Annotated in this window: 102 protein-coding genes (2 of these 102 running past the window's edge); 61 read left to right on the forward strand and 41 right to left on the reverse strand. The window is 64.0% G+C overall.

Annotated features, from left to right (window positions below; genetic code table 11):
* Positions 1 to 545, reverse strand: the 5' portion of a protein-coding gene (locus tag BLV47_RS30200) for a COG3650 family protein (RefSeq protein WP_167365734.1). It extends 133 nt beyond the left edge of the window; the window shows 545 of its 678 coding nt (coding positions 1–545); its start codon is at positions 543 to 545; its stop codon lies off the left edge, out of view.
* A 98-nt stretch (positions 546 to 643) separates the two neighbouring features.
* Positions 644 to 1,243, reverse strand: coding sequence for a short chain dehydrogenase (locus BLV47_RS30205; RefSeq protein ID WP_092320215.1), 600 nt, complete (start codon positions 1,241 to 1,243; stop codon positions 644 to 646).
* Positions 1,244 to 1,347: 104 nt separating this feature from the next.
* Here BLV47_RS30205 and BLV47_RS30210 point away from each other — a divergent pair, with 104 nt between their 5' ends.
* The gene (locus BLV47_RS30210; RefSeq protein WP_092320216.1) at positions 1,348 to 2,256 is read left to right on the forward strand and encodes a LysR family transcriptional regulator; all 909 of its coding nucleotides are present in this window, start codon (positions 1,348 to 1,350) and stop codon (positions 2,254 to 2,256) included.
* A gap of 65 nt (positions 2,257 to 2,321) precedes the next feature.
* Here BLV47_RS30210 and BLV47_RS30215 read toward each other — a convergent pair whose 3' ends face one another.
* The 3 genes from BLV47_RS30215 to bufB are packed head-to-tail and all read right to left on the reverse strand — an operon-like array spanning position 2,322 to position 4,503.
* Entirely contained in the window at positions 2,322 to 2,831 is a 510-nt protein-coding gene (locus BLV47_RS30215) for a DoxX family protein (RefSeq protein ID WP_092320217.1), read from the reverse strand.
* A 2-nt stretch (positions 2,832 to 2,833) separates the two neighbouring features.
* The gene (locus tag BLV47_RS30220) at positions 2,834 to 3,604 is read right to left on the reverse strand and encodes an HvfC/BufC N-terminal domain-containing protein (protein ID WP_092320218.1); all 771 of its coding nucleotides are present in this window, start codon (positions 3,602 to 3,604) and stop codon (positions 2,834 to 2,836) included.
* A complete protein-coding gene (bufB, locus tag BLV47_RS30225; RefSeq protein ID WP_092320219.1) occupies positions 3,601 to 4,503 on the reverse strand; it encodes an MNIO family bufferin maturase in 903 nt (300 codons plus the stop codon). Before bufB ends, BLV47_RS30220 begins: the two co-directional genes overlap by 4 nt.
* Before the next feature lie 172 nt (positions 4,504 to 4,675).
* On the opposite strand from bufB, the gene istA (BLV47_RS30230) reads away from it, so the two are divergent.
* Entirely contained in the window at positions 4,676 to 6,361 is a 1,686-nt protein-coding gene (istA, locus tag BLV47_RS30230) for an IS21 family transposase (protein ID WP_062838241.1), read from the forward strand.
* The gene (istB, locus tag BLV47_RS30235; RefSeq protein ID WP_062838242.1) at positions 6,249 to 6,998 is read left to right on the forward strand and encodes an IS21-like element IS1474 family helper ATPase IstB; all 750 of its coding nucleotides are present in this window, start codon (positions 6,249 to 6,251) and stop codon (positions 6,996 to 6,998) included. The genes istA (BLV47_RS30230) and istB (BLV47_RS30235) overlap by 113 nt, the downstream gene beginning before the upstream one ends.
* A 166-nt stretch (positions 6,999 to 7,164) precedes the next feature.
* Here istB (BLV47_RS30235) and BLV47_RS30240 read toward each other — a convergent pair whose 3' ends face one another.
* The 6 genes from BLV47_RS30240 to BLV47_RS30265 form a co-directional block, all read right to left on the reverse strand.
* Positions 7,165 to 7,467 carry a BufA1 family periplasmic bufferin-type metallophore gene (locus tag BLV47_RS30240; RefSeq protein ID WP_016967590.1) on the reverse strand — a complete coding sequence of 101 codons (303 nt, stop codon included), beginning with the start codon at positions 7,465 to 7,467 and terminating at the stop codon, positions 7,165 to 7,167.
* A 155-nt stretch (positions 7,468 to 7,622) separates the two neighbouring features.
* Complete coding sequence (locus BLV47_RS30245; protein WP_092320220.1) at positions 7,623 to 8,324, reverse strand: ABC transporter ATP-binding protein; 702 nt, start codon at positions 8,322 to 8,324, stop codon at positions 7,623 to 7,625.
* Positions 8,325 to 9,092: a high-affinity branched-chain amino acid ABC transporter ATP-binding protein LivG gene (livG, locus tag BLV47_RS30250; protein WP_060837861.1), complete on the reverse strand. Its 768-nt coding sequence runs from the start codon at positions 9,090 to 9,092 to the stop codon at positions 8,325 to 8,327.
* The gene (locus BLV47_RS30255) at positions 9,089 to 10,345 is read right to left on the reverse strand and encodes a high-affinity branched-chain amino acid ABC transporter permease LivM (protein WP_092320221.1); all 1,257 of its coding nucleotides are present in this window, start codon (positions 10,343 to 10,345) and stop codon (positions 9,089 to 9,091) included. Before BLV47_RS30255 ends, livG begins: the two co-directional genes overlap by 4 nt.
* Positions 10,342 to 11,265 (reverse strand): high-affinity branched-chain amino acid ABC transporter permease LivH, encoded by a 924-nt coding sequence (livH, locus tag BLV47_RS30260; protein WP_011059641.1) that lies wholly within the window; start codon positions 11,263 to 11,265, stop codon positions 10,342 to 10,344. The genes BLV47_RS30255 and livH overlap by 4 nt, the downstream gene beginning before the upstream one ends.
* A 230-nt stretch (positions 11,266 to 11,495) precedes the next feature.
* Entirely contained in the window at positions 11,496 to 12,623 is a 1,128-nt protein-coding gene (locus tag BLV47_RS30265; RefSeq protein WP_092320222.1) for a branched-chain amino acid ABC transporter substrate-binding protein, read from the reverse strand.
* A 340-nt stretch (positions 12,624 to 12,963) separates the two neighbouring features.
* Between BLV47_RS30265 and BLV47_RS30270 the strand changes: the two genes are divergently transcribed.
* Entirely contained in the window at positions 12,964 to 13,269 is a 306-nt protein-coding gene (locus BLV47_RS30270; RefSeq protein WP_092320223.1) for a DUF2288 domain-containing protein, read from the forward strand.
* Positions 13,270 to 13,523: 254 nt separating this feature from the next.
* On the opposite strand, the gene BLV47_RS30275 is transcribed toward BLV47_RS30270, so the two are convergent.
* On the reverse strand, positions 13,524 to 15,704 hold the full coding sequence (locus BLV47_RS30275) for a hypothetical protein (RefSeq protein WP_092320224.1): 2,181 nt from the start codon (positions 15,702 to 15,704) through the stop codon (positions 13,524 to 13,526).
* A 198-nt stretch (positions 15,705 to 15,902) separates the two neighbouring features.
* Between BLV47_RS30275 and BLV47_RS30280 the strand changes: the two genes are divergently transcribed.
* Positions 15,903 to 16,799 (forward strand): NAD(P)-dependent oxidoreductase, encoded by an 897-nt coding sequence (locus BLV47_RS30280; protein ID WP_092320225.1) that lies wholly within the window; start codon positions 15,903 to 15,905, stop codon positions 16,797 to 16,799.
* Here the strand turns inward: BLV47_RS30280 and BLV47_RS30285 are convergent.
* Together BLV47_RS30285 and BLV47_RS30290 are read right to left on the reverse strand one after the other, a co-directional pair.
* On the reverse strand, positions 16,690 to 18,966 hold the full coding sequence (locus tag BLV47_RS30285; protein WP_092320226.1) for a putative bifunctional diguanylate cyclase/phosphodiesterase: 2,277 nt from the start codon (positions 18,964 to 18,966) through the stop codon (positions 16,690 to 16,692). The two genes, BLV47_RS30280 and BLV47_RS30285, sit on opposite strands and share 110 nt — an antisense overlap.
* A gap of 142 nt (positions 18,967 to 19,108) precedes the next feature.
* Positions 19,109 to 19,477 (reverse strand): YkgJ family cysteine cluster protein, encoded by a 369-nt coding sequence (locus BLV47_RS30290; RefSeq protein WP_092320227.1) that lies wholly within the window; start codon positions 19,475 to 19,477, stop codon positions 19,109 to 19,111.
* Between the two features lie 325 nt (positions 19,478 to 19,802).
* Here BLV47_RS30290 and BLV47_RS30295 point away from each other — a divergent pair, with 325 nt between their 5' ends.
* The gene (locus BLV47_RS30295) at positions 19,803 to 21,149 is read left to right on the forward strand and encodes a spinster family MFS transporter (protein WP_092320228.1); all 1,347 of its coding nucleotides are present in this window, start codon (positions 19,803 to 19,805) and stop codon (positions 21,147 to 21,149) included.
* Positions 21,150 to 21,323: 174 nt separating this feature from the next.
* Here BLV47_RS30295 and rapA read toward each other — a convergent pair whose 3' ends face one another.
* Entirely contained in the window at positions 21,324 to 24,173 is a 2,850-nt protein-coding gene (gene rapA, locus BLV47_RS30300) for an RNA polymerase-associated protein RapA (protein ID WP_092320229.1), read from the reverse strand.
* Positions 24,174 to 24,392: 219 nt separating this feature from the next.
* Between rapA and BLV47_RS30305 the strand changes: the two genes are divergently transcribed.
* Positions 24,393 to 24,734, forward strand: a complete 342-nt coding sequence (locus BLV47_RS30305) for an aspartate-semialdehyde dehydrogenase (RefSeq protein ID WP_092320230.1) — start codon at positions 24,393 to 24,395, stop codon at positions 24,732 to 24,734.
* On the opposite strand, the gene BLV47_RS30310 is transcribed toward BLV47_RS30305, so the two are convergent.
* The 3 genes from BLV47_RS30310 to BLV47_RS30320 all read right to left on the reverse strand — a co-directional run bounded on the left by BLV47_RS30310 (position 24,731) and on the right by BLV47_RS30320 (position 27,412).
* Positions 24,731 to 25,927, reverse strand: coding sequence for an aminotransferase class V-fold PLP-dependent enzyme (locus BLV47_RS30310; RefSeq protein ID WP_092320594.1), 1,197 nt, complete (start codon positions 25,925 to 25,927; stop codon positions 24,731 to 24,733). The two genes, BLV47_RS30305 and BLV47_RS30310, sit on opposite strands and share 4 nt — an antisense overlap.
* A 5-nt stretch (positions 25,928 to 25,932) precedes the next feature.
* Positions 25,933 to 26,403 carry a RidA family protein gene (locus BLV47_RS30315; RefSeq protein ID WP_092320231.1) on the reverse strand — a complete coding sequence of 157 codons (471 nt, stop codon included), beginning with the start codon at positions 26,401 to 26,403 and terminating at the stop codon, positions 25,933 to 25,935.
* Positions 26,404 to 26,491: 88 nt separating this feature from the next.
* Positions 26,492 to 27,412: a LysR substrate-binding domain-containing protein gene (locus BLV47_RS30320; RefSeq protein ID WP_244168971.1), complete on the reverse strand. Its 921-nt coding sequence runs from the start codon at positions 27,410 to 27,412 to the stop codon at positions 26,492 to 26,494.
* A 193-nt stretch (positions 27,413 to 27,605) separates the two neighbouring features.
* Between BLV47_RS30320 and BLV47_RS36295 the strand changes: the two genes are divergently transcribed.
* Both BLV47_RS36295 and ccoM read left to right on the forward strand, forming a co-directional pair.
* The gene (locus BLV47_RS36295) at positions 27,606 to 27,767 is read left to right on the forward strand and encodes a hypothetical protein (RefSeq protein ID WP_092320233.1); all 162 of its coding nucleotides are present in this window, start codon (positions 27,606 to 27,608) and stop codon (positions 27,765 to 27,767) included.
* A gap of 145 nt (positions 27,768 to 27,912) precedes the next feature.
* A complete protein-coding gene (ccoM, locus tag BLV47_RS36795) occupies positions 27,913 to 28,029 on the forward strand; it encodes a cytochrome c oxidase subunit CcoM (protein WP_015634423.1) in 117 nt (38 codons plus the stop codon).
* 210 nt (positions 28,030 to 28,239) lie between these two features.
* On the opposite strand, the gene istB (BLV47_RS30330) is transcribed toward ccoM, so the two are convergent.
* The 4 genes from istB (BLV47_RS30330) to BLV47_RS30345 all read right to left on the reverse strand — a co-directional run bounded on the left by istB (BLV47_RS30330) (position 28,240) and on the right by BLV47_RS30345 (position 32,865).
* Positions 28,240 to 28,989: an IS21-like element IS1474 family helper ATPase IstB gene (gene istB / locus BLV47_RS30330; RefSeq protein ID WP_062838242.1), complete on the reverse strand. Its 750-nt coding sequence runs from the start codon at positions 28,987 to 28,989 to the stop codon at positions 28,240 to 28,242.
* Positions 28,877 to 30,562, reverse strand: a complete 1,686-nt coding sequence (gene istA / locus BLV47_RS30335; RefSeq protein ID WP_062838241.1) for an IS21 family transposase — start codon at positions 30,560 to 30,562, stop codon at positions 28,877 to 28,879. Before istA (BLV47_RS30335) ends, istB (BLV47_RS30330) begins: the two co-directional genes overlap by 113 nt.
* Positions 30,563 to 30,812: 250 nt before the next feature.
* Complete coding sequence (locus BLV47_RS30340) at positions 30,813 to 32,288, reverse strand: inorganic phosphate transporter (RefSeq protein WP_092320234.1); 1,476 nt, start codon at positions 32,286 to 32,288, stop codon at positions 30,813 to 30,815.
* 376 nt (positions 32,289 to 32,664) lie between these two features.
* Positions 32,665 to 32,865, reverse strand: coding sequence for a hypothetical protein (locus BLV47_RS30345; RefSeq protein ID WP_092320235.1), 201 nt, complete (start codon positions 32,863 to 32,865; stop codon positions 32,665 to 32,667).
* A 583-nt stretch (positions 32,866 to 33,448) separates the two neighbouring features.
* Here BLV47_RS30345 and BLV47_RS30350 point away from each other — a divergent pair.
* The 12 genes from BLV47_RS30350 to pcaC all read left to right on the forward strand — a co-directional run bounded on the left by BLV47_RS30350 (position 33,449) and on the right by pcaC (position 46,065).
* Complete coding sequence (locus BLV47_RS30350) at positions 33,449 to 34,753, forward strand: IS1380-like element ISPa33 family transposase (protein WP_010793081.1); 1,305 nt, start codon at positions 33,449 to 33,451, stop codon at positions 34,751 to 34,753.
* A 360-nt stretch (positions 34,754 to 35,113) separates the two neighbouring features.
* Positions 35,114 to 35,956, forward strand: a complete 843-nt coding sequence (gene pcaR / locus BLV47_RS30355) for a pca regulon transcriptional regulator PcaR (protein WP_016962563.1) — start codon at positions 35,114 to 35,116, stop codon at positions 35,954 to 35,956.
* A 290-nt stretch (positions 35,957 to 36,246) separates the two neighbouring features.
* Positions 36,247 to 37,593: a 4-hydroxybenzoate transporter PcaK gene (pcaK, locus tag BLV47_RS30360; RefSeq protein ID WP_092320236.1), complete on the forward strand. Its 1,347-nt coding sequence runs from the start codon at positions 36,247 to 36,249 to the stop codon at positions 37,591 to 37,593.
* 297 nt (positions 37,594 to 37,890) lie between these two features.
* A complete protein-coding gene (locus BLV47_RS30365; RefSeq protein WP_092320237.1) occupies positions 37,891 to 38,748 on the forward strand; it encodes a CoA transferase subunit A in 858 nt (285 codons plus the stop codon).
* On the forward strand, positions 38,748 to 39,527 hold the full coding sequence (locus BLV47_RS30370; RefSeq protein ID WP_092320238.1) for a CoA-transferase subunit beta: 780 nt from the start codon (positions 38,748 to 38,750) through the stop codon (positions 39,525 to 39,527). The genes BLV47_RS30365 and BLV47_RS30370 overlap by 1 nt, the downstream gene beginning before the upstream one ends.
* A complete protein-coding gene (gene pcaF, locus BLV47_RS30375) occupies positions 39,524 to 40,729 on the forward strand; it encodes a 3-oxoadipyl-CoA thiolase (protein ID WP_208605332.1) in 1,206 nt (401 codons plus the stop codon). The genes BLV47_RS30370 and pcaF overlap by 4 nt, the downstream gene beginning before the upstream one ends.
* A gap of 36 nt (positions 40,730 to 40,765) precedes the next feature.
* Positions 40,766 to 41,470: a protocatechuate 3,4-dioxygenase subunit beta gene (gene pcaH / locus BLV47_RS30380; protein WP_092320240.1), complete on the forward strand. Its 705-nt coding sequence runs from the start codon at positions 40,766 to 40,768 to the stop codon at positions 41,468 to 41,470.
* 1 nt (position 41,471) lies between these two features.
* The gene (gene pcaG / locus BLV47_RS30385) at positions 41,472 to 42,038 is read left to right on the forward strand and encodes a protocatechuate 3,4-dioxygenase subunit alpha (RefSeq protein ID WP_092320241.1); all 567 of its coding nucleotides are present in this window, start codon (positions 41,472 to 41,474) and stop codon (positions 42,036 to 42,038) included.
* A 103-nt stretch (positions 42,039 to 42,141) separates the two neighbouring features.
* On the forward strand, positions 42,142 to 43,437 hold the full coding sequence (locus tag BLV47_RS30390) for an MFS family transporter (RefSeq protein WP_092320242.1): 1,296 nt from the start codon (positions 42,142 to 42,144) through the stop codon (positions 43,435 to 43,437).
* 48 nt (positions 43,438 to 43,485) lie between these two features.
* The gene (locus BLV47_RS30395) at positions 43,486 to 44,850 is read left to right on the forward strand and encodes a 3-carboxy-cis,cis-muconate cycloisomerase (RefSeq protein ID WP_092320243.1); all 1,365 of its coding nucleotides are present in this window, start codon (positions 43,486 to 43,488) and stop codon (positions 44,848 to 44,850) included.
* A gap of 11 nt (positions 44,851 to 44,861) precedes the next feature.
* Positions 44,862 to 45,650, forward strand: a complete 789-nt coding sequence (gene pcaD, locus BLV47_RS30400; protein WP_092320244.1) for a 3-oxoadipate enol-lactonase — start codon at positions 44,862 to 44,864, stop codon at positions 45,648 to 45,650.
* A gap of 22 nt (positions 45,651 to 45,672) precedes the next feature.
* Entirely contained in the window at positions 45,673 to 46,065 is a 393-nt protein-coding gene (gene pcaC / locus BLV47_RS30405; protein WP_060837883.1) for a 4-carboxymuconolactone decarboxylase, read from the forward strand.
* Between the two features lie 187 nt (positions 46,066 to 46,252).
* Here the strand turns inward: pcaC and BLV47_RS30410 are convergent, their stop codons facing one another.
* Positions 46,253 to 47,515 (reverse strand): OprD family porin, encoded by a 1,263-nt coding sequence (locus BLV47_RS30410; protein WP_092320245.1) that lies wholly within the window; start codon positions 47,513 to 47,515, stop codon positions 46,253 to 46,255.
* 609 nt (positions 47,516 to 48,124) lie between these two features.
* Between BLV47_RS30410 and BLV47_RS30415 the strand changes: the two genes are divergently transcribed.
* The 4 genes from BLV47_RS30415 to BLV47_RS30430 all read left to right on the forward strand — a co-directional run bounded on the left by BLV47_RS30415 (position 48,125) and on the right by BLV47_RS30430 (position 52,101).
* Complete coding sequence (locus BLV47_RS30415; RefSeq protein WP_016965124.1) at positions 48,125 to 48,382, forward strand: Os1348 family RiPP precursor; 258 nt, start codon at positions 48,125 to 48,127, stop codon at positions 48,380 to 48,382.
* 93 nt (positions 48,383 to 48,475) lie between these two features.
* Positions 48,476 to 48,946, forward strand: coding sequence for a GNAT family N-acetyltransferase (locus BLV47_RS30420; RefSeq protein WP_244168972.1), 471 nt, complete (start codon positions 48,476 to 48,478; stop codon positions 48,944 to 48,946).
* A 20-nt stretch (positions 48,947 to 48,966) separates the two neighbouring features.
* Positions 48,967 to 50,133 (forward strand): aKG-HExxH-type peptide beta-hydroxylase, encoded by a 1,167-nt coding sequence (locus tag BLV47_RS30425; protein ID WP_092320246.1) that lies wholly within the window; start codon positions 48,967 to 48,969, stop codon positions 50,131 to 50,133.
* Positions 50,134 to 50,148: 15 nt separating this feature from the next.
* Positions 50,149 to 52,101 (forward strand): multinuclear nonheme iron-dependent oxidase, encoded by a 1,953-nt coding sequence (locus BLV47_RS30430; RefSeq protein WP_092320247.1) that lies wholly within the window; start codon positions 50,149 to 50,151, stop codon positions 52,099 to 52,101.
* Positions 52,102 to 52,161: 60 nt separating this feature from the next.
* Here BLV47_RS30430 and adeC read toward each other — a convergent pair whose 3' ends face one another.
* Genes adeC through emhA form a run of 3 tightly spaced genes read right to left on the reverse strand, consistent with a single transcriptional unit; the run spans position 52,162 to position 57,923 of the window.
* The gene (gene adeC, locus BLV47_RS30435; RefSeq protein WP_092320248.1) at positions 52,162 to 53,622 is read right to left on the reverse strand and encodes an AdeC/AdeK/OprM family multidrug efflux complex outer membrane factor; all 1,461 of its coding nucleotides are present in this window, start codon (positions 53,620 to 53,622) and stop codon (positions 52,162 to 52,164) included.
* Positions 53,619 to 56,762, reverse strand: coding sequence for an efflux RND transporter permease subunit (locus BLV47_RS30440; protein WP_092320249.1), 3,144 nt, complete (start codon positions 56,760 to 56,762; stop codon positions 53,619 to 53,621). Before BLV47_RS30440 ends, adeC begins: the two co-directional genes overlap by 4 nt.
* Before the next feature lie 3 nt (positions 56,763 to 56,765).
* Positions 56,766 to 57,923: an efflux RND transporter periplasmic adaptor subunit EmhA gene (gene emhA / locus BLV47_RS30445; RefSeq protein WP_092320250.1), complete on the reverse strand. Its 1,158-nt coding sequence runs from the start codon at positions 57,921 to 57,923 to the stop codon at positions 56,766 to 56,768.
* A 265-nt stretch (positions 57,924 to 58,188) separates the two neighbouring features.
* On the opposite strand from emhA, the gene emhR reads away from it, so the two are divergent.
* Positions 58,189 to 58,821, forward strand: a complete 633-nt coding sequence (gene emhR / locus BLV47_RS30450) for an efflux system transcriptional repressor EmhR (RefSeq protein WP_092320251.1) — start codon at positions 58,189 to 58,191, stop codon at positions 58,819 to 58,821.
* 301 nt (positions 58,822 to 59,122) lie between these two features.
* Here emhR and BLV47_RS30455 read toward each other — a convergent pair whose 3' ends face one another.
* Genes BLV47_RS30455 through BLV47_RS30465 form a run of 3 tightly spaced genes read right to left on the reverse strand, consistent with a single transcriptional unit; the run spans position 59,123 to position 61,694 of the window.
* On the reverse strand, positions 59,123 to 60,172 hold the full coding sequence (locus tag BLV47_RS30455) for an alkene reductase (protein WP_092320252.1): 1,050 nt from the start codon (positions 60,170 to 60,172) through the stop codon (positions 59,123 to 59,125).
* Positions 60,173 to 60,205: 33 nt separating this feature from the next.
* Positions 60,206 to 61,372 carry an MFS transporter gene (locus BLV47_RS30460; RefSeq protein ID WP_092320253.1) on the reverse strand — a complete coding sequence of 389 codons (1,167 nt, stop codon included), beginning with the start codon at positions 61,370 to 61,372 and terminating at the stop codon, positions 60,206 to 60,208.
* 19 nt (positions 61,373 to 61,391) lie between these two features.
* Complete coding sequence (locus BLV47_RS30465) at positions 61,392 to 61,694, reverse strand: ArsR/SmtB family transcription factor (RefSeq protein ID WP_016965050.1); 303 nt, start codon at positions 61,692 to 61,694, stop codon at positions 61,392 to 61,394.
* 153 nt (positions 61,695 to 61,847) lie between these two features.
* On the opposite strand from BLV47_RS30465, the gene BLV47_RS30470 reads away from it, so the two are divergent.
* Positions 61,848 to 62,429 carry an acyl carrier protein phosphodiesterase gene (locus BLV47_RS30470; RefSeq protein ID WP_092320254.1) on the forward strand — a complete coding sequence of 194 codons (582 nt, stop codon included), beginning with the start codon at positions 61,848 to 61,850 and terminating at the stop codon, positions 62,427 to 62,429.
* A gap of 103 nt (positions 62,430 to 62,532) precedes the next feature.
* Here BLV47_RS30470 and BLV47_RS30475 read toward each other — a convergent pair whose 3' ends face one another.
* Both BLV47_RS30475 and olsB read right to left on the reverse strand, forming a co-directional pair.
* The gene (locus BLV47_RS30475; protein WP_092320255.1) at positions 62,533 to 63,327 is read right to left on the reverse strand and encodes a lysophospholipid acyltransferase family protein; all 795 of its coding nucleotides are present in this window, start codon (positions 63,325 to 63,327) and stop codon (positions 62,533 to 62,535) included.
* Positions 63,327 to 64,082 carry an L-ornithine N(alpha)-acyltransferase gene (olsB, locus tag BLV47_RS30480; protein WP_092320256.1) on the reverse strand — a complete coding sequence of 252 codons (756 nt, stop codon included), beginning with the start codon at positions 64,080 to 64,082 and terminating at the stop codon, positions 63,327 to 63,329. Before olsB ends, BLV47_RS30475 begins: the two co-directional genes overlap by 1 nt.
* A 140-nt stretch (positions 64,083 to 64,222) precedes the next feature.
* Between olsB and BLV47_RS30485 the strand changes: the two genes are divergently transcribed.
* From BLV47_RS30485 to BLV47_RS30525, 9 genes are all read left to right on the forward strand, one after another.
* Positions 64,223 to 65,101, forward strand: a complete 879-nt coding sequence (locus BLV47_RS30485) for an acyl-CoA dehydrogenase middle domain-containing protein (protein WP_092320257.1) — start codon at positions 64,223 to 64,225, stop codon at positions 65,099 to 65,101.
* 174 nt (positions 65,102 to 65,275) lie between these two features.
* On the forward strand, positions 65,276 to 66,373 hold the full coding sequence (locus BLV47_RS30490; protein ID WP_092320258.1) for a serine hydrolase domain-containing protein: 1,098 nt from the start codon (positions 65,276 to 65,278) through the stop codon (positions 66,371 to 66,373).
* Positions 66,370 to 66,699: an amidase gene (locus BLV47_RS30495; protein WP_092320259.1), complete on the forward strand. Its 330-nt coding sequence runs from the start codon at positions 66,370 to 66,372 to the stop codon at positions 66,697 to 66,699. Before BLV47_RS30490 ends, BLV47_RS30495 begins: the two co-directional genes overlap by 4 nt.
* Before the next feature lie 171 nt (positions 66,700 to 66,870).
* The gene (locus BLV47_RS30500) at positions 66,871 to 68,046 is read left to right on the forward strand and encodes a M20 aminoacylase family protein (RefSeq protein ID WP_092320260.1); all 1,176 of its coding nucleotides are present in this window, start codon (positions 66,871 to 66,873) and stop codon (positions 68,044 to 68,046) included.
* A gap of 99 nt (positions 68,047 to 68,145) precedes the next feature.
* Positions 68,146 to 69,456, forward strand: coding sequence for an MFS transporter (locus BLV47_RS30505; protein ID WP_092320261.1), 1,311 nt, complete (start codon positions 68,146 to 68,148; stop codon positions 69,454 to 69,456).
* On the forward strand, positions 69,453 to 70,916 hold the full coding sequence (locus BLV47_RS30510) for an amidase (protein ID WP_244168973.1): 1,464 nt from the start codon (positions 69,453 to 69,455) through the stop codon (positions 70,914 to 70,916). Before BLV47_RS30505 ends, BLV47_RS30510 begins: the two co-directional genes overlap by 4 nt.
* Before the next feature lie 86 nt (positions 70,917 to 71,002).
* Positions 71,003 to 71,773 (forward strand): IclR family transcriptional regulator, encoded by a 771-nt coding sequence (locus BLV47_RS30515; RefSeq protein ID WP_092320262.1) that lies wholly within the window; start codon positions 71,003 to 71,005, stop codon positions 71,771 to 71,773.
* Between the two features lie 237 nt (positions 71,774 to 72,010).
* A complete protein-coding gene (locus BLV47_RS30520) occupies positions 72,011 to 72,592 on the forward strand; it encodes a YceI family protein (RefSeq protein WP_092320263.1) in 582 nt (193 codons plus the stop codon).
* Between the two features lies 1 nt (position 72,593).
* A complete protein-coding gene (locus BLV47_RS30525) occupies positions 72,594 to 73,751 on the forward strand; it encodes a phospholipase D-like domain-containing protein (protein WP_092320264.1) in 1,158 nt (385 codons plus the stop codon).
* A 181-nt stretch (positions 73,752 to 73,932) separates the two neighbouring features.
* On the opposite strand, the gene bglX is transcribed toward BLV47_RS30525, so the two are convergent.
* Entirely contained in the window at positions 73,933 to 76,224 is a 2,292-nt protein-coding gene (gene bglX / locus BLV47_RS30530) for a beta-glucosidase BglX (protein ID WP_092320265.1), read from the reverse strand.
* A 240-nt stretch (positions 76,225 to 76,464) separates the two neighbouring features.
* Between bglX and BLV47_RS30535 the strand changes: the two genes are divergently transcribed.
* Genes BLV47_RS30535 through BLV47_RS30550 form a run of 4 tightly spaced genes read left to right on the forward strand, consistent with a single transcriptional unit; the run spans position 76,465 to position 79,435 of the window.
* Complete coding sequence (locus tag BLV47_RS30535) at positions 76,465 to 77,073, forward strand: LemA family protein (RefSeq protein WP_068582077.1); 609 nt, start codon at positions 76,465 to 76,467, stop codon at positions 77,071 to 77,073.
* Positions 77,073 to 77,999 carry a TPM domain-containing protein gene (locus BLV47_RS36800; RefSeq protein ID WP_092320266.1) on the forward strand — a complete coding sequence of 309 codons (927 nt, stop codon included), beginning with the start codon at positions 77,073 to 77,075 and terminating at the stop codon, positions 77,997 to 77,999. Before BLV47_RS30535 ends, BLV47_RS36800 begins: the two co-directional genes overlap by 1 nt.
* Before the next feature lie 33 nt (positions 78,000 to 78,032).
* Positions 78,033 to 78,788, forward strand: a complete 756-nt coding sequence (locus BLV47_RS30545; RefSeq protein ID WP_092320267.1) for a TPM domain-containing protein — start codon at positions 78,033 to 78,035, stop codon at positions 78,786 to 78,788.
* Between the two features lie 29 nt (positions 78,789 to 78,817).
* Positions 78,818 to 79,435, forward strand: a complete 618-nt coding sequence (locus BLV47_RS30550) for a TPM domain-containing protein (protein WP_092320268.1) — start codon at positions 78,818 to 78,820, stop codon at positions 79,433 to 79,435.
* Between the two features lie 386 nt (positions 79,436 to 79,821).
* Here the strand turns inward: BLV47_RS30550 and BLV47_RS30555 are convergent, their stop codons facing one another.
* Positions 79,822 to 80,655 carry an IS3 family transposase gene (locus BLV47_RS30555; protein ID WP_092320269.1) on the reverse strand — a complete coding sequence of 278 codons (834 nt, stop codon included), beginning with the start codon at positions 80,653 to 80,655 and terminating at the stop codon, positions 79,822 to 79,824.
* The gene (locus BLV47_RS30560) at positions 80,652 to 80,948 is read right to left on the reverse strand and encodes a transposase (RefSeq protein WP_092308884.1); all 297 of its coding nucleotides are present in this window, start codon (positions 80,946 to 80,948) and stop codon (positions 80,652 to 80,654) included. Before BLV47_RS30560 ends, BLV47_RS30555 begins: the two co-directional genes overlap by 4 nt.
* 321 nt (positions 80,949 to 81,269) lie before the next feature.
* Between BLV47_RS30560 and BLV47_RS30565 the strand changes: the two genes are divergently transcribed.
* The 3 genes from BLV47_RS30565 to BLV47_RS30575 all read left to right on the forward strand — a co-directional run bounded on the left by BLV47_RS30565 (position 81,270) and on the right by BLV47_RS30575 (position 83,548).
* A complete protein-coding gene (locus BLV47_RS30565; protein WP_092320270.1) occupies positions 81,270 to 82,484 on the forward strand; it encodes a class I SAM-dependent methyltransferase in 1,215 nt (404 codons plus the stop codon).
* Between the two features lie 162 nt (positions 82,485 to 82,646).
* Positions 82,647 to 83,228 carry a DJ-1/PfpI family protein gene (locus BLV47_RS30570; RefSeq protein ID WP_092320271.1) on the forward strand — a complete coding sequence of 194 codons (582 nt, stop codon included), beginning with the start codon at positions 82,647 to 82,649 and terminating at the stop codon, positions 83,226 to 83,228.
* Positions 83,229 to 83,242: 14 nt separating this feature from the next.
* Positions 83,243 to 83,548 (forward strand): ribbon-helix-helix domain-containing protein, encoded by a 306-nt coding sequence (locus BLV47_RS30575; protein ID WP_092320272.1) that lies wholly within the window; start codon positions 83,243 to 83,245, stop codon positions 83,546 to 83,548.
* 102 nt (positions 83,549 to 83,650) lie between these two features.
* Here the strand turns inward: BLV47_RS30575 and BLV47_RS30580 are convergent, their stop codons facing one another.
* The 7 genes from BLV47_RS30580 to BLV47_RS30610 all read right to left on the reverse strand — a co-directional run bounded on the left by BLV47_RS30580 (position 83,651) and on the right by BLV47_RS30610 (position 91,511).
* Positions 83,651 to 84,271: a hypothetical protein gene (locus tag BLV47_RS30580; RefSeq protein ID WP_092320273.1), complete on the reverse strand. Its 621-nt coding sequence runs from the start codon at positions 84,269 to 84,271 to the stop codon at positions 83,651 to 83,653.
* Between the two features lie 10 nt (positions 84,272 to 84,281).
* A complete protein-coding gene (locus BLV47_RS30585; RefSeq protein ID WP_244168974.1) occupies positions 84,282 to 84,572 on the reverse strand; it encodes a hypothetical protein in 291 nt (96 codons plus the stop codon).
* 210 nt (positions 84,573 to 84,782) lie between these two features.
* Positions 84,783 to 87,344: a TonB-dependent receptor gene (locus BLV47_RS30590; protein ID WP_092320275.1), complete on the reverse strand. Its 2,562-nt coding sequence runs from the start codon at positions 87,342 to 87,344 to the stop codon at positions 84,783 to 84,785.
* 119 nt (positions 87,345 to 87,463) lie between these two features.
* A complete protein-coding gene (locus BLV47_RS30595; protein WP_092320276.1) occupies positions 87,464 to 88,426 on the reverse strand; it encodes a FecR family protein in 963 nt (320 codons plus the stop codon).
* Positions 88,423 to 88,971: an RNA polymerase sigma factor gene (locus BLV47_RS30600; protein ID WP_092320277.1), complete on the reverse strand. Its 549-nt coding sequence runs from the start codon at positions 88,969 to 88,971 to the stop codon at positions 88,423 to 88,425. The genes BLV47_RS30595 and BLV47_RS30600 overlap by 4 nt, the downstream gene beginning before the upstream one ends.
* 330 nt (positions 88,972 to 89,301) lie before the next feature.
* Complete coding sequence (locus tag BLV47_RS30605) at positions 89,302 to 90,885, reverse strand: rhodanese-related sulfurtransferase (protein ID WP_092320278.1); 1,584 nt, start codon at positions 90,883 to 90,885, stop codon at positions 89,302 to 89,304.
* The gene (locus tag BLV47_RS30610) at positions 90,882 to 91,511 is read right to left on the reverse strand and encodes a cysteine dioxygenase family protein (RefSeq protein WP_092320279.1); all 630 of its coding nucleotides are present in this window, start codon (positions 91,509 to 91,511) and stop codon (positions 90,882 to 90,884) included. Before BLV47_RS30610 ends, BLV47_RS30605 begins: the two co-directional genes overlap by 4 nt.
* Positions 91,512 to 91,617: 106 nt before the next feature.
* Between BLV47_RS30610 and BLV47_RS30615 the strand changes: the two genes are divergently transcribed.
* From BLV47_RS30615 to BLV47_RS30700, 18 genes are all read left to right on the forward strand, one after another.
* Positions 91,618 to 92,505, forward strand: coding sequence for a LysR family transcriptional regulator (locus BLV47_RS30615; RefSeq protein ID WP_092320280.1), 888 nt, complete (start codon positions 91,618 to 91,620; stop codon positions 92,503 to 92,505).
* A 244-nt stretch (positions 92,506 to 92,749) separates the two neighbouring features.
* Entirely contained in the window at positions 92,750 to 93,571 is an 822-nt protein-coding gene (locus BLV47_RS30620; protein WP_092320281.1) for an ABC transporter permease, read from the forward strand.
* Between the two features lie 2 nt (positions 93,572 to 93,573).
* Positions 93,574 to 94,353: an ABC transporter ATP-binding protein gene (locus tag BLV47_RS30625; RefSeq protein ID WP_092320282.1), complete on the forward strand. Its 780-nt coding sequence runs from the start codon at positions 93,574 to 93,576 to the stop codon at positions 94,351 to 94,353.
* The gene (locus tag BLV47_RS30630; protein ID WP_092320283.1) at positions 94,350 to 95,555 is read left to right on the forward strand and encodes an acyl-CoA dehydrogenase family protein; all 1,206 of its coding nucleotides are present in this window, start codon (positions 94,350 to 94,352) and stop codon (positions 95,553 to 95,555) included. The genes BLV47_RS30625 and BLV47_RS30630 overlap by 4 nt, the downstream gene beginning before the upstream one ends.
* Positions 95,552 to 96,490: a D-isomer specific 2-hydroxyacid dehydrogenase family protein gene (locus tag BLV47_RS30635; protein ID WP_092320284.1), complete on the forward strand. Its 939-nt coding sequence runs from the start codon at positions 95,552 to 95,554 to the stop codon at positions 96,488 to 96,490. The genes BLV47_RS30630 and BLV47_RS30635 overlap by 4 nt, the downstream gene beginning before the upstream one ends.
* Before the next feature lie 105 nt (positions 96,491 to 96,595).
* A complete protein-coding gene (locus BLV47_RS30640; protein WP_092320285.1) occupies positions 96,596 to 97,405 on the forward strand; it encodes a class II aldolase/adducin family protein in 810 nt (269 codons plus the stop codon).
* 12 nt (positions 97,406 to 97,417) lie between these two features.
* The gene (locus BLV47_RS30645; protein WP_092320286.1) at positions 97,418 to 98,380 is read left to right on the forward strand and encodes an ABC transporter substrate-binding protein; all 963 of its coding nucleotides are present in this window, start codon (positions 97,418 to 97,420) and stop codon (positions 98,378 to 98,380) included.
* Between the two features lie 411 nt (positions 98,381 to 98,791).
* Positions 98,792 to 100,003 carry a dipeptidase gene (locus BLV47_RS30650; RefSeq protein ID WP_092320287.1) on the forward strand — a complete coding sequence of 404 codons (1,212 nt, stop codon included), beginning with the start codon at positions 98,792 to 98,794 and terminating at the stop codon, positions 100,001 to 100,003.
* 257 nt (positions 100,004 to 100,260) lie between these two features.
* Positions 100,261 to 101,838: a flavin monoamine oxidase family protein gene (locus BLV47_RS30655; RefSeq protein WP_092320288.1), complete on the forward strand. Its 1,578-nt coding sequence runs from the start codon at positions 100,261 to 100,263 to the stop codon at positions 101,836 to 101,838.
* Between the two features lie 88 nt (positions 101,839 to 101,926).
* Positions 101,927 to 102,424: a RidA family protein gene (locus tag BLV47_RS30660; protein WP_092320289.1), complete on the forward strand. Its 498-nt coding sequence runs from the start codon at positions 101,927 to 101,929 to the stop codon at positions 102,422 to 102,424.
* A gap of 31 nt (positions 102,425 to 102,455) precedes the next feature.
* Positions 102,456 to 104,918 (forward strand): TonB-dependent receptor plug domain-containing protein, encoded by a 2,463-nt coding sequence (locus tag BLV47_RS30665; RefSeq protein WP_244168975.1) that lies wholly within the window; start codon positions 102,456 to 102,458, stop codon positions 104,916 to 104,918.
* 309 nt (positions 104,919 to 105,227) lie between these two features.
* Positions 105,228 to 106,187, forward strand: a complete 960-nt coding sequence (locus BLV47_RS30670) for an aliphatic sulfonate ABC transporter substrate-binding protein (protein ID WP_244168976.1) — start codon at positions 105,228 to 105,230, stop codon at positions 106,185 to 106,187.
* Between the two features lie 292 nt (positions 106,188 to 106,479).
* The gene (locus BLV47_RS30675; protein WP_092320291.1) at positions 106,480 to 107,256 is read left to right on the forward strand and encodes a 2OG-Fe(II) oxygenase; all 777 of its coding nucleotides are present in this window, start codon (positions 106,480 to 106,482) and stop codon (positions 107,254 to 107,256) included.
* A 4-nt stretch (positions 107,257 to 107,260) separates the two neighbouring features.
* A complete protein-coding gene (locus BLV47_RS30680) occupies positions 107,261 to 108,010 on the forward strand; it encodes a tRNA-dependent cyclodipeptide synthase (protein ID WP_047302332.1) in 750 nt (249 codons plus the stop codon).
* Positions 108,011 to 108,156: 146 nt separating this feature from the next.
* On the forward strand, positions 108,157 to 109,584 hold the full coding sequence (locus BLV47_RS30685; protein WP_092320292.1) for an MFS transporter: 1,428 nt from the start codon (positions 108,157 to 108,159) through the stop codon (positions 109,582 to 109,584).
* The gene (locus BLV47_RS30690) at positions 109,577 to 110,929 is read left to right on the forward strand and encodes an LLM class flavin-dependent oxidoreductase (protein WP_167365724.1); all 1,353 of its coding nucleotides are present in this window, start codon (positions 109,577 to 109,579) and stop codon (positions 110,927 to 110,929) included. The genes BLV47_RS30685 and BLV47_RS30690 overlap by 8 nt, the downstream gene beginning before the upstream one ends.
* Positions 110,930 to 111,006: 77 nt before the next feature.
* Positions 111,007 to 111,345, forward strand: coding sequence for a YegP family protein (locus BLV47_RS30695; RefSeq protein WP_092320293.1), 339 nt, complete (start codon positions 111,007 to 111,009; stop codon positions 111,343 to 111,345).
* A 261-nt stretch (positions 111,346 to 111,606) separates the two neighbouring features.
* Positions 111,607 to 112,078, forward strand: the 5' portion of a protein-coding gene (locus BLV47_RS30700; RefSeq protein ID WP_092320294.1) for a hypothetical protein. The gene runs 155 nt beyond the window's last position; 472 of the gene's 627 nt are visible here — the first part of the coding sequence; the start codon lies at positions 111,607 to 111,609; its stop codon lies beyond the right edge, outside the window.

The following is a 112,078-nucleotide window of genomic DNA, read 5'->3' on the forward strand; positions in this document are numbered from 1 at the left end:
ACGCGCTGGTGATTGGCTTCGCTGGTGAGGTTGAAACGGCCGTCTCCCAGCTGTTCTTCCAGATAGGGCAGGGCCAGGGTCGGCTGGCCGGCGCGTTCGATCATCATGCCCTTGGCGCTGACGTCGACGTTCCAGGCCGGGTTCTTGCTGCCGGCCCGCAGGATCAGGCGCTGGAAGTTCGGGTCGCCGCAGGCACCGGCGGAGCGCTCGACGCGGTACAGCTGGCGCAGGTCCAGTTGGCCGTCGCTGCTGCCACTGGCAGAGAACTTGCCTCGCAGGTCGACGAACAGCTTGCCCTGTTTCTCCGCCAGGGTGGCGGCCTCTTGCAGCACGCTGGTGCCGCCGCCGTCACTGACCGTATAACGGCGATCCTCAGTGCAGGGCTTGAACAGCAACTTGCCGTCCGCTGCGCTGAGTTCACCCTGCATCCGGGTCAGCCCGGCCATGGACGGCACCTGGGGCTGAGGGTTGAACATCGGCAGCATCTGGCAGCCGGCAAACAGCGGTAGCAGGGCGAAACAAAGCAGTGAACGGGCAGTGCGCATCATCGGGCCTCCAAGCGGGAGCCGACACGTTACGCAGCCCGCCCGGTCACCACAACCCCGGATTGCCCGCAGCAGCGCCAGCTCCTACACAAGCCGGCTTAGCCGACGCGGTAGGTCTGGCCGGTCTGCAGGCCTTCCACGCTCTTGGCGTAAGCCAGGGCCACGTCAGCCGCCGGCACCGGCTTGAAGCCGCGGAAGTACGGGGCGTAGCTGTCCATGGCTTCCAGCAGCACGTTGGGGCTGATCGAGTTGATCCGCAGGCCACGGGGCAGTTCGATGGCGGCGGCGCGCACGAAGCTGTCGAGGGCGCCGTTGACCAGGGCCGCCGAAGCGCCGCTGCGGATCGGGTCGTGGCTCAAGATGCCAGTGGTGAAGGTGAAGGACGCGCCGTCGTTGGCGTACTCGCGGCCGATCAGCAGCAGGTTGACCTGGCCCATCAGCTTGTCCCTGAGGCCCAGCTCGAAGTGCTCAGCGGTCATCTCCGCCAGGGGCGCGAAGGTGACGTTGCCGGCGGCGCAGACCAGCGCATCGAAGCGCCCGGTTTTCTCGAACAGGGCGCGGATCGATTGGCTGTCGCTGATATCCACCTGGAACTCGCCGCTGGTGCGGCCGATGCGTACCACTTGGTGACGTTGCTCCAGCTCGCGTGCGACCGCCGAACCAATAGTGCCGTTGGCACCGATCAAGAGAATCTTCATGGTTTGTTCCTCGAAAGGGGGGAAGAGACTTGCAGTCTAGAGTGGTTTTTTTCGTGGATTAACGCGCTAATAGGCAACCTTTGGTTTTCAAATGGAAACAGTCCATGAGCGAGATGGATGATCTGGCGGCGTTTGCCGTGCTGGTAGAGGCGGGCAGCTTTACCCTGGCGGCCCAACGCCTGGGGTGCAGCAAGGGCCAGTTGTCCAAGCGCCTCAGCGCCCTGGAGGCGCGCTACGCGGTGGTGCTGTTGCAACGCACCACCCGGCGCCTGGACCTGACCGCCGCCGGCGCGGCGTTGCTGCCCCAGGCCCAGGCGCTGGTGGCCCAGGTCGAACGGGCGCATCAGGCCCTGGCGCGGCTCAAGGACGAGATGGCCGGGCCGGTGCGCCTGACCGTACCGGTGTCCCTGGGCGAAACCTTTTTCGACGGCCTGCTGCTGGAGTTCTCCCGGCACTATCCCCAGGTGCAGATCGAGCTGGACCTGAACAACAGCTACCGCGACCTGACCCGGGACGGTTTTGACCTGGCCGTGCGTTCCGAGGTGGCCAGCGACCAGCGCCTGGTAGCCCGGTCATTGCTGGCCTGGCATGAAATGACCTGCGCCAGTCCGGCCTATCTGGAGCAATACGGTGAGCCGCAGACCCCCGCGCAGCTGGCCGAGCATCGCTGCCTGCTCAACAGCCACTACAGCGGGCGGGAAGAGTGGCTCTATCACCAGCGTCACGAGCTGCTGCGGGTGCGGGTTTCCGGGCCCTTTGCCAGTAATCACTACAACCTGCTGAAGAAGGCCGCCCTGGTAGGGGCGGGAATCGCCCGGCTGCCGTCCTACGTGCTGCACAGCGAGTTGGCCGATGGCCGCTTGCGCTGGCTGTTGCGGGACTACCAGACCCGCAGCATGCCGATGTATCTGGTGCACCCCTATCAGGGCGGCCTGCCCAGGCGTACCCAGGTGCTGGCCGATTACCTGATGGACTGGTTCCGCCGCAGTGGCGAGGCCCTGGATCGCTTGTAGCCTCATGTTCCTGGGGCGGGATGCCACCGCCAGCCGCCGGTTTGAAGCGCTTGAAGCTCCTGCGGCTACAGCGTGCCGCGCTGGAAGTGCCGGGCCAGCAGGTGGTCGAGGGACAACACTCCAGGGCCCTTGGCCATCAGCAGCAGAAGGATCGCCGCCCAGGTGCCGTGGGTCGGGTAGGCATCGGGGTAGACGAAGAGCTGGATGGTCAGGGTCATCCCCAGCAGTGCCAGGGCGGAGAAACGCGTGGCCAGTCCCAGCAGGATCAGCACCGGGAAAAAGTGCTCGGCGAAGGCCGCCAGGTGCGCCGCCACTTCCGGGCTCAGCAAGGGCACGTGGTATTCGCTCTGGAACAGGGGAATGGTGGAGTCGGCCAGGCGCGGCCAGCCCAGTTCGAAGGTCCCGGAGAACAGGTCGATGGCCAGTCCTTCGATCTTGGTCTGGCCGGATTTCCAGAACACCGCGGCGATGGAAAACCGCGCGATAAAGGCGATCAGGCTGTAGGGAATGCGCTCGAACCCTTGAATGATCCGGTGCAGCAGTCCGCTAGCGGGGGCAGGTGTCTGGGTGTTCATGGTCACGCCTTCTGGTGAGGTTGCAGATCGATAAGGGCGCCGTGGGCCAGCAGCAGGCCCAGGCACTGGCCCAGGTCGAAGTCGGCCTGGGCATCCAGGGCATAGGCCGCCGCGACTTCCAGCGGCCAGTGATTGCGCAGAGCGTCGATGAAGGTCATGGCGCCGAGGTCCACGGCAATCACCTCGACCTCCAGAGCGTTGCGCAGCACCAGGGCGTGCTGGCCCTGGTGCAGGTCGAACGTCGGCCAGGCGGCATCGCTCTGGTGAGCGGCCCACAGGCTGACGACGGCGAAGGCCGAGTGCAGGGTGCGCAGTGATGGATGCAGCCGCAGGCACAGCTGGCCGAGGCGATCGGGCTGGTTCATTGCCGCCAGCAACCGGGCCGGTGGCAGGGGCTCGGCGTCGGCGGCGTGATAAGCCTCGACCCGCAGCCGTTCCAGGCGCGCCATATCGGCCAGATAAGGCAGGGCCGCCGCCGGAGCGAAGCCCTGGATGAAGTCCGCCAGGTCCTGGCCGTAGTCGTTGAGCAACGGGCTGTGTGGGGGGAAATCCTGCACGTACAGGCCGGCCATGGCATTGAAGAATGCCTGCCCCACCAGTTGCGCCACCACCGGGTAGGCCTCGGTGAGGGCATTGATCAGCGAGCCTTGCACGTTGTTGCGATAGACCGCGAAGCGGCTGGCCGGATCGGCGCCGTTGCTGCTGCAAAGCCCCGCCGGGCAGGTGGAGTCGGCGCTCAGCAGCGCCTGGGCAAAACAGGCGTGGTTGCTCATGGCTGCGCCCGCGCCTGGTGCAACAGCGCCTGTGCCTGTGCGGCCTCCTCCAGCAGGGTGGTCAGGCTCGGCACCTGATTGTCCCGTTCGATCAGGGTGGCCATGGGGCCGATCCGCTCCAGCACCTGCTGGTACAGGGCCCAGACTTCCCGGTCCACCGGGGCGCCGTGGTCATCGATCAACAGGCGGTCGCCGAGGCTGTCCCGGTCCTCGGCGAACCCGGCCAGATGAATCTCGCCCACCGCGTGCAGCGGCAGCGCCTGCATATAAGCCAGGGGATCGCGCTGGTGGTTGATGCAGGAGACGTAGAGGTTGTTGACGTCCAGCAGCAGGCCGCAGCCGCTGCGCTGGATCACTTCGCGGATGAAGTCCGTCTCGTCCAGGGTCGAGCGTTGGAACTGCAGGTAGGTGGCGGGGTTTTCCAGCAGCATGGTGCGCCCCAGGTGATTCTGCAGTTGATCGATGTGTTCGCAGACCCGTTGCAGGGTCGGCACGTCGTAGGCCAGGGGCAGCAGGTCGTTGAGAAACACCGGGCCGTGGCTGGACCAGGCCAGGTGTTCGGAAAAGGACTGGGGTTGATAGCGCTCGATCAACACCGCCAGGCGCCGCAGGTGCTCGCTGTCCAGGGGGCCTTCGCCACCGATGGACAGGCCGACGCCGTGCAGCGACAGCGGATAATCCTGGCGAATCAGCCCCAGGTAATGATGGAAGGGGCCGCCGGCCACCATGTAGTTTTCGGCGTGCACCTCGAAAAAGCCCAGCTCGGGCCGCTGTTCGAGAACCTCCTTGAAGTGTTCGCTCTTGAGCCCCAGGCCTGCGCGGGACGGCAGGCTCGGGACGCACGCCTGCGGATTTCGGAGCACCGTGACCGGCCGTTTCGGTTGATCGTGACCGGTCATTTCGCTAACGCGTGACCGCTCATTTCGGTAGCAACGTGACCGATTTTCCGCCTGTTCCGAAACAGGTGGTCACGGCTTACCGAAATCGCCGGTCACGACTTAGCGAAAGCCTTCCCCTTCGTTGCGCATGACCTGATGCGCCGCCATCCTCGACCGATTTCGGGAGAGGAAGATGGCGGCGCCGCGAGTAGCCATGCGAAACATCAAAGAATGTCTGCGCCTCAAGTTTGAGGCCGGCTTGTCCCACGAGAAGATTGCCCGTGCCTTGCAGCTGTCCAAGGGCGTGGTTAGCAAGTACATCGCGGCGGCGCGGGTGGCCGGGCTGGACTGGCCGGCGCTGGTGGCCATGGACGAGGCCGCGCTGGCGGCCGCCTTGTTTGCACCGACGTCGACGAACAAGCCGCGCGGTGAGCGAGTGCTGCCCGATGTGCTGAGCATCCACCGCGAGTTGCGACGCAAGGGCGTGACCTTGCAGCTGCTGTGGGAGGAATATCTCGCCGCGCATGCGGGCCAGCCGACCTACCGCTACACCCAGTTCGTCGAGCACTACCGGCGCTACGCCCAGACGCTCAAACGTTCGATGCGTCAGCTGCACCGTGCGGGCGAGAAGCTATTCATCGACTATGCCGGGCCGACGCTGCCGGTGGTCGACCCGGCCACCGGCGAAGTGCGCCGGGCGCACATCTTCGTCGCCGCCCTGGGCGCCTCGAATTACACCTATGCCTGCGCGACGCCAGGCGAAACCCAGGTGGACTGGCTGACCTCGCTGGGCCAGGCTCTGACCTACTTTGGCGGCGTGCCGGAAATGGTTGTGCCGGACAATCCGCGCGCCCTGGTCGCCCAGCCGGATCGCTACGAGCCGGGCCTGAACCGGGCCACGCTGGAGTGCGCGCGTCATTACCAGACGGTGATCCTGCCGGCACGGCCACGCAAGCCTCAGGACAAGGCCAAGGCCGAGGTGGCGGTGCAGGTGGTCGAGCGCTGGATCATGGCGCGGCTGCGCCATCGGCAGTTCTTCAGCCTGCATGCGCTTAACCAGGCCATCGCCGAGCTGCTGGAGGATCTGAATCGGCGCCCGTTCAAGCGGCTCGATGGCTGCCGGCGCGACTGGTTCGAGCGCCTGGATCGCCCGGCCTTGCGAGCGCTGCCGGTGCATCCCTACGAGGTCGCCACCTTCAAGCGCTGCAAGGTCAGCATCGACTACCACATCGAGGTCAATGGCAGCTTCTACAGCGTGCCCTCCGCCCTGGCCCGGCAGAACGTGGACGTGCGACTGACGGCACACACCCTGGAAGTGCTGCATGGCAACCGGCGGGTGGCCAGCCACCTGCTGCTGGGGCGACGCGGCGCTTACAGTACCCAGCGCGAGCACATGCCCGCGGCGCACCAGGCGCATCGCGAATGGACGCCACAACGCCTGCTCGACTGGGGCGCGCGGATCGGCCCCTACACGCGCCAACTGATCGATCACCAACTGACCCACAAGCCGCACCCGGAGATGGGCTACCGCGCCTGCCTCGGCCTGCTCTCGCTGGCCCGGCGCTATGGCAATGCACGCCTGGAAGCCGCTGCCGAACGTGCCGTACACCTGCGCGCCTTCACCGGGCGCAGCGTGCGCAACCTGCTCCAGCAAGGCCTGGATCAACAGCCGCTGCCCCAGCGTGCCGCCGAAACGACCTTACCCGGCGACCACGAGAACGTCCGTGGCGCCGACTACTACCAACCCCCGCAACAGGAGCTGTTCGATGATGCCGCAACACACCCTGAATCAACTGCACCAGCTACGCCTGGACGGCATGGCCCGCGCCCTGGAAGAGCAATGGACGCTGCCGGCCAGCCACAGCCTGAGCTTCGATGAACGCCTCGGCCTACTGCTCGACCGCGAACTGGCCTGGCGTGACAACCAGCGCCTGGTACGGCTGCGCAAGAAGGCCAAGCTCAAGTACGCCAACGCCTGCCTGGAAGATCTCGACCGCCGCACCGGACGCGCCCTGGACGAGCGTCTGATCGCCACCCTGGCCAGTGGCGACTGGATCCGCCAGCAGCACAACCTGCTGCTGACCGGCCCGACCGGTGCCGGCAAAACCTGGCTGGCCTGCGCCCTGGGCAACCAGGCCTGCCGCCAGGGCTATAGCACCCTGTACCTGCGCACCCCGCGCCTGCTGGAACAACTGCGCATCGCTCATGGCGACGGCAGCTTCGGCCGTACCCTGCAACAGCTGGCAAAGGTCGACGTCCTGGTGCTGGACGACTGGGCGCTAGCCCCGCTGGAGGAAGGAGCCCGGCATGACCTGCTGGAGGTGATCGACGACCGCGCTGGCAGCCGCTCCACCATCCTGACGAGCCAACTGCCCATCGAGCACTGGCACGGCTGGATCAACGACCCGACCCTGGCCGATGCCATCCTCGACCGCCTGGTGCACAACGCCTACCGACTGACGATGAAAGGCGAGTCGCTGCGCCGAAAAAAAGCCGAGGAACAAGCCGCATCGTGACCGATGCGATTACAATCCAGAACCCGCGCAACCGGGGTGGAAGCACCGGTCACGTATTAGCGAAACGCTCGGTCACGTTCACCGAAATCCGCAGCACGCCTGAATGTCGTGGCGGGGGTTGTGGTTCAGGGCGCTGTTCATCATCGACACTCAGGCTAATACCGGATCAGGACTTGGCTTTGAAGGCTTCGAGCTGGCCGAAACCGGTGGGCGAGGTGCTGCTGGCGGTTTTTTCGCAAGTGCCCTTGGGCACCAGTTTCCAGGCATTGGCCTGATCGTTGACCTTGGAAGTCCCGGCGCAGGTGGTGCCGGCGCCCGCGGCGCAATCGTTCTTGCCCTTCATGGCCACGCCGAAGCACTTCTCCATGTCGTCGGCGGCATGGGCAGTGGTGGACACCGCGGCGATGCTCAGGGCGGAGCCCAGGGCCAGGACCAGGGCGGTGGCGGACAGAGTGCGAGTGGTGCTCATGGTGTTTCTCCGGATCGGGGTGGGTTCAAGAAAGCGTGTTTGCTTGCTTATCCCTCTAGAGAAGGCACCTGGGGATTTGTTACAGCCCGGAGCGGAGTTTTTTATTCCGGAATGAAAAAACGGCCCCGAAGGGCCGTTTTCATTGCGGTGCGTGCTTAGCCGCCCAGATACGCTTCGCGTACCTTCGGATCGGTCAGCAGCGCCTCGCCGGTGCCTTGCATCACCACCCGGCCGTTTTCCAGCACGTAGGCGCGGTCGGCGATCTTCAACGCCTGGTTGGCGTTCTGCTCCACCAGGAACACCGTCACACCGTCGCGGCGCAACTGTTCGATGATGTCGAAGATCTGCTGGATGATGATCGGCGCCAGGCCCAGGGATGGCTCGTCCAGCAGCAACAGCTTGGGTTTGCTCATCAGCGCCCGGCCTATGGCGAGCATCTGCTGCTCGCCGCCGGACATGGTGCCGCCGCGCTGGGTGAAGCGCTCCTTGAGCCGTGGGAACAGCGCCAGGACCTTGTCCATCTGTTCCTGGTAGTCGCCCTTGTCGGTGAAGAAGCCGCCCATGGCGAGGTTTTCCTCCACGGTCAGGCGGGCGAATACCCGGCGGCCTTCGGGAACCACGGCAATGCTCTTGCGCATGATCTGCGCCGAGCTTTGCCCCACCAGCTCTTCACCCAGGTAACGGATGCTGCCGCTGTGGGCCTGCGGCGAGCCGCAGAGGGTCATCAGCAGGGTGGACTTGCCAGCACCGTTGGCGCCGATCAGGGTGACGATTTCGCCCTGGCGGATCTCGACGTTGACGCTGTGCAACGCCTGGATCTTGCCGTAGAAGGTGGAAACGTTTTCGAACTGCAGCATTTACGCTTCCCCCAGGTAGGCTTTGATCACTTCGGGATTGTCGCGGATCTGTTCCGGCGTACCGTCGGCCAGGGGCGTGCCCTGGTTGATCACGACGATATGGTCGGAAATGCTCATGACCAGCTTCATGTCGTGCTCGATCAGCAGCACGGTGACGTTGTGCTCCTCACGCAGCACGCTGATCAGCGCCTTGAGGTCCTCGGTTTCCTTGGGGTTGAGGCCGGCGGCCGGTTCGTCGAGCATGAGGATCCGCGGACGGGTCATCATGCAGCGGGCGATTTCCAGGCGCCGTTGCTGACCGTAGGCCAGGGTCCCGGCGGGGCGGTTGGCGAACTCCCGCAGGTTGACCTTGTCCAGCCAGTAGCCGGCGTATTCCATGGCCTCGCGCTCGCTCTTGCGGAACGCCGGGGTCTTGAACAGACCAGCCAGGAAGTTGGTGTTCAGGTGCCGGTGCTGGGCGATCAGCAGGTTCTCGACCGCGGTCATGTCCTTGAACAGGCGCACGTTCTGGAAGGTCCGCACCACGCCCTTGCGGGCGATCTTGTGGCCCGGCAGGCCCTCGATCGGCTCGCCGTCCAGAAGGATGCTGCCGGCGCTGGGCTGGTAGAAACCGGTCAGGCAGTTGAACACCGTGGTCTTGCCGGCGCCGTTCGGGCCGATCAATGCCACCACTTGTTTTTCCTTGACGGTCAGGGCCACGCCATTGACCGCCAGCAGGCCGCCGAAACGCATCGACAGGCCGGTTACTTTGAGGATCTCGCGGCTCATTTGCGCAGCTCCATGTGAGGACGTTGCATGGGCAGCAGACCTTGAGGACGCCAGATCATCATCAGCACCATCATGGCGCCGAACATCAACATCCGGTATTCGCTGAATTCACGCATCAGTTCAGGCAAGAGGATCATCACGATCGCCGCCAGGATTACCCCCAACTGCGAGCCCATGCCACCCAGCACGACGATGGCGAGAATGATCGCCGACTCGATGAAGGTGAAGGATTCCGGGGTCACCAGGCCTTGGCGCGCGGCGAAGAAGCTGCCGGCAAACCCGGCGAACGCGGCGCCCAGGGTAAAGGCCGAGAGCTTGATCACGGTGGGGTTCAGGCCCAGGGCGCGGCAGGCGATCTCGTCTTCACGCAAGGCTTCCCAGGCGCGGCCAATCGGCATGCGCAGCAGGCGGTTGATGACGAACAGCGCTCCCAGCGCCAGCAGCAGGGCCACCAGGTAGAGGAAGATCACCTTGTTGATCGAGTTGTATTCCAGGCCGAAGAACTCGTGGAAGGTCTGCAGGCCTTCCGCCGCCTTGCGCTCGAAGGTCAGGCCGAAGAACGTCGGCTTCTCGATGTTGCTGATGCCGTTCGGGCCGCCGGTGAGATCGGTCATGTTGCGCAGCAGCAGACGGATGATCTCGCCAAAGCCCAGGGTCACGATGGCCAGGTAATCGCCGCGCAGGCGCAGCACCGGGAACCCCAGCAGGAAGCCGAAGGTGGCCGACATCAGGCCGGCAATCGGCAGGCAGATCCAGAAGCTCAGGCCGAAATAGTGCGACAGCAGCGCGTAGCTGTAGGCACCCACGGCGTAGAACCCCACGTAGCCCAGGTCCAGCAGGCCGGCCAGACCGACGACGATGTTCAGGCCCAGGCCCAGCATCACGTAGATCAGGATCAGCGTTGCGATGTCCACCGCGCCCCGGGAGCCGAAGAACGGCCAGATCAGGGCGCCAAGGATCAACGCCAGGATGATCCAGCGTTGAGTGCTGGGCAGGGTCAGGAAGTTGCTGGCCTTGGCCGGGATCAGCGGCATGCTGGGAGAGGACTTCCAGGCGGCGCTGATCTGGCTGTGGAACAGCACCCGCAGGAACATCAGCACCGAGCACAGCGCGATGGTGGCGAGAATGGCCGGGCTGGTGTCGTGGACTTCCAGGTTGATGCCGACGATGGTCAGTTTCAGGCCCAGCACCGGGTAGGCGACGGCCCAGACCAACAGGGCGCTGAACAGCGCCGATTTAAGATTCCTAGTCATACTTTCTCAACCTCCGGACGGCCCAGAATGCCGGTCGGACGGAACAACAGCACCAGAACCAACAGGCCGAACGCCACGACGTCCTTGTACTGGTCGCCGAACACGTCGGCGCCAAAGGCTTCGGCCACCCCCAGCACCAGCCCGCCGAGCATCGCGCCCGGGATACTGCCGATGCCGCCCAAGACCGCTGCGGTGAAGGCCTTCAGGCCCACCAGGAAACCGGCGTTGGGGTTGATCACACCGTATTGCATGCTCAGCAGCACGGCGGCGATGGCCGCCAGTGCGGCGCCGATCACGAAGGTCAGGGCGATGATGTTGTTGGTATTGATCCCCAGGAGGTTGGCCATCTTGATGTCCTCGGCGCAGGCGCGGCAGGCGCGTCCCAGGCGAGAACGGGAGATGAACAGCGTCAGACCGAGCATGGCGATGAGGGTCACCACGAATACCACGATCTGCATGTAGGAAATCAGCACTTCATGTGCGCCGCCTGGCCCGATGGAGAAGTTGCCCGGGATCAGGTTGGGAATGGATTTGTCCTTGGAGTCCTGCGCCAGCAGAACGGTGTTCTGCAGGAAGATCGACATGCCGATGGCCGAGATCAGCGGGATCAGGCGGTTACTGCCACGCAATGGGCGGTAGGCGATCCGTTCGATGCTGTAGCCGTAGGCACTGGTTACCACGATGCTCGCGATGAAGGCTGCGGTCATCAACAGCGGGACACTGTCGAGTCCCATCATGGCCAGCCCGGCGATGGCGATGAACGCCACGTAGGAGCCGATCATGTATACCTCGCCGTGGGCGAAGTTGATCATTCCAATGATGCCGTAGACCATCGTGTAGCCGATGGCGATCAGGGCATACGTGCTGCCAACGGTCAGACCGTTAACCAGCTGTTGGAAAAAGTGATAGATGTCAGGCATTACAACGCTCCTAAAAACCTGATACGCATTTCACTGGTGGAGTCATTTTCCCGCCCAGGCCCCGTGGATCTGCACCCACTTCGGGCTGGGTTTTGCCAGCGAACCGCTGATGACGGTTTTGAGATTTTCAGGTGGGCGGGATTCCGGATCACGGAATACAGGCCCATACATTCGTAAAACAAAGCCCACGGCGAGCCGTGGGCTTTATTGGCAGTCAGTCAGGCCGCGCCTTACTGAGGAGAAACTTCGGTTTTAGGTTTGCCGAAGTGCCACTCGTAGACCACGAATTTGAAGTCTTTCAAGTCGCCCTTGGCATCGAAGCTCAGGTCACCGGTGGGGGTCTTGAAGGTGCCGGCGTGGATGGCTTCAGCCACCTTGCCCGCGTCTTCGCTCTTGGCGTTGGTAATGGCGCCAGCGATCACTTCAACGGCGGAGTAGGAAGGGAATACGAAAGGACCGCTCGGGTCTTCTTTCTTGGCCTTGAACGCGTCAGCCAGGGCGACGTTGGCCGGGTCCTGGTCGAAGGATTTCGGCAGGGTTACCAGCAGGCCTTCGGAAGCGTCCTTGGCGATCTGCGAAATGGAGTCGTTACCCACGCCTTCCGGACCCATGAACTTGGCCTTCAGGCCCTTTTCCTGGGCTTGACGCAGGATCAGGCCCAGCTCCGGGTGGTAGCCGCCGTAGTAGACGAAGTCGACGTTGGCTTGCTTGAGCTTGGCGATCAGCGAAGAGAAGTCCTTGTCGCCGGCGTTGATGCCTTCGAACACGGCCACTTTGGTGTTTTTCTTCTCCAGGGTCTGCTTCACGGCGGTGGCGATGCCTTCACCGTACTGCTGCTTGTCGTGGAGCACGGCGACGATCTTGGGCTTCACGTGATCGGCGATGTAGTTGCCGGCGGCCGGGCCCTGGGCGCTGTCCAGGCCGATGGTGCGGAACACCATCTTGTAACCACGAGCGGTGATGTCCGGGCTGGTGGCGGCGGGGGTGATCATCACCACGCCTTCATCTTCGTAGATGTCGGAAGCGGGTTGAGTGGAGCTGGAGCAGAGGTGGCCGACCACGAACTTGACGCCATCGTTGACCACTTTGTTGGCCACCGCCACGGCTTGTTTAGGGTCGCAGGCGTCATCGTATTCAACGGCTTCGAGCTTCTTGCCGTTGACGCCGCCCTTGGCGTTGATCTGTTCGATGGCCATTTTGGCGCCACTGAACTGCATGTCGCCGTACTGGGCTACCGGGCCGGTCTTGGGGCCGGCGATACCGATCTTGATGGTGTCAGCTGCGAACGAATGGCTGGCAACACCGGCCAGGACCATAGCGGCAAACAGTTTGGAAATCTGCTTAGTAGCCTTATTCATAGTGCTCCACTCTTACTGTTGTAATTTTTATAGTTCCGGCGGCCTTGGGTCGCAGAACCGAATCAGATACTTCGCGAATATCCGTCGGAAATGCCCCTGGCAACTGTACCGGTACAGTGTAGAGCGCCGGTTGTTCGCTTGAAAAGCTGGCGGCTGGGGGCAAAAACGCGGAGTGTCGCTTAATTGAAAGAAAAAGACAGATTTGCGGCGTGGCTTGCGCCCGGTTTGGCGTCAGTCCCTGGCGCTTCTGAGCTTCTCGATCGGTGACGCATTTGCTTCTGGGTTTTTCTGCCAGAGCACCGACGTTATGATTGCGCCGATTTCATTTCTGGACAGTCCCATGACTCAAGAACCTAGCACCCTCTATGCCAAGCTGCTTGGTGAGACCGCATCTATCAGCTGGAAGGAACTGGAGCCGTTCTTCGCCAAGGGTGCCCTATTGTGGGTCGAGGCCGACCTGGATCTGATCGAGGCAGCCCAGGCCGTGGCCGAGAATCAGGCAGAAAAAGTCGCGGCCTGGTTGGCCGAAGGGAAGGTTGAAAAGCTGTCTGCGACGCGGGCGTCCGATCTGTTGGAACGCGATCCGGAGCTGTGGGCGGTGGTGGTTTCGCCGTGGATTCTGACCCAGGAAAGGGCGTTGCGCTGAAGGCGTGCACCGATCAAGTGCGCTGTTTTGTAGGACAAAAGTGTGTAGCCGAGTAACTGTGAATCCGGTGATGGCATCTTGCCGTAGAGAAAGGCCCCACAAGGGTTTCAGCCAGGGTGACGTTCACGGAAGGGGCACAGTTTCAAGTCGGTCCGACGAGCTGCTTAATTGTTTCGTGCTGTAAGCAAAAAAGCCATTTGCCAGCAAGCCGGCTCCTACGCCCTGTAGGAGCCGGCTTGCTGGCGAAGCCCTTCTTAATACGCCGTCTTGCCCGTGTGGCTGTTGAGGGAGATGACCCGGGTCTTGCCGATGCGGTGACGGTAGATCTCGCGCAGGTACTTGATGGCCTTCTTCACGCAATCCCGGGACAGGCGGATGTCGTTGATCGAGACGAACTTGTCCTTGTCGTTGATCAGCTCGCGGTATTTCTTCTCGTACATCGGCTTGATCGCGTACCAGTTGGTGTCGAGGATCTTCGCCGGGTTCTCGAATTCGTTGAGCAGGTCGTCGATGCGGTCTTCGTCGAATTGTTCGCTGACGATGAAATCCAGCACCGAGTTGTCCAGGGTGTCGTCGAAGCGGTACGGATTGCGCGCAAAGCAACGCTTGATAAAGGCCACGATCAGGGTCAGGAAATCGTCCGACAGGCACGGGCTCTTGGCGATCAGGGTGGTCAGCGACAGGTTGGCCGAGGCGCCGATCACCAGTGCATAGCGCTTGAGGGTGGTGTTGGGGAACAGGCTGTTGAGGTGGGTCTTGAGCCGGTTCAGGTCCATGTACGACAGCTTGTAGTCCTTGGGCAGGGAGACGATCGACACCACCGACGAGCAGTTCTTGAAGAAGTGCAGGTCGTGCAGCGCCGCCGCGTCATAACCCGAAGCCTTGTACTGCTCCAGGGCCGCGCGATAGCGCTTGGACTCGATCGGCAGCAGGCTGATGCCCTCGATGGCCTGGGTCACCTTGTTGAAGTGCGGCAGGTCGATGGAGCGGAAGAACAGGTCGTCGATGTTCAGGCGCTGCGGCTCTTTCTCGAACACCTTGAACTTGTCGCCGGTGGGCACCGGCTGCTCCGGCACCACGGATTCGGCGTAGGCGATCGCCACCGGGCCGGCCAGGCTCATGAACAGGTCGTTGGCGTCCAGGCGGATGGTTTCGCCGATGTCGATACCAGCGCGCCGGAAGTAGTTCTGGTCGTAGTCGGTGGTCACCGCCTGAGCGGTGAGGATGTTGAAGATCTGCTGGGAGATGTACTGGTTGGCGTGCTTCTCCATGGCGTTGACGTCGATGTTCTGGATGTTGCCGTCATCGCTTTCTTCGGCGTAACGCATGATGTCGTTGGAGATCAGCATCATCGCGTTCCATGGGCGGATCCGCCCCATCACACTGGCTTCGCTGCTGTCTTCGTTGTCGAAGTTGTAGGAGAAGTCCCACTCTTCCGAAAGGTATTTGCACAGCAGGCGGCCGGCGTTGATGTGCAGCGCCTCGGACATTTCGCTGCGGTGGTCCGAAATGTTCGGTAGCACGCAGATGCCGCTGGTGAAGATTGGCTCGAAGACGAAGGAGTGCCCGCTCTTGCTGTCGTGCTCGTCCATCGGCTTGGTGTCGAACGTCTTGTTCATGTACGAGTACTGCTGGGCCAGGCCGAATTCCGAGGCCATGCCCGAACCGGTACCGCCGCCGGCACTGAAGATCGAGAAGTACAGGCGCGACTGGTTGGCCTTGATCCCGCAGGAGTCGATCAGGTACGAGTGGATCATTTTCCAGTCGGGGCTGGAGAAGCGCTGGGTGTCCTTGTTGAGGATGATCTTGGCCAGGTACTGGCCGAGGATCGGCGCGTTACCGGCGCCACCGGCGTGGACTTCCGAGAGGTCCATGATCTTCATCTTGCTGTAGTCGCGGATGAAACCGCTCTTTTCGCCCTTGCGCGAGAAGCGGATGCGCCCGGCGATGTCCTTGTCCAGGTCGCCGAGCATCACCAGCGGTTCCACCAGGAACACCGGCTTGCTGGCCTTGCTCTGGCCCAGGCGCAGGTTCTGGCGAATCCACTGCGCGGGGCTGTAGCCGCCTTCGTAGGTCTTGTCTTCGTTGTTGAATTCGTTGAGGTAGAACTTGCGGGCGTTGTACACCAGCTCCGCGACATCCAGGGCGATGTTGGAGCCGCAGCGGCCCAGGCCGATCAGGCACACCGACGGAAACTCCTGGTCGCGGCGGTTTTCCTGCTCGTCTTCCAGGTGCGCTGGGCGCGGGAACACGGAATCGCGCAGGCCGTCGAGGTTGTCGAGGATGCGGTCGGTGTTGGTTTCGGTGAAGTACAGGTACTGCTGGGTCGACAGGGGGCGTGAACTGGACAATGGCTTCGTATCTGAGGGGCTTGATGTGGGGGAGGTCAGCGTCATCTCGGAGACTGCGTTGGCAGGGTTGTTTTTAGAAGTCATTGTGCGCCATATGCCTGGTCTGGTTGGCTCGGGGACGAGGTGTCAGCGAACCATCACGGAATGGGACCTCGTCGCTGTGTGGAGCGCGAATTTTGCCCAAGGCGTCAGGGTATTTACTGAGCGGCGCTCGGGGGAATCCTTTCCTGAATCATGATGAATCGGCCAGTATTCGGTGATCTTTAATCAAATGGGGGCAATATGATGTCAGCGTTACCTTCGCTCGGGTTTGCCGGAATCGGCCTGATGGGCTTGCCGATGTGCCATCGGCTGCTGGCGGCGGGCTATCCGCTGGCGGTATGGAACCGCAACCCGGAAAAGTGCGCGCCCCTGGTGGCCGCCGGGGCGCGACAAGTAGCCACACCGGCGCAGCTCTGCGAACAGGCGGACCTGGTGCTGTTGTGCCTGGCCAACACCGAGGTGGTGCGCGACGTGGTGTTTGGCCCGGAAGGTATCGCCCAGGGCGCGCGGGCCGGGCAGCTGCTGCTGGACCTGTCCAGCCTGGAGCCCACGGCGACTCGGGAAATGGCCGCCGAACTGGCTCGCAGCAGAGGCATGGCCTGGGTCGATGCGCCGGTCTCCGGCGGCACGCAAGGCGCCGAGGCCGGTAGCCTGGCGATCATGGTTGGTGGCGCGCCGGCAGATGTCGAGCGGGTGCGCCCGGTGTTGCTGGCATTGGGGCAGCGGGTCACGCACATGGGCGCGGTGGGCGCCGGTCAGGTGACCAAGGCCTGCAACCAGATGATCGTCGCCTGCAACGCCCTGGTGATTGCCGAAGTGGTGGCCCTGGCCGAGCGTTCGGGGGTGGATGCCAAGCGCATCGCCGAGGCCCTGGCCGGTGGCTTTGCCGATTCGAAACCCTTGCAGATTCTCGCTCCGCAAATGGCCGAGAGCCGTTTCGAGCCGGTGAAGTGGCATGTGCGGACCCTGCTCAAGGACCTGGATGGCGCGGTGAAGTTGTCTCGGGAACAGGGTTCGGCGACTCCGATCAGCGGATTAGCTGCACAGTTGATGCGCCTGCATGGAGCACAGGGCCACCTGGAGCAGGATCCGGCGACCCTGGTCCGCCTGTACCGGGATTCGACAGCACTGGATTGAGCCGGTCCTGGCGCTGGTCCAGTTCATCCAGCACCCGGTGCAGGTCCTGCAGCGGCACCGGGCGGCTGAGCAGGTAGCCCTGCAGGTAGTCGCAGCCGTAGCGTTCCAGGAAGCGCTGTTGCTCCAGCGTCTCGACCCCCTCGGTGACCACCTGCAGGTGCAGGGTGTGGGCCATGACGATGATCGCCTGAACGATCTCCATGTCCTGGGTTGAATGGGGGATGTCCTGAATGAACGAGCGGTCGATCTTCAGGGTGTTCAGCGGCAGGCGCTTGAGGTAGGCCAGTGACGAATAGCCCGTGCCGAAGTCGTCGATCGACAGCGATACCCCCAGCTCGCGGATCTGCTGGAGCAGCGCCAGGGTGCTGGCGATATTGCCCATCAGGGCATTTTCCGTGACCTCCAGTTCCAGGCGCTGCGGCGCCACCCGGGCGCCGCGCAGGGCGCTTTGGATTTCCGTGGCCAGGGCCTCGCGCGTCAGGTTCAGGGCCGAGCAGTTGACCGCGATCTTCAGTTCGTCGCGCCCCTGTTGCGAGAGGAAGCTCAGGTCCTGGCAGGCCTTGCGCAGTACCCAGTTGTCCAGTTCGGCGATCATGCCGTTGGCTTCGGCGATGTTGATGAAGCGATCCGGGCTCAGCAGACCGTGTTGCGGGTGTTGCCAGCGGATCAGGGCTTCGAGCTTGGTAACCCTGGCGTGCTTGAGGTCGTAGATCGGCTGGTAGTGCAGCAGCAGCCCTTGATCGTCGCGCAGGGCATTGCGCAGCTCCTCCTCCAGTTGCAGCTCCAGGCTGGCCCGGGTCTTGAGGCTGGTGTTGAAGAAATGCAGGTTATTGCGCCCGGAGTCCTTGGACTCATACAGCGCCAGGTCGGCGTTTTTCAGCAGTTCCTCGCACGTCTTGCCGTCATCGGGGAAGACGCTGATACCGATACTGGTGGTCATCACCATGCGCCGGCCGCCAAGCTCGATCGGCTCCTTCATCCTGTGCATGATGCGTTGGGCCATGTGCCGCGCCTCATCGCGCTCGTGGAGAGTGAGGAGAATGCAGAACTCGTCGCCGCCGAGGCGGGCCACCACGTCTTCATGGCTGCGGGTGGAACTCTTGATATGCCCGGCGATGACCTTGAGCAGCTCGTCGCCGGCGTCGTGGCCCAGGCTGTCGTTGATGCGCTTGAAATGATCGATGTCGAGGAACATCACCGCCAGCATGCCGCCGTAGCGGGTCTTCTCCATGAGTTTTTCCGCAAACAGCTGGTTGAAGCCGCGGCGGTTGATCAGGTTGGTCAGGGCGTCGTAGTGGGCCACCTGCTGCAGGGACATCCGGGCCTGGTCCAGTTGCGAGAGCAAGGCATTGACCCGGCGCAGGTCGCGTTCCTTGTGCTGCAGTTTCTTGTCCGCCAGGGCCGCGCTGATGCCGCTGCCGATGATCAGCAGGATGATCACGCTGAGGGTCAGGCCCAGTTGCAGGTGCTCGTCGGGAATCGCCGGGACGGCCGGACTGCCGGCGGGCAGGACCAGGGTCATGGACCACATGCCGGTGAAGTGCATCAGCACGATGCCGCCGCCCAGCAACAGGCTGCTGGCGTACTTGAGCAGTTGATGGAACATCCCGCTGCCTTCGCGCAGGTGCCGGGACAGCAGCAGCGCCGCCAGGCTGCAAGCGATCGCCAGCAGCAGCGACAGGCCCATGAGCAGCGGCTGGTAATACAGGCTGGCGCTGGAGCGCATGGCCGAGACGCCGACGTAGTGCATGCCGCTGATGCCCAGGCCGATCCATATCGCGGCAACGGCGCAGCGCCACAATGGCAATTGCTGGTGGCTCAAGGTGTTCATCGCCAGCCAGGCGGCAATCAACGCGATGAGCAGGGAAAGCAGGGTCGGTGACAGGTCGTAGTGAATCGTTAGAGGCGCTTCGAACGCCAGCATGCCGATGAAGTGCATGGTCCAGATACCGCCGGCCAGGCAGCAGGCGCCGACCCAGCGCCACAGGCGTTGACTGGTCGGTTGCTCGACGTGGCTGACGCGTTCGGCCATGTCCAGGGTCGCGAAGCTGGCGGCGCAGGCCACCAGGTAGGCCAGCAGCACCAGAACCGGGTTATGAGTGCAGTGCAGAACCACCTGCCCACTGTCTGGAAGCTCGCTGATGAAATGCACACCCAGCCAGTCCATAGAATGCCCATCTCTGAGTCATAGGAGGTCGGCGGAGCCGCGCGCCAACGAGTGCTTGGAGTATAGAAGGCACCCGGTGGCTGCAATCGGGGGTGGCATTTTGCTGCCAATGATTTGCTTATGAGCGCTATCGCCAATGGCGCTAAGCGCTTTTCTCGAACCAGGGCTCGTGATCGATGGGGTCCAGGGGCGCGAGGCCGAAGGCCGCGCGGGCGGCGTCGCAATCGCTGTTGTGCTGGCCGTCGGCCCAGGAAGCCTCGAACTCCCGGCACGGGCTGGAACGCTGTTGATAAATTGTGCAGCTCACGCGCTCGCCGACTTCGCCTTCAAGGGCGATGCAGCGCGGCGACTTGCAGTCGGTGCCGAGCATGGCCACCCGAGTGGGATTGATGCTCTGCACCAGATCGTCGGGGACCGTACCACCGGATGAGGCGCATTCGCCCCAGAAAAAAGACACACGAAAGTATGAACAGCAGGCACCGCAATTCAGACACGGACTGGCTTCGGACATAGGCGTATTCAAAGGGAAAGGGGGAGGGTAAAGGGGGTAGGCAGGCGGCTATTCTAGGCTTCCCATCGGCCATGGGAAGGGGGGGGCGAGGTATTTTTTCAACCTCGGCCAAGTCCTTGAAAAGACTGGCAAGCGCCCGGGTGGCGGGGGCTGTGGCGGATTGGCCGATGCCCGGATCGGTGCCTTGAGGCCCGCCCCGGGCGCCTGGCTGCGATGAGTCGATATCAGGCTGGCGAATAATCACAGACAGCTGCAGCGGGCCTGACTAGATTGCAGCTTCCAGGCTCGCTTGCGTCTGGCCGAATAACAATAAAGAGATCGACCCATGGATAACTCGACTCAAGCGGCAAATGCCTGGCGCATTTTGTTCCTGTTGTTTTTGGCAAACCTGTTCAACTTCTTCGATCGCACCATCCCCGCCATCATCATCGAGCCGATCCGCATGGAATGGCACCTGAGCGACTTTCAGCTGGGGATCATCGGCACCGCCTTCACCCTCGTCTACGCCATCGCCGGCCTGCCCCTGGGGCGCCTGGCCGACACCGGCTCGCGCAGCAAGCTGATGGGCTGGGGGCTGGCGGTGTGGAGCGGACTCACCGCAGTGAACGGCATGGTCGGCAGTTTCTGGAGCTTCCTGCTGGTGCGCATGGGGGTCGGCATCGGCGAAGCCAGCTATGCGCCGGCGGCCAACTCGCTGATTGGCGATCTGTTTCCGGCCCATCGTCGGGCCCGGGCCATGGGGATCTTCATGCTCGGCCTGCCCCTGGGGCTGGTGCTGGCGTTCTTCACCATCGGGGCCATGGTCAAGGCCTTCGACAGCTGGCGGGCGCCATTCTTCATTGCCGCGGTGCCGGGGCTGGTGCTGGCGGTGTTCATGTTCTTCATCAAGGAGCCCAAGCGCGGCGCCGCGGAAACGGTGAAGGTAGCGCAAGTACCTATCGACCGACCGATCCGCCGGGTGCTGGCGATACCGACCTTTCTCTGGCTGACCCTGGCCGGGCTGACCTTCAACTTCGCCACCTATGCCTGCAACTCGTTCCTGGTGCCGATGCTCCAGCGTTACTTCCTCATGCCCCTGCAGGAGGCGGCGATGGCTACCGGGCTGATTGTTGGTGTCACCGGGCTGGTGGGGCTGACCCTGGGCGGCTGGTTCGCCGACAAGATCCATCAGCGGGTTGCCAACGGGCGACTGCTGTTCGCCGCCTGCAGCCTGATCATCTCGACCCTGGCCACCGCCTGGGCGCTGCATGCCGGGCGCGTCGAGATCGGGGTGTTCGTCGCGGTGTTCAGTATTGGCTGGCTGTTTGCCTACAACTTCTACACCTGCGTCTACACCGCCCTGCAGGATGTGGTCGAACCGCGCTTGCGGGCCACCGCCATGGCCCTGTTCTTCGCCGGCCTGTACTTGCTGGGTGGCGGCCTGGGGCCGGTGGTGGTCGGTGCGCTGTCGGACCATTTTGCCCACTCGGCGATGTATGCCGCGGGCGCGCAGCAGATGACCGAGGAGTTCAAGGCCATCGGCCTGCATGACGCCATGTACCTGATTCCGGTGGCGCTGTTCCTGACCCTGGTGTTTCTGTTTCAGGCCGCCCGTTGCTTTGTCGGCGACTCCCAGCGCATGAAGGACGATTTGGCGCTGGCCGCGCCTGCTGCGCGTGCGCTGGTGGTCTGAGCCTGCGCGCCGCGCCCTCCGTAGGAGCCGGCTTGCCGGCGAAGCGGACGAAAGAGTTCGAGGTTGGGGCGTTGCTGCGAGGGCGCTTTCGCGGGCAAGCCCGCTCCTACAGATGGCAGGCAACAAAAAGCCCGCATGATGCGGGCTTTTTGTTGAGCGGATGGAGCCAGGCAATCAGCCCGCCACCAGCACCCGGATCGCTTCCAGGCGCAGGGCGGCTTTATCCAGCATCGCCAGGCCCTGTTCCCGTTGCTTGCGCAGGGCGACCAGCTCGCTGTCACGTACCGTCGGGTTGACCGCTTGCAAGGCCGTCAGGCGCGCCAGCTCCTCGTCGGTATCGGCGGCCAGGCGACGTTTCGCTTCAGCCACGCGCTCGGCGTGGCGTGGCGCAACCTTGGCCTCACCGGCGTTGATCTTCGGCGCCAGCTGGTCGCGCTGGGCCTGGATGAACTTGTTGGCGCTGGCCTTGGGCACGCTTTCCAGCTGGTCGTTGAGGGTTTCGAAAGCCACCCGTGGCGACAGGTCGTTGCCGTTGGCATCCAGCAGGCAGCGCAGGGCGGCCGGCGGCAGGTAGCGGCCCAGTTGCAACGAGCGTGGAGCCACCACTTCACTGACGTACAGCAGTTCAAGCAGCACGGTGCCGGGTTTCAGCGCCTTGTTCTTGATCAGCGCCACGGCGGTGTTGCCCATGGAGCCGGACAGTACCAGGTCCATGCCGCCTTGCACCATCGGGTGTTCCCAGGTGATGAACTGCATGTCCTCGCGGGACAGCGCCTGGTTGCGGTCGTAGGTGATGGTCACGCCTTCGTCGTCGCCCAGGGGGAAGCTGGCGTCGAGCATCTTCTCGCTGGGCTTGAGGATCAGGGCGTTTTCCGAGTGGTCTTCGCTGTCGATGCCGAAGGCGTCGAACAGGGTTTCCATGTAGATCGGCAGGGCGAACTGGTCGTCCTGTTCGAGGATCGCCTCCACCAGCGCCTCGCCTTCACCGGCGCCGCCGGAGTTGAGTTCCAGCAGGCGGTCGCGGCCGGTGTGCAGTTCGGCTTCCAGGCGCTCGCGTTCGCCGCGGGCTTCGTCGATCAGGGCTTGCCACTCGCCATCATCGGCATTCTCCAGCAGCGGCAGCAGGCGCGGGCCGAACTGATGCTGCAGGGCGTTGCCGGTCGGGCAGGTATTGAGGAAGGCGTTCAGGGCTTCGTTGTACCACTGGAACAGACGCTCTTGCGGGCTGGTTTCCAGGTACGGCACGTGCAGTTCGATTACGTGTTTCTGACCGATCCGGTCCAGACGGCCGATGCGCTGCTCCAGCAGGTCCGGGTGCGACGGCAGATCGAACAGCACCAGGTGGTGGGCGAACTGGAAGTTGCGGCCTTCACTGCCGATTTCCGAGCAGATCAGCACCTGGGCGCCGAACTCTTCGTCAGCGAAGTAGGCGGCGGCGCGGTCGCGCTCAAGGATGTTCATGCCCTCATGGAACACCGTGGTCGGGATGCCGGAACGCACGCGCAGGGCGTCTTCCAGGTCCATGGCGGTTTCGGCGTGGGCGCAGATCACCAGGACCTTGGTGCGCTTGAGCATTTTCAGCTGGTCGATCAGCCACTCGACCCGCGGGTCGAATTTCCACCAGCGCTGTTCTTCGTCGCCGGCCTCGGGCTGCGCCTGGAAGCTGACTTCCGGGTACAGCTCGGCGTGTTCGCCCAGGGGCAGTTCCAGGTATTCGTCCGGGCATGGCAGCGGGTAGGCGTGCAGCTTGCGCTCCGGAAAGCCCTGCACCGCGGCGCGGGTGTTGCGGAACAGCACGCGGCCGGTGCCGTGGCGGTCCAGCAGTTCGCGCACCAGGCGCGCGCTGGCTTCGCTGTCGCCGTCGTTGACCGCGGCCAGCAGGGCTTCGCCTTCGTTGCCGAGGAAGCCATGGATGGTCTGGTGCGCCTCGGCGGACAGGCGGCCCTTGTCTAGCAGTTCCTGCACGGCTTCGGCCACTGGACGGTAGTTTTCGCTCTCGGCACGGAAGGCCGCGAGGTCGTGGAAGCGGTTCGGGTCCAGCAGGCGCAAACGGGCGAAGTGGCTGTCCTGGCCCAGTTGTTCCGGGGTTGCGGTCAGCAGCAGCACGCCGGGGATGGTTTCGGCCAACTGTTCCACCAGGGCGTATTCCGGGCTGACCTGGTCTTCGTGCCACACCAGGTGGTGGGCTTCGTCCACCACCATCAGGTCCCAGCCAGCGGCGAACAGCGCGTCCTGGGCCTTCTCGTCGTCCACCAGCCACTCCAGGGCCACCAGGGCCAGCTGGGTGTCTTCGAACGGGTTGCTGGCATCGCTTTCGATAAAGCGCTCTTCATCGAACAGCGCCACTTGCAGGTTGAAGCGTCGGCGCATTTCCACCAGCCACTGGTGCTGGAGGTTTTCCGGAACCAGGATCAGCACCCGGCTGGCACGGCCCGAGAGCAACTGGCGATGGATCACCAGACCGGCTTCGATGGTCTTGCCCAGGCCCACTTCGTCCGCCAGCAGGACCCGCGGCGCGATGCGGTCGGCCACTTCACGGGCAATGTGCAACTGGTGGGCGATGGGTTGGGCGCGCACGCCACCCAGGCCCCAGAGCGAGGATTGCAGCTGGCGGCTGGTGTGTTCCAGGGTGTGGTAGCGCAGGGAGAACCAGGCCAGCGGGTCGATCTGCCCGGCGAACAGACGGTCGCTGGCCAGACGGAACTGGATGAAGTTCGAGAGCTGGGTTTCCGGCAGGGTGACGGCTTCGTTCTGCCCGTTGAGGCCGTGGTAGACCAGCAGGCCATCGACATCGTCGACTTCCTGAACGGTCATTTTCCAGCCTTCGAAGTGGGTGATGCTGTCACCCGGAGAGAACCTCACACGGGTGAGGGGCGCATTCCGTAGCGCATACTGGCGGGTGTCGCCAGTGGCCGGATAGAGCACGGTCAGCAAGCGACCGTCCTGTGCCAGAACGGTGCCTAAACCCAGCTCGGCTTCGCTGTCACTAATCCAGCGTTGCCCCGGTTGATACTGCTGCGCCATGCTGCCTGACTCCCGCTTTGAAAAAGCCGACTATCTTAACGGAACGACGCTTCCAGTCCAAAGAACTCTGATAAAAACCCCTGGATTAAAAGGTAGCGTAAGGCGTGCATTCGTCGGGTGGCGGGGCACTATCGGCTGACGACTGGGTCACACTTTTGCGACCGATGGCTCAAGTCGCCCATGCCGCAGCCGACAGCCTGCCGACAGGAGAACCATAATATGTTGCCACCGATGCTCCCCTTGAGTGCCGTGCCCATCACCGCCCAGCAGGATCCGGTCCGCCAGCGACCGGACATTCCACCTGTGGTGCCGGTGCAGGAAAGCTCCAACGAAAGCACCATCGACCTGCAAAAGCGCGATGCCGAGCAGTCGGCCCTGCTATTGCGCGAAGAGCAGCAGCGCCAGCAGGAAAAACAGCGGCGCAAGCGTGAGGCCGATGATGATCCCGAGCAGCACCTGGCCGTACCCGGGGACGAGTTGAACGCCGACAACACCGTGCCGGTGGTGCCGCTGATTGAAGACGCCCCGCGCCAGGGCCTGTGGGTGGATGTCGAAGTCTAGGGCCGATGGGCTTGCGCCAGTTCCGCGAGGGCCTGCAACAGGCGCTCGATTTCCTCTTCTGTATTGAAATAACTCACTGCGATCCGGGCTATGTCACTTAGGCCCCGGGCCTGCATGTCCAGCGGTGTGTAGTGAATGCCATTGGCGCCAATGTTGATGTGGCGGCGCGCCAGTTCCTCCTTCAGCGTCAGCCCGTCCCAGCCTTCGAGGGTGAAGGCGATCAAGGCCGATTGCTGCCCCGGGCGGCCCAGATCCCGGAGTTGCACGCCGGGCAAACGCTCCAGCCCCCGGCGTACGCTGTCGCTCAGCATCTGGATCCTCTGGGCGATGGCGTCAATGCCGATGTGCTCCAGCTCCTGCAGGGCATTGGCCAGACCGGCCAGCAGCACCATCGACACTTCACTGGTTTCAAAGCGTCGGGCATCGTTGCGCAGGGCGAAGCCCTGGCCGTCCCAGGGGGCCGACAAGACGTCCCGTGGCAGCGGGTTGAGCTGTTCGAGGAAGCCCGGCCGTACATAGAGCAAGGCTGTGCCCCGAGGGCCGCGCAGGTATTTGCGCCCGGCGGCCTTGAGCACATCGCAGCCCAGCGCCTGCACGTCACACGGCAACTGGCCCACAGCCTGGGCGGCGTCGATGAAATAGGGGATGCGCCATTGGCGCGCCAACTGGCCAATGGCGGCTGCCGGGTTGATCAGCCCGCCGTTGGCCGGCAGCCAGGTCAGGGCGATCAACCGCACCCGGGTGTCGAGCATGGATTGCAGCGCCTGGACTGAAACCGCGCCTTGGCTGTCGCAGGGAATCACCTCCAGCTGCGCGCCAGCCGCTATGGCCGGGGTCATGCAGGCCAGGTTGCCGGCCCATTCCTGGCGCCCTACGAGGATCCGGTCTCCCGGTTGCCAGGCGGGCAGGGCGTGGAAAGCCATGCCCCAGGCCGCCGAGCCACTGCTGGCAAAGGCAATCGCTTGCGGGCTGGTATTGAGCAGACGGGCCGCGGCTTGTCGCGCTTGCTCCTGCCACTGCGCGCCATGGCGGGCGGCTTCCATCGGTCCGCTATGCGCTTCGCGTTGCAGTTGGTCCAGCATAGCGTCCAGGGTGCCCTGGCTGGGCAATGAAGCCCCGGCATGATTGAAATGGCAGACCCGGGCACACCCTGGCGTGGCGGCCCGCAGCCGGGAGATCTGCTCCAGGCCCAGGGGCTTCACGGCTTGAGCTCGAAAATCCCGTCGACCTCCACCGCGACACCGGCGGGCAGGCTGGCGACGCCCACCGAGGTGCGGGCATGCCGGCCCTTCTCGCCCAAGGCATTGACCAACAGGTTGGAGGCCCCGTTGGCGACCTGGCCATGCTGCTTGAAGTCGGCGCTGGCGGCGATGAACACCCCCAGCCGACTGATGCGTTGCAGCCGTGACAGGTCGTCACCCAGGGCGGCCGCCAGCTGCGCCAGCAGGGCCAGGGCTGCCAGCTCGGCGGCCTGGGCGCCTTGCTCGACGCTGAGGTGGTCACCGAGCCGGCCAAGCAACTGCGGATGCTCCTCGGCCGACGGCGTCTGCCCGGAGATGAACAGCAGGTTCTGGCTGCGGACATGGTTGACGTAGTTGGCGATCGGCTGGCCAGGAGGCGGCAGTTCAAGACCCAGTTGTTGCACTCGTTGCTGCAGAGAGTCGCTCATGGCAAGTCCTCGAATGAAAGGCTTGCAGCATCGGTGTTCGCTCCCGGGGCGACAAACGGATAGATCTAATCCGACGTATCTGAATTTCTCATGTGTCGCGGCCCTGCTCCATCAACTCCTGCTCTAACAACCCCTGCTCTAACAACCCCTGCTCTAACAACCAGTGCGCAAAACACTCGGCCGACGGATTGGCTGCGCCTTCGGCGGTCACCAGCCAGTAGCCGATGTGAGGGCTGTGCAGGGAGGGCAGGTCGAAGGCATCCACCAGGCTGCCTTGGGTGAGGTGGCGCCGAATCAACTGGCGGCGGCCCATGGCGATGCCTTGGCCGGCCACTGCCGCTTCCACCACGATGTTGTAGTCATGGAGCATGACGCTGGGGTGGGAGCCGAGGTCGATCCTGTTCTGCCTGTTCCAGTCGTCCCACTCAAACGGCCGGTGGGAACGGGCCATCAGCAAGGTGCCATTGGCCAGGGCACGGGCCTTGAACTCCGGGCTGCACACTGGCGACAGCTGTTCGGCGAGAAAGCGCCTGGCCTCGACCTTGGGCCAGTTGCCCTTGCCGTAGCGAATGGCCAGGTCGACCTCGGCCCCGGCCACATCCGCCAGGTCGATTGCCGGCTGCAGTTCCAGCTGGATCTGTGGGTAACGGCGGCTGAAGTCCACCAGGCGCGGGGCCAGCCACAAGGTGGCGAAGGACGCCAGCAGGCCAACGCGCAGCACCCGCGGCGGTTGCGCGGGCAGCAGTGCCCGGGTGGCGGCGGCGATCTGCTCCAGGGCTGGCTGGATCTGCCGGTAATAGCTGGCGCCTGCGGCGGTCAGGTCGATGGCGCGGGTACGCCGCACAAACAGTGGCTGGCCCAGGTGCTGTTCGAGCTTGTGCACTTGATGGCTGATCGCGCTCTGGCTGACACACAGCTCTCGGGCCGCCTTGCTGAAACTCAGGTGGCGGGCCACGGCCTCGAAGGCGCGCAGGGCCAGTAGGGGGGGCAGGTGCTGGGGCGTTTGCACATCCGCTTTCCTGTGGGTGGGGGCGGCCATTGTGCGGATAAAAAAACCTTCCGGCAGCGACTTTCTTGCATTCGCGTGGGTCTGATCACTGGTCAGGTGCGGCGCCGCGTCGCATTATTGGCACATTCGCCAGGGCCGCCGCGGGTTCCAGACCGCGCGGACGATATTGACTTCGAGTGATGCAAGCCAAGCCATGAATCAAGACGACAAACTGATCGACCTGACTGCCGAGCGCGCCAAGCGCGTGCATGACCTCAATGAAAAGCGCCTGAACGAAGTGCGCCAGGCATTCGAACAGGCCATGCCGTTGGGCAAAGCCAAGAAAAAACCGAAAAACAAACCGAAAAAGCGCTGAACAGGGCGCTTTTTTGTTGATACAAGTCAGTTATTCCCCCTTCCTCGCGCCCACTCATGGGCGACATTGACCCCGGTCAATTTTCCCCGCCGCCTCTTTGGTTAACTTAGCCCCATCGCAACAGGGCAAGAGCAGGAGGCCAGTCATGTTTTTCGACAATGTGGTGATCGCCGGAGTGCTGACTGTCGGCCTCATGGTTCTGTTTTTCGCAGGGTTTGGATTCTTCATCTGGAAAGACGCGAATAAGCGTAAAAAACCTTAAGTCTCTCCAGAGCAACGAGCACGCAAGGCATTTTGGGCAACTTCGGTTGCCCTTTTTTTTGCCTGCAGAAAAGCGTGAGGCATAAAAAAAGGTGCGTCCCCGGGGACGCACCTTTTTTGCGGATTTCGGTGAACGTGACCGAGCGTTTCGCTAATACGTGACCGGTGCTTCCACCCCGGTTGCGCGGGTTCTGGATTGTAATCGCATCGGTCACGATGCGGCTTGTTCCTCGGCTTTTTTTCGGCGCAGCGACTCGCCTTTCATCGTCAGTCGGTAGGCGTTGTGCACCAGGCGGTCGAGGATGGCATCGGCCAGGGTCGGGTCGTTGATCCAGCCGTGCCAGTGCTCGATGGGCAGTTGGCTCGTCAGGATGGTGGAGCGGCTGCCAGCGCGGTCGTCGATCACCTCCAGCAGGTCATGCCGGGCTCCTTCCTCCAGCGGGGCTAGCGCCCAGTCGTCCAGCACCAGGACGTCGACCTTTGCCAGCTGTTGCAGGGTACGGCCGAAGCTGCCGTCGCCATGAGCGATGCGCAGTTGTTCCAGCAGGCGCGGGGTGCGCAGGTACAGGGTGCTATAGCCCTGGCGGCAGGCCTGGTTGCCCAGGGCGCAGGCCAGCCAGGTTTTGCCGGCACCGGTCGGGCCGGTCAGCAGCAGGTTGTGCTGCTGGCGGATCCAGTCGCCACTGGCCAGGGTGGCGATCAGACGCTCGTCCAGGGCGCGTCCGGTGCGGCGGTCGAGATCTTCCAGGCAGGCGTTGGCGTACTTGAGCTTGGCCTTCTTGCGCAGCCGTACCAGGCGCTGGTTGTCACGCCAGGCCAGTTCGCGGTCGAGCAGTAGGCCGAGGCGTTCATCGAAGCTCAGGCTGTGGCTGGCCGGCAGCGTCCATTGCTCTTCCAGGGCGCGGGCCATGCCGTCCAGGCGTAGCTGGTGCAGTTGATTCAGGGTGTGTTGCGGCATCATCGAACAGCTCCTGTTGCGGGGGTTGGTAGTAGTCGGCGCCACGGACGTTCTCGTGGTCGCCGGGTAAGGTCGTTTCGGCGGCACGCTGGGGCAGCGGCTGTTGATCCAGGCCTTGCTGGAGCAGGTTGCGCACGCTGCGCCCGGTGAAGGCGCGCAGGTGTACGGCACGTTCGGCAGCGGCTTCCAGGCGTGCATTGCCATAGCGCCGGGCCAGCGAGAGCAGGCCGAGGCAGGCGCGGTAGCCCATCTCCGGGTGCGGCTTGTGGGTCAGTTGGTGATCGATCAGTTGGCGCGTGTAGGGGCCGATCCGCGCGCCCCAGTCGAGCAGGCGTTGTGGCGTCCATTCGCGATGCGCCTGGTGCGCCGCGGGCATGTGCTCGCGCTGGGTACTGTAAGCGCCGCGTCGCCCCAGCAGCAGGTGGCTGGCCACCCGCCGGTTGCCATGCAGCACTTCCAGGGTGTGTGCCGTCAGTCGCACGTCCACGTTCTGCCGGGCCAGGGCGGAGGGCACGCTGTAGAAGCTGCCATTGACCTCGATGTGGTAGTCGATGCTGACCTTGCAGCGCTTGAAGGTGGCGACCTCGTAGGGATGCACCGGCAGCGCTCGCAAGGCCGGGCGATCCAGGCGCTCGAACCAGTCGCGCCGGCAGCCATCGAGCCGCTTGAACGGGCGCCGATTCAGATCCTCCAGCAGCTCGGCGATGGCCTGGTTAAGCGCATGCAGGCTGAAGAACTGCCGATGGCGCAGCCGCGCCATGATCCAGCGCTCGACCACCTGCACCGCCACCTCGGCCTTGGCCTTGTCCTGAGGCTTGCGTGGCCGTGCCGGCAGGATCACCGTCTGGTAATGACGCGCGCACTCCAGCGTGGCCCGGTTCAGGCCCGGCTCGTAGCGATCCGGCTGGGCGACCAGGGCGCGCGGATTGTCCGGCACAACCATTTCCGGCACGCCGCCAAAGTAGGTCAGAGCCTGGCCCAGCGAGGTCAGCCAGTCCACCTGGGTTTCGCCTGGCGTCGCGCAGGCATAGGTGTAATTCGAGGCGCCCAGGGCGGCGACGAAGATGTGCGCCCGGCGCACTTCGCCGGTGGCCGGGTCGACCACCGGCAGCGTCGGCCCGGCATAGTCGATGAATAGCTTCTCGCCCGCACGGTGCAGCTGACGCATCGAACGTTTGAGCGTCTGGGCGTAGCGCCGGTAGTGCTCGACGAACTGGGTGTAGCGGTAGGTCGGCTGGCCCGCATGCGCGGCGAGATATTCCTCCCACAGCAGCTGCAAGGTCACGCCCTTGCGTCGCAACTCGCGGTGGATGCTCAGCACATCGGGCAGCACTCGCTCACCGCGCGGCTTGTTCGTCGACGTCGGTGCAAACAAGGCGGCCGCCAGCGCGGCCTCGTCCATGGCCACCAGCGCCGGCCAGTCCAGCCCGGCCACCCGCGCCGCCGCGATGTACTTGCTAACCACGCCCTTGGACAGCTGCAAGGCACGGGCAATCTTCTCGTGGGACAAGCCGGCCTCAAACTTGAGGCGCAGACATTCTTTGATGTTTCGCATGGCTACTCGCGGCGCCGCCATCTTCCTCTCCCGAAATCGGTCGAGGATGGCGGCGCATCAGGTCATGCGCAACGAAGGGGAAGGCTTTCGCTAAGTCGTGACCGGCGATTTCGGTAAGCCGTGACCACCTGTTTCGGAACAGGCGGAAAATCGGTCACGTTGCTACCGAAATGAGCGGTCACGCGTTAGCGAAATGACCGGTCACGATCAACCGAAACGGCCGGTCACGGTGCTCCGAAATCCGCACCTTTTTTATTCTCGGACCGGTGGATCAGGTGCCCAGGACCTTCGACGCCGCCCAGAACAGGCCGGCCGACAGGGCCACCGTGGCCGGCAGAGTCAGCACCCAGGCCAGCAGGATGGTCTTCACCGTGCCGCCTTGCAGGCCGCTCTTGTTGGCGACCATGGTCCCGGCCACGCCGGAGGAGAGCACGTGGGTGGTGGACACCGGCAGGCTGAAGATATTCGCCAGGCCGATCAGGCCCGCAGCGGTGATCTGTGCCGACATGCCCTGAGCGTAGGTCATGCCCTGTTTGCCGATCTTCTCGCCAATGGTCAGCACCACGCGCTTCCAGCCGATCATGGTGCCCAGGCCCAGTGCCAGGGCCACCGCCAGGATCACCCAGAACGGCGCGTACTCGGTGGTGGCGGTCAGGTCCTTGCGCAGCTTGTCCAGGTCGGCCTTTTCACGGGCTGCCAGGTCCGGCAGTTTGCCCACCTTCTTCGCCGTATCGTCCAGGCACAGCAGGTAGCGACGCACTTCGATGCGGCTCTCCGGCGACAGCGAGTGGTAATCGGCGACACCATTGAGGCTGCTCAGCAGGGCGCTGATGGTCGGCTCGGTTTGTTGCGGATTGCAGCGGAACTTGCCCGGCAGGTCGTCTTTCACGCTCTTGCCCAAGGCCAGGAATTCGCCCAGGGAGTCGTGGTTGCGCTCATAGAACTGGCTCAGGTGCAGGGTCGCGTCGCGGGTCCGCTCGATCTGGTAGGTGGTGCTGTTGAGGTCCAGCACGAATTGCGCGGGGACGATACCGATCAGCACCAGCATGATCAGGCCAATGCCCTTCTGACCGTCGTTGGAACCGTGGACGAAGCTCACGGCCATGGCCGAGATCACCAGGACCAGACGGTTCCAGAACGGTGGGTGCTTCTTGTCATCGATCTTGCGTCGCTGTTCCGGGGTCTTGTGCATCTTGGAGATCGGCCGCCACCATTTCAGGCCGATCAGCACCAGTGCGGCAATCAGGAAGCCGGCCATTGGCGAGAACACCAGGGAAGCGCCGATATCGATCGCTTTCTGCCAGTTCACGCCGTCCCCCAGAGGGATGTCGTTGAGCAGGGCATTGGCCAGGCCGACACCGAGGATCGAGCCGATCAGGGTGTGGGAACTGGAGGCCGGGATGCCGAAATACCAGGTGCCCAGGTTCCAGGCGATGGCCGCCGCCAGCAGCGAGAAGACCATGGCCAGACCGTGGCCGGTGTTGACATTGATCAGCAGTTCCACCGGCAGCAGGTGGACGATGGCATAGGCCACGCCGACCCCGCCCAGCAGCACACCGAGAAAATTGAATACACCGGAAAAGAATACGGCCAGGTGCGGCGGCATGGCTTTGGTGTAGATAACAGTGGCAACCGCATTAGCGGTGTCATGAAAGCCGTTGATGAACTCGTAGGCGAGGACAAAAGCCAGGGCGAGCAAGAGGCTCACAAGCACCCAAGCATCCAGTCCGCTGAATAAATCGATCATGAAGGTTTTCTGACCCGGTCATAAGGGGGCGCGATTATGCCAGAAAACCCTGGTAATCAATGCACAAGGTGCTCACCGGTAACATTCTTCAACGAAAAAACTGACCCAGAGCAGAGTTTTTGTCGATTCTCTTCGAGCCCGGCAACCCATTGAGTTTATTGGGTTTGGGCGCGATGAGCGCGGGTTCGACCGGCGTGAAGCAAAGGTTAAAACGATCGTATTAAATTTCAGCGAAAGGGCCTGCCGGGTGCCAATTCTCGTCCGGATGGGACAAGGTGGCGAAGGGCCCGGGGTGGCGAGCATCAATAGTCTGCCAGGCCGCCGAGATCATCGTGCGGACCAGCGAGCAAGCCCTATGAAAGTCAGGCCGCCAGCATTATGGCTGTTCGGCCTTGAGCTCTTTTTCCATCTTTTGCAGTTCTTGCATGAAAGCCTGGTCGCGAATAGTTGCGCGTTTGCGCCAGGGTTTGCGTTCCGGTTCAGGCTGGGCGGCATAGCGGGTGATCTCGCCGCCGTAAACTTCCTTGTAACGTTGTTCCTGGCGCTCAAGTTCCGCGCGCAGTTCGTCTTTCGTCACAGTGTTACCTAATTGAGTAAAGGTCCATTCCGGTGCAACGCATTGCCTGTGGGCGACTATAAGAATCCGAATCGAGCCTCTGGGGCTGCTGATTCCTGATCCGTTCTAGCGTGCCTTTTGTTGCATGCGGCCACGTCACCGGATGAAGACAACTGTCGTAGCAACAGTAGTGCTGGTTGCAAGCGGATTGGCCGAAACTGGTTTGAGGTCAAGCGCTTGCGACAGGTGATCGATTACAGCCTAGTGTCACCTGGACGAGGGGGAGCGGGACTCACTCCGTGTTCCTCGCTCGTGCAGTATAGCCGCGGCGAAGAATAACTCTATGGGCGACAAGTTTAAAATAGCCAACTTCATTGTGAGCATTTTGTGACACGAAAGTTCGAAACACTTCCTACTCGATGCTTCCTGTTTTCGTACTCGACCAATGGAATTCTAGATGGGGCGTCGCTGCTCTTTATACAAGTGGCGAATGGAAAAACATCGCCTAGCCCGGATTTCTCATGACCGCATAAACAAAAACGGCTGAAAGCCTTATGATTCTTGTCGCCAAACAAAGCCCCATAAGTCTTCAGCCGCGCACAAAATGCTACCAGAAAAACTCCACTTTTCACCCCTCTCTCGCCGCCTCGTCGAGGCCTCTTTCACCGGTGGTCACATCACCTCGGATGCGGGCTTGTTGCTGCTGCGCGAGGTCGACCGGCAACATGGCTTGACCCGCCGCCTGGCCAAAATCGTTCCCGATCGGCGTGATCCTGGGCGTGTCCAGCATGGACTGCAGACACTGCTCGCCCAGCGTATCTATGCACTGGCCGCCGGCTACGAGGATCTCAACGATCATGACGGCCTGCGCCATGACTACGCGCTGCAGACTGCGGTCAACCGCCTGCAACCGCTGGCCGGCAAATCCACTCTGGGGCGCCTGGAACAGCAAGCCGATCGCGAAACGGTGGTGCAAGCCCATCGCCTGCTGTGGGAGCACTTCATCGCCCAGCATGACCAGGCGCCGGCTGAGATCGTGCTCGACTTCGATGCGACCGATGTGCCGGTGCATGGTGATCAGGAAGGGCGCTTCTTCCATGGCTATTACGACCATTACTGCTTCCTGCCGCTCTATGTGTTCTGTGGTCGCCATCTGCTGGTGAGCTATTTGCGCCCGAGCAACATCGATGGCGCCCGACACAGTTGGGCCATCCTGGCACTGCTGGTCAAGTTCATTCGCCGCTTCTGGCCAGAGACCCGCATCGTGTTCCGCGGTGACGGCGGTTTTTGCCGACATCGCATGCTCGACTGGTGTGACCGCAAGCAGGTGGATTATGTGGTGGGTCTGGCCCGCAACACCCGCCTGCAGCGGATGGCGGCGCCGGCCATGCAAGCTGTCGCCGAGGCCTACCAAGAAACCGGGCAGAAGATGTCCGGCGTGTATCGCTTCCTCTATCAGGCCGGTAGTTGGCGTAGGCGCCGCCTGGTCGTGTCGCGCCTGGAACATGGCGAGCAGGGTGCCAATCCACGCTTCATCGTCGTGTCCCGCTTTGCCGAGGATGCTGCCCAGCAGTACTACGAAGACTACTGCGGCCGTGGCGACATGGAGAATCGGATCAAGGACCAACAGTTGGATCTGTTCGCCGACCGCACCTCCAGCCCACGCTGGTGGACCAACCAGTGGCGGCTGATGCTGTCGGCCTTTGCCTATGTGCTGTTCGAACGGCTACGCGATCATCTCCAGGGCACCGCATTGGCGCGCATGAGCATCCATAACCTGCGCTTGAAACTGCTCAAGATCGGTGCGGTGATCATTCGCAACAGCCGGCGCATCCGCGTGCTGATCAGCGAGGCCTATCCGCATCAGGAACTCTTTGCGGGGCTGGTTGCCCGCCTCAAGCCGACCTGAACAGGCGGGCGCCCCCGGCCCGGCTCAATGGGGGAAAGGGGGCAGTGCGCCCCATACGCGGGAATTGAATAAAAAACGATCAATTTTTAGCGGTGGAAGGCAGGTTGTTGATACACCGAGGCTTCACCGGCCACGCCTGCCGGCCTCATGAGAAATCCGGGCTAGAGCAAGCTTTGGCTGGCGATTATTACTATGAGTTTTTGCAATAAAAGAGTGCGAGGGAGGGAGGTGTCCTCAAGCGCCGCAGATTGCGATTATCGGTCGTCGGTTCGATAATCGCCCAATGTTGCCGCTGGTAGCTTGTGCTGTCTCTCCAATACGGCTTGTAATACGGCCGAATTTTGTCGCGGGGAACCTGAAATGAACGATCAGATGCGTAACTCCTTTACCTCGGTGGCGCCACCGATCGTGGCTTCGGCGGCGAAGAGGATTCAGGCGTTGACCGGTGACCCGGATTTCATGACTTCTCTGGCCCGCGGTCTGGCCGTGGTGCAGGCCTTCCAGGAGCGCAAGCGCCACCTGACCATCGCCCAGATCAGCCATCGCACGGAAATTCCCCGGGCCGCGGTGCGTCGTTGCCTGCACACCCTGATCAAGCTGGGCTACGCCACAACTGACGGGCGTACCTATTCGCTGCTGCCCAAGGTGCTGACCCTGGGCCATGCCTACCTGTCGTCGACGCCCCTGGCGGTTTCCGCGCAACCCTATCTGGACCGCATGAGCGAGCAGCTCCACGAAGCCTGCAACATGGCCACTCTGGAAGGCGACGACATTCTCTACATCGCCCGTTCCGCCACCACCCAGCGCCTGATTTCCGTGGACCTGTCGGTCGGCGGGCGCTTGCCGGCCTATTGCACGTCCATGGGGCGCATCCTGCTGGCGGCCCTGGACGACTCTTCGCTGCACGAATACCTGGAGCACGCCGACCTGCAGGCCAAGACCAGCCGCACCCTGCATACACCGGAAGCCTTGCTGGAATGCCTGCAACAAGTGCGTCAGCAAGGCTGGTGCATCGTCGACCAGGAGCTGGAGCAGGGGCTGCGTTCCATCGCGGTGCCGGTGTACGACGCCTCGGGCCAGGTGCTGGCGGCATTGAACGTCAGCACCCACGCCGGCCGGGTCAGCCGCGCCGAGTTGGAACAGCGTTTCTTGCCCGGCCTGCTGAGCGCCAGCCGCGATCTGAGCGCCCAGCTGTTTGCTTAAGCTGTTCGATAAACGCACAGATCCGCCTCTGGCGAATTGACGCTGTTTCCCCTGGCTCATTAATGTCGCGGCAGCGTCATCGGCGGCCAGCCGGCATTGCCGGTCTGCGGCCGATGACCCGTCCAATAATAATGAAGAGGCCAACTCATGTGCATGCTCTCCCTGCGTCGTTGCCGTGACCGTTCCTGCCGTCCCGCCCGAGTCGCCTGACTGACTCCACCCTTTCTACGTGACCTGATCAGCCCCTGGCGGCCTTTGCTCGCCTGCGTTTTAGTGTGGAAATAACAACAATGAACCAACCTCAATCCGCTGTAGGGAACTGCCTTGATGTGCAGTCCTTCATCAATGCCCAGCCCTTGTCCCGTTACCAGTGGCGAGTGGTGATCCTGTGTTTTCTGATTGTCTTCCTCGATGGCCTGGACACCGCCGCCATGGGCTTCATTGCCCCGGCACTGTCCCAGGACTGGGGCATCGACCGCGCCAGCCTCGGCCCGGTGATGAGCGCCGCGCTGATCGGCATGGTCTTCGGCGCCCTGGGCTCGGGGCCCCTGGCCGACCGTTTCGGGCGCAAGGTGGTGCTGGTGGGGGCGGTGCTGCTGTTCGGCGCCTTCAGCCTGGCGTCGGCCTATAGCAGTAATGTCGATCAGTTGCTGGTCCTGCGCTTTCTCACCGGCCTGGGGCTGGGGGCGGGCATGCCCAACGCCACCACGCTGCTGTCGGAATACACCCCCGAGCGCCACAAGTCGTTGCTGGTCACCAGCATGTTCTGCGGTTTCAACCTGGGCATGGCCGGTGGTGGCTTCATTTCCGCCAAGCTGATCCCGGCCTTTGGCTGGCACAGCCTGCTGCTGATCGGCGGCATCCTGCCGTTGCTCCTGGCCCTGGTGCTGGTGGTCTGGCTGCCGGAGTCGGCGCGTTACCTGGTGGTACGCAATCGCGGCACCGACAGGGTGCGCAAGACCCTGGCGCCGATCGCCCCGGCCATCGTTGGCGAGGCCGGCAGTTTCAGCGTGCCCGAGCAGAAGACGGTGAAGGCGCGCAACGTCTTCGCGGTGATCTTCTCCGGCACTTACAGCGTTGGCACCTTGCTGCTGTGGCTGACCTATTTCATGGGCCTGGTGATCGTCTACCTGCTGACCAGCTGGCTGCCGACCCTGATGCGCGACAGCGGGGCGAGCATGGAGCAGGCAGCCTTTATCGGCGCCCTGTTCCAGTTCGGCGGGGTGCTCAGCGCCGTAGCCGTGGGCTGGGCCATGGACCGCTTCAATCCGCACAAGGTGATCGGCTGTTTCTACCTGCTGGCCGGGGTCTTTGCCTACGCCGTGGGGCAAAGCCTGGGCAACATCACCTTGCTTGCCACCCTGGTACTGATTGCCGGCATGTGCGTCAACGGCGCGCAATCGGCGATGCCGTCCCTGGCAGCGCGTTTCTATCCGACCCAGGGGCGGGCCACCGGAGTGTCCTGGATGCTCGGCATCGGTCGTTTCGGTGCCATCCTCGGCGCCTGGATGGGGGCGACCCTGCTGGGCCTGGGCTGGAACTTCGAGCAGGTGCTGACCGCCCTGGTGATTCCGGCGGCCTTGGCCACCACCGCCGTGGTGATCAAGGGCATGGTCAGCCATGCGGACGCGACCTGACGCCATCTCGGCCCGTAGTCGCTGTCGCGGGCCTTGAGGGCCCGCTGCTCCAAGGCCCTGCGCAAGGTTCTTCAAGCCCCATCGCCGCCTGCGGCAACGGCCGCAACCGAGCCGCCAAGGCTGTTTTGGGGTTGCAGAGGGGTAATCGATAGCCCTGCAACAATCTGTTCGATAATCGAACGCTCAGTCGATTATCGGATTGTTTGGGGTCTGGCTCCCGCTTAATCTTCAGTCACTGCGGCGCGCCCAGAGCGCCTTTTTCTCCAGTCGCTGAATAACAATCGGGGGACCCCATCCATGGCTGAAATCCTTTCGCTGCACGACGCGGTGAAGCAATTCGTCAACGACGGCGACACCGTCGCGCTCGAAGGCTTCACCCACCTGATTCCTACGGCCGCAGGTCATGAAATCATCCGCCAGGGCAAGAAAGACCTGACCCTGGTGCGCATGACTCCTGACCTGATCTACGACCAGTTGATCGGTGCCGGTTGCGCTCGCAAGCTGATTTTCTCCTGGGGCGGTAACCCGGGCGTGGGCTCCCTGCATCGCCTGCGCGATGCCGTGGAAAAACAGTGGCCACAGCCGCTGGAAATCGAAGAGCACAGCCACGCCGACCTGGCCAACGCCTATGTCGCCGGCGCCTCGGGCCTGCCGTTCGCCGTGTTGCGAGCCTACGCCGGCTCCGACCTGCCCAAGGTCAACCCGCTGATCAAGACCGTGACCTGTCCCTTCACCGGCGAAGTGCTGGCCGCGGTGCCTTCGGTACGCCCCGATGTCACGGTGATCCACGCGCAGAAAGCCGACCGCAGGGGCAACGTCCTGCTGTGGGGGATCCTCGGGGTGCAGAAAGAGGCCGCCCTGGCCGCCAAGCGCTGCATCGTCACCGTCGAGGAAATCGTCGACGACCTGAACGCCCCGATGAACGCCTGCGTGCTGCCGACCTGGGCCCTGAGCGCGGTCTGCCATGTGCCGGGTGGTGCCCATCCGTCCTACGCCCACGGCTACTCCGAGCGTGACAATCGTTTCTACCAGGCCTGGGATCCGATCGCCCGCGACCGTGAAACCTTCACCGCCTGGATCAACGAATACATCCGCGGCAGTGCCGACTTCAGCGAATTCCAGGCCAAGCTGGCCGCAGCTTCGGAGGCCCAGTAATGAACTACTCCACCAATGAAATGATGACCGTGGCCGCGGCCCGTCGCCTGCAGAACGGCTCGGTGTGCTTCGTCGGCATCGGCCTGCCGTCCAAGGCTGCCAACCTGGCACGCCTGACCTCGTCGCCAGACGTGGTACTGATCTACGAATCCGGCCCGATCGGCGCCAAGCCCAGCGTGCTGCCGCTGTCCATTGGCGACGGCGAGCTGGCGGAAACCGCCGATACCGTGGTGCCTACCGGCGAGATCTTCCGCTACTGGCTGCAGGGCGGACGCATCGACGTGGGTTTCCTCGGTGCGGCCCAGGTCGACCGTTTCGGCAACATCAACACCACCGTGGTTGGTGATTACCACCGACCCAAGGTGCGCCTGCCGGGTGCCGGCGGTGCTCCGGAAATCGCCGGCTCGGCGAAAAGCGTGCTGATCATCCTCAAGCAGTCGTCCCGTTCCTTTGTCGACAAGCTGGACTTCATCACCTCCGTCGGGCACGGCGAGGGCGGCGACTCGCGCAAGCGCCTGGGCCTGCCCGGCGCCGGTCCGGTGGGGATCATCACCGACCTGTGCATCATGGAGCCGGAAGCCGGCACCCACGAATTCATCGTCACCTCGCTGCATCCGGGCGTGACCCGCGAGCAGGTGGTGGCTGCCACCGGCTGGGCGATCCGCTTTGCCGAGCAAGTGGCCGAAACGACCGCCCCCACCGAAGTCGAACTGACCGCCCTGCGTGACCTGGAAGCGCGCACTGCCGCGGCCCATGGCCAAGCGCCTGGAGAAGCCTGATGCGTGACGTATTCATCTGCGATGCCATTCGTACCCCCATCGGCCGTTTTGGCGGTGGCCTTTCTGCCGTCCGTGCCGACGACCTCGCGGCAGTGCCGATCAAGGCGCTGATGGAGCGCAATCCGGGCGTGGACTGGAACGCGCTGGACGAGGTGTTCCTCGGCTGCGCCAACCAGGCCGGCGAGGACAACCGCAACGTTGCGCGCATGGCGCTGCTGCTGGCGGGCCTGCCGGACAGCGTGCCCGGTGTCACCCTCAATCGTCTCTGCGCCTCGGGCCTGGACGCCATCGGCACCGCGTTCCGCGCCATCGCCAGCGGCGAGATGGAGCTGGCGATTGCCGGCGGTGTCGAGTCCATGTCCCGCGCGCCCTTTGTCATGGGCAAGGCCGACAGCGCCTTCTCGCGCAACATGAAGCTGGAAGACACCACCATCGGCTGGCGTTTCATCAACCCGCTGATGAAGGCCCAGTACGGTGTGGACGCCATGCCGCAGACCGCGGACAACGTGGCCGACGACTATCAGGTGTCCCGCGCCGACCAGGACGCCTTCGCCCTGCGCAGCCAGCAGCGCACCGCCGCGGCCCAGGCCGCCGGGTTCTTCGCCGAGGAAATCGTTCCGGTGCGCATCGCCCACAAGAAGGGCGAGACAGTGGTTGAGCAGGACGAACATCCGCGTGCCGACACCACCCTGGAAACCCTGGGCAAGCTCAAGCCGGTCAACGGCCCGGACAAGACCGTTACCGCCGGCAACGCCTCCGGGGTCAACGACGGCGCCGCGGCGCTGATCCTGGCATCGGCCGAGGCGGTCAAGCAACACGGCCTGACCCCGCGTGCGCGGGTGCTGGGCATGGCCAGCGCTGGTGTAGCGCCGCGGGTGATGGGCATTGGCCCGGTGCCGGCGGTGCGCAAGTTGATCGAACGCCTGGGCGTGGCGGTCAGCGATTTCGACGTGATCGAGCTCAACGAAGCCTTCGCCAGCCAGGGCCTGGCGGTGCTGCGCGAGCTGGGCCTGGCGGACGATGCGCCACAGGTCAACCCCAATGGCGGCGCCATTGCCCTGGGCCATCCACTGGGCATGAGTGGTGCGCGCCTGGTGCTGACGGCCCTGCATCAGCTGGAAAAGAGCGGCGGTAAAAAAGGCCTGGCCACCATGTGCGTGGGTGTCGGCCAAGGGCTGGCGTTGGCCATCGAGCGGGTCTGAGCGCCTGCTTATATAAGAAGAGAACGAGGAACCACCATGAGTGACAAGCCCGGTTACCGGCGCCCGCAAGCGGGCACTCAGCCTGATTATCTGCACCCGGCCTACCAGTCGACCAACACCCGCTCGCCGTCCAAGCCGCTGGTGTTCCTGCCCCATTCGCTGTCGGAAATCACCGGCCCGAGCATCGGTGCCGAATCGATCCGGGAACGGGACAACGACCTGACCGCGCAGCACGCAGGCCAGCCACAGGGCGAGCGGATCATCATCCACGGCCGCGTGCTGGACGAAAACGGCCTGCCGCTGCCGGGCATCCTGGTGGAGATCTGGCAGGCCAACGCCGCCGGTCGCTACAACCACGACCGCGACCTGCACGACGCGCCGCTGGATCCGAACTTCACCGGCACCGGGCGCACCGTGACCGATGCCGACGGCTGGTATCAGTTCCAGACCATCAAGCCCGGCGCCTACCCCTGGGGTAACCATCACAATGCCTGGCGTCCGGCGCATATCCATTTCTCGCTGTTCGGCCCGAGCATCCTCACCCGCCTGGTGACCCAGATATATTTCCCCGGCGACCCGCTGCTGGAATATGACCCGATCTACAACTGCGTGCCGGACACCCGCGCCAAGGAACGCCTGATCGCCAGTTTCGACCTGGAGAAAACCATCCCTTCCTACGCCCTCGGTTACCGTTGGGACATCGTTCTGCGCGGCCGCGATGCCACGCCGATGGAGAAATGACATGAGCCTGACCGCGACTACCTCCCACACCGTCGGCCCCTACTACCACATTGGCCTGACCTGGCTGAACCGCGAAGACCTGACCGAGGAAGGCACCCAGGGCGAGCGGGTGGCAATCACCGGCCAGGTGGTGGATGGCAACGGCCACTTCGTCAACGACGCCATGCTGGAAGTCTGGCAGGCCAATGCCGCCGGCAAGTACCGCCACCCGGAAGATCAGCAGGACAAGCCCCTGGATCCGCACTTCCAGGGTTTTGGCCGAGTGCCGGTGGACGCCGAAGGGCGCTTTCGCTTCACCACCATCAAGCCGGGTACGGTGCCGGGCCTCAAGGGCTCGACCCAGGCTCCGCACCTGGTGGTGCTGGTGTTTGCCCGTGGCCTGGTCAAGCACCTGCTGACCCGTATCTACTTCGACGGCGAGCCGGCCAACGCCGCCGATCCGTTGCTGGCCTGCGTGCCCGAGGGGCGCCGCGACACCTTGCTGGCCAAGGCCGATGCCGCCGGTCACTACCAGTGGAACGTGATTCTCCAGGGGACCGACGCCGAAACCGTGTTCTTTGATTACTGACCCGGCCTGCGGTGACCGCCGCCGCAGCAGGGCACTCTCCACGGGGAACGGGAGTGTTGCCAGGTGTGTCTAGACTCACACTGTCCCCCACGAGTGAAAAATCATGACAACAAGCACAAGTCACTACACCGCAGAGGAGCGCAGCAAAAGGATCTTTGCCATTGTCGGTGCCTCCTCCGGCAACCTGGTGGAATGGTTCGACTTCTACGTCTATGCCTTTTGCGCCATCTACTTCGCCCCGGCGTTTTTCCCCTCCGACGATCCCACGGTGCAGTTGCTCAACACCGCCGGGGTGTTCGCCGCCGGCTTTTTGATGCGGCCCATCGGCGGCTGGCTGTTCGGCCGGGTTGCCGACCGCCACGGACGCAAGAACTCGATGATGATCTCGGTGCTGATGATGTGCGCCGGTTCCCTGGTCATCGCCTTTTTGCCGACCTACGCCAGCATCGGTGCCTGGGCGCCGTTCCTGCTGCTGGTGGCGCGCCTGTTCCAGGGCCTGTCGGTGGGCGGTGAATATGGCACCACCGCTACCTACATGAGTGAAGTGGCGCTCAAGGGCCAGCGCGGGTTCTTCGCCTCATTCCAGTACGTGACCCTGATCGGCGGGCAACTGCTGGCGGTGTCGGTGCTGGTGGTGCTCCAGCAGTTTCTCGATGAGGCCGCGCTCAAGGCCTGGGGCTGGCGCATTCCGTTCGTGATTGGCGCCATCGCCGCGCTGATCTCGCTGTTGCTGCGCCGTTCGCTGAAGGAAACCACCAGCAAGGAGATACGCGAGAACAAGGACGCCGGCAGCGTTGCCGCGCTGTTCAAGCATCACTCGGCGGCCTTTATCACGGTGCTCGGCTACACCGCCGGTGGCTCGCTGATTTTCTACACCTTCACCACCTACATGCAGAAGTACCTGGTGAACACAGCGGGCATGCACGCCAAGACCGCCAGCTACATCATGACCGGCGCGCTGTTCCTCTATATGTGCATGCAGCCGCTGTTCGGCATGCTGGCGGACAAGATCGGCCGGCGTAATTCCATGCTCTGGTTCGGCGCCCTGGGTACGCTGTTCACCGTGCCGATCCTGCTGACCCTGAAGACCGTTACTAGTCCGTTCCTGGCCTTTGTGCTGATCACCCTGGCCCTGGCCATCGTCAGTTTCTACACCTCCATCAGCGGCCTGGTGAAGGCCGAGATGTTCCCGCCACAAGTGCGCGCGCTGGGGGTGGGCTTGGCGTATGCGGTGGCCAATGCGATCTTCGGTGGCTCGGCGGAATGGGTTGCCCTGAACTTCAAGAACATGGGCATGGAAAACACCTTCTACTGGTACGTCACGGCGATGATGGCGATCGCTTTCCTGTTCAGCCTGCGCCTGCCGAAACAGGCGGCCTACCTGCACCACGATCTTTGACCTGTGTGCCTGCGCCCGACTCGGGCGCAGGCCTGCTAAGGACTGTTTATGACCCTGACTGCGAGCAACCAGTTGTTCGATGCCTACTTCACTGCCCGGGAAATGCGCGGCGTGTTCTGCGACCAGGGGCGGGTCCAGGCCATGCTCGACTTCGAGGCGGCCCTGGCTCGGGCCGAGGCGCGGATCGGGCTGATCCCGCAGCGCGCCGTGGCCCCTATCGAGGCGGCCTGCCGGGCTCAACTCTATGATTTTCAGGCTCTGGGTGAGGCGATTGCCACGGCCGGCAATTCGGCGATTCCCCTGGTCAAGGCCTTGGGCAAGCAGATCGCCCGCAGCGATGGTGAGGCCGAACGTTATGTGCACCTGGGCGCCACCAGCCAGGACGTGATGGACAGCGGGCTGGTGCTGCAATTGCGCGCTGCGGTGCAGTTGCTGGAGCAGGATCTGTTGCGCCTGGGTGAGCTGCTGGCGGCCCAGGCCAAGCGCCATGCCGACACGCCCCTGGCCGGTCGCACCTGGCTGCAGCACGCGACGCCGGTGACCCTGGGGATGAAGATCGCCGGTTGGCTGGGGGCCGTGACCCGCAGCCGCGAGCGCCTGCAACAACTCAAGCCGCGCCTGCTGGTGCTGCAGTTCGGCGGTGCTTCCGGAACCCTCGCGGCCCTCGGCGAGCAGGCCCTGCCGATTGCCCGGGCCCTGGCCGAGGAGCTGCAGTTGGGCCTGCCGGAACAGCCCTGGCATACCCAGCGCGACCGTCTGGTGGAGTTCGCCTCGGTGCTGGGCCTGCTGGCCGGCAGCCTGGGCAAGCTGGGGCGTGATATCAGCCTGCTGATGCAGACCGAGGCGGCGGAGGTCTTCGAGCCGGCGGCGCCGGGCAAGGGCGGTTCGTCCACCATGCCGCACAAGCGCAACCCGGTGGGCGCAGCGGTATTGATCAGCGCCGCGACCCGGGTTCCTGGCCTCTTGGCGACGATGTTCGCCGCCATGCCCCAGGAGCACGAGCGCAGCCTCGGCCTGTGGCACGCCGAATGGGAAACCCTGCCGGAGATCTGCTGCCTGGTGTCCGGGGCGCTGCAGCAAGCCTTGCTGGTGGCCGAAGGGCTGCAGGTCGACAGCGCCCGCATGGCGCGCAACCTCGACCTGACCCGGGGCCTGGTCCTGGCCGAAGCGGTGAGCATTGAACTGGCCCAGCGCCTGGGCCGGGAAACCGCCCATCACCTGTTGGAACAATGCTGCAAGCGTGCGGTGGAGGAACAACGCCATCTGCGCGAGGTATTGGCAGACGATGCCCGGGTCAGCGCCGAGCTGTCGGCGCCAGAGCTGGATCGTCTGATGGATCCGGCGCATTACCTCGGTCAGGCCCAGGCCTGGGTCGAGCGCGCCGTGGCTGAACATTTTGCCTTGAAGGCCTGAAGGAGACTGCTGTGGGATTCGTGAAACTCGCCGAGGGCGATCTGCACTATCAACTCGAAGGACCAGAGGGGGCGCCGGTACTGGTGCTGTCCAACTCCCTGGGCACCGACCTGCACATGTGGGACAAGCAGATGGCGGCCTTTACCCGGCACTTCCGGGTGTTGCGCATGGACACCCGCGGCCATGGCCGTTCGCTGGTCAGCGAGGGGCCCTACAGCATCGAGCAACTGGGCCGGGATGTGCTGGCGTTGCTCGATGCCCTGGATATCCCGCGTGCGCATTTCTGCGGCCTGTCCATGGGCGGCCTGATCGGCCAGTGGCTGGGGATCAATGCCGGCGAGCGTTTGCACAAACTGGTGGTGTGCAACACCGCCGCCAAGATCGGTGATCCCTCGGTATGGAACCCGCGGATCGAGACGGTGCTGCGTGACGGCCCGGCGGCCATGGTGGCACTGCGTGATGCCTCCATCGCCCGCTGGTTTACCGCCGACTTTGCCGAGGCCCACCCTGACCAGGCCAAGCTGATCACCGACATGCTCGCCGCCACTTCGCCCCAGGGCTATGCCGCCAACTGCGCGGCGGTGCGCGATGCGGATTTTCGCGAGCAACTGGGCGCGATCAAGGTGCCGACCCTGGTGATTGTCGGCAGCGACGACGCGGTGACCCCGCCCTCCGGCGGCCGCTTCATTGAGCAGCACGTGGCCGGCGCCGAGTACGCCGAGTTCTATGCCGCGCACCTGTCCAACGTCCAGGCCGGCGACGCGTTCAGCGCCCGTGTCGTGGAATTCCTGCTGGCCTGAGCACTGATTCGAGGAGCCCCTTGTGGACGAGAAACAACGTTATGACGCCGGCATGCAGGTGCGCCGCGCGGTATTGGGCGATGCCCATGTCGACCGCAGCCTGAATGCCCTGAACGAGTTCAACTCGGAATTCCAGGAAATGATCACCCGCCACGCCTGGGGTGATATCTGGACCCGTCCGGGCCTGCCGCGGCACACCCGCAGCCTGATCACCATCGCCATGCTGATCGGCATGAACCGCAACGAAGAGCTCAAGCTGCACCTGCGGGCTGCCGCCAACAATGGCGTGAGCCGTGGCGAGATCAAGGAAGTGATCATGCAGAGCGCGATCTACTGCGGCATCCCGGCAGCCAATGCCACCTTCCACCTGGCCGAATCGGTGTGGGACGAACTGGGCACCGAGTCGCGCCTCTAGGCATTCGACTTGTCGGCGAAGAGGGGCCGTTCATCATTGCGCGGCGTCTTTGTTCGCGAGCAAGCTCGCTCCTACCAGAAGCGGATGTTGTTGTAGGAGCCGGCTTGCCGGCGAAGGAGCCCGTCGATGTGGGGTGGCGAGCAAGCACGCTCCTGCAGGAGCGTGCTTGCGCTCGCGGTGAGGCGTTTTACAGCAGGCTCAGCGGATAGCTGACGATCAGGCGGTTTTCGTCGAACTCGTTGTTGCTGAAATCCCGGCGCATGGTGGAGTTGCGCCATTTCAGGTTGAGGTTCTTCAGCGTGCCGCTCTGCACCGTGTAGCCCAGCTCGCTTTCCCGGCCCCACTCCTTGCCGTCGCTGACCGTGGCGGTGTGCACGTTGCTGCCGCTGATGTAGCGGTTCATCAGGGTCAGGCCTGGCACGCCGAGGGCGGCGAAGTTGTAGTCATGGCGCAGTTGCCAGGATTTTTCCTGGGCGTTGTCGTAGCTGGCGTTGAAGCTGTCGTTGGCCAGGGTGCCGCCGCTGGTGCCGTTGACCCGCATCCAGGCGCTGGGGCCGGTGAGTTTCTGCAGGCCGACGTAGAAGGTGTTGCCGCCGTACTTGGCCGAGAACAGGCCGGACCAGGTGCGGTTTTCCAGATCGCCGGCACGGGCGCTGCCGTCTTCCTTGCCGTAGAAGAAGCCCAGGTTGGCGCCCAGGGTCCAGTCGCCCAGCGGCTGGGTGTGGATCAGGTTGACGAACTGCTGGCGGTAGATGTCCTTGAGCTGGGCGTTCCACAGGGCGACCTGGGTGCGCTTGTCGTTGAAGGCGTATTCGGCGCCCTGGAAGTTGAAGCGGTCGGAAGTGAAGGCCGCTTTGCCGAACATCGTCATGTCATTCATGCTGCTGTCGTCGCGCGGGCTGTTGGCGCGGAACTGGCCGCCATAGAGCGTCAGGCCGGCGATTTCCCTGGAGGTGATCTGGCCGCCGCGGAAGGTCTGCGGCAGCGAGCGACCGTCATCGGAACGCAGGATCGGCAGCACCGGCATCCACTCGCCGACCTTGACTTCGGTCTGCGACAACCGGGCCTTGAACGCGACCCCCAGGCGTCCGAAGTTGTCCGCCGGGCGGCCGTCGTGGTCCAGGGGCAGCAACTGGGTGCCACCGGTGCCCTTGCCACCGTCGAGTTTCAGTGAGTACAGGCCCAGCACATCCATGCCGAACCCCACGGTGCCCTGGGTGAACCCCGACTTGGCGTCGAGGATGAAGCTCTGGGTCCACTCTTCGGCCTTGCCCTGGGCCTTGGTCGGGTTGGTGAAGTTGCGGTTGATGTAGAAGTTGCGCAGGTTCAGGTTGGCCTGGGCGTCTTCGAAAAAGCCTGATTCTTCGGCCCCTGCCGGCAGGGCGAGGCTGGTCAACGCCACCGCCAGAAGGCAGGGCACGAGGTGTTGTGGCGGGGTGATTGGCTTCATGTGTCGGTCTCTCTAATTGTTAGGGGCGCAGCAACGCACTGCCGGCAAGAATCTGCGGACAACGTGCAATACCTGGAAGGTGCAGCGGGTGGGATCAGCCGGAGCGGGCAGGGCGTGGGGGCATGACATCGAACCTGTTGTTATTGGTGTGTTCGGGTGCCGGGAATGGTGCGTCGCCCCCCAGGGGCGATCAATTGGCGAATGGCGGTTTTGGGCGATTAACGAACACTTATCGAGTCCGTTGCAGGGGCTCGGACAGCCCCGGGATTGCTGTTGAATCCAGGGGTTGCCCGCGTTGCTCAATCGGGCGTGGTCCTTGTGCTGTATATCTGGCGCGCCACAGATTCACTAAAAGTGTTTATTGCTTTGGTTGTAAGCCATTGTCCGCAAGTGGCGTACTTGTATAAAAGATATAGGAGTAATCGCCAGTTAAACTTTAAATTCGGTGTTATCTATTATCGTAAAAAGGTTTAAGCGAAAACTTTGCCTGTGCTGGAAATGCAGACTCTCCTTGCTATATTGAAATTCCTCAGGGCGAATAGGGATAAGTTGTAAGTTTCGTCAGGAGAAAGGTTGTTATCGTGCTTTCAATATATAAGGAGAAATACCATGAGTACGAAAGTCAATCAGGAGCGCCTTGCATCAGTAGTCGGCCGTGCACTTCTGGATAAGGACTTCGCGGCGCAGTTGCATCAGGATCCTGAAGCGGCCGCCAAAGGCATCGGCGTGCACCTGAGTGCTACCGAAGTGGGCGCCGTGAAAAGTATCGACACGGCAAAACTGACCAGTGCCGGGTCGGCCATTCGCGACAAGATCGGTGTCGCGGCGATCTTTGACACTCAACAGCAACAGGCGCGAATGGACTGAGTGGGACCTGTGCAATCCGCTGTGGCGCATTCAAGTCTGCATGAGTGCGACACAGCGGAATCGGGATTCAAGTTCACATTGGAGTGCCGGTCCGTGTCCATCAGCCTGGTGTCGATGCAGGAAGCCGACTTCGAGCGTTTCGCCCGGCGAGCCCTCGAGGAGTATGCCGCCGGCATGGTGGCCGCCGGTGAATGGCCGCCGGAGCAGGCCTCGTTCCAGGCGGCGGAGGTGTTCCGCCAGTTGCTTCCGCAGGGGCGCCTGAGCCCGCGCAACCACCTGTGGCGGGCGCTGTATGCCGGGCGGGCGGTGGGCGAGTTGTGGATCGCCGAACGTCAGGCCGGTTCCCGACGGATTGCCTTCATCCTCGATCTCTATATCGAGCCGATCGAACGTCGCCGGGGTTACGCCAGGCAGACGCTGCTGGCCGGTGAGTCGCTGGCGCGCCAGTGGGGCTGTGATGAAATGCGTTTGCATGTCTTCGGTCGCAACCTTGAAGCGCGTCGTCTTTATGAACTGCTGGGCTATGAAGTCGCCAGCCTGACGATGAGCAAGCCCTTGCCGTGAACTTTAGGGATGGTTGAACCATGGACAGTGTTAACAGCAAACAAGCGGAACTTTCCATCGACGAGTTGTTTAAGGGCACTACTTTTCTTGCGGACAGCGAAACGCAACGCTTTCTCCAGTTGCAGGAACAAGTCGCGAAGAATCGCTATACGATGTTTGTCGCGTTATATGCGGAACTGTCGAAGTTGTTTGTTGCGGATTCTGCGTTGCGGCTGTTTTTCAAAATGGCGCTGGATATTATTCTATCGCCGGAAAGTGTCCGTGATTCACTGATCGCGCATCCGGTATTTCAGATCTGGAGCGTGCTGACATTTCGCGATGTCAACTATCTATTGACTGGCAAGACTCTGGACGACGGTGAAGTCAAAGCCAGGCTGCTGGAATTTCCCCAAGTGCTGCAACGGATTGAAGCTACGCAGCAGGCACGGCCCGATGAACAATACCCGCCGGTGTATCGCTTCGATGTCGATCCGCTGATCACTCAGGTCACGCACCCCAGTTATGACTACCCGCCAGACGACGGGACCCGGCGTCAGTTGGAGCGCACGGGTTATTCCAAAGAGTTTTTCCGGGATGTCATGCAGCTGGCCTTGCAGCGGATCAAGCACACCTGGCCGGCCTGTCATGAACAGTGGCAGGTGCTGGTCAAGGCCGTGTGCTACTTGCCCGACGGCGGGTTTCGCAGCTGCTCCGCGTCCCGCTATACCGGGGTGATCCTGCTGTCGAGCCGGGATCACTCGATACTCGATCTGGAGGAATCGCTGGTGCATGAGGCGACTCACCAACTGCTGTACAACGTGGTCGAAGTCGCCGCGGTGGTTGAGCCCCAGGCTTCGCGGGAGGCCCAGTACACCCTGCCCTGGTCGGGGCAGCAGCGGGACTTATATGGCTATTTCCATGCTTTTTACGTCTATATCGCCCTGGTCAAGTACCTGGAACGGGTCCGCGACCGTCCAGCGCAGGAGATGCGCCGGGCCGAGCAACGCCTGCTGTTCATCCTGCGGGGCTTGAGCAAGGCGCAGGCGGATTTTGCCAGCGCCCCGGGTTTTACCGCGCAGGGGCGGGAACTGTTGGGCAATCTGCTGCAGGAGGTGCACCGCCTGGAGCGCCGCCATGCCGGTTTGCTGATTCGGGATGCGGACGCGGGTGCCAGCGCTGGTGCCGCGACCTTGCACATGACGGCCTGAGCCGGGGAGGCGGACATGCAAGACTTCGACTCTTCGCGTTTCCCCGACGCCGGGGTGGGCCTGGAATACCATTTGCCGCCGGGCGCCGGGAGCGGTGCGGTCGGGCTCGATCCCAGCCTCGAGCGGATTCAGGCTGAAGGGCTGCCGTACTTCGATTACCTGGAGTTTCAGCCCACCCACTGCATCCTGCAGCCGCGTTTGACCGAGCTGGGCGGACAGGTGCCGGTGCTGCTGCACTCGTCGAGCCTGTCCCTGGGCAGCGTCGGCATCGAGATGGACCGGGAGTTCCTGCACATGACCCGTCGCCTGTGCCAGCGGACCGCCTCGCCGTGGCTGGCGGAGCACATTTCCTGGTCACGCTTTCAAGGCGGTGATACCCAGCATTTCATCCTGCCAAGCCTGGCTCGGGAAGTGGCCGATACGGTGGTGGCCAACGCCATCGAACTGCAGGCCTTCACCGGCACCCCGCTGGTGCTGGAGAACGCGCCACGGCTGTTTGCCATGGACATTGGCCAGGAACTGTCCGAGGGCGGATTCATTTGCAGCGTGGTGGAGCGCAGCCACAGCGGCTTTCTTCTGGACCTGGACAGCGCCATCTGCACTGCCCGGGCCCTGGGCTACGACCTGCGCGAGTACTTGCGGTCACTGCCGCTCAAGCGCCTGATCGAGGTGCATGTCGGCGATCCGCGACGGGACTGGGACATCCTGCGGCAGTTGTTCGGCCATGGGCCGCTCAAGGCGGTCACCATCGAGTGGGACATCGCCGATCGCGCCGGCGATCCAGAGCTGGCGGCGCTGATCCGCGAGATCAAGGCGCTGCGGCCCGAGCCGCTGTTCTGGCAGGCCGGCACCCTGGCCGAAGCTCCGGCACCGGCGGCCAGCCCGCTGGATGGCCAGACCCTGCTGCAATTGCGCGCGGGCACCTGGCTGGGCATCGACCGGGACCGCTTTACCCTGTGGGATCGACGGCGGGCCCTGGACCTGGAGCTGGCGATACAGCTGCTGCCGCTGGTCCGGCATTTTCTCTGTCCGCGAACCCTGGACAGCGCGCTGCTGCTCCCCGGTGCGCTGGAAGACCCCAGCCTGGCGCTGCTTCAGGACTTGATCGCCCGGGGGCTGCTGCAGCCCGTGGACGAGCAGGCTCCGGGGCCCTCCGAGCCTGAGGCGGCCGGCGATATCTGGAGTCACTGGCAGGTCGCGCTGGATTTCTACCTGGGGACACGCACGCAAACCGCCACGCCCTACCTCAGCGTGGCGCAGATGGAGGAGCAACTGGCCGGCAAGGCGCTGCAGCAGCGCCAGCCGTCGGCGTTCAAGGACTACTTTTCCCATCCGTTCCAGGCCCTGGACAATCCCTTGCTGGCACCGCCCGTGCTGTTCGAGCAGCCGCAGTTGCTGGAGGTGCTGGCCCGTCGCCAGACCTGCCGGACCTTCGACGGGGCCCCCATTAGCGCCCAGCAGTTGTCGGCGCTGCTGTATTACACCTGGGGAGCGAGTCAGATGCGGCGCAACCCCATGGGGGATTTCTTCCTGAAGAAAACCTCGGCGTCCGGGGGCTCCCTGCATGCCATCGAGGTCTATCCGCTCCTGCTCAATGTGCAGGGCCTGGAGGCCGGCCTGTATCACTACTCGGTGCGGCGACACGGGCTTGAACTGCTGTCGCGCGAGGATCCCAGGTCCTGGGTCGGTGCGGCCTGCGGCGACCAGAGCTGGATCGAGCAGGCTTCGGTGCTGTTCCTCTCCACCGCCTGCCTGCAGCGCCTGGCCTGGAAGTACCCGGGCAGCCGGGCCTTGCGGGTGGCCTTGATGGACTGCGGTCATCTGAGCCAGAGCTTCGCCCTGGTGGCGACGGCCCTGGGGCTCAGGAGTTGCACCACGGCCGCCCTGCGCGACGAGACTTTCGAAACCCGCCTGGGCCTGGACTATATGCGTGAGCCGGTGTTCTTGCTCAACGGGGTGGGCGGCTGAGGGGCGCAGGCATAAAAAAACCCACCATGAGGTGGGTTTTTCCTGCAGCCGGATCCTGTGTCAGAACAGGTGCAGCGCCGGGGCTTTTTCAGCCAGTGGCTGGCTCTTCGCCGTCTGCTCGCTCCAGCCGCCGCCGAGGGCCTTGTACAGGTTGACCTCGCTGGTGAGCTGCGCCAGGCGATCGGTGATCAGGGCCTGCTGGGCACTGAACAGCGAACGCTGGGCGTCGAGGAAGGTCAGGTTGCTGTCGACCCCGATGCGATAGCGGCGCTCGGCCAGACGGTAGTAGTCCTGGTTGGCGTTGACGAAATCACGTTGGGCCTGCAACTGCTGGTTGTAGGTCTGGCGCGCCGCCAGGCCATCGGAGACTTCCTGGAAGGCGGTCTGGATGGATTTCTCGTACTGGGCCACGGTGATGTCTTTCTGGATCTTCGAGTAATCCAGGCTGGCGCGCAGGCTGCCGGCGTTGAAGATCGGCAGGTTGATCTGCGGCTGGAACAGCCAGGTGCCCGAGCCGCCCTTGAACAGGCCCGAGAGGTCCGGGCTCAGGGTGCCGGCGTTGGCTGTCAGGCTGATGCTCGGGAAGAACGCCGCCCGCGCCGCGCCGATATTGGCATTCGCCGCTTTCAGCTTGTATTCGGCTTCGAGGATGTCCGGACGCCGTTGCAGCAGCTCCGACGGCAGGCCGGCCGGCAGCTCGCTCAACAGATTGGCCGACAGCGGTTGGGCCGCGGGCAGGTTGCTCGGAATCGCCGTGCCCAGCAGCAGGGTCAGGCTGTTTTCATCCTGGGCCACCTGGCGGGTGTAGCGCGCCAGTTGCACCCGGGCGTTTTCCACCGAGGTCCGCGCCTGACTCAGGTCCAGGGCCGAGGCCACGCCCACTTCATTGCTGCGCGAGGTCAGGCGGTAGCTTTCCTCGTAGGCAGCCAGGGTTTCCTGGGTCAGCTTGAGCAACTCCTTGTCGGCCTGCCAGGTCATGTAGGCATTGGCCACGCTGGCCACCAGGCTGATCTGCGTGCTGCGCCGGGCCTCTTCGCTGGAGAAGTAGGTTTGCAGGGCTTGTTCGCTCAGGCTGCGAACCCGGCCGAACAGGTCCAGCTCGTAGGCGCTGACGCCCACGGTGGCTGAGTACTGGCTGGAGATGCCGGCTTCACCGGTCTGCGACATGCGTGCCGGCGTGCGCTGGCGGCTGCCGCTGGCGTTGGCTGAAACCGCGGGGAACAGGTCGGCGCGCTGGATCTGGTACTGCGCGGCATAGGCGTCGATGTTCAGCGCCGCGACCTTGAGGTCGCGGTTGTTTTCCAGGGCGGTCTGGATCAGCTGCTGCAGCGCCGGGTCGTGGAAGAACTGCCGCCAGCCCTGTTCGGCGGCCGCCACGTTGGCGGCCTCCTTGGGCGAGTAGGCGGGGCCTTGGGGGAATTGCGCCGCCACCGGCGCTTCCGGGCGCTGATAATCCGGTATCAGCGAGCAACCACTTAGCGCGATGGCGGTGATTGCCAGGGAGAGGAGCGACTTGCTCATTGGCCAGCCTCTTTAGGAGTTGCAGTAGTTTCTGACAGGTCCGCTTGTCGGCGGCCCATGGACGATACGGTGACGAAGAACAATGGCACCCAGAAGATCGCCAGGATCGTCGCGGTGAGCATACCGCCGATGACCCCGGTGCCGATGGCATGCTGGCTGCCGGAACCTGCGCCGGTGGAAACGGCCAGCGGCACCACCCCGAGGACGAAGGCCAGGGAGGTCATGATGATCGGCCGCAGACGCATGCGGCAGGCTTCCACCGCAGCATCCACCAGGGAGCGGCCCTGCTCGTGCAGTTCCTTGGCGAACTCGACGATCAGAATGGCGTTTTTCGCCGCCAGGCCGATGGTCACCAACAGCCCCACCTGGAAGTACACGTCGTTGGACAGACCGCGCAGGCTGGTGGCCATCAGTGCACCGATGATCCCCAACGGCACCACCAGCATGACCGCGATCGGAATCGACCAGCTTTCATACAGCGCCGCCAGACACAGGAACACCATCAGCAGGGACAAGGCGTACAGCGCAGGAGCCTGGGAGCCCGACAGGCGCTCCTCGTAGGACAGCCCGGTCCAGGAGATGCCCACGCCCGGCGGCAGCTTGGCGGCAATGGCTTCGACTTCGGCCATGGCTTCACCGGTACTGTAGCCAGGGGCCGGGGCACCCAGGACTTCCATGGCTTCCACGCCGTTGTAACGGGCCAGTTTCGGCGAACCGTAGATCCACTCGCCCTTGGCGAAGGAGGAGAACGGCACCATGGTCCCGGCACTGTTGCGCACGTACCACTTCTTCAGGTCTTCGGGGCTCATGCGTGCACCGGCCTGACCCTGGATGTAGACCTTCTTCACCCGACCGCGGTCGATGAAGTCGTTGACGTAGCTACTGCCCAGGGCAATCGACAAGGTGTTGTTGATGTCGGTGAGGGTCACGCCCAGGGCACTGGCGCGCTCGTCATCGATGCTCAACTGGTATTGCGGTTCATCGTTCAGGCCGTTCGGACGCACCTGGGACAGCACCTTGCTCTGGGCTGCCATGCCGAGGAACTGGTTGCGGGCCGCCATCAGCTTCTCGTGGCCGATACCGGCGCGGTCCTGGAGGAACACGTCGAAACCGGTGGCGTTACCCAACTCCAGTACCGCCGGAGGGGCGAAGGCGAACACCATCGCGTCACGGAAGCTGAAGAAGTGCTGCTGGGCGCGGGCCGCCAGGTTGAACACGCTGTTTTCCGCAGAACGCTCGCCCCACGGCTTGAGCATGATGAAGGCCATGCCCGAGCTCTGGCCGCGACCGGCGAAGTTGAAGCCGTTGACGGTGAACACCGAAGCCACGGTGTCCTTTTCCTTGTCCAGCAGGTAGGCGCGCATTTCATCGACCACCACCTGGGTCCGTTCGGCACTGGAACCGGCTGGGGTCTGTACCTGGGCGAACAGTACGCCCTGGTCTTCTTCCGGCAGGAACGCGGTCGGAATGCGGGTGAACAGCCAGATCATGCCCAGGACGATCAAGACATAGGCCAGCAGGTACGGGGCCTTGTGGCGCAGCATGTTGCCCACGCCGCGCTCGTAGCTTTTCACGCTGCGATCGAAGGTGCGGTTGAACCAGCCGAAGAAGCCGCGTTTCTCCGCGTGATGCCCCGGGATGACAGGCTTGAGCATGGTGGCGCACAGCGCCGGGGTGAAGATCAGGGCCACCAGGACCGACAGGGCCATGGCCGAAACCACGGTGATCGAGAACTGCTTGTAGATCACCCCGGTGGAGCCGCTGAAGAACGCCATGGGCAGCAGTACCGCGGACAGCACCAGGGCAATACCCACCAGGGCACCCTGGATCTGGCCCATGGATTTCTTCGTGGCCTCTTTGGGTGACAGGCCTTCCTCGTGCATCACCCGTTCGACGTTTTCCACCACGACGATGGCGTCGTCCACCAGCAAGCCGATGGCCAGCACCATGCCGAACATGGTCAGGGTGTTGATGCTGAAACCGGCCGCCGCGAGGATACCGAAGGTCCCCAGCAGTACCACCGGCACCGTCATGGTGGTGATCACCGTGGCGCGGAAGTTCTGCAGGAACAGGAACATCACCAGGAACACCAGGACGATCGCTTCCACCAGGGTCTCGACCACGCCCTTGATGGATTCGGTGACCACGGGCGTGGTGTCGTAGGGGAATACCACCTTCATGCCTTGCGGGAAGAAGGGTTCCAGGTCGCTGATGGTCTTGCGCAGCGCCTTGGCAGTGTCCAGGGCGTTGGCGCCGTTGGCCAGTTTCACCGCCAGGCCGGAGGCCGGCTTGCCGTTGAACTGGGCGCTGATGGCGTAGTTCTCGCCACCCAGGCCGACGTCCGCGACATCACCCAGGCGCACTTGCGAGCCGTCCTTGTTGACCTTCAGCAGGATCGCCTTGAACTGCTCGGCAGTCTGCAGGCGGGTCTTGCCGATGATCGTGGCATTGAGTTGCTGGCCGGGCAGGGCGGGCAGGCCGCCGAGCTGGCCGGACGATACCTGGACGTTCTGCGCGGCCACCGCGGTCTTCACGTCCACCGGGGTCAGGTTGAAGTTGTTCAGCTTGGCCGGGTCGAGCCAGATGCGCATGGCGTACTGGGCACCGAACACCTGGAAGTCACCGACGCCCGCGGTCCGCGAGATCGGGTCCTGCATGTTCGACACGATGTAGTTCGACAGGTCGTCCTTGGACATGCTGCCGTCCTCGGACACCACGCCGATCACCAGCAGGAAGTTCTTCACGGCCTTGGTCACGCGGATACCCTGTTGCTGCACTTCTTGCGGCAGCAGCGGGGTGGCCAGGTTGAGCTTGTTCTGCACCTGGACCTGCGCGGTGTCGGAGTTGGTGCCCTGCTCGAAGGTCGCGGTGATGGTCATGCTGCCGTCGGAGTTACTTTCCGAGGACACGTAACGCAGGTTGTCGATACCGTTGAGCTGCTGCTCGATCACCTGGACCACGGTGTCCTGCACGGTCTGTGCGGAAGCGCCCGGGTAGGTCACGGAGATGGCGATCGCCGGCGGGGCGATGCTCGGGTACTGGTTGATCGGCAATTTGAGGATCGATAGAGCCCCGACCAACATGATCACCAGGGCAATAACCCAGGCGAAGATCGGACGGTCGATAAAAAATTTCGACATGGTTTACTCCCCTTTGCCGCCTGCAGCTTTGTCGGTTGCCTGTGCAGGGGCCGGGTTTTTCGCGGCTACGTTGGTGGCTTCGCTGGCCTTGACTTCAATGCCCGGCTTGACGAATTGCAGGCCTTCGGTGATCAGCCGGTCGCCGGCTTTCAGGCCGTCTTCCACCAGCCACTGGCTGCCGACGGTGCGGCTGGCCTTGAGCTGGCGCAGCTCGACCTTGTTGTCCGGGCCAACCACCAGGGCGGTCGGGGTGCCTTTCAAGTCGCGGGTCACGCCTTGTTGTGGGGCCAGGATCGCCGCACTGTTGACCCCGGCTTGCAGCTGGGCGTGGACGAACATGCCCGGCAGCAGGGTGTGCTGAGGGTTGGGGAACACGGCGCGCAGGGTCACCGAGCCGGTGGTTTCGTCCACCGAGACTTCGGAGAACTCCAGTTTGCCGTCGAGCTTGTACTGGCTGCCGTCTTCCAGGGTCAGTTTGACCTTGGCGGCGTTGTCGCCGACTTTCTGCAGGCGCCCGCTTTCCAGCTCGCGGCGCAGTTCCAGGAGTTCCACCGAGGACTGGGTGACGTCGACGTAGATCGGGTCCAGTTGCTGGATCACCGCCATGGCATTGGCTTGGCCGTTGCTGACCAGGGCGCCTTCGGTCACCGAGGAACGGCCGATGCGACCGGTCAGCGGCGCCAGCACTTTGGTGAAGCGCAGGTTGATCTGAGCGCTTTGCAGGGCGGCTTCCGACTGCAGGCGGTTGGCCACGGCGGTGTCGTATTCCTGGCGGCTCACGGCCTGCTCGTTGACCAGTTGCTTGTAGCGATCGGAAATCGACTTGGTCGATTGCAGATTGGCCTCGGCACTCTTCAGCGTTGCCTCATAGACCGATGGATCGATCTGATAAAGCTGCTGACCTTCCTTGACGTCCCCGCCTTCTTTGAACAGGCGCTTAAGAATGATCCCATTTACCTGCGGACGAACTTCGGCGATACGGAACGCTGTGGTCCGCCCCGGTAGTTCGGAAGTCAGGGTAAAGGCTTGTGGTTGCAGGGTGACGACGCCGACCTGAGGAGCTTGAGGGGCTGGCGCCGCCTCTTCCTTTTTACATCCGCTGAGCAGCGATGCCAGGGCGACGGCAGTGACCAGAGCGGTAACAGCTGGCTTGAGTTGCATGAAGATCCTCGGGTCAGGCACGCAAGATGCGCACAAGAAAAGTGGAAAGTAAGAAAGAGTTGGCTGAGTGGATTAGTAGCTTGCTAAGGAATATACTTACGTTCGCGGCTGTTTGTAAATACCCTGGCGGCGTACCCATCCGGTTACACAAGCCCCTGTAGGTGTTGAATTGTAGGCTGGGCAAATGGCCCCCGAGAGGCCGTTCCATATTTATTCAGAAGGTCTTCACGCATCGCTGAAAGATCCTGATCGAGGTTTTACTGCCATGGTCCGTCGTACCAAAGAGGAAGCTCAAGAAACTCGTAGCCAGATACTCGAGGCCGCCGAAAAGGCCTTTTACGAGCGTGGCGTGGCGCGTACTACCCTGGCCGATATCGCCGCGTTGGCGGGGGTGACGCGGGGTGCCATCTATTGGCATTTCAACAATAAGGCCGATCTGGTCCAGGCCATGCTCGACAGCCTGCGTGAACCTTTGGATGAGATGGCTGCCGCCAGTGAGAATGTAGATGAATTGGATCCGTTGGGCTGGATGCGCAAGTTGCTGATTCATTTGTTCCATCAAGTGGCCCTGGACCCGAAAACCCGACGCATTAATGAAATTCTGTTTCATAAGTGCGAATTCACCGATGAAATGTGCGACCTGCGGCGCCAGCGTCGCACCGCCAGCCTGGAGTGCAACGTGCGTATCGAGCTGGCGCTGACCAATGCAGTGAATCGCGGGCAATTGCCCGAAGATCTTGATACGCAACGGGCGGCTATCAGCATGCGTGCCTTTATCGATGGCATCCTTTACCAATGGCTGCTGGCCCCTGAGAGCTTCGCCCTGCACACCGAGGCAGAGCGCTGGATCGACATCGGGCTGGATATGTTGCGCTTGAGCCCGAACTTGCGTCATTAAGACAACATGCGTAATTGAATCCAATTGTGTCAAGACTTACCGCGACGGATACTCACTCCCGCGCTCGCCATCGCGATGGGGTGCATTTATATATGGGCTGGCCGCATCTTGATAGATAGCGAGCTACGTATTTTGTAGGGATTTTGTTGCGTGTGTGTGAATGAGTGTGAACCCTTCACCGTTCAACGGCGCAGAACAGCCGATCAAGGGGATGGCCCTGATCGGCCTGGGCAACTGCGGCATGCTCGGCAAAAAGCCCCGGCTCGCGAGAGCCGGGGCTTTTTGGTTTACCGGGAACGGCTTACAGCGTCGGGTAGTCGATGTAGCCCACCGGACCTTTGCCATAGAAGGTTTCCGGATGCGCTTGGTTCAACGGCGCGTCGGCCTTCAAGCGCGCGGGCAGATCCGGGTTGGCGATAAAGGGCACGCCGAAGGCCACGGCGTCAGCCTTGCCGGCAGCCAGCCAGGCGTTGGCGCTGTCCTTGGTGAAGCGTTCGTTGGCGATGTACGGGCCGCCGAAGGCTTCTTTCAGTTGCGGGCCCAGGCTGTCGGCGCCTTCTTTCTCGCGCGAGCAGATAAAAGCGATGCCGCGCTTGCCCAGCTCGCGGGCGACGTAGGTGAAGGTTTCCGCCAGGTTGGCGTCGCCCATGTCATGGGAGTCGGCGCGAGGTGCCAGGTGCACACCCACCCGCCCGGCGCCCCAGATCTCGATGGCCGCGTCGGTGACTTCCAGCAGTAGGCGGGCACGGTTCTCCAGGGAGCCGCCGTACTGGTCGGTGCGCTGGTTGGTGCTGCTTTGCAGGAACTGATCCAGCAGGTAACCGTTGGCGCCGTGGATTTCCACGCCATCGAAACCGGCGGCCTTGGCGTTTTCCGCGCCGACCCGGTAAGCCTCGACGATGTCGGCGATCTCAGCGGTTTCCAGGGCCCGCGGGGTCGGGTAGTCGGCCAGAGGACGCACCAGGCTGACATGGCCCTTGGGCTGGATGGCGCTCGGGGCCACCGGGGTTTCGCCGTCCAGGTAGGACGGGTGGGAAATCCGCCCCACGTGCCACAGCTGCAGGAAGATCTTGCCGCCGGCGCCATGCACCGCCTTGGTCACGTTGGCCCAGCCACGCACCTGATCGTTGGACCAGATGCCGGGGGTATCCGGGTAGCCGACGCCCATCGGGGTGACCGAAGTGGCTTCGCTGAGGATCAGGCCAGCGGATGCCCGCTGCACGTAGTACTCGGCCATCAGCGCGTTGGGCACGCGGCCGGCGTCGGCGCGGCAGCGGGTCAGCGGGGCCATGATGATGCGGTTGGACAGTTCGAGGTCGCCGATCTTGATCGGATCAAACAGAGTGGTCATGGAATGCAGCCTTCTATAGAGGAAAGAGTCGGATCAGTGGGTTGCAGCAGCCAGTTCGGCGTTGCCGCCCTGGCGAAAGGTAATCAGCGTCACCAGCAGGGCCAGGATCGCCAGCACCGCAGCCGCCAGCGGTACGCTGGTGAGGCCGAAACCGTGGGCGATGACGCTGCCGCCGACCCAGGCGCCCAGGGCGTTGCCGATGTTGAAGGCGCCGATGTTCAGGGTCGAAACCAGGTTTGGCGCGGCCTTGCCGAAGGTCACCACATTGACCTGCAGCGCCGGCACCGCGGCAAACGAAGCGGTGGCCCAGAGGAACAGGGTGATCTCAGTGGGAATCAACGCCACGCTGGTCCAGGTCAGCACGGTGGAAACCACCGCCATGGCCGCGAACACGCCGATCAGGGTGGCGCCCAGGCGCTTGTCCGCCAGCTTGCCGCCGATGATGTTGCCCAGGGTCAGGCCCAGGCCGATCAGCAGCAGGGTCCAGGTCACGCCCTGGGGCGAGACGCCGGTGACATCGCCGAGCAGCGGCGCAACGTAGGTGAAGAGGGTGAACATCGACGCGGCGAACAGCGCGGTCATGCTCAGGGACAGCCAGATTCCAGCGCCCTTGAGGGCGGCCAGTTCCGCACCCATGTCGAGTTTTTCCTCATCGCGCTTGGCCGGCAAAAAGCGCAACAGGCCGATCAGTGCTACCACGCCGATCACCGTCACCGCCCAGAAGGTCGAGCGCCAGCCGGCCGCCTGGCCCAAGGCTGTGCCCAGCGGGACGCCAAGGACGTTGGCCAGGGTCAGGCCGGTGAACATCAGGGCCACGGCCGAGGCGCGCTTGTTGGCGGGCACCAGGCCGGCGGCCACCACTGAACCGATACCGAAGAAGGCACCGTGGCACAGCGCGGTGATCACCCGGGCGAACATCAGCACGTTGTAATCACTGGCCAGTGCGCACAGCAGGTTGCCGACAATGAAGATTCCCATCAGCGCCACCAGCGCCGCCTTGCGTGGCAAGCGGGCAGTGGCCAGGGCCATGAACGGCGCACCGATGGCCACACCCAGGGCGTAGCCGGTGACCAGCCAGCCAGCGCCGGGAATCGACACGCCGAGGTCCGCCGCGACATCGGGCAGAAGCCCCATGATGACGAACTCGGTAGTGCCGATGGCGAAGGCGCTCAAGGCCAGGATGATGAGTGAAAGGGGCATTGTCGGGTCCTTGTCAGGTCTAGAGCTGTTGGCTCATTTGCGTGAGGAACTGCTGGATGACTTCCTCATTGCGTTTGAAAAAATGCCATTGGCCGACTTTCCGGCTGCTGATCAGGCCTGCGCGTTGCAGGGTGGCGAGGTGGGCGGACACGGTCGACTGCGACAGGCCGCAGCGTTGATCGATCTGTCCGGCGCACACGCCGTGCTCATTGCTGTGAGCCTGATCGGGAAATTCGACTGTCGGGTCTTTCAGCCAGTGCAGGATTTCCCTGCGAACCGGATGTGCCAGGGCTTTTATTATTTCGTCGAGGTCGAGGGACATGGCGGTGCTCGTTTTCCGTAAAACGTTGTATCGCGATGAGGCGAAATTTAAATCGTTATTTCGCGATATACCAATATGATTTTGATCTTAAATCATTACTTATCGGTATATCGGGTTATAACGATATATTGAGCGCGGTGCTAAGCTGCGCGAATGAATTATCTCGCACATCTACACCTTGGCGGCCAGCGTCCGGGTCAATTACTGGGCAGCCTGTATGGCGATTTCGTCAAAGGCCGCCTGCAAGGGCAGTTTGCCCCTGAAGTCGAGGCGGCGATCCAGCTGCATCGGAGCATCGACACCTACACCGACAGCCACCCGCTGGTGAGTGCGGCGCTGTCGCGTTTTTCACTGACCCGGCGGCGCTATGCCGGCATCGTCATCGACGTGTTCTTCGACCATTGCCTGGCTCGGGACTGGGCCGAATATGCCGATCGTCCCTTGCAGCAGTTCACCGCCGACGTGTATCGGGTGCTGGCGGCCGAGCCGCAGTTGCCCGGGCGCCTGGCGCAGATAGCGCCCTATATGGCGGCGGATGACTGGTTGGGTTCCTATCGGGATTTCCAGGTGCTGGAGCAGGTGTTGCGCGGGATTGCCCGGCGCTTGTCGCAACCGGAGGAGCTGACTGCGGCGATGGGGGAGCTGGAGCGTCTGTATCGGCCGTTGAGCGAAGATTTCCGCGATTTTTACCCGCAATTGCAGTCGTTCGCCATGCAGCACATCCAGTTACCCTGACGAACGTCCCCTCGGTAGGAGTCGGCTTGCCGACGAAAGCACCTCTATCAATGGTGCAGGTTTCAACGGCATCTTCGCCGGCAAGCCGGCTCCTACGTGTGGTTCAGGCGGCGACCAGTTCGCCGCTGCGACGTGGTTCGGCGGGTTGGGCAACGTCGCCAAATAGTGCTTTTTGCACCGCTTGCTGTGCCTGAAAGGCCAGTGCCGCACGTTCCTGGCCCTGGCAGGCAATTGGCTTGAGCAGATGAATCTCCACCTGGCCCCGATCATTGGCGAACAGCCGCATCAAATGCGAGAGCAGGTCGTCGTCACCAATGAAGGGCGCCAGGGTATCGATCTGGCCATCGCGCAAATAACGGATCGCCACCGGTTGCAGCGACACTTCGGCGTCGATGGCACTGGCCAGCAGGCGGCCGTGGAAAGTCCGCAGGCCATGGCCGTCGGTGGTGGTGCCTTCGGGGAACAGCAGCAATGGATGCTGCTCCTGCAGGTGGCGGGTCATCTGCTTGCGGATCAGCTGGCTGTCACCGGCCCCGCGGCGGATGAACAGGCTGCCGGCCTTGGCCGCCAGCCAGCCGGCCACCGGCCAGGTACGCACCTCGGCCTTGGACAGGAAGGACAGCGGCGTGAGCATGCCCAGTAGCGGAATGTCGGTCCAGGACACATGGTTGCTGACCCAGAGCATTGGCTGCCCGGGCAACTCGCCGTGTACCGAGATCTGGAAGGGCAGGGCATTGCTCAGGCGCGCCATGAAGAAGCGCGACCAGCGCTGGCGCCGGACCATGGAGTTGGCCACCCCCAGGCGCTCCAGCAGACCGAAGACACTGGCCATGCTCAGCCCCAGCGCCACCACCAGCAGTACCCGGGCGATGCGCCCGTAGACCCGCAGCCGGCGCATCAGACCGCCGCCTTGAAGTGCCGGGCGTAGCGCGGGCACAACTCGTCACGCTTGAGCAGGATGAAGACGTCGGCGACCTGGAAGTCTTCGTCCCAGCACGGCTCGCCGCAGATTTTCGCTCCCAGGCGCATGTAGGCCTTGAGCAGCGGTGGCATCTCGGCGATCACGTTGGACGGAATGTCCAGGCTCGGCAACGGCTTCTTCGGTTCGGCCCGCAGGTGTTCGGTGCACAGGTAGCGTTCGCGCAGGCGCTGCATGATCGCCTGGGCCTGCACGCCGCCATCCTGCATGGGGATGCTGGCGCAGCCCATCAGGTAGCTGTAGCCGCCCTGGTTGAGGACCTCCGCCAGTTCGCCCCAGAGCACGGCAATGGTGCCGCCGTTGCGGTAGGCCGGGTCGACGCAGGTGCGGCCGATCTCCAGGATCGGGCCCTTGAGCTGCACCAGGCCGTGCAGGCTGAACTCTTCTTCGCTGTAGAAGCGCCCCAGGCTGCTGGCGGCCTGGTGGTCCAGCAGACGGGTGGTGGCCACCAGGCGCCCGGTGTTCAGGTCCCGTACACCGATATGGCTGCAATGGGCATCATAGTCATCCATGTCCAGACCCAGTTCCGCGCCCTTGAGCTTGGCGTTGAACTCGCCACTGAAGACGTTGAAACGCAGGGCCTGTGCTTCCTGCAAGGCCTGGGCGCCGATCAGGCGTTCGGCTTGCAGGCGGCGTTCAATGCCGGTGTCGCTGATGCGGGCGATCTGAGTCATCGTGAATCTCCGTGCGGGCCACTGACCCGCCTTGGGTTGCAGCCAATCGACTTTGTTGTGCAAAGTCAGGCTATGTAGCCCCGGTGTCATCGCCATGAAGCTTTGGTGATGCTTGTATGACAGCCCCTGAGGACCTCCGAATGCCCTGGCAAGCCCTGCTCGAGAGCCGTGAACGACTGCCCGCCAACCCTGACCTGGCCGAGGGGTATGGGGCTTTGCTGAGCCATCTGGGAACGTTCACGCCGTTTGAGCTGGCGGTGCGCGGCGGGCGCCTGATGAGCACCCCGGGGCTGGCTTTCCTGGTGGGTTACCAGGCGGCATTGCGCATGTTGTGGCCCAGCGCGCCGCTCAGCCTGGGGGCTTTATGCGCGACCGAACGCCGCAGCCTGCGTCCGGCGGACATGCAGACCCGCCTGGAGGACTTGCGTCTGAGCGGACGCAAGGATTTCGTCACTGCCGGCGATGCCGCCGACTGGCTGCTGGTGGCGGCCCGCAGCGAGGTCCCGGGTGAGCGGGCGGCATTGCGCCTGACCGTGGTCTACGCCGGGGAACCGGGGGTCAAGGTCCAGACCCTGCCGGCCATCGGCCTGATGCCGGAGATCAGCCATGGCTGCCTGCTGCTGGACAACGCCGCCTGCGAACTGCTCGCCGGCGATGGCTGGGACGCCTATGTCAAACCCTTCCGGACCCTGGAAGACACCTACGTCCTGAGCGCCATGCTCGCCTGGCTGTACGGCGTGGGCCAGGACAGCGGCTGGCCGCAGACACTGCAATTGCAACTGCTGGGGTTGCTGGCGGGCTGTGCCGAAGTCAGTCGGCAGAATCCTTCCTTGAGTGGCGGGCACATTCTGTTGGGCGGTCTGTTCACCCAGTTCCAGGTGTTGCGGCCTGAAATCGACGCCGCATTCGCCAATGGTCCTGAGCCTTGGCGCAGCCAATGGTCCCGGGACCAAGCCCTGCTGGACCTGGCCGCCAGCGCCCGGGAGCAACGCCTGGCCAAAGCCCTGGCCTCGTTTTAGCAACGGCGCGCCCTTGCGTAGGAGCCGGCTTGCCGGCGAATGGGCCCGAGAGCCTCGCGCAAGGCACGATGACGCCTTCGCTGGCCAGCCAGCGCCCACAAACGAAGGCACTTGCAGTGAAACTGTCATCCGCCTGGACTAGGCTCGGCCGCTGACGTCACTTGAGTGTCATCCATGGCCAAGGCCCCGATCCTGCTGGCATTGCTTGTGTGCCTCTACTTGCCGGCCTGGGCCGAGGAGTGGCCGGCGGAGCAATGGAGTTGGGGCCCGGCCGTCAGCGGCCCGGGGCTCAAGGCTCTGGAGGACTACGCCTTCGAGCCCAGAGATGAAGAGTCCCGGCAAGGCATTCGCACCGACGCCTTGCTGGTGATCCGCGATGGCCAGCTGCTTTACGAGCGCTATGCCGGCACCACCGGACCGCAGACTCCCCATCTCATCTGGTCGGCCAGCAAGAGTCTGCTGGCGGTGGTGCTGGGCGTTGCCTTCGGTGAAGGCCGCTTCCAGCTGCAGGACCCTGCCGCACAGTATTACCCGGCGCTGCAGCGGCATCCGCGCATCACCCTGGCCGACTTGCTGCACTGGGCCTCGGGCCTGGACTGGCAGGAAGACTACGAATACGCACCGCTCAACTCCTCGGTGGTGGCCATGCTCTACACCCGGGGCCACCGGGACATGGCCGCATTCGCCGCACAGCAGGCGACGGCCGCGCGGGCGGGGCAGGTGTTTCGCTACTCCAGTGGCGACAGCAACCTGCTGGCGGCCAGTCTGCGGGGGATAGTGGGGCCCGAGCGCTACGCGGACTACCCCTGGCACGCGCTGTTCGAACCCCTGGGAATCACCCATGCCGTGTGGGAGCGCGACGCGGCCGGCACCTTCGTTGCTTCGTCCTACCTGTACCTGACGGCTCGGGATCTGGCGCGGATCGGCCTGTTGATGCAGCGCGATGGCCGCTGGCGCGACCGGCAATTGCTGCCCAAGGCCTGGGTCGAATTCTGTCGCACCCCCTTTGCCGGCTACCGGGCCAACCAGGACGTGGCCGTGGCGGGCGGGCACTGGTGGCTCAACCGCGCGGTGGACGGTGCGCCCCGGCCCTGGCCGGATGCGCCGGCGGACACTTATGCGGCGCTGGGACACTGGGGCCAGGCGCTGTACATCCTGCCCGCCGAGCGCCTGGTGATCGTGCGCTATGGCGACGACCGTGATGGCAGCTATCGGCACAACGAGCTGCTCAAGCGGGTCCTGGCGGTCTTTCCCGAACCGAGTCCGCCATGAAGCGCCGGGCCTGGGTGCGCCGTCATCCGCTGCTCGGCCTGTTGCTGCTGGCGCTGCTCCTGCTGCTGGGCTGGGGCTGGCAGCAGCGGGTGGCGCTGCAGGCGTTTCCCGACATCCTCGGGGCCTACACCGCCAAGGAGTACTGCTCCTGCCGTTACGTCATGCAACAACCTGCCGAGGACTGCCGCGCCTACGTGCGCCAGTACCTGCCCATCAGCGGTTTCGATGATGAGCCGCAGGCCCGGCGAGTCACCGCCAGCGCCCTGGGGCGGACCCACAGCGCCTCCTGGCTGGGCCCCCGCGAAGGCTGCCGCCTCGATCCCTGATCCTCGATCAAGCCGCGCCATCGATGATGTGTTCCATACAGTGGAACCACATTTGATTGTCCTGTGCTGCGCCGCGCGGTTATCTGACGCAGCGCTTCGAGCAGGTCCGGCCCCTCGTGCAGCGCTCCGACAACAAGAACGGGAAGCCACCCGGCCCAGAGGAGATACGCCATGACCCGACACCAGCACATCCTTGCCTGGCTCAATGACATTGCCGGCGACCTGCGGGCCATCCGGCACGACATTCATGCCCACCCGGAACTGGGGTTCGAGGAACAGCGCACCTCGGCGCTGGTGGCGCGTTGCCTGGAGGAGTGGGGTTACCAGGTGCATACCGGCGTTGGCCGCACCGGGGTCGTTGGGGTTCTGCGCAACGGCACGGGCACCCGCGCCCTGGGGCTGCGGGCGGACATGGACGCCTTGCCGATCATCGAGAACACCGGGGTTCCCTACAGCAGTCGCCACGGCGGTTGCATGCATGCCTGCGGGCATGACGGCCACACCACCATCCTGCTGGGGGCGGCGCGCTACCTGGCCGCGACCCGAACGTTCGACGGCACCCTGAACCTGATCTTCCAGCCCGCCGAAGAGGGCCAGGGCGGCGCCGAGGCGATGCTTGCCGATGGCCTGCTGGAGCGCTTCCCCTGTGATGCGCTGTTTGGCCTGCACAACATGCCCGGGCTGCCGGCCGGGCACCTGGGGTTTCGCGAGGGGCCGATGATGGCCTCCCAGGATCTGCTCGAGGTGATAGTCGAAGGCGTCGGCGGCCATGGCTCCATGCCGCACCTGGCGGTGGACCCGCTAGTGGCGGCGGCGAGCATGGTGATGGCCTTGCAGACCGTGGTGGCACGCAATATCGACGCTCAGGAAGCCGCGGTGGTGACGGTCGGTGCCCTGCAGGCCGGCGAGGCGGCCAACGTGATTCCCCAGCAGGCGCTGTTGCGCCTGAGCCTGCGGGCCCTCAATGCACCGGTGCGCGAGCAGATGCTGGAGCGGGTCAAGGCGATCATCCGCACCCAGGCCGAAAGCTTTGGCTGCCGCGCCAGCATCGAGCATCGCCCGGCTTATCCGGTGCTGATCAACAGCCCGGAAGAAACCGAGTTCGCCCGGCGGGTCGGGGTCGAGCTGGTGGGGGCCGAGGCGGTCGACGGCAACACCCCCAAGCTGATGGGCAGCGAGGACTTCGGCTGGATGCTGCAACGCTGCCCCGGCAGCTACCTGTTCATCGGCAACGGTGTGGCGCAGCCGATGGTGCATAACCCGGGTTACGACTTCAACGACGACATCCTGCTGACCGGCGCGGCCTATTGGGCTGCCCTCGCGGAAAGCTGGCTCAAGCCCTCCTGACCCCTGTCGTTCCTGCGTTTCCGAGCACCCCGGGCGTTGTCGGCGCCCGGCACTTTTCCGAGCCCGGCCCAAGGCTTAAAAGTATCCAAGGAACTTCCCATGAGCACTTCGAGTCCCGCTGCTTCCAAGACCCGGCAGGTGGTTGCCGCCGTCGTCGGCAACGCCCTGGAATGGTACGACTTCATCGTCTATGGCTTTCTCGCCAGCTTCGTCGCCCGCCAGTTCTTTCCGGCGGAGGATGAATACACCTCGCTGCTGATGGCCCTGGCCACCTTCGGCGTGGGCTTTTTCATGCGTCCGGTGGGCGGTGTGCTGCTGGGGATCTACTCCGATCGCAAGGGCCGCAAGGCCGCGATGATGGTGATCATCCAACTGATGACCCTGGCCATCGCGATGATCGTGTTTGCCCCCAACTACGCGGCCATTGGCATTGGCGCGCCACTGCTGATCGTGGTGGCGCGCATGCTCCAGGGCTTTGCCACCGGAGGGGAGTACGCCAGCGCCACGGCTTACCTGGTGGAGAGTGCGCCGGCCCACAAGAAGGGCCTGTACGGTTCCTGGCAACTGGTTGGCCAGTGTCTGGCGGTGTTCAGCGGGGCGGCGATGGTGGCGGCGGTGACCCACTTCTTTTCGCCCCAGACCCTGGATCTCTGGGGCTGGCGCCTGCCGTTCGTGATCGGCCTGCTGATCGGTCCGGTGGGCCTGTGGATCCGCAAGTACATGGAAGAGCCGGAGGCCTTCATCGAGGCGCGCAAGCAGGTGCGGGGCAATGGGCCGGGGCTGTGGCAGGTGGTGTCGAGCCAGCGCCGGGCGATTCTGGTGTCCATGGGCTTGTGCAGCGGCAGCACCGTGTCCTTCTACGTGGTGCTGGTGAACATGCCGACCTTCGCCCACGCCAACCTCGGCCTGCCCCTGGATCAGGTACTGCTGGTGCAGATGTTCGCCGTGGCCCTGATGACCCTGGTGATCCCCTTTTCCGGGGCGCTGTCGGACCGGATCGGCCGGCGTCCGGTGCTGGCGGCCTTCACCCTGGCGTTTTTCATCATGGTCTATCCCTTGTATGTCTGGGTCGCCGCCGCGCCGTCCATCGAGCGCCTGCTGGTGATGCAGATCCTGCTGTGTGGCGCCATTGGCGGTTTCTTCGGTCCTGCTCCCACCGCCCTGGCCGAGCAGTTTCCCATCGAGGTGCGTTCCACCGGCGTCTCCGTGGCGTATAACCTGGCGGTGATGCTGTTCGGCGGTTTCGCGCCCTTGATCGTGACCTGGCTGAGCCGGGTCATGGCCACGCCGGTGGCGCCGTCCTTCTATGTCCTGGCGACTTCGATCTTCAGTCTGCTGGGCATCTATTGCATGTACGACGCGGTCCGGGACACCAAGCCCGATGCCCTGCCCCTGGGAGGCGAGTCTTGATTCAGCACAGCGATGCCGTGGCCTGCGAGTCCATCGTCGAGCTGGACGCCCTGGCGCTGTCCAGGGCGATCCATGCGCGCGAGCTGTCCTGCCGCGAGGTGATGCAGGCCTACCTGCAACAGATCGAGCGCTACAACCCGCATTTCAATGCGCTGGTGTCCCTGGGCGATCCGGGCGAGTTGCTGGCCCGGGCCGACGAGCGCGACCGGCAACTGGACCGGGGGCAGTCCATGGGCTGGATGCATGGCATGCCCCAGGCGATCAAGGATCTGGCAGCCACCGCGGGGCTGACCACCAGCCTGGGTTCGCCGCTGTTCGCCGAACAGGTGCCCCAGGTGGACGCCATCAGCGTGGCCCGGGTGCGGGCCTGTGGCGCGATCATCGTCGGCAAGAGCAACGTGCCGGAGTTCGGCCTGGGCTCCCATACCTACAACCAGCTGTTCGGCACCACCGGCAATGCCTACGACAGCAGCCTGAGCGCCGGCGGCAGCAGCGGCGGGGCGGCAGTGGCCCTGGCCCTGCGCATGCTGCCGGTGGCCGATGGCAGCGACATGATGGGCTCGTTGCGCAATCCGGCGGCCTTCAACAACCTGTTCGGCATGCGCCCTTCCCAGGGGCGGGTGCCGTTCGGCCCGACCCCGGAACTGTTCGTGCAGCAACTGGCTACCGAAGGGCCGATGGGACGCACGGTAGCCGATGTGGCGCGGCTGTTGAGCACCCAGGCCGGTTACGATCCGCGGGTGCCCTTGTCCCTCAAGGAGGACCCGGCGCTGTTGCAGGCGCCTCTGCAACGTGACGTGCGGGGCCTGCGCCTGGGCTGGTTGGGGGACTACAACGGCTACCTGGCCATGGAGCAGGGGATATTGAGCCTGTGTGAAAAGGCTTTGGCCGACTTCACCCGGCTGGGCTGTGAAGTGGAAAGCTGCCAGCCGGATTTCTCCATGGCGCAGTTGTGGGACTGCTGGCTGGTGCACCGGCACTGGCTGGTCCAGGGCTCCCTGGGGCTGTTGCACGGCGACCCGGACAAACGCCGCTGGCTCAAGCCCGAGGCCCGCTGGGAAGTGGAGGGGGCCGCCAACCTGAGTGCTGCGGATGTGTACCGCGCGTCCCAGAGTCGCAGCGACTGGTACCGCGCCTTGCAGCGATTGTTCGAGCGTTACGATTTTCTGCTGTTGCCCACGGCCCAGGTGTTCCCTTTCGATGCACGGCAGGCCTGGCCAAGGCAGATCAATGGGCAGGAAATGGATACCTATCATCGCTGGATGGAAGTGGTGATCGGTCCGACCCTGGCCGGCCTGCCCAGCATCAGCATTCCGGTGGGATTCAATCTGGCGGGCCGGCCCATGGGCATGCAGATCATCGGTCCGGCCCAGGCCGACCATGCTGTGCTGCAGCTGGCTCATGCCCATGAACAACTGACGCAATGGGTACGCCAGCGCCCGCCAGGTAATCTGCTGTAACCAGGCAAGCGTCGCTGCTAGGCTCCTGAGGCCCGCATCTTGCTGGGTAACGGCTTTACCCATTCTCAAGTCAGGGAGTTCGGACCATGGCCAGCAAGGTCGAAAGCGGCAGTGTGCGTTCCGTGGAACGGGCCTTGGCGATTGTCGAGTTACTCGGTCAGCACCAGGCCCTGGGGCTGGAGGAGTTGCACTACCTGACCGGGCTGCCCAAGGCGACGGTGTCGCGCATGTTGCTGACCTTGCAGGAGCAGGGCTGGATCTACCGGGGCTTGAGTGACCGGCGCTATCGCTTGAGCGCGCGCAGCCTGTTCGGTGACAGCCGACAACGCTTCAAGCGCCGCCTGGTGGAGCAGGCGGCGCCCTGGCTGCTGGAATTGAGTGCACGCACCGGGCTGGTCAGCGACTTGTCGAGTTTCGACGGCGAGCACCTGGAAGTCCTGGAAAGCGCGGTGCCCCAGGTGTTGCGCAAGCGCTACCCGAACAACAGCCGGATTGTCGGCCAGCATGCCAGCCTGTTTCATTCGGCCATGGGCAAGGCCTGCCTGGGGGCCCTGGCCAGCGCCGAAGTCCAGCGGCTGGCCGAGCGCGAGCGAGTACCGGTCGAAGAGCAGCAACAGGCCTGCGCCCAATCCCAGCACCTGGGGTTTGGCCAGCGCACTGAAGGCCACTGGGAATATCCGGTGCGCCTGCCTTTTCTGATTCGCGCCGTGGCCTTGCCGCTGCAGGCCGAGGGGCGGGTGATCGGTAGCATCGCCCTGCATTGGCCGATGGACCTGAGCTGCGTCGAGCAGGTGCGCAATCGTCATTTGGGGCTGCTGGCCGCCACCGTCGAACAACTGCAGAAAAGCCTCGCCTGAGCCGTTCTCCGGCCGCGCCGACGGGCAATGCCATTCGCGCCACGTTGCCTCCGGGGTTTGCCTGACTGGCAGCGGCGCACCGGCCAAGGCTTTGATCCGTCCGCTGCGAGCGCCGCAGGACTGTCCCTGAACCAAAGGCACGGCGTGCAACTCTATCGCAGGGCGCCGCCCGAGCACGGCGTTTGCCAGCCTTACGGCAGCCGGTTAAGGTGGCGCCTTCTGTTCAAGGGAGCTTGCATGCGTACGCCGATCCGCCTACTTCTCAGCCTGCTCGGGGTACTGGCACTGCCGGTCCAGGCCAACTGGTACCTGGACAACGAGTCATCCCGCGTGTCCTTCGTCTCCACCAAGAACGCCAATATTTCCGAAGTCCAGCGCTTCCTGGTGCTGCATGGCAAGGTCGATGGCAAGGGCCAGGCGCTGCTGCAGATCGAGCTGGACTCGGTCAGCAGCGGCATTCCTCTGCGCGATGAACGCATGCGCCAGGAACTGTTCCAGGTGCAGCAGTTTCCCGAGGCGCAGATCACCGCGCAGATCAACCTGCGCCCGATCAACGACCTGGCTCCCGGTGCGCAGATCGAGCTGCTGCTGCCGGTCACCGTGACCCTGCACGGCCAGGAACACACGTACAACGCCGAACTGCTGGCCACCCGCCTGGATGACCGGCGCTTTCAGGTGGTGACCCTGGAACCCCTGGTGCTCAACGCCGAAGACTTCAACCTGGCCCCGGGGCTGGACAGCCTGCGCAAGCTCGCGGGGCTTTCGGCCATCAGTTTCTCGGTGCCGGTGGGTGCGGTGCTGATCTTCACGGCGCGCTGAAATGCGCGCGGCGGTGTTCCCCTGGCGTGAAGGCAACCGCTTCGAGTTGCTGATCGATGGTCCCGAATTCTTTCCGCGCATGCTGCTGGCCATCGTCCGTGCCCAGGAGCAGGTGGAGCTGGAACTGTATCTGGTGGAGGCCGGTGCCTGCGCCGAGGCCATGGTCCAGGCCCTGGTCCAGGCCGCCGAGCGCGGGGTGCGGGTGCGCTGCCTGTTCGACGACTACGGCAGCCTGGCCTTTACCCAGCCCCTGCGCCTGCGCCTGACCCATGCCGGTGTCGAATTGCGCTTCTACAACCGCCTGAAATGGCGTCAGGGCCTGCTCAACCTGTACCGCGACCATCGCAAACTGCTGTTGGTGGACCAGTCCCTGGCGATGGTGGGCGGCACCGGGGTCACCGATGATTTCTGGCAGCCCAAGGACAACAGCTGCGACTGGCATGAAGTGATGGTGGAGATTGCCGGCCCTGCGGTGCGTGACTGGCAGCGGCTGTTTGACCGGCAATGGAGTGCCAACCTGCACCGGGGCGCCTGGAAGCCCAGTGTGGATTTCGGCCTGCCCTATCTGCCGCGCATACCTGACTCGGGGCAGGGCATGGGCCGGGTGGCGTATGCCGACTCTCGCCAGCATCGCGACATCCTGCACTCTCTGATCCGCGCCCTGCACAGCGGCCAGCAGCGCATCTGGCTGGCAACGCCGTACTTCTTGCCCACCTGGTCGGTGCGCCGCTCATTGCGCAAGGCCGCGGCCCGGGGGCTCGATGTGCGCCTGCTGCTGACCGGGCCGAACACCGATCACCCGGCGGTGCGCTATGCCGGGCACCGTTACTACCCACGCCTGCTCAAGGCCGGCGTGCGGATCTTCGAGTACCAGCCGCGTTTTCTGCATTTGAAGATGGCCCTGGTGGACGACTGGGTCAGCGTGGGCTCGTGCAACTTCGATCACTGGAACCTGCGCTTCAACCTGGAAGCCAACCTCGAAGCCCTGGACCCGTCGCTGACCCGCGCGGTAGCGGCCAGTTTCGAGGCGGATTTCGCCCAGAGCGAAGAGATCAGCCTGGCGCAGTGGCGCAACCGGCCGTTGTGGCGGCGGATCAAGCAGCGGATCTGGGGCTGGGTCGATCGTCTGGTGGTCAACCTGCTGGACCGGCGCGGCTGACTGCAGCCGCTGGCGCTGGCTGCGAACGAGCGCGCAGCGGTCGCGAGGCCGGTGGCGGTTTGGCGGAAGATCGTCGCAGCCTTGCAGTCTCGGCAGCGGCTACAGACATGGCAGCGATTTGCGCGATTGCGCAGGGAGGCAAGGCGGCCGGCGCAGGTCTTGCGCCGGCCGCTGACAGGCATCAGAGCAGTTCGAAGCTCTGTTGCTTGACGTCCTGGGAGTCCAGGCCGATCTGCACATTGAAGTCGCCCGGTTCCGCGGCGTACTTGAGCTGGGCGTTGTAGAACTTCAGGTCGTCCTCGGTGATGGTGAAGTGTATGGACTTCTCTTCACCGGCCTTGAGCATGACTTTCTGGAAGTTCTTCAATTCCTTGATCGGGCGGATCATCGATCCGGCCACGTCCTGGATGTACAACTGCACCACGGTTTCGCCGTCACGCTTGCCGGTGTTCTTCACGGTCACGCTGGCGTCGAGCTTGCCGCTCTTGTTCAGGGTGGTGGAGGACAGGGCCATGTCCGACAGGCTGAAGCTGGTGTAGCTCAGGCCATAGCCGAACGGGAACAGCGGGCCGGTGGTGTCGTCGAAGTACTGCGATGTGTAGTTGCCCGGCTTGCCCGGGGTGAACGGCCGGCCAATGGTCAGGTGGTTGTAGTAGGTCGGAATCTGCCCCACGGTGCGGGGGAAGGTGATCGGCAGCTTGCCCGACGGGTTGTAGTCGCCGAACAGCACGTCGGCGATGGCGTTGCCACCTTCGGTGCCGCTGAACCAGGTTTCCAGGATCGCATCGGCCTGCTGGTTTTCTTCCAGCAGCGACAATGGCCGACCGTTCATCAGCACCAGCACCAAAGGCTTGCCGGTGGCCTTGAGCGCCTTGATCAGGTCGCGCTGGCTGGCGGGAATCAGCAGGTCGGTACGGCTTGAGGATTCGTGGGACATGCCTCGCGACTCGCCCACGGCCGCGACGATCACGTCCGCCTGTTTGGCCGCCTGGACCGCTTCGTCGATCATCTGCTGCGCCGGGCGCGGGTCGTCCACCACTTCCGGGGCATCGAAGTTGAGGAAGTTCAGGTAGTCCACCACCTTCTTGTCGGCGGTGATGTTGGAACCCCGGGCGTACACCAGTTGGGCCTTGTCGCCCAGGACATTGCGCATGCCGTCGTAGAGCGTCACCGACTGCGCCGGCACGCCAGCGGCGGCCCAGCTGCCCATCATGTCGATCGGCGCCTTGGCCAGCGGGCCGACCAGGGCGATCTTCGCGGTTTTCTTCAGCGGCAGGGTGTCGTTGTGGTTCTTCAGCAGCACCAGGCTGCGCCGGGCGATGTCCCGGGCGTCGCTGCGGTGCAGGCGACTTTCGGCGTTGGTGTCGGCCGGGTCATCCTCGGCCTTGCCGATGCGCACGTAAGGGTCCTTGAACAGGCCCATGTCGTACTTGGCCGCCAGCACTTCACGCACGGCGTTGTCGATGTGCTTCTGCTCAATCTCGCCGGACTTGAGCAACCCCGGCAGTTCCTTGCCGTACAGCGAGTCGTTCATGCTCATGTCGATGCCGGCCTTGATCGCCAGCTTGGCCGCTTCACGACCGTCCTTGGCCACGCCATGGCGGATCAGCTCGATGATCGCGCCGTGGTCGCTCACCGCCAGGCCCTTGAAGCCCCACTCCTTGCGCAGCAGGTCGTTCATCAGCCAGGTGTTGGAGGTGGCGGGCACGCCGTTGATCGAGTTCAGGGCCACCATCACTCCGCCGGCACCGGCGTCGATCGCCGCGCGGTAGGGCGGCAGGTAGTCCTGATACATCTTCACCGGGCTCATGTCGACGATGTTGTAGTCGCGACCGCCTTCCACCGCACCATACAGGGCGAAGTGCTTGACGCTGGCCATGATGCTGTCCGGCAGGGCCGGGCTCTGGCCCTGGTAGGCATTGACCATGACCTTGGCGATGCGCGAAACCAGGTAGGTGTCTTCGCCAAAACCTTCGGAGGTGCGACCCCAGCGCGGATCGCGGGAGATATCCACCATCGGCGCAAAGGTGATGTCCAGGCTGTCGGCGCTGGCTTCCTTGGCGGCGATGCGCCCGGAGCGGCCGATGGCGTCCATGTCCCAGCTGGACGCCAGGGCCAGGCTGATGGGGAAGATGGTCCGGTGGCCGTGGATCACGTCATAGGCGAAGAACATCGGGATCTTCAGCCGGCTGCGCATGGCCGCGTCCTGCATCGGACGGTTTTCCGGACGGGTGATGGAGTTGAAGGTGCCGCCGATATTACCGGCGGCGATTTCCTTGCGGATCAGCTCGCGGGGCATTTCCGGGCCGATGCTGATCAGGCGCAGCTGGCCGATCTTCTCTTCCAGGGTCATGCGCTTGAGCAGATCGTTGATAAAGGCTTCTTTGTTTTCCAGAGGGACCGGGGCCACTTCGGCCAACACCGGGTGACTGGCCAGGCTGACCAGCAGGCCCAGCAAACACAGCTTCTTCATGAATATTGTTCTCAAGGGCTCAAGACAGATGCTTTTGAAAGCGCATCCGGCAGCCAAAATTTAAGGGGCAGCTATTGTTGTTCAGATAAATCCAGCACACTTCTGAACTGTTTTTCGCGCTGGGCATCTTTTAGCCCATCAGCCCGATGCATTCCAGTGGCGCAGGCAGATTTTGCCCACAGGAAGCGTGAAACCGGGCAAACGCTGCATTTCAATCAGGTTGTGCAAGGAGCCCCACCCATGAATATCACTCAAAGCCTGCGTTCGAGCTGGCCTGTCGCGGCCCTGTTGCTGCTCACCAGTCTGCTCAGCGGCTGCGGCATCAACAACATTCCGACCCTGGACGAGCAGGTCAAGGCCGACTGGGGCCAGGTGCAGAACCAGTACCAGCGCCGCGCCGACCTGATCCCCAACCTGGTGGAAACCGTCAAGGGCTACGCCAAGCACGAGGAAGAAACCCTGACCGCGGTGGTCGAGGCGCGGGCCAAGGCCACCTCGATCCAGGTGGACGCCAAGACCCTGGACAACCCGGAAAAGCTCAAGCAGTTCCAGCAGGCCCAGGACCAGTTGAGCGGCGCCCTGAGCCGCCTGATGGTGGTGTCCGAGCGCTACCCGGACCTCAAGGCCAACCAGAACTTCCTGGCCCTGCAATCCCAGCTTGAAGGCACCGAGAACCGTATCGCCGTGGCCCGTCGCGACTTCATCCTGGCGGTGCAGAAGTACAACACCGAGATCCGCACCTTCCCCGGTCGCCTGTGGCACAGCCTGATGTACAGCGACCTGCCGGTGCGTGAATCCTTCGAGGCCACCAGCCCCGACGCCGACAAAGCGCCGCAAGTGAAATTCTGATGGCCCACGTGCAGCGCGTGCTACGAGGCGCGCTGCTGTGGCTGGGGCTGGTGAGTGGCGCCGTACTGGCGCAACCCTCAGGTTCAACACCCATGGATGGGGTGCCGTTGCGTGCGACGCAGCCCTCTGTCCAGGTCGAGCCTGCACCGGCCACGGCAACAGCGGCGCCGATTGAAAGCCTGTTCCCTCCGTTGACCGGGCGTGTGGTGGACAGCGCCCAGTTGCTGACGCCTTCGGCGCAGGTCTACCTGACGCAGATGCTCGAACGGCTTGAGCAAAGCACCACCGATCAGGTGGTGGTGGTCACGGTGCCGAGCCTGGGCGGCTACAGCATCGAGGAGTTCGGCCTGCAACTGGGCCGGCACTGGGGCATCGGCCAGAAGGACAAGAACAACGGCGTCCTGCTGCTGGTGGCCAAGGACGACCGCCAGGTGCGGATCGAGGTGGGCTACGGGTTGGAAGGACGGATCGACGATATCTGGGCGCACCTGATCATCAACGACTCGATCATTCCGTATTTCAAGGATGAGCTGTACTCCTCCGGGATCATTACCGGCACCACCTCCATCGTGCGTCTGCTGGAGCCCAACAGCACGCGGATGCTGGAGCACCGCTGGGTGGAGCAGAGCTGGTACCAGCAGATCGAATGGATGTGGTGGTTCAAACTGGTGTTTTTCTCGGTATTTGTCGGCGTGCCGCTGGTCGGGCTCTTGCTCTTCACACGCGACGATGGTGCAGCGGCAAGCACTGGTCGGCCCGGCACCCGCGATGACTCGCCCAGGGCCGAGCGCGACAGCAGTTCGAGCAGCAGTTCATTCGACTGGTTCGACTCCAGCAGCTCCAGCTCCAGTTCCAGTTCGGATTCGGACAGCTTCAGAGGCGGTGGTGGCAGTTTTGGCGGTGGTGGGGCGTCAGGCAGTTGGTAGCGCAAGCGGACAAAGATTAAGGATGAGGTGCTAATGCGACTCTATAAAATCGGCCTGGTGCTGTTGCTCTGGGTCTTCGCGGTCACGGCCCAGGCCGAGCTCAGGTTCCCGGCCCTGAGCGGGCGGGTGGTGGACGACGCGCAGATGATCGAACCGAGCGTCCGCGCCCAGCTGACTCGGCAACTGCAAGCCCACGAACAGGCCACCGGCGAACAACTGGTGGTGGTGACCCTGACCGACCTGCAAGGCGCCAGCATCGAGGACTACGGCTACCAGCTGGGGCGCCACTGGGGCATCGGCCAGAAGGACAAGAACAACGGTGCGCTGCTGATCGTCGCTCGGGACGAGCGCAAGCTGCGCATCGAAGTGGGCTACGGCCTGGAGGAGCGCCTGACCGACGCCCAGGCCTCGGTGATCATCAACCAGGTGATCACTCCGGCGTTCAAGACCGGGCAGTTCAGCAAGGGCATCAGCGACGGGGTTGCGGCCATGCTCCTGGTGCTCGGCGGTACGCCGCTGGACGAGCCGGCCACGGCCTACGACAGCGGCGGCCAGAGCAGTCCCCAGGACGATTTTGTCCAGCGTCACCCGTGGCTGTTCCTCTTCATGGTGCTGCTGTTCATCCTGGTGGTGATGGTGGCGCAGGCGCTCGGATTCATCACCACCACCAGCGGTCGCGGCGGCGGTGGAGGGTTCGGCGGTGGCGGTTTTGGTGGCGGGTCCGGCGGTGGCGGCTTCAGCGGTGGTGGCGGCAGCTTTGGCGGCGGCGGTTCCTCCGGCGGCTGGTAACTCACAATAAAAAGCGGAAATCCAACGACATGGCATTACTCAGTGAATACGAACAACGGCAAGTGGCCGAAGCCATTGCCCGGGTGGAGCAGCAGACCGACGCCGAACTGGTGACAGTGCTGGCCGCCCGGGCCGACGACTACGCCTACATCCCGCTGCTCTGGGCCAGCCTGCTGGCGCTGGTGGTGCCGGGGCTGGTGCACTACGCCACCGGCTGGCTGAACATGCACCTGTTGCTGCTGGCGCAATGGACAACCTTTATCGTGCTGTGCCTGGTGTTTCGCCTGCCGCGGATCACTACCCGACTGATCCCGCGCTCGGTACGCCACTGGCGGGCCTCCAACCTGGCCCGGCGCCAGTTCCTCGAACAGAACCTGCACCACACCGTGGGCGGCACCGGGGTGCTGATCTTTGTCAGCGAGGCCGAGCGCTACGTGGAAATCCTCGTGGACGAGGGCATTTCCAAGCGCCTGGATAACAAACAGTGGAGCGGCATCGTGCGCAACTTTACCCGGCAAGTCCGGCAGGGCCAGACCCTGCAGGGCTTCCTCGACTGCATTGAAGCCAGCGGCGAACTGCTCAAGGCCCATGTGCCCCTGACCCAGGTGCGCAACGAATTGCCCAACCGCCTGGTGGTGCTCAACTGAGCCGCCGTAGGAGCCGGCTTGCCGGCGAACAGGCCCCCGAGTCTTGTACCGCCCTTGAGGGCGCCTTCGCTGGCAAGCCAGCTCCTACCGCTGGCGCGATATCGCTAGTGTTCTTGTAGGAGCCGGCTTGCCGGCGAAGAGGCCCCCTGAATCGTGCATCGCCCTTGAGGGCGCCTTCGCTGGCAAGCCAGCTCCTACCGCTGGCGCGATATCGCTAGTGTTCTTGTAGGAGCCGGCTTGCCGGCGAAGAGGCCCCTGAATCGTGCACCACCCTTGAGGGCGCCTTCGCTGGCAAGCCAGCTCCTACAGTTAGCGCGATACCGCTGGTGTTCTTGTAGGAGCCGGCTTGTAGTGGTCCAGCTTTTTTGGACCACTCTGTAGGAGCATTAGGCCGCCAGCCTTTCAAAAGCAGCGGGCGGCAGATCGTTCGAGGCGCTGTGGCAACGCCGATGGTTGTAATGGGCAATGAAATCCATCACATCCTTCTGCGCCTCAAAATGATTCTGGTAGCCATTTTCAGGCGACCAATCGTGTTTCAGTGTCCGGAAATAACGTTCCACCACCGCGTTGTCCCAGCAGTTTGCGCGTCGGCTCATGCTCTGCACGATCTGCTTTTCAGCCAGGTATTCGACAAAGCGATCCGCGGTGTATTGGCAGCCCTGGTCCGAGTGGAATACCAGCGCTGAACCAGGCCGACGTATGCCAACAGCCAGCCGTAACGCCTTGAGCGACAGCTCGGCATCGGCGGTCCTGGAAAAGGCCCAGCCGATGATCCGACGTGAAAACAAATCCATCACGATTGCCAGGTACAGCCAGCTTCCACCGACGCGAATGTAAGTGATGTCTCCGGCCCAAAACGTATTGGGTGATGCAGGATTAAAGCGACGATCGAGGAGATTGGCTGCGGTATTGCTGGGCTTTCCGGTCCGACGATAGTGAGCGTAACGGGCTCGTCGCCTGACCAGCCCAAGGTTTTTCATCAGACGGCCCATACGATGGCGCCCAACCGCTACGCCCTGTTTTTTGAGCTCCCTGGCAAATCCCCGGGCGCCCAGGGCACCTCGATGCTCCCGGTGCAGCTGCCGAATGGTCTTTTCCAGTTGCCGCTCGACCCCAGGTTCAGACCGAGCCACGGGCTTGGCGTAATAGCTGCTGCGAGGCACGCCCAGAAGTCGACAGCAATGCCGAATGGAGAGCTGTCCTTTCAACCCCTCGATCATTTGATTCGGCTGAACAGCACCTTCAGATGAGAGGGCAATTGCTTTTTTAGGACGCTATTCTCGGCTTCCAGCAAGGCGAGTCTGGCCTGCAGTGAATCAATCAGTTCCTGGTCCTGAGGGCGTGTGGGCAGCAAGGCTCCTTCATGCTCCTTGCGCCATCTGGCGACCCAGCGTCGCAGGGCTGTAGGCCCAACCCCAGTTTGCTCACATGCCTTAGGCACCGAGTAATTCATTTCCACGACCAAGCGAATGGCTTCGGCCTTTTCTTCAGCGCTAACAACCCGAAATCCCATGATGCTTCCTTAGGTTGAAACTCCTACAGAGTGGTCCAGGAATATTGAGCCACAACAGCTTGCCGGCGAAGAGGCCCCCGAGTGTTGTACCGCCCTTGAGTACGCCTTCGCTGGCAAACCAGCTCCTACAGTTGGCGCGATATCGCTGGTGTTCTTGTAGGAGCCGGCTTGCCGGCGAACAGGCCCCTGAGCCTTGCACCGCCCTCGAGTGACGTTTTTTTACCGTCGGGTGAATAACTTCGTGCCCCGACGGAGCTTGCTCCCTAAAATACCCACCACTCCCTGATTCACACCCCGCATCGCCCGAGGCACCTGCCCCCCATGTCCGTTACCGCATCTTCCGCCCGCCCCACGCCGGATCATCACGCCCAGTTCCTGCAATTGCTCGACACCAGCCTCGCGCAGAACGCCTTTATCAAGCTGGTACTGGCCAAGCACGTGGGCCCGGAGGCCGAGCTGCAGCGCCTGATCATCAAGCAGCTGACGGTCAAGGAGCAGCCGTGCCTGTCCTTCGTCTATCGCTACAAGACCCGCGACATCACCAAGAACTTCTCTCTGGCCGAGGGCATGGCGAGCATTGCCGGCTTGCTGCCGGCCTCGTTCAAGAACGCCCACTTGCTGACCCTGACCGATGAAGTGCAGCTCGAGTACAGCAAGAAGGGCAAGAGCTCGCTGTTCAAGGGCAAGCCGCAAACCCAGCGCGATGTGCCATCGGCCGAGCACAACCGGGAGAAGAACCGCTTCCTCGATCTCAGCCGGCCGTTCCTTGCCGACCTGGGGGTGACCAACAAGCAGCACGAGCTGATTCCGGCGATGTCGCGCAAATGGAAGCAGATCAACAAGTTCATCGAAGTCTTCAGCCACGCCCTGAGCAGTTCGCCGATCAAGCTCGACCAGCCGGTACGGGTGGCGGACTTCGGCTCCGGCAAGGGCTACCTGACCTTCGCCATCCACGACTACCTGCGCAACACCCTCAAGGCCGAGGGCGAAGTCACCGGCGTCGAATTGCGCGAGGACATGGTGAGCCTGTGCAATGCCGCCGCGCAGCGCCTGGAACACCCGGGCCTGGTGTTCAAGTGCGGTGACGTGCGCAGCGTGGCCCCCAGCCAGCTGGACGTGATGATCGCGCTGCATGCCTGCGACATCGCCACCGACTACGCGATCCACACCGGCATCCGCTCCGGTGCGGCGATCATCATGTGCTCGCCGTGCTGCCACAAGCAGATCCGCCAGCAGATCCAGAGTCCGGCGCTGCTCAAGCCGATGCTGCAATACGGCCTGCACCTGGGGCAGCAGGCGGAGATGGTCACCGACAGCCTGCGGGCGCTGTTCCTCGAAGCCTGCGGTTATGAAACCAAGGTCTTCGAATTCATCTCCCTGGAGCACACCAACAAGAACAAGATGATCCTGGCGGTCAAGCGCGACGAGCCGGTTGATCCGACTCTATTGCTGGCCAGGCTCGAAGAGCTCAAGGCCTTCTACCAGATCAGCGAGCACTGCCTGGAAACCCTGCTCAAGGCAGACCAGCAGCTGTAAGCGACAAGCGGCCAGCCGCAAGCGAGAAACCTGCAGCCAGCCACTTGCAGCTATCCACTTGCAGCTTGCCGCTGTAGTACCTGGCTATTACCCGGCCCGGTGGAATGGGGCTACCTTGAATACTCCTTCTGCCCCTGTATTTCCCTGAAAGGAGTCCACTCCATGGCCGCGAAAAAGATCCTCATGCTGGTTGGCGATTACGTCGAAGACTACGAAGTGATGGTGCCGTTCCAGGCCCTGCTGATGGTCGGTCACCAGGTGCACGCGGTGTGCCCCGACAAGAGTGCCGGGCAGACCGTGCGCACGGCGATCCACGACTTCGAGGGCGACCAGACCTACAGCGAGAAACCGGGGCACCTGTTTGCCCTCAACTTCGACTTCGCCCAGGTCAGCTCCGCTGATTACGACGCGTTGCTGATCCCCGGCGGACGTGCTCCGGAATACCTGCGGCTGAACGCCAAGGTGCTGCAACTGGTCAAGGAATTCGACCAGGCCGGCAAGCCGATCGCCGCGGTGTGCCATGGCGCGCAACTGCTGGCGGCGGCCGGCATCCTCGAAGGCCGCGAGTGCAGCGCCTACCCGGCCTGTGCCCCGGAAGTGCGGCTCGCCGGCGGCACCTACATCGATATCCCGGTGACCGAAGGCCACGTCCAGGGCAACCTGGCCACTGCACCGGCCTGGCCGGCGCACCCTAGCTGGCTGGCTGGTTTCCTGGGCCTGCTGGGCACCAAGATCACCCTGTAAGCGAGGACCACGTCATGTGCGAGCTGTACGTCAAGGCCGACCCGATTCTCTACGAGTCCCGCTCTCGTTCGCTGCGCATCTGTGGCGTGGTCACCACCTTGCGCCTGGAAAACCAGTTCTGGGACATCCTCAGCGAGATCGCCGAAGCCGACGGCATGACCACCAACCAGCTGATCGCCAAGCTGTATGAAGAGGTCATGGACTACCGCGGCGAAGTGGTGAACTTCGCTTCCTTCCTGCGGGTCAGTTGCACCCGCTACCTGAGCCAGCGACGGGCCGTCACCGCCGATCTCAGCCTGGTGCGACGCAACGCCGTGTAGAGCCTCGCGTCATGCCTCGCTCCTGGCTGGCAAGCCGGTTCCTGCGGGGTGTTTACCCGCGTGACACCTCGCAGGAGCCGGCTGGAGGCAAGAAGCAAACGGCTACAGCCCCAGGCGCACCCGTTGGCGCAGCTCGGCGATCACCGCCGGGTTGCCGCCTTCGAGCACATCCAGGCGCATCTGCGCGATCAGCGATTTGAGCAGCTCGGTCTGGGTCATCCGGGTCGCCTGCAGCAGGCGCGCAAGATCCTCGGCCACATAGTGGTTGACCTTCAGCGACAGGCGTTTCATGGCCTGCACGGCAGGCAATTGGCGGGCCTCGGCCTGTTCGGCCAGGTACGCGGCGAAGCCCTCGTGCACCTGCTCCAGGGAAGACGCCGGGGGGGCGCTGAAGTAGTAGCCGAAGAACAGTTTGCGCAGTTGCACTCCGGCATCCGGGGCCACGCAGTGCATCGTCGCATCCAGCACATCGAGGTAGACCGCCGGCAGCCGCGCCTCGATGGAGGTCAATGACTGCTTGCGGGTTTCCTTGATCGCCGGCGTCGACTGGGGCGGGATGGCCACGGTGGTGGCGCATTGGTCGCAGACTCCCACCAGGATGTCCCGGGCCAGGCCGTTGCCGTCGCTGAAGGGGACGTCACGCCGCAGGTAGGTGATGCCGACGATCTGTTGGCAATGCTCGCAGAGCGCCTTGCCCCGGTCGCCTTGCAGAAAGAGTTTCATGGGTTGCCCCTCATCGGTGAACGCTGATGAACCACACATCGGGCTCGATAAAGTAGAACTTGATGTACCAGCCGGCCTTTTTCAGCACGTGGACCGCGATGCCCGGGACGCTGTGGTGGGCGCTGCAACTGTGGTCCTGGCCCTTGTAGGCGCCTATGACTTCGATCAGGTGGCCAGCCGAAACCTCGCCGGTGGCCAGCAGGTTCTTGACCTCGATCGAGCCGCGCGCGGCATGCAGATAGTTGCCGTCCTGTAGTGCATTGATCAGGTCCCGCCTGACCTTTCTGAAGCCTCTGTCCATGATGCTTCCTCGTTTGTACGATAGTTGTCGTACAGAATCAATAAGGCGTTGACTGAAAGCGCCCAAAGGCCTTTCAGCGGTTTCCAGGGGGGCGTCGATCTTAGCCCGGCAGGTGCGGGCAGGAGGGTTTGGCTAAAGGCTTGCAATACATCGGTGATGGCCGATGGCTGGCCTGCTGCGGTGCGTCCGATGCACCGCAGCCAGGTGCCGTCAGAAGAAGCGGGTCACGCTGATCTTGGCGTTGCGTCCGACACTGTAGGCGTTGTCGCCGCTGAGGGCCGGGCGGTAGTCGCGGTTGAACATGTTATCCAGGGTGAAGTTGACTTCGGTGCCCTTGAGGTAGGCCTGCTGGGGCTTCCAGTTGGCGAACAGGCCCTGCACGTTGTAGCGATCATTGCCGTACTGGTCCCAGTAGGAGTCACCCAGGCTGCTGGCCGGGCCACTGGGGTATTTGTCGCTGGGCAGGCGGTCGGTCTGGCGCACCCACTGGCCCTGCCAGCCGACCTGGGCATCCCACTGGGGAATCTTCAGCCCCAGGGTCGCCACCCATTTGCGCGGCGGAATGTCCCGGGCCCAGACGTCCGGCCCCCAGGGGTTGGTGTAGGCACCCTGGTGCTTGCCGGTGATCCACGAGTAGGACAGGGCGCCAAACAGGTAGTTGGAGTCGTAGTAGCTTTCGACTTCGAAGCCCTTGATGGTCAGGTCGCCGATGTTGCGATACACCGACATCGGCGACTCCTTGCACACCTGGGCAATGCTCTTGCCGGTGCTCAATTGCTCCGCGCAGCCGATCCCGGTGGCCTTGAGGATCTCGTCGCTGATCTTGTTCTGGAACACCGTGGTGCGGATCTGCAGGTTGTCGTTGTCGGCCAGCACCTTGGAGAAGTTGTGGAGGGTTCCCGCGCGCAACGCGGTGATGCGCTCCGGATCCAGGTTGCGGCTGGTGGCCGAGCGGGTGCTGCCGGGGGCCTGCACTTCGTACTGTTCGTCGATCACCGGCGCGCGCCAGGTCTTGCTGTAGTCGGCGAACAGCGCCAGGTTCGGATTGAGGTTCCAGAACGCCGACAGCCGTGGCGACCAGCCGGTGTAGGTCTTGTCGCCGTAGTCATGGCCGTCCTTGGGGCTGGTGCTGTTGTACAGCGGGGCGTCGTTTTCCTGGCCACGGTTGCGCACATGGTCATAGCGCAGCGACGGGGTCAGGGTGAAGTCCCCCAGGGTCACCGCGTCCTGGATGTAGAAGGCGTTGTTGTCGACCTTGCCATGGGGCATGAAGCCCGGCTGGTAGTGGCCATAGTTGTACTTGGGCACTTCATAGGTCTTGCCCGGCATCCACATGTCGACCTCGCGGGTGTGCTTGCGGATCTGCGTGCCGAGGGTCAAGGCATGGTCCAGGGGACCGCTGCTGAAGCGGCTGATGTTGGTCACTTCGAGGATCCTGTCCTCGTAGCCCACGGTGATCTTGCGACCGCCGGTGACCGGTTGATAGAAGGCGGTCGGGCCGCGCTCGTCGGTCTGATCGGTCGTGGAGTTGGAGTACTGGACCTTGAGGTCGATCCAGGGGTTGTCCAGCGGCTGGTACTCGTACTTGGTCAGCCAGGTGGTGTCGATGGTGTTGCGCTGGGCCAGGTAGCGCTTGGTGGCACCTTCATAGCCGTACTTGGCGATGTTGGCCTTGCTGGGGGGCGCCGGGTAGCTCTTGGCCGAGAAGGGCGCCCAGATGTCGCTGTCGGAGCGCATGTAGCTCAGGCCCAGGCGCTGCTCGTCGGTCAGTTGCATGTTGAACTTGAACAGCTCGCCTTCCAGGTCCTGGGCGGTGTTGGGCTGGCGCTTGGGGTTGATCAGGTACTCATTGCGCGGGTCGGGAACGGAGCTGGCCAGCTTCATGTCGTCGCCGTCGCGCTTGGTCCAGTAGGCCAGGGCGTCGAAACGATGATCGTCGGATCGGCCATACACCGCCGAGGTGTAGGCCTGTTGATGGTCGTTGCTGCTGTAGCCGTACTTGACCATGGCACCGGTGTTGCGCCCGTCCTGCAACAGGTCCGGGGCATCCTTGGTTTCGGTATGCACGGTGCCGCCGAAACCGCCGTTGCCGGTCTTGGGCGAGTGCGGGCCCTTTTCCACTTCCACCCGCCGGATCAGCTCCGGCTCGATGAAAATCACCCCCTGCTGGTAGCGCTCGAAGCCGCTCTTGGTGGCGCCGTCGACGGTGATCGGCACGTCCTCGGCGTCCCCCAGGCCCCAGATGTTGATGGTCTGGCCACCGGGTTTCAGCGAGCCGCCGAGGCTGACGCCGGGCAGGGTGTCGATCAGGCTGGCGACGTTATTGGACTGGTGGCGGTCGATTTCCGCCTGGTTCAGGGTCGAACGGCCGACACTGGCGGCGTCGACCTCGGTGCCGGTGCCGATCACGCTCATGGCCCCCAGTTGCAAGGCCGAGCCGCTGCCGACGCTGGTTTCGGCGGGGCGCACGACGTAGGTGTTGTCGACCTTCAGCAGATTGAACGGGCCACCCTGGAGCAGGCTGCGGATTGCCTCTTCGGGGCTGAAATCCCCTTGCAGGGCCGGTGCCTTGGCGTTGCGCAGCAATTGCTCATCGAACAGCAGCTGGATCTTCGCCTGCTGGGCGACCTGGCTCAGGGACGCGGCCAGGGGCTGCGCCGGCAACTGGAAATGCAGCGGCCCGGCCTGGACCTGCAGGCTGAAGGCCAGGCAGGCGGCGAGCAGGGTTGGGCGGGTACGGACTAACGGAACAGGCAAGAACGCGCGAAACATGACTTCCCCCAGAGCGGCTTAAAGGCCAGAAAGACGCTGCGGACAGAGCGCAGACAGGAGGAAGACGCGGCAGTGAAAAAATACCTCATATGCGAATGCAAAATATTCTCATGTATCGCTCAGCGGGCTTCGATCTTCAGCTGACCGTTGGCCTGAACCCGGGTTTTCACCGGAATCAGCGCGGGCAGGGCCTTGACCAGGGCATCCGGGTCGTGGACGTCGAGGTTGCCGGACACCTTGTAGGCGCCGATGGCGCCCTCGGCCAGTTGCACCGGCTGTTGTCGATAGAGGTTCAGCTCGTCCACCAGGCTGGCCAGGTCGCGGTTGCGAAAGGCCAGGCGCCCGCTGCGCCAGTCGGCCACCTCGTCGCGGTCCAGGGACTGTTGGCGCAAGGTGCCTTTTTGCAGGTCGTAGGTGGCTTGCTGGCGGGCGCCGAGCAGAGTCAGATCGCCGGGCCGGCCATCCGGACTGAAGGCCACCTGGCCGTGGGCCACGCTGACCACCAGTTGGCGCTGACCGCGGCGCACATCGAACGCGGTGCCCACCACCCTGACCTTGGCCGCGCCGCTGTGCACCCACAGCGGCCGCTCCCGATCGGCGGCAACCTCCAGGTACAGCTGGCCCTGCTGCAGGTAGATATCCCGTTGCCGGCCGCTGAAATCCACCTTCACCCGAGTATTGGCATTGACGTAGAGGGTGCTGCCGTCTGGCAGCTTGAAGGTTCGCGCGCCCTGTTCCTGGGCTGCGATCTGCTGCCGGTAAGGCGCCTGGGGTGTCCCCAGGTTGAGCGCCAGCACCGCGCACAGCAGCGCGGCCGCCACTGCCAGGGCCGGCCGCCACAGCGGCGTCTTGCGCCGGGGGAGCGGCACTGGGCGGTTCAGTTGCTGCAACTGTGCCAGGTCGACCCACAACTGCTCGAACTCGGCATAGGCCCGGGCATGGGCCGGCTCACTGATCCAGCTGTCGAACGCCTTGCGCGTGGCCCGGTCCGGATCATTGCGGTTACGGGCGAACCAACTGGCGGCCTGGGCATCGATCTGCTCGTTGTCGAGGTCGTCCTGGGGGCCGGTAAAGCGGGTCATTCAGGCTGCTCCTTGCCATTTTCTCGTTGTAGGTGTTGCTTGCAATGCAGCAGGGCAAAGGCGATGTGTTTTTCCACCATGCTCACGGAAATCCCCATGCGCTCGGCGATCTGCGTCTGGCTCAGCCCCTCGAAGCGGTGCAGCATAAGGGCTTCGCGGCGCCGCGGCGAGAGCTGGGCGAGGACTTCTTTCAATTGTTCCAGGCGTTGCAGGCGCTGGGCGGCGGGCAGTGGTTCGTGCCGTTCGTCGGCCAGGGGCTCAGTGTCCAGGCCTGGCTCGGGATAGACCGGGTGATGCACCCTGGAGCGCACCTGCTGACGTCGCCAGTGATCGCGGAGCAGGTTGCGTGCCATCTGGAACAGGAAGGCCCGGGGCTGTTCGACCTGGTCCCGGTCCCGGTAGTCGAGCCATTGGGTGAACACGTCCTGGGTCATGTCCGCCGCGTCGCTGGCGTTATCCGTGCGTTTGCGCAGGAAATGCAGGATGTCCGCATAGAACCCGCGGACAGAGTCCGCCAGCGCAGAGTCGGGCTTGGAGCGAGACATGGATATCCTTCTTGACGACGCGTTGAGCACAAGGTCGCAAATGATATCGAGAATTATTGCTATTTGTCACTTGGGCCGATTGCCCACCTGCCTCTGCCGTCTGCGCGCCTGAGGGCGATGCCCGGCTGGCTGGCCGGTTCGCCGGCAAGCCGGCTCCTACGGAGGCGGCGTCCAACCCGGTTTTGTAGGAGCTGGCTTGCCAGCGAAGGCGTGCCTGAAGGCGATGCCCGGCTGGCTGGCCGATTCGCCGGCAAGCCGGCTCCTACGGAGGCGGCGATCAACCCGGTTTTGTAGGAGCTGGCTTGCCAGCGAAGGCCTCCCCGCAAAGGCTCAGATCACGAAGAAACCATGGGTGCCGTCGCGACGCAGTTGCTCCACCAGGCCGAATTCCCAGTCCAGATAGCCCTGCATGGCCTCCCGGGGATTGTCGGTGCCTTCATAGGGCCGGCGGTAGCGGTCGATCCGCGGCGAGGCCAGTTGCTGGCGGCTTTCCTCGACGGGCAGGCCAGCGTCGATCCAGGCCGTGGTGCCGCCGCTGAGCAGGAACACCGGGCGCTGGGTCAGGGCCTGCAACTGAGGCACCACGAAACGCGCCAGCAGGCTGCTGCCGCAGGTCAGGACATAGCGTTCGGGCTGGGGCAGCCGGGCCAGGGATTCCTGCAACTGGCTGGGCAGGACCCACCAGGCCCCGGGGATGTGGCGCTGCACGTAGTTGGCGCTGGCGGTGACATCCAGCACCAGGGTGCCGGGTTGCTCCAGCCAGGCGGCCAGGGTCCGCGGGCTGATTTCTTCGGCCGGCGTGGTATCCGGCAGCGGCGCCTGCCAGGGCCCGCGCACGCTGAAGTCGCTGGCGCGCGGGCCGTCGAGCACCGCCACTTGCCAGCCCATCTGGGCCAGCCAGGAGGCGCTCATGTTGGCCCGCACACCGTCGTCGTCCACCAGCACCAGGCGCGCGCCGCGCACGCTGGCAAAGTGATCGGTTTCCTGCACCAGTTGCCCACCGGGCGTGGAGCGGGCGCCGGGCAGGTGGCCGGCGGCGAATTCTTCCGGAGTACGCACATCGAACAAGTAGCTGGTGCGCCGGGCATCGGCTTGCCAGCGCCGCCACTGGGCCAGGTCGATGCGCGCCACATCGGCCCGGTCCGCGACCGCCCGTGCCGCCGTTTGCGCCTCGGCCCGCTGCCTCTCGTCGACGGCTCGAAAGCGCCGGTTCTGCCCGTGTTCCAGTTTCTGTCCGGCCAGGGTCCAGCCGATGGTGCCGTTGCGCAGGGCCGCCACCGGGTTGGGGATGCCGGCGTTGACCAGGGACTGGGTGCCGATGATGCTGCGGGTGCGTCCGGCGCAATTGACCACCACCTGTGTCCGCGGATCGGGGGCCAGCTCGCGCACCCGCAGCACCAGTTCGGCGCCGGGCACGCTGGTGCTGCCGGGAATGCTCATGGTCTGGTATTCGTCGAAGCGCCGGGCATCGAGCACCACCAGGTCAGCCTGCTGGTCGAGCAGCGCCTGGAGTTCCTCGGCGGCCAGGGACGGGGTATGGCGCTCGGCTTCCACCAGCTCGCCAAAGGATTTGCTCGGTACGTTGACGTCCTTGAACAGCTCGCCACCGGCGGCGCGCCAGCCCTCCAGGCCGCCTTCGAGCAGGGCGACATCGCGGTAGCCCAGTTGTACCAGGCGGGTCGCGGCGCGCTGTGCCAGCCCTTCGCCCTGGTCATAGAGGGTGATCGGGGTGTCGCGCCGGGGGATGCGCGCATAGACCTCCAGCTCCAGTTTCGACAACGGGATATTGGCCGCGAACAGCGGGTGGGCTTCAGCGAAGGGGGCCTCTTCGCGGACATCGACCAGCGCCAGTTCCTGGCGGTCGAGCAGGGCCTGGCGGATCTGCGCCGGGCTGCGGGTAGGGAAATCGGTCATTGCGGGGGCTCCTTCGACAAGTCCCAGAGGTTAGGCAGCAAGCGGTTGGAATAACCGGAGACAAAGGGCTTCTCGTGACCTTCGGGGCTGTACACGGCCCGGCGTACCGCGCCGATATTGGCGCCGTACACATGGATGCTGATGGACACCCGATCGGCGTAGGCATTGCTCACCTGATGGATGTCGCCAATGCGTGGCGATACCGCTTCCACCTGGCCCGGCACCAGGCGCACCGCAGCGCCGGCCGGTTGCAGGCGCCCGTCGGCCAGGCGCTCGAAGCCCTGGCTGTCTTCGGCGCCGCGAAGCATGCCGATCAGGCCCCAGACCCGGTGATCGTGGATCGGCGTGCGCTGCCCCGGACCCCAGACGAAGCTGACGATGGAGAAGCGCTGGCGCGAGTCGGCATGCAGCAAGAATTGCTGATAGTGCTGCGGGTCGGGCTGGGCGAATTCATCGGGCAGCCAGTCGTCCTGGCTCACCAGGCGCCGCAGCAGGTCGGCGCCTTGCTCCAGTACCTGGGCCTCATCGGGATGGCCGTCCAGCAGCTCGGCCAGGGCGGCGATGAAGTCCCGCAGGCGGGCGAAGTTGGGTGTATCGATAGCGACTGTTGCGGCGTTGTGGGGCATGGGCTCCCTCCGTGGATACAAGGCAAATGACGCGAACTACACGGGCGAGCTAAAAGGTATTATTCTTATCGAACATTTTTCCAGTCATTTATTATGCGAAAAAAGAATGAAGATAGATGATCTGAACGCGTTCGTGGCGGTGATCCGCTGCCAGACCATCAGCCAGGCGGCCGATGCCCTGCAGTTGACCCAGCCGGCCATCACCCGCCGGGTGCAGAATTTCGAGGAAGCCCTGGGGGTGGAGTTGCTGGACCGCAATACCAAGCCGCTCAAGCCCACCAGCATGGGCTTGCGGGTTTACGGTCAGTGCCTGGAAGTGCTGCGCAGCATCGATGCCCTGAACGAGTTGGTGGCCAATGACGGCGCCCCCAGCGGCGCGCTGCGTATCGGCGTGCCGCAGACCATCGGCGATGTGGTGCTGCTGGATGCCCTGAGCCAGCTGAAGAACCTCTATCCGCAGTTGCAGACCTCGGTGGCCACCGGTTGGGGCAGCCACCTGCTGAGCAAGGTCGAGAACGGTGAGCTGGACGTGGTGGCCGCGCTGTTTCCCGCCGGCAAGGTGTTCCCCGAAGGGGTGGTGGGGCGCTCCCTGGGCAGCATGAATCTGGTGGTGGTGGCGGCCAAGGGCGAGGTGCGCAAACGCTCGTGCAAGCTGGCCGACTGTTACCAGCGCGGCTGGGTGCTGAACCCCGACGGCTGCGGTTTTCGCGCCGGCCTGCAACGGGCCTTGAGCGCCCAGGGCCTGACCTTGCAGATCAACCTGGAAACCTTCGGCACCGAGCTGCAACTGGGGCTGATCGCCAATGGCCTGGGCTACGGTCTGGTGCCGCTGCCGCTGCTGGAAAACAGCAGCCACCGGGACAAGTTGGAGATCGTCCCGGTCAGCGACTTCAAGCCAGTGATCGACCTGTGGCTGATCCACCCGCGCTTTCTCGGCAACCTGCAGGAGCCGGTGAGTCTGTTCGGCGAAATGGTCGCCGCCCGCGTCGGCTAGCCACGGGCGCGGCGCAAATCGGCGGTAGGAGCTGGCTTGCCAGCGAAGGGGCCGGCAAGGGTGGCGCAAGGCTCTACGGCCTTTTCGCCGGCAAGCCGGCTCCTACGGGTTTATCCTTTGTTTGCATATATATCTATTTGCTGAATGCATTTTTTGTATATTAAGTTAGAACCAAAACGAATTTCACGGACGTTTTTTATGTAGTTAGCATGGGGCTCGAACGCGCTGAAATAGGGATGTTGAAATGCCTGCGCAAGCCCCGCTGTCCTTGTCTGCCCACTGGACCGAGCGCCCCGGAGTGAAGCTCCTGGGCAATCTGTCGCTGCGTCTGATCAGCCCGCTGGTGCTGTTGTTGCTCTGGGAACTGGCGTCGCGCAGCGGGCTGTTGCCGGCACGCATCATTGCCGCGCCGAGCACCATCGGCGGCACCCTGGGGCAGATGCTCGGCAGCGGCGAATTGGCCGGGCACCTGTGGGTGTCCCTCAAGCGCGCCCTCAGCGGCCTGGCCATCGGCGTCAGCCTGGGCACGCTCCTGGCCCTGGTGGCGGGGCTGTCGCGGCGCGGCGAGATCGCCATCGACTCGCCGATGCAGATGCTGCGCACCCTGCCGTTCCTGGCCATCGTGCCGCTGTTCATTCTCTGGTTCGGCGTGGGCGAGACGCCGAAGATCGCGCTGATCGCCCTGGGCACCACCTTTCCCATCTACCTGACGCTGTTTTCCGGCATCCGCAGCCTGGATCCCAAGTTGCTGGAGGCGGCGACCCTGCTTGGCCTCAAGCGCTGGGAACTGATCGTCCACGTGATCCTGCCGGGGGCATTGCCGGCGTTCTTCGTCGGCCTGCGCTACGCCTTCGGCATCAGCTGGCTGGGGCTGGTGGTGGTGGAGCAGATCAACGCCAGCGCCGGCATCGGCTACCTGGTCAACGACGCCCGGGACTTCATGCGCACCGACGTGATCGTCATCTGCCTCCTGGTCTACAGCGTGCTCGGCCTGGGTATCGACGGGTTGGTGCGCGGCCTCGAACGTTGCGCCCTGGCCTGGCGCCCGACCTTTATCAGGAACTGACCATGACTGTGTCATTGCCCCAGCCGGGCCCAGTGCGCGCCGCCGTCGAATGCCGCGGGGTAACCCGACGTTTCGCCGGGCAGGCGGTACTCGACAGCCTGGACCTGAACATCGCCCCGGGGGAGTTTGTCGCCCTGCTGGGCAGCAGCGGTTCGGGCAAGACCACCTTGCTCCGGGCCCTGGCCGGGCTGGAACCCATCGATGAGGGCCGGTTGCGGGTGCCTTCGGCCATGGCCGCGGTGTTCCAGGAACCACGGCTGATGCCCTGGAAGCGCGTGTGGCGCAACGTTGCCCTGGGCGTGCGCGGGGCTGGGGTCCGTGAGCGGGCCGAAGCGGCGCTGGCCGAAGTCGGGCTGGCCCATCGCTTGGGCGCCTGGCCCGGCACCCTGTCCGGCGGCGAGGCCCAGCGTGTGGCCCTGGCCCGGGCCCTGGTGCGCGAACCGCAGCTGTTGCTGCTGGATGAACCCTTCGCCGCCCTCGACGCCCTGACCCGGATCCGCATGCATCAACTGATTATCCGCCTGTGGCGGGTGCACACCCCGGCGGTGCTGCTGGTGACCCACGATGTCGACGAGGCGCTGCTGCTGGCCGACCGGGTGCTGGTGCTGGCCAACGGGCAAATCGCCGAACAACTGCCGATCCGCCTGCCGCGTCCGCGTCAGGTGTCCAGCCCGGGGTTCCAGCCGCTGCGTGCGCGGTTGCTGCAGCTGCTGGGTGTGGACACCGAGGCCGAGCCGGCCGTCGACATCTCCCACCCCCTGAGCAGGACTGCCAGCCGATGAGCCTTTCCAGCGTGCAACCGTCTTCGTCCGTGTCCCGTCGCGTCCTCGATCCGGACTCCAGCGAGTTCGCCGACCTGCTGCAGCAGTTGCGCGAGGAGTTCGCCGCCACCGCGGCCCATTACGATCGCCACAGCGAGTTTCCCCACGCCAACCTGCAGCGCCTGCACCAGCATGGCCTGTTGGCCCTGACCGTGCCCCGGTCCCTGGGCGGCAGCGAGGCGACCCTGGCCCAGGCGCGGCGGGTGATCGGCGCCGTGGCCCAGGGCGAACCTTCCACCGCACTGGTGCTGGTGATGCAGTACCTGCAGCACACGCGCCTGCAACAGAACACTGCCTGGCCGCTGCACCTGCGCCAGCGCGTGGCGCGCGAGGCGGTGCAAGAGGGCGCCCTGATCAATGCGCTGCGGGTTGAGCCGGACCTCGGCACCCCGGCCCGGGGCGGCCTGCCGGCGACCCTGGCGCGGCGGGTCGAGGGTGGCTGGCGGCTCAGCGGACGCAAGATCTACTCCACCGGCATTCCCGGGCTGACCTGGCTGGCGGTCTGGGCCCGCAGCGACGATGCCGAGCCGCAGGTGGGCACCTGGCTGGTGCACCGCGACAGTCCCGGCATCCGCGTCGAGGAAACCTGGGACCACCTGGGCATGCGCGCCACCGGCAGCCACGACGTGATCTTCGACGACGTGTTCGTGCCCCAGGAACAAGCGGTGGACATCCAGCCGGCCGACGTTCCGCGCCCCTCGGAGCTGGACAGCAAGGGCGTGCTCTGGCTGGCGGTGCTGCTGTCGGCGATCTATGACGGCGTGGCCCGCGCCGCCCGTGACTGGCTGCTGGGCTGGCTGGCCCAGCGCGTCCCGGCCAACCTCGGTGCGCAGCTGTCGAGCCTGCCGCGCTTCCAGGAGCTGATCGGGCGTATCGACGCCTTGCTGCTGAACAACCGGGTGCTGCTGGATGCCGCCGCCGAAGGGCGGATCGCCCCGGGCGAGGCGACCCAGATCAAGTACCTGGTGACCAGCAACGCCATCAGCGCGGTGGAGCTGGGCATCGAGGCCATCGGCAATCCCGGGCTGGCCCGGGGCAACCCCATCGAGCGGCACTACCGCGATGTGCTGTGCAGCCGCATTCACACCCCGCAGAACGACGCGATCCTCGGTGCCGTGGGCCGTGCCGCCTTTGCCTTGCCCAGTCGTGGAGCCCAGGTGTGACGCGCATTGCCAGCCAGTTGGATGAAGCCTTCAACCAGCAACTGCGCCAGTGGTTGCCGGGTGTCGACGTCCTGAGCCTGCCCCGGGGCCTGCCACAGGACTTGCCGGCTGATGTCGAAGTGCTGCTGGCCGCGCCCCATGCGGACTTTCGCGACGCGCCGGAGCCGCCCGCGGGCTGGCCCTTTGGTTTGCGCTTCGTGCAACTGGTGACCTCGGGGCTGGACTACTTTCCCCGTTGGCTGTTCCAGGATCTGCCGGTGGCCAGCGCCCGGGGCAGCACCGCCGAGAGCATTGCCGAGTTTGCCCTGGCGGCGATCTTCGCCGCCGCCAAGCAATTGCCAAAGGTGTGGATCGAGCGCGCCGAACACTGGCAGCAACGGCCGCTGGCCTCGGTGGCCGGCAGCACTCTGGGGCTGTTCGGCTTTGGCAGCATCGCCCGGGAGCTGGCGCCCAAGGCCCAGGCCCTGGGCATGCAGGTGCTGGCCCTGCGCCGTTCGGCGCAGCCTTTTGAAGTGCCTGGGGTCGAACCGGTGGCCGACCTGCACCAGCTGTTTGCCCGCGCCGATCACCTGCTGCTGGCGGTGCCCCTGACCGAGCAGACCCGGCGGATCATCGATGCCGATGTGTTGGCGTCGGCCAGGCCGGGGCTGCACCTGATCAATATCGCCCGTGGGGCGTTGATCGATCAGCCGGCGTTGTTGCAGGCACTCGACACGGGGCACATCGCCCTGGCCAGCCTGGACGTCGCCGACCCCGAGCCGCTGCCGGCGGGCCACCCTTTCTATAGCCACCCGCGGATCCGCCTGTCGCCCCACACCTCGGCCAATTCGCCGCGGGTCTACCTGAATATCGCCCGCCTGCTGGGGCGCAATTTGCAGCACTGGGGTGCTGGCTTGCCCCTGGAGAATCCGGTGGAGATCCAGCGTGGCTACTGATCTGCACCGCCTGCATGGACCGACGCAGGAGATGTGGCGATTTCAAGGGCGCCAAGCACGGCCCTGCGGGCCTTTGCGCAGATGACAACTTCAAGGAGAGCGGACATGACTGCACATTTTCGTCCCGCGGTGTATGACTTGCCCCGCGATGGCCATACGGTTTTTCGCTGGGAACACCCGCCCCAGCAGGCCACGGTCGAGCTGGAACGCCGGCAGCGCAAGCAAAGCCTGGCCGCGGCCTTCCGGGTGTTCGCCCGGCTGGGCTTCGACATGGGCGGCGCCGGGCATATCACCGTGCGCGACCCGGGACGTCCGGACCATTTCTGGGTCAACCCGGTGGGGGTGTATTTCGGCCATGTGCGGGTGTCCGACCTGCTGCTGGTCAACCCCGAAGGCGCGGTGATCGAAGGCGAGGGGGCGCTGAACCTTGCGGCATTCGCCATTCATGCCGCCTTGCACGAAGCCCATCCCGAAGTGGTGGCCGCAGCCCATGCCCATTCGTTGCACGGCAAGGCCTGGTCGAGCCTGGGGCGCCTGCTGGATCCGCTGACCCAGGACGCCTGCGCCTTTTATGAGAAGCACGGGCTGTTCGACAACTTTTCCGGGGTGGTGCTGGAGGCCAGCGAAGGCGCACGGATCGCCGCCGCGCTGCAAGGGCACAAGGCGCTGATCCTGCAGAACCATGGCCTGCTGACCGTGGGCGAAACCGTCGAGGCGGCGGTGTGGCGCTTCATCGCCATGGACAACGCCGCCCAGGCTCAGTTGCTGGCGGAAGCCGCCGGCACCCCGCGACTGATTCCCCACGAGGTGGCGCGCCACACCGCGCGCCAGGTCGGCACCGAGTTTGGCAGCTGGTTCAGCTTCCAGCCTTACCGCGAGCGGATCGTGCGCGAAGAACCGGATTTTCTCGATTAAGGATCCTTGCCCATGCAGCGTCGTCGTTTTCTCCAACTCTCGGCCCTGGCCGGTCTGGCCGCCGCCTTGCCGCGCCTGGGCCTGGGAGCCTCCGTGGACCTATCCGGGGTCACCTTGAATGTCGCTACCTACAAGGGCGCGGCGCCGAGCTTCTTCGCCGAGGCGGGCATCGAGCCGCCCCCCTACAAGGTCAGGTACGCCGAGTTCAGCGGCGGTAACCTGAGCTTCGAGGCCCTGGTCAGCGGCACCCTGGACATCTCGCCGATGAGCGAGATCCCGCCGATCTTCGGCATCAAGAACCACGCCCCGGTGAAGCTGATCGCGGTGCTCACCGGCGACGTCAACAACCAGGCCTTCATCGTGCCCAAGGGCTCTGCGGTGCAGTCGGTGGCCGAGCTCAAGGGCAAGCGCATCGGCTACATCCGCTCCACCAGCTCGCATTACTTTCTGCTCAAGGCACTCAAGGAACAGGGCCTGGGCTTTGCCGACATCGTGCCCATGGCGCTGACCCCGCAAGACGGTTTTGCTGCCTTTCAGAACGGCGCCCTGGATGCCTGGGTCAGCTTCGGCTACTTCATCCAGCTGGCGGAACTGCGGGCCGGGGCCCGGGTGTTGAAGACCGGCCAGGGCTACCTGTCTGGCAACTACGTGATCGCCGCCAACCAGAACAGCATTGCCGACCCGCTCAAGCACGCGGCGATCACCGACTACATCCTGCGCGAGTACCGCTCCTGGCAATGGATCGCCAGCCATCCCGAGGAATGGGCGACCAAGAGCGCACAGATCCTCGGCATGCCGCGCGAAGTGTTCCTCGCCCAGTACCGGGCCCAGAGCGGCCCGCGGTTGCTGCAACCGGTGGACGACGCGGCGGTGAAATCCCAGCAGGACGTGGCCGACCTGTTCTTCGAAGCCGGCGTACTGCCCCAGCAACTGGATGTTTCCGGCTTGTGGGACCGCAGCTTCCACTGGTCCTGACCCTGTGGGAGCCGGCTCAAGCCTTGCAGTGCTCGGGATAACGCCTTCGCTGGCAAGCCAGCTCCTACGGAACACCCGACACCCCGCGTAGGAGCCGGCTTGCCGGCGAAGAGGCCTTCAAGCCTTGCAGCACCCGGGAGAGCGCCTTCGCTGGCAAGCCAGCTCCTACGGAACACCCGACACCCTGTGTAGGAGCCGGCTTGCCGGCGAAGAGGCCCTCAAGCCTTGCAGTGCCCGGGAGAGCGCCTTCGCTGGCAAGCCAGCTCCTACGGAACACCCGACACCCTGCGTAGGAGCCGGCTTGCCGGCGAAGAGGCCCTCAAGCCTTGCAGTGCCCGGGAGAGCGCCTTCGCTGGCAAGCCAGCTCCTACTATCCGCAGGGGCGATTTCCTTGATTGGCCAGGAGGCCCCATGTTGTCTCGAAACTTGCTGTGCCTGGCACTACTCAGCCCCTGGGCGCTGGCCGCCAGCCCGGCGCAATCGTTGCACCAGCGCCTGACGGTGCTCGACAGCCACCTCGACACGCCGATGCAACTGGCCCGCCCCGGGTGGGACATCACCCAGCGCCATGACTACCGGGACGACCTGTCCCAGGTCGATCTGCCACGGATGAAAGAGGGCGGGCTGGACGGCGGGTTCTGGGCCATCTTCACCCCACAGGGCCCGCTCAACGCCGAGGGCCGGACCCTGGCCAGCGAACATGGGCTGGCGGTGCTGGCGCGGATCCGCGACCTGATCGCCGCCCACCCCGATGACTTCGCCCTGGCCCTGCAGGCCAACGATGTTCCGGCCATCGTTGCCCGTGGCCAGCGGGTGGTCTTCATCAGCATGGAGAACGCCGAGCCCCTGGCCGCCGACCCGGCGCGCTTGCACACCTATTATCGCCAGGGCCTGCGCATGCTCGGCCTGGTGCACTCGGCCAACAACGACTTCGCCGATTCGGCCACCGCCCTGCCGCAGTGGCACGGCCTGAGCCCGGCGGGGCGCGAGCTGGTGGCCGAGGCCAATCGCCTGGGCATCCTGCTGGACGTGTCCCATGCCTCGGATCAGGTCTTCGACCAGGTCCTGGCCCTGTCCCGCGCGCCGATCATTGCCTCGCATTCCAGCAGTCGGGCGATCACTGCCCATCCGCGCAACCTGGATGACCAGCGCCTGCGCCAGCTGGCGGCCAGGGGCGGGGTGGTGCAGGTCAACAGTTTCCCCAGCGACCTGATCAACAGCCTGCCCAACCCCGAACGCGACAAGGCCCTGGGGCCGCTGTACCGCGAGTTTCGCCTGGCCGCGAGCCTGAGCCCCGGGCAGGTGGCGGACCTGGCCGAGCGGATTCGTCAGGTCGAGGCTCGTTACCCGCAGCCCAGGGCCAGCCTGGACGACTACATGCGCCACCTGCTGCACATCCTTGAGGTGGTGGGCCCGGACCATGTGGGCATCGGTGCCGACTGGGATGGCGGCGGCGGAGTGCAGGGGCTGGAGGATGTGGCGCAGCTACCGCGAATCACCGAGCGCCTTTTGGCGGCGGGTTACAGCGAAGCGGACCTGGCGAAGATCTGGGGTGGGAATCTGCTGCGGGTGCTCGACGCTGCCCAACAGGCAGGGGGCGGCTTACCGGCGAATTTGCCCTAGGTCATACGGGGGGCTGGATATGGCCTTCGCTGGCAAGCCAGCTCCTACCTGAGGAGGTGTTGCGGTTTTTGGGGCTATGCGCAGGGCGCAGAATCTTCTGCTTGGAATATGAAACAAAGTAATATTTGCATATGCTTAAAATGTATTTCTCTTATTAAATGAGCGCCCCTAGGATGGCTTCCCATAGACCCAAGTGACTGCATAAGTCCGCAGGCTATAACCGAACGCACTATCCATTCGCCGCAGGGAGCGCTGGCATGCCACTGACCAGAAGACAATTGATCGCCCGTATCGCCGCTGTCGGCGGGGTCCAGGCGGCGAGCGCGGTCATGGGCCTGTTCGGTGGCTCGGGCAATGCCGAGGCCTTGGAGGAGAACTATGCGTCGCTGCCCAGCGCGGCGGTGGGCAAGGGCGCTTCGGTGGTGGTGATCGGCGCCGGGATCGGTGGCCTGGTCAGCGCCTATGAGCTGAACAAGGCCGGGTTCAAGGTCACGCTGCTCGAAGCCCGGGAGCGGGTCGGCGGGCGCAACTGGACGGTGCGCGGCGGCGATCGGGTGGAGTACAGCGACGGCAGTGTGCAGGTCGCCGAGTTCGACGACGGCTTCTACCTCAACGCCGGGGCCGGTCGCCTGCCCAGCCATCACCAGTTGATGCTCGGCTACTGCCGCGAGCTGGGGGTGGAGCTGGAGGTGCTGGTCAACACCAGCCGAAATGCCCTGGTGCGTCCGGACCTCAATCAGCCAGCGTTGCAGATCCGTCAGGCGGTCAATGACAGTCGCGGGCATTTTTCCGAACTGCTGGCCAAGGCGGTCAACCGGCATGCCCTGGACCAGGAGCTGACGGCGGCCGATCGCAGCAACTTGCTGAGCTTTCTGAAAACCTGGGGCGACCTTTCCGACAAGCTCGAATACCTGGGCTCGGCGCGCTCCGGCTACAAGGTTTGGCCCGGTGCCGGCGACCAGTTGGCGCAGAAGAACGACCCGTTGCCGTTGCAGACCCTGCTCAACCCGGCGTTGACCACGGCGCTGATGATCGATGAATACCCGGAATTCTCGCCCACCATGTTCCAGCCGGTGGGCGGCATGGACCGCATCCCCCAGGCGTTTGCCCGGCGTCTGCAAGGGCAGTTGCGGCTGCACAGTGAGGTGCGTTCCATCACCAACCGGGCTGACGGTGCCGAGGTGGTCTACCTGGACCGGCGCAGCGGCCGCACCCAGAGTCTCAAGGCCGACTACGTGATCAGTTCCCTGCCCTTGCCGCTGCTGGCCAAGGTCGAGAACAACTTCAGCGCCCCGGTGCGTCAGGCCATCGGCGCGGTGCAGTTCGGCTACGCCAACAAGGTGGCCTGGCAGTCGCGGCGCTTCTGGGAAAGCCAGTACCAGATCTACGGCGGGCTGTCGTTCATCAACCAGGAGGCCTCCGGGCTCTGGTACCCCAGCGGTGGTTTCAACCAGGCCGAGGGGGTGCTGGTGGCGGCCTACAACAACGGTGAAACCGCCCGCAGGTTCGGGGAGAAAACCCTGGCCCAGCAGATCGAGATTTCCCGCCAGGCGGTGGAGCTGCTGCACCCCGGCCATGGCCATGAACTGCGCAAGCCGCTGGCGATTGCCTGGGGCAAGATCCCCTACAACCTCGGCCCCTGGATCAGCCATGAAGTGGTCGAGCCGGACTACAGCCTGCTCAACCAGCCCCAGGGCCGGGTCTACCTGACCAGTGACGGCCTGGCCCACAGCGGCGTGGGCATCTGGCAGGAAGCCGCCGCCGGCGCCGCGCGGCGAGTGGTGCGCCATCTCTTTGAACGGGCGCAAGGCTCGTCGCTACAGCAAACGGCCTGAAAAAGCCGAGCACTCATAAAACAGCAGTCACCCATTGCCGGGTAGCGGACCTCCGAGGCTGGCAAACACAACCTTGGAGCGTCTTTGCATGTCTTTGAAAAACACCGTCGTAGGGCTGGGGCTGTTGTGCGCCGCCAGCAGCAGCTGGGCCGCGGGGATCCAGCGCGTGCCGTCCAGCTATCCCCATTCGCCGATCCTGCAATCGGTGACCTTGCCCGCCAACAGCGAGGTGACCTACCTCTCCGGCCTGCTGCCGGACCCGGTGGACCCCAAGGCGCCCAAGGAACAGATCCACGCTGCCGGCAACACCGAAAGCCAGGCCCGCGAGGTGCTGCGCAAGGTGCAGACGATCCTCGCCGGCCAGGGCTTGAGCCTGGGGGATGTGGTGCAACTGCGGATCTACCTGGTGGGCGATCCGGCCCAGGGCGGCAAGCTGGATTTCGACGGCCTGCAAGTGGCCTTCCGCGAGTTCTTCGGCACCGAGAAACAGCCGCTCAAACCCGCCCGGACCACGGTGCAAGTGGCGGGGCTGGTACTGCCCGGCGCCTTGATCGAAGTCGAAACCGTCGCCGCCCGAGCGCGCTGATATGCCTGTCAAAGGATCTGAAGCCATGAGTATGTCCTTGCATAAAATCGTCCTCGGCGCCGCGCCCCTGAGCCTTGGCCTGCTGAGCCTGGCAACCCCGGTGGAGCTGCTGGCCGCCGATGAAACCCTCGGCACCGTAGTGGTCACCGGCGTGCGCGGCAGCCAGCAGCGCACCGTCACCAACAGCCCGGCGCCGATCGATGTGATCGACAGCGAACAGCTGCGCAGCATCGGCCAGAACGGCCTGAAAGAAATGCTCGGGCGCCTGTTGCCGTCGTTCAACGTGCCCACCATCAACGGCGGTGGCACCGCCTTCCTGGTGCGCGGGGTGAGCATGCGCGGCCTGGGCGGCGATCAGGTGCTGGTGCTGATCAACGGCAAGCGCCGGCACAACTCGGCGCTGATCAACAACGGTGCGCGGGTCGGTAATGCCTCGGTGCCGGTGGACCTGGACCTGATTCCCACCGCCGCCATCGAGCGTATCGAAGTGCTGCGCGACGGCGCCGCCGCGCAGTACGGCTCCGACGCGATTGCCGGGGTGATCAACATCATCCTCAAGCGCAACGCCGAGGGCCTGACTTCGGACACCACCCTGGGCCAGTACTACGACGGCGACGGCACCACCGGCCACGAGGCCTTCAACTGGGGCAACAAGCTGGGGGAGGACGGCGGCTTCTTCAACCTGTCCTGGGACGCCAAGCTCCAGGAACCCTACGAGCGTTCCAGTGCCGCCAGCGGCCAGCTGTACTTCAAGCAGGCCGACGGCTCGCCGGACCCGCGGGAAAGCAATCGCCAGGGCTGGGGCACCGAGTACGGCCTGGGCCGCGACCGCACCACCAGCCTGGCCTACAACGCCGAGCTGCCCCTGGCTGACGACCTCAAGCTGTATTCGTTCTCGACCCTGAGCTATCGCAACAGCAACAAGAACCTGGGCCATCGCAAGCCCACCGACATCACCAGCCTGGCGGGGGTGCCCAATGCGCCGTACCCCAATGGCGGCCAGGCGCGACGGGAAATCCGCGAGACCGACTTCCAGGTCGCCGGCGGGGCCAAGGGCCTCGCCGGCGGTTGGGACTGGGACCTGTCGAGCACCTACGGCAAGGATCGCGGGGTGCTCGATACCGCCAACAACCTGAACATTTCCAACGGTCCCTACAGCCAGCACGACTTCCACCTGGGCAACCTGGTGTTCGACCAGTGGACCAACAACCTGGACTTCTCCCGGGCCCTGGACATCGGCTGGAGCAGCCCGCTGGAAACCTCCTTCGGGGTGGAATACCGCTGGGAGAAATACGCGCTGGAGGAGGGCGAGCCCAACTCCTACAACCAGGGCAGCTATGTCCCGGCCACGGGTCCCTTTGCCGGCGTGGTGCCGGACCCGGGGCTGTTCTCGGTCAACGGCACCACCCCGGAAGACGCCTACAGCCTCAAGCGTCACAGCGAGGCGGCCTATGTGGACCTGGGCCTGAACATCACCCCCAACTGGTACGTCGGCGCGGCGGCGCGCTATGAGAAGTACAACCTCGGGGTGGGCGATACCACCAGCGGCAAGCTGACCACGCGCTACGAGTTCCTCCCTGGCTACGCGGTACGCGCGGCGGTGAGCAACGGTTTCCGCGCGCCGTCCCTGGCCCAGAGCGTGTTCTCCACCACCAGCACCGTGACCCAGTTCGGCGCCGGTGGCACCACCAGCTCGGTGCGCACCAAGCAGATGCGCCCCAATTCGCCGGAAGCCATTGCCCTGGGGGCCAAGGACCTGGAGCCGGAAACCTCGCGCAACTACAGCCTGGGCTTCACCGCCGAACCCACCGAACGGCTGCGCCTGACCGCCGACTTCTACCTGATCGACATCGACAAGCGCATTCTCCAGACCGGCATCCTCAAGGGCCCGGCGGTGTCGCAGATCCTGGTGGAGAACGGCCTGTCGCCAAACCTCGCCGGGCAGTACTACACCAACGCCGCCGATACCCGGACCAAGGGCGTCGACCTGGTGGCGGACTACAGCCAGTCGTTCGGCGAGTACGGCACGGCCAAATGGAGCGTGGCCTACAACCACAACAAGACCACCATCCGCGACCTGGCGGACACCCCGTCGGCCCTGTCGCGCCTGGGGGCCGGCTATGTGCTGTTCGACCGCCAGCAGCAGATCGACCTGACCAAGTCCACGCCCAAGGACAAGTGGATCCTCTCCACCAACTACAAGGTCGGCGACTGGACCACCAACCTGCAGCTGACCCGCTTTGGCGAGTACACCGAAGGCTCGAACCTCCCGGCCAACGACCGCACCTACAGCGCCAAGTGGATCACCGACCTGGACGTGGCCTACGACGTGACGCAGAACCTCACCGTGGCGGTGGGCGCCAACAACCTGTTCGACGTGTACCCGGACAAGATCGGCCTCAAGGCCTGGGCGGGGACCTATGAATACGGGATGTTCTCGCCTTATGGACTGGGCGGTGGTTATTACTACAGCCGCGTCAGCCTGGCGTTCTGAGCATGACCACGATGACTCTTGCAGGAGCTGGCTTGCCAGCGAAGGCGGCCGCATGAGTGGCGCAGGGTTCAGGGGCCATTCGCCGGCAAGCCGGCTCCTACAGCGGTTGCGTCAGCCTGGCGTTCTGCAGCACGCCAGCCAGCTACCTCGTAGGAGCTGGCTTGCCAGCGAAGGCGGTCGCATGACTGGCGCATGGTTCAGGGGCCATTCGCCGGCAAGCCGGCTCCTACAGCGGTTGCGTCAGCCTGGCGTTCTGAGCATGGCCACGATGACTCTTGTAGGAGCTGGCTTGCCAGCGAAGGCGGTCGCATGAGTGGCGCATGGTTCAGCGGCCATTCGCCGGCAAGCCGGCTCCTACAAGGACTGGTGTTGTGTTTGTGGCTGGGCACTGCGCTGGCGCAGCCGGTGCTGCGGGTGTCCAGCCAGAAGCAGTCGCTGAAGATCCTGCTCGAAGCCGCCGGCGAGTTGGAGCAGGTGCCGTATCCCATCGAATTCGCCTCTTTCGCTGCCGCCGCGCCCACCGCCGAGGCCCTGGCCGCGGGGGCGGTGGATATCGGCAGCCTGGGGGACGCGCCCTTTGTGTTCGCCGCCGCTGCCGGGGCGCCGATCAAGACCGTGGGGGTGATCAAGCTCAAGGTCACGCCCACGGCGGTGGCGATGCTGGTCAGGGAGGACTCGCCGCTACGGGATGCCGCCGACCTCAAGGGCCGGCGCATCACCACCACGCGCGGCTCCATCGGTCATTTCCTGGCCCTGGCCGCCCTGCGTTCGGTGGGCCTGCACGGCGCGGATGCGCAGTTCATCTTTCTCCAGCCGGCCGAGTCCCGCAGCCTGCTGAGCAATGCTCAGGCCGACGTCTGGTCGACCTGGGACCCCTACACCAGCATGGTGCAGATGGAGGGCGGCACCCGGGTGCTGGTCAGTGGCGAGGGGCTGTTCGCCGGTCACATGCTGCTGGTGGCCAATGATCAGGCGATTCGCGACAAGCCGCAGCAGATCGCCGATTTCCTCCGGCGCCTGGACCGCGCCTATGCCTGGGCCAACCAGCATCTGGAGGCGTTTGCAAAGATCCAGGCCGGCTACAGCGGCCTGCCATTGGAGGTGCATGAACGTTCCAATCGCTACTCGCTGCCCCGGCGTATCGCCGTGGGCCCGGCCGTGGTCGAGGACGTGCAGCACACCGCGGATCTGTACCGTGAAGAAGGCATCATCCACAAGTCGTTCGATGCGGCGACTTATATGGATTCTTCATTCAATGAAGTTGAATGAATTTATGGCGGTTTTATTAATAAGACTCGGGAGCTTTTGAATAAATAAAGAGTAATGATGTCCATCTTTTAACTTAACTATCAGCGAATTTCATAATTCTCCGTCAGTACTTGTGAAAGTGTGGGTGGTGGCCGCTATTTGCCTGATTTTCGATACATTTTTAAGTTTGGAGATTAGAGATAAAGGGTATTTCACAAGACCTTCTCAACTGCCTAATGTGGCCCTGAAACAAATTATTACGTTCTGCCAGTGTTGTACTTCGTCGCTACTTCCAGGGAATAAGGGAGCTTGCATGTTCACAGTCACTACTGCCGACAAACTTGAAGCGCGGCATATCCTCGATGTTGTGGAAAAACGCTCTTACGGCGTTCAGCTCAAAGGTTTCTGCCCACCGGATACCTTGCAGGTGGCGCGGGATCATCTGTACCAGCAGGAACTGCGCAGTGCCTTCAGCCAGCAGCAGGAATTCGTCCGGATCGGCAAGGCCTATATCGAGATCCAGGATGAGCAGAGCCGGGCCGAGTACCACGCCCTGGCCCTGCCCAACATTCGCAAGATCCGTAATCTGTTCCGGCCCCTGGCCTCGCCCATCGACGAGCTGCGCTTGCTGCTGGACGAGGTCTGGCCCCAAGGCGCGCACCTGCTGCAGGTGGACGGGCAGAAGTGCTTCGTCGGCATCGCCCGCTTCCAGGGTTCGGGGGTCGATCTCACGCCCCACACCGACAAGCTCGAACGCAATGCGCCCGAGGGCCACAGCCCGCAATTGCTGACCCAGCTGTCGACCAACATCTACCTGGAGATCCCCGAGGACGGCGGTGAACTGGAGATCTGGGGCATCGAGCCGGACGAAGAGGAGTACAACCGCCTCAAGGGCGAGCGGGCCTATGGCATCGAGCGCCACCTGCTGCCGCCGCCGGACTTCGTGGTCAAGCCCGAGCCCGGCGACCTGATCCTGCTCAATCCGCGGCTGATCCACGCGGTCCGCCCTTCGGCCAGCAGCACCCGGGTCACCCTCGGGGTCTTTATCGGTTACTACGGCGAACACCAGCCTTTGGCCTACTGGAGCTGAACTCATGAGCAAGGTGCAGGAAATCAACCTCAAGGCCTACTTCAACAAGGGCGGCGAGGAGCACGAATTCGACGGCAAGCGCGTGGTCCTGGCGGTCAGCGTCGGCCAGGAATACCACGAGGACCAGAAGCTGCGGTCCACCATCCACTTGATCAACCAGTCCGGCTTCAGCCACGTCAAGGTGGTGGTGGCCGACACCCTGCAACGCCACAACAAGCATGGCAAATCTCCCGGCGAGGCGTTGTCGGCATCGATCCGCGACGGCGATGCCTGGCTGGCGCGCAACCAGAGCATTCTCGACGGCCTGCGGGTGCCGTACCACATCACCCGCTGGAACCAGGAACTGGCCAGCGACCGTTACGCCGAACTGCGCCAGCAACTGGACCAGATCTATCAGCAGCGCGAGGAATTGCGCCAGGCCATCGACAGCACCATCAGCGTGTTCACCGAGCGCCTGCGCCTGCGCGATGAACAGGCGGACATCGAGCGGGCGGCGGCCCAGTGCCGGGAATACATCCTTGAGGAGATCCCGATCATCCTGCCGCTGTGGGCCGACGAGGGTTACCACTACGTGCTCTATCCGCAGCAGATGACCACGGCCATGGCCACCAGTCGCGAGCTGCTGATCGAACCCCACAGCCCGGACCGGGTGCGCTGGCTGCCGCTGAAGTTCAAGAAGCGCGGGATTCCGATTCCGTTCACCTTGCCCGGCGCCATTCACCCCAACTGGACCAGCGGCGCCATCGCCATCTGACCCGCAAGGATCCGCCGTTCTCGCTGACCTTTGCAGGAGCTGGCTTGCCAGCGAAGGCGTCCCTGGAGCGATACAGGACTCAAGGGCCTGCCCGCTGGCAAGGCTCCTACGGCTAACGGTTTTTCTATGACTGACAAGGAGTTTCCATGAGCGTTTTTGCGCAACAGCAACGCAAGTGGTGGGCATTGCTCGGGGTGAGCATCGCCAGTTTTCTCGGCTGTGTGGATTTCACCATCGTCAACACCGCGCTACCGGCGCTGCAGGCCGATCTCGGCGCTTCGGTGGACAGCCTGCAGTGGGTGATCAATGGCTTCATCCTGACGCTGTCGAGTTTCATGGTGCTGGTGGGGCGCCTGGCCGACCTGCATGGACGCAAACGGGTGCTGTTCATCGGCTTGAGCGTGTTCGGCCTGGCCTCGCTGGCGGCCGGACTGGCGACGCAGATCGACACCCTGATCGGCGCCCGGGTGCTTCAGGGGCTGGCCTGTGCGGTGCTCTACACCGCCTCCGGGGCGATTGTCTCCAGCACCTTCGACAGCGCCGAACAGGGCAAGGCCTTTGGCGTGCTGTTTGGGGTCAACGGCGTGGGGCTGGCGATCGGGCCGGTGCTGGGCGGGTTGATCACCAGTGGTTTTGGCTGGCAATGGATCTTCCTGATCAACGTGCCTTTCGTGCTGCTGAGCCTGGGCATCTGCAGCTTCAGCGTGCAGGAGTCACGCTCGGCACAGAGCGGTGCGCGGCTGGATGGCTGGGGCGCTTTGCTGTTGCTGATCGGCCTGCCGAGCCTGGTGCTGGTGATCGTCCAGGGTGGTGCCTGGGGCTGGGGTTCACGCTTGACCCTGAGCCTGATCGCCCTGGCGCTGCTGGCCCTGGTGGCGTTCCTGGCGGTGGAGAAACGGGTCGCGGCGCCGATCATCGATCTCAAGCTGTTCGCCAACCGGCGCTTTGTCGCCGGGGTGGCGGCCAGTTTCGGCCTGGCGCTGTTCTATTGCGTGGCGTTTTTCGTCATGCCGCTGTACCTGGCGCAGATCCGTGGCGCGTCGGTGCAGGCCAGCGGCCTGCTGTTACTGCCCACCACCTTGGGCGTGGCGCTGCTGTCGCCGCTGGTGGGGCGGCTGGTGGACCGCAAGGGCCCGGCGCTGCTGATTAAGGCCGGGTTGCTGCTGTTCGTGCTCTCGGCGCTGTTGCAGGCCGGCTTCGATCGGCAGACGTCGCTGGCCTATCTGCTGGCGGCCTTCGTCATCATGGGCCTGGGCTGGGCGAGCATTCTCGGGCCGTCGACGGTACTGGGCATTTCCTCGGTGCCCCAGGCCGTGGGCTCGGTGGCCATGGGCTCGCTGATGACCCTGCACAACGTTGGCGGTGGCATCGGGCTGGCGGTCGGAGTGGGCTTGTTCCACCACTTTTCCGCCACGCCGCTGGATGACGCCCAGGGCGCTTTCCTCAATGGTTATCGCGGGGTGATGCTGTTCCTGGCCCTGGCGACGCTGCTGGTCTGGGCTTCGGTAAGCCTGTTGCTGCGCGCCGCGCCGCTGCCGGTGGCGGCGGCCGAGGAGGGCGCCAGCCATGGCTGAGCGCGGCGGGCAGATGGGGCTGGGGGCCTTTCTCTCCGGCTCCGGTGCCCACGGCGGCAGTTGGCGCCATCCCCGGGCGGATGCTGATGCCTCGTTGAATTTCCAGCGCTACCGGGATTACGCCCAGACCCTGGAGCGGGGCTGCTTCGACGCGCTGTTTCTCAATGACAACGTGGCGGTAGGGGACCTCGATCCGCGGGTGCTGGCCCGCAGTTCCCACAGCCTGCGCTGGGACCCGCTGACCCTGCTGCCGGCCCTGGCGGTGGTGACCCGGCACATCGGCCTGATCGCCACCGCCAGCACCACCTACAACGAGCCTTACAACCTGGCGCGCAAGTTCGCCTCGCTCGATCACTTGAGCGAGGGCCGAGCGGGCTGGAACCTGGTGACCGGGCTGATCGGCGGCGAGAACTTCAATCAGCCCGAGCCCATGAGCCACGCCCAGCGTTATGCCCGGGCCGAGGAATTTTTCGAGGTGGTCAGTGGCCTGTGGGACAGCTGGGCCGATGACGCCTTTCCCCGGGACCAGGCCAGCGGCCAGTGGCTGCGCCCGGAGCGGATGCACCTGTTGCAGCACCGTGGCCAGCACTTCCAGGTGCAGGGGCCATTGAACGCGCCACGGCCCATGCAGGGCTGGCCGGTGATCGCCCAGGCTGGCTCGTCCGGGCCGGGGTGCGAGCTGGCGGCGCGTTGCGCCGAGCTGGTGTTCACCGCCCAGACCGACCTGCAGCAGGCCAAGGCGTTCTACGCCGGACTCAAGGAACGCCTTCCCGCTTACGGCCGCCATGCCGGGCAGTTGAAAATCTTCCCGGGCATCGCTCCCACGGTGGGCCGCAGCCTCAACGAGGCCGAGGAAAAGTACCAGCAGTTGCAGGAATTGCAGGACCCTCAGGCCCAGCTCAAGGCGCTGTCCTACCTGCTGGACCTGGGCATCGACCTGTCGCGCCTGCCCCTGGATGCCCAGGTGCCGCTGTTGGCGGATGCGCCGCCCACCGAACGGCACAAGAGCCGTCGGCAACTGGTGGTGGAACTGGTCCGCCGGGAACGGCCGACCCTGGCGCAGTTGCTGCGCAGCCTGTCCGCCAGTGGGCACAAGGTGCTGGTGGGCACCCCGGGGCAGATCGTCGACGAGATGGCGAGCTGGTACGAGGAATACGCCGCCGATGGCTTCAATGTGCTGTTCACCCACCTGCCGGGGGCCATCGACGACTTTGTGCAATTGATCACCCCGGAGCTGCAACGCCGGGGCCTGTTTCGCCAGCGCTACACGGGGCACAGCCTGCGCGAGCACCTGGGGCTGGCGCGGGTGGAAAACCGATTCTTCAGCCACCGGGGCAATGGCTGAATCGCCGAAAGGGGCTTTACTCCCAAGGCGCAACGCCCATCGATCGAGGTCCATTGATCAACACAAGGAGCAACAGCATGTCCGGATGGTATGAGTTGAAGAAAAGCAGCAGCGGTCAGTTTCGTTTCGTGCTCAAGGCGGCCAACGCCGAGATCATTCTCACCAGCGAGCTGTACACCACGCGCGCGGCCGCCGAGAACGGCATTGCCTCGGTGCAGGCCAACAGCCCCCAGGAGGAGCGCTACGAGCGCAAGAGCGCCAAGGACGGCAAGCCCTATTTCAATCTCAAGGCGGCCAATCAGCAGATCATCGGCAGCAGTGAAACCTATTCCTCGGAGGCGGCCCGGGACAAGGGCATCGCCAGCGTCAAGGCCAACGGTCCGAGCCACAACATCAAGGACCTGACCGCCGTCTGACCCGGCTCGGCACTCTGAACCGTTTTGCCCGGCCAGGGGCAAGGCGGTGGCGCCGCGCGGGGCGTGCCCGGCGGAAACGCGGCGCCGACGTTGGTAGCGAACAGGGGGGGGGCGATCCACTGGCGTTCGTCAGCCGATTGACGACGTAATTCTGGCTAAATGCCATCACTTACATTAGGCTGCGCGCCCGTCACGGGGTGGTCGGCGTACCTGGCGCTCTGGTTGACGTAATCGATCATTGTCCAAGGGATCTGCGACCTCATGATTCGCCCTCTCGTATTGCTCGCCACGCTGCTGGCGCTGAGTGGCTGCTACAGCCTGCCGTCCACGAAAATCGCCGAGAGCATGCGCCCCGACCCGCAGTCGGGTGTGGCCTACGTGGTGGGGGTGGTGGGTATCTGGCCCAAGGCGGTGCACACCGCCAACGAACAGATGCTGCTGATTCGCCCACGGGGCGGCGAGGGATTCGCCTCGGCGCGCTTGTACAACCAGATCTACGGCCGCACGCCACGGGATGTCCGCGAAACCTGGCACGGCATCGGCAGCCTGTTCGTGATGCCGCTCAAACCCGGGCGCTACGAGATCTACAACCTGCACTTCGACCGTGGCAACGCCACCGCCTGGAGCCGCGAAGACTTCTCCATCCCCCTGGAACTGGAAGCCGGCAAGGCCTATTACATTGGTGATTTCCGCGCTGGCTGCCTGTCGGCGGCGGGGGCCAAATGCGTGTTCC

The organism is Pseudomonas saponiphila, assembly GCF_900105185.1.
Classification (GTDB): domain Bacteria; phylum Pseudomonadota; class Gammaproteobacteria; order Pseudomonadales; family Pseudomonadaceae; genus Aquipseudomonas; species Aquipseudomonas saponiphila.

What these genes read in the sequence shown, in the direction of transcription:
- BLV47_RS30205 (WP_092320215.1), bottom strand. Translation starts at nt 1,243, where the DNA reads ATGAAGATTCTCTTGATCGGTGCCAACGGCACTATTGGTTCGGCGGTC.
- BLV47_RS30210 (WP_092320216.1), top strand. Translation starts at nt 1,348, where the DNA reads ATGAGCGAGATGGATGATCTGGCGGCGTTTGCCGTGCTGGTAGAGGCG.
- BLV47_RS30215 (WP_092320217.1), bottom strand. Translation starts at nt 2,831, where the DNA reads ATGAACACCCAGACACCTGCCCCCGCTAGCGGACTGCTGCACCGGATC.
- BLV47_RS30220 (WP_092320218.1), bottom strand. Translation starts at nt 3,604, where the DNA reads ATGAGCAACCACGCCTGTTTTGCCCAGGCGCTGCTGAGCGCCGACTCC.
- bufB (WP_092320219.1), bottom strand. Translation starts at nt 4,503, where the DNA reads ATGACCGGTCACGATCAACCGAAACGGCCGGTCACGGTGCTCCGAAAT.
- istA (WP_062838241.1), top strand. Translation starts at nt 4,676, where the DNA reads ATGGCGGCGCCGCGAGTAGCCATGCGAAACATCAAAGAATGTCTGCGC.
- istB (WP_062838242.1), top strand. Translation starts at nt 6,249, where the DNA reads ATGATGCCGCAACACACCCTGAATCAACTGCACCAGCTACGCCTGGAC.
- BLV47_RS30240 (WP_016967590.1), bottom strand. Translation starts at nt 7,467, where the DNA reads ATGAGCACCACTCGCACTCTGTCCGCCACCGCCCTGGTCCTGGCCCTG.
- BLV47_RS30245 (WP_092320220.1), bottom strand. Translation starts at nt 8,324, where the DNA reads ATGCTGCAGTTCGAAAACGTTTCCACCTTCTACGGCAAGATCCAGGCG.
- livG (WP_060837861.1), bottom strand. Translation starts at nt 9,092, where the DNA reads ATGAGCCGCGAGATCCTCAAAGTAACCGGCCTGTCGATGCGTTTCGGC.
- BLV47_RS30255 (WP_092320221.1), bottom strand. Translation starts at nt 10,345, where the DNA reads ATGACTAGGAATCTTAAATCGGCGCTGTTCAGCGCCCTGTTGGTCTGG.
- livH (WP_011059641.1), bottom strand. Translation starts at nt 11,265, where the DNA reads ATGCCTGACATCTATCACTTTTTCCAACAGCTGGTTAACGGTCTGACC.
- BLV47_RS30265 (WP_092320222.1), bottom strand. Translation starts at nt 12,623, where the DNA reads ATGAATAAGGCTACTAAGCAGATTTCCAAACTGTTTGCCGCTATGGTC.
- BLV47_RS30270 (WP_092320223.1), top strand. Translation starts at nt 12,964, where the DNA reads ATGACTCAAGAACCTAGCACCCTCTATGCCAAGCTGCTTGGTGAGACC.
- BLV47_RS30275 (WP_092320224.1), bottom strand. Translation starts at nt 15,704, where the DNA reads ATGACTTCTAAAAACAACCCTGCCAACGCAGTCTCCGAGATGACGCTG.
- BLV47_RS30280 (WP_092320225.1), top strand. Translation starts at nt 15,903, where the DNA reads ATGATGTCAGCGTTACCTTCGCTCGGGTTTGCCGGAATCGGCCTGATG.
- BLV47_RS30285 (WP_092320226.1), bottom strand. Translation starts at nt 18,966, where the DNA reads ATGGACTGGCTGGGTGTGCATTTCATCAGCGAGCTTCCAGACAGTGGG.
- BLV47_RS30290 (WP_092320227.1), bottom strand. Translation starts at nt 19,477, where the DNA reads ATGTCCGAAGCCAGTCCGTGTCTGAATTGCGGTGCCTGCTGTTCATAC.
- BLV47_RS30295 (WP_092320228.1), top strand. Translation starts at nt 19,803, where the DNA reads ATGGATAACTCGACTCAAGCGGCAAATGCCTGGCGCATTTTGTTCCTG.
- rapA (WP_092320229.1), bottom strand. Translation starts at nt 24,173, where the DNA reads ATGGCGCAGCAGTATCAACCGGGGCAACGCTGGATTAGTGACAGCGAA.
- BLV47_RS30305 (WP_092320230.1), top strand. Translation starts at nt 24,393, where the DNA reads ATGTTGCCACCGATGCTCCCCTTGAGTGCCGTGCCCATCACCGCCCAG.
- BLV47_RS30315 (WP_092320231.1), bottom strand. Translation starts at nt 26,403, where the DNA reads ATGAGCGACTCTCTGCAGCAACGAGTGCAACAACTGGGTCTTGAACTG.
- BLV47_RS36295 (WP_092320233.1), top strand. Translation starts at nt 27,606, where the DNA reads ATGAATCAAGACGACAAACTGATCGACCTGACTGCCGAGCGCGCCAAG.
- ccoM (WP_015634423.1), top strand. Translation starts at nt 27,913, where the DNA reads ATGTTTTTCGACAATGTGGTGATCGCCGGAGTGCTGACTGTCGGCCTC.
- istB (WP_062838242.1), bottom strand. Translation starts at nt 28,989, where the DNA reads ATGATGCCGCAACACACCCTGAATCAACTGCACCAGCTACGCCTGGAC.
- istA (WP_062838241.1), bottom strand. Translation starts at nt 30,562, where the DNA reads ATGGCGGCGCCGCGAGTAGCCATGCGAAACATCAAAGAATGTCTGCGC.
- BLV47_RS30340 (WP_092320234.1), bottom strand. Translation starts at nt 32,288, where the DNA reads ATGATCGATTTATTCAGCGGACTGGATGCTTGGGTGCTTGTGAGCCTC.
- BLV47_RS30350 (WP_010793081.1), top strand. Translation starts at nt 33,449, where the DNA reads ATGCTACCAGAAAAACTCCACTTTTCACCCCTCTCTCGCCGCCTCGTC.
- pcaR (WP_016962563.1), top strand. Translation starts at nt 35,114, where the DNA reads ATGAACGATCAGATGCGTAACTCCTTTACCTCGGTGGCGCCACCGATC.
- pcaK (WP_092320236.1), top strand. Translation starts at nt 36,247, where the DNA reads ATGAACCAACCTCAATCCGCTGTAGGGAACTGCCTTGATGTGCAGTCC.
- BLV47_RS30365 (WP_092320237.1), top strand. Translation starts at nt 37,891, where the DNA reads ATGGCTGAAATCCTTTCGCTGCACGACGCGGTGAAGCAATTCGTCAAC.
- BLV47_RS30370 (WP_092320238.1), top strand. Translation starts at nt 38,748, where the DNA reads ATGAACTACTCCACCAATGAAATGATGACCGTGGCCGCGGCCCGTCGC.
- pcaH (WP_092320240.1), top strand. Translation starts at nt 40,766, where the DNA reads ATGAGTGACAAGCCCGGTTACCGGCGCCCGCAAGCGGGCACTCAGCCT.
- pcaG (WP_092320241.1), top strand. Translation starts at nt 41,472, where the DNA reads ATGAGCCTGACCGCGACTACCTCCCACACCGTCGGCCCCTACTACCAC.
- BLV47_RS30390 (WP_092320242.1), top strand. Translation starts at nt 42,142, where the DNA reads ATGACAACAAGCACAAGTCACTACACCGCAGAGGAGCGCAGCAAAAGG.
- BLV47_RS30395 (WP_092320243.1), top strand. Translation starts at nt 43,486, where the DNA reads ATGACCCTGACTGCGAGCAACCAGTTGTTCGATGCCTACTTCACTGCC.
- BLV47_RS30410 (WP_092320245.1), bottom strand. Translation starts at nt 47,515, where the DNA reads ATGAAGCCAATCACCCCGCCACAACACCTCGTGCCCTGCCTTCTGGCG.
- BLV47_RS30415 (WP_016965124.1), top strand. Translation starts at nt 48,125, where the DNA reads ATGAGTACGAAAGTCAATCAGGAGCGCCTTGCATCAGTAGTCGGCCGT.
- BLV47_RS30425 (WP_092320246.1), top strand. Translation starts at nt 48,967, where the DNA reads ATGGACAGTGTTAACAGCAAACAAGCGGAACTTTCCATCGACGAGTTG.
- BLV47_RS30430 (WP_092320247.1), top strand. Translation starts at nt 50,149, where the DNA reads ATGCAAGACTTCGACTCTTCGCGTTTCCCCGACGCCGGGGTGGGCCTG.
- adeC (WP_092320248.1), bottom strand. Translation starts at nt 53,622, where the DNA reads ATGAGCAAGTCGCTCCTCTCCCTGGCAATCACCGCCATCGCGCTAAGT.
- BLV47_RS30440 (WP_092320249.1), bottom strand. Translation starts at nt 56,762, where the DNA reads ATGTCGAAATTTTTTATCGACCGTCCGATCTTCGCCTGGGTTATTGCC.
- emhA (WP_092320250.1), bottom strand. Translation starts at nt 57,923, where the DNA reads ATGCAACTCAAGCCAGCTGTTACCGCTCTGGTCACTGCCGTCGCCCTG.
- emhR (WP_092320251.1), top strand. Translation starts at nt 58,189, where the DNA reads ATGGTCCGTCGTACCAAAGAGGAAGCTCAAGAAACTCGTAGCCAGATA.
- BLV47_RS30455 (WP_092320252.1), bottom strand. Translation starts at nt 60,172, where the DNA reads ATGACCACTCTGTTTGATCCGATCAAGATCGGCGACCTCGAACTGTCC.
- BLV47_RS30460 (WP_092320253.1), bottom strand. Translation starts at nt 61,372, where the DNA reads ATGCCCCTTTCACTCATCATCCTGGCCTTGAGCGCCTTCGCCATCGGC.
- BLV47_RS30465 (WP_016965050.1), bottom strand. Translation starts at nt 61,694, where the DNA reads ATGTCCCTCGACCTCGACGAAATAATAAAAGCCCTGGCACATCCGGTT.
- BLV47_RS30470 (WP_092320254.1), top strand. Translation starts at nt 61,848, where the DNA reads ATGAATTATCTCGCACATCTACACCTTGGCGGCCAGCGTCCGGGTCAA.
- BLV47_RS30475 (WP_092320255.1), bottom strand. Translation starts at nt 63,327, where the DNA reads ATGCGCCGGCTGCGGGTCTACGGGCGCATCGCCCGGGTACTGCTGGTG.
- olsB (WP_092320256.1), bottom strand. Translation starts at nt 64,082, where the DNA reads ATGACTCAGATCGCCCGCATCAGCGACACCGGCATTGAACGCCGCCTG.
- BLV47_RS30485 (WP_092320257.1), top strand. Translation starts at nt 64,223, where the DNA reads ATGCCCTGGCAAGCCCTGCTCGAGAGCCGTGAACGACTGCCCGCCAAC.
- BLV47_RS30490 (WP_092320258.1), top strand. Translation starts at nt 65,276, where the DNA reads ATGGCCAAGGCCCCGATCCTGCTGGCATTGCTTGTGTGCCTCTACTTG.
- BLV47_RS30495 (WP_092320259.1), top strand. Translation starts at nt 66,370, where the DNA reads ATGAAGCGCCGGGCCTGGGTGCGCCGTCATCCGCTGCTCGGCCTGTTG.
- BLV47_RS30500 (WP_092320260.1), top strand. Translation starts at nt 66,871, where the DNA reads ATGACCCGACACCAGCACATCCTTGCCTGGCTCAATGACATTGCCGGC.
- BLV47_RS30505 (WP_092320261.1), top strand. Translation starts at nt 68,146, where the DNA reads ATGAGCACTTCGAGTCCCGCTGCTTCCAAGACCCGGCAGGTGGTTGCC.
- BLV47_RS30515 (WP_092320262.1), top strand. Translation starts at nt 71,003, where the DNA reads ATGGCCAGCAAGGTCGAAAGCGGCAGTGTGCGTTCCGTGGAACGGGCC.
- BLV47_RS30520 (WP_092320263.1), top strand. Translation starts at nt 72,011, where the DNA reads ATGCGTACGCCGATCCGCCTACTTCTCAGCCTGCTCGGGGTACTGGCA.
- BLV47_RS30525 (WP_092320264.1), top strand. Translation starts at nt 72,594, where the DNA reads ATGCGCGCGGCGGTGTTCCCCTGGCGTGAAGGCAACCGCTTCGAGTTG.
- bglX (WP_092320265.1), bottom strand. Translation starts at nt 76,224, where the DNA reads ATGAAGAAGCTGTGTTTGCTGGGCCTGCTGGTCAGCCTGGCCAGTCAC.
- BLV47_RS30535 (WP_068582077.1), top strand. Translation starts at nt 76,465, where the DNA reads ATGAATATCACTCAAAGCCTGCGTTCGAGCTGGCCTGTCGCGGCCCTG.
- BLV47_RS36800 (WP_092320266.1), top strand. Translation starts at nt 77,073, where the DNA reads ATGGCCCACGTGCAGCGCGTGCTACGAGGCGCGCTGCTGTGGCTGGGG.
- BLV47_RS30545 (WP_092320267.1), top strand. Translation starts at nt 78,033, where the DNA reads ATGCGACTCTATAAAATCGGCCTGGTGCTGTTGCTCTGGGTCTTCGCG.
- BLV47_RS30550 (WP_092320268.1), top strand. Translation starts at nt 78,818, where the DNA reads ATGGCATTACTCAGTGAATACGAACAACGGCAAGTGGCCGAAGCCATT.
- BLV47_RS30555 (WP_092320269.1), bottom strand. Translation starts at nt 80,655, where the DNA reads ATGATCGAGGGGTTGAAAGGACAGCTCTCCATTCGGCATTGCTGTCGA.
- BLV47_RS30560 (WP_092308884.1), bottom strand. Translation starts at nt 80,948, where the DNA reads ATGGGATTTCGGGTTGTTAGCGCTGAAGAAAAGGCCGAAGCCATTCGC.
- BLV47_RS30565 (WP_092320270.1), top strand. Translation starts at nt 81,270, where the DNA reads ATGTCCGTTACCGCATCTTCCGCCCGCCCCACGCCGGATCATCACGCC.
- BLV47_RS30570 (WP_092320271.1), top strand. Translation starts at nt 82,647, where the DNA reads ATGGCCGCGAAAAAGATCCTCATGCTGGTTGGCGATTACGTCGAAGAC.
- BLV47_RS30575 (WP_092320272.1), top strand. Translation starts at nt 83,243, where the DNA reads ATGTGCGAGCTGTACGTCAAGGCCGACCCGATTCTCTACGAGTCCCGC.
- BLV47_RS30580 (WP_092320273.1), bottom strand. Translation starts at nt 84,271, where the DNA reads ATGAAACTCTTTCTGCAAGGCGACCGGGGCAAGGCGCTCTGCGAGCAT.
- BLV47_RS30585 (WP_244168974.1), bottom strand. Translation starts at nt 84,572, where the DNA reads ATGGACAGAGGCTTCAGAAAGGTCAGGCGGGACCTGATCAATGCACTA.
- BLV47_RS30590 (WP_092320275.1), bottom strand. Translation starts at nt 87,344, where the DNA reads ATGTTTCGCGCGTTCTTGCCTGTTCCGTTAGTCCGTACCCGCCCAACC.
- BLV47_RS30595 (WP_092320276.1), bottom strand. Translation starts at nt 88,426, where the DNA reads ATGACCCGCTTTACCGGCCCCCAGGACGACCTCGACAACGAGCAGATC.
- BLV47_RS30600 (WP_092320277.1), bottom strand. Translation starts at nt 88,971, where the DNA reads ATGTCTCGCTCCAAGCCCGACTCTGCGCTGGCGGACTCTGTCCGCGGG.
- BLV47_RS30605 (WP_092320278.1), bottom strand. Translation starts at nt 90,885, where the DNA reads ATGACCGATTTCCCTACCCGCAGCCCGGCGCAGATCCGCCAGGCCCTG.
- BLV47_RS30610 (WP_092320279.1), bottom strand. Translation starts at nt 91,511, where the DNA reads ATGCCCCACAACGCCGCAACAGTCGCTATCGATACACCCAACTTCGCC.
- BLV47_RS30615 (WP_092320280.1), top strand. Translation starts at nt 91,618, where the DNA reads ATGAAGATAGATGATCTGAACGCGTTCGTGGCGGTGATCCGCTGCCAG.
- BLV47_RS30620 (WP_092320281.1), top strand. Translation starts at nt 92,750, where the DNA reads ATGCCTGCGCAAGCCCCGCTGTCCTTGTCTGCCCACTGGACCGAGCGC.
- BLV47_RS30625 (WP_092320282.1), top strand. Translation starts at nt 93,574, where the DNA reads ATGACTGTGTCATTGCCCCAGCCGGGCCCAGTGCGCGCCGCCGTCGAA.
- BLV47_RS30630 (WP_092320283.1), top strand. Translation starts at nt 94,350, where the DNA reads ATGAGCCTTTCCAGCGTGCAACCGTCTTCGTCCGTGTCCCGTCGCGTC.
- BLV47_RS30640 (WP_092320285.1), top strand. Translation starts at nt 96,596, where the DNA reads ATGACTGCACATTTTCGTCCCGCGGTGTATGACTTGCCCCGCGATGGC.
- BLV47_RS30645 (WP_092320286.1), top strand. Translation starts at nt 97,418, where the DNA reads ATGCAGCGTCGTCGTTTTCTCCAACTCTCGGCCCTGGCCGGTCTGGCC.
- BLV47_RS30650 (WP_092320287.1), top strand. Translation starts at nt 98,792, where the DNA reads ATGTTGTCTCGAAACTTGCTGTGCCTGGCACTACTCAGCCCCTGGGCG.
- BLV47_RS30655 (WP_092320288.1), top strand. Translation starts at nt 100,261, where the DNA reads ATGCCACTGACCAGAAGACAATTGATCGCCCGTATCGCCGCTGTCGGC.
- BLV47_RS30660 (WP_092320289.1), top strand. Translation starts at nt 101,927, where the DNA reads ATGTCTTTGAAAAACACCGTCGTAGGGCTGGGGCTGTTGTGCGCCGCC.
- BLV47_RS30665 (WP_244168975.1), top strand. Translation starts at nt 102,456, where the DNA reads ATGTCCTTGCATAAAATCGTCCTCGGCGCCGCGCCCCTGAGCCTTGGC.
- BLV47_RS30670 (WP_244168976.1), top strand. Translation starts at nt 105,228, where the DNA reads ATGAGTGGCGCATGGTTCAGCGGCCATTCGCCGGCAAGCCGGCTCCTA.
- BLV47_RS30675 (WP_092320291.1), top strand. Translation starts at nt 106,480, where the DNA reads ATGTTCACAGTCACTACTGCCGACAAACTTGAAGCGCGGCATATCCTC.
- BLV47_RS30680 (WP_047302332.1), top strand. Translation starts at nt 107,261, where the DNA reads ATGAGCAAGGTGCAGGAAATCAACCTCAAGGCCTACTTCAACAAGGGC.
- BLV47_RS30685 (WP_092320292.1), top strand. Translation starts at nt 108,157, where the DNA reads ATGAGCGTTTTTGCGCAACAGCAACGCAAGTGGTGGGCATTGCTCGGG.
- BLV47_RS30690 (WP_167365724.1), top strand. Translation starts at nt 109,577, where the DNA reads ATGGCTGAGCGCGGCGGGCAGATGGGGCTGGGGGCCTTTCTCTCCGGC.
- BLV47_RS30695 (WP_092320293.1), top strand. Translation starts at nt 111,007, where the DNA reads ATGTCCGGATGGTATGAGTTGAAGAAAAGCAGCAGCGGTCAGTTTCGT.